Here is a 114,938-nt window from a genome sequence, read left to right on the forward strand (position 1 = left end):
GATTCGTGGTTTGTACACACGAACTGGATCTTCCCAGCGGTTCGTCTTCGGCAACGTTGGTCCTTGTGCGAGGTAGTACCTGGCAAGGGGACGCTATTGCAACGTGGGAAATTGATGTTCTGGGCGATCCAGGCCAAATCCCTGAGTGGCTGCGAGTCGACTTGATCGGCTCGCGTCGAAAGATCCTGTTTATCGAAGGAACATCTACAAGCCTTGATCAACCTTTGTACGCTCTGTTGTTTCCGTCGGTCTCGGTGCGATCACGGGAAAGTTGCCGCGAGGTAATGCGCGCCGTGGAAGGGTTACGAGCAGCGGAGACATTCCATCGAGCGCAAGTATTTGGGCTAGTTGATCACGACGGCATGGGCGCGGAGAGGGTTGCAGAACTGGAAGCAAATGGCATTTTTCCGCTACCAATTTTCGCTGTTGAGAGTCTTTATTATTCTGCTGATGTTCTACGAGTGCTGGCCGACCGACAAGCGCAGACTTTGGGGTTGTCGGTGGACCAGATGATCAGAGAGGCCACTATGGCAGCTATAACTGCGCTCAAGTCGAGAGGAGTTGCCGAGCATCTTGCGAGCCGGATTGCAGAACGTCAAATGCGAGACCAATTGCTGCTTGCGATGCCTGAACGACAAGCGATGACGGAGGGCACACGTAGTGAAATCGAGATCACAATTGCGTCACCGTATCCAGCTGAATTGGATCGAATCAATCGTATGATCGACGTTGAAGACGTTGAGGCAGTTGTGTCCCGCTACCCTGTCAGGGAGTCGGGCGTGCTTAGTAGCTTGGCGCGAGCCTTGCACTTTAACGGGCGGTCAGATTACGAAAGAGCTGCTCTTACCATGATCGGTGCGGACGTGAATCTTCGGACAACGTTAAAGAATCGACTTGGAAATCTCACAGCACAGCTAGCATAGTGTTCGAAACCGGGCGGTCGGCAGGCGTGTGTTCGACATGTTCTTCGAATGGCTTTTATACGTTGCGGACTCAATCCGTCGAGTCAGGGCAGCCCAGTCGATTTCATAATGTCGGTACGGGGCTTCGGAGAACTGATTCGTGCGCTGGAGTGGTTATTCTGAGTGATTGATTTCAATCAGTTATTGATTTTATGTAGAATCGGACGGCCTGAAAGACCGTTTAAGTCGGTTCGGCTCCGGCTCGCGCCTCCAGCAAGAAAAGAAAAGCCCCGCTTCGGCGGGGCTTTTCTTTTTTCTTCGCTTCCACCCGCGCATCTATTCCTTCGGATACGGCAACGTCACCCGCTCGCGCGTCGATGTGCTATTGCCGTCGTCGTTGTAAATCACAAGTAGATGCTGACGCCCGACGGCGATGCAACAATGTGCTGCGATGGCTCGATTGATGGCACGTTGCCGCTGCCGGCGGGAGTGATGATAGCGGTGCGTGGCGGTCACACCGCCCGCGTCGTCGTGACCTTGCCGATCAACCATCCACCGGCTGCGCCGGCGTTTCGAGCCTGAGCTGATAGAACGCCGCGTCGAGCCAGCGGCCGAACTTGAATCCCGCTTCGGTGATCGTGCCCGAGTGCACGAAACCGAGTCGCGTATGCAGCGCGACGCTGCCGCCATTGGTCGCGTCGATGCAGCCGACCAGCACGTGCACGCCGGCTTCGCGCGCACGCCGGATCAACTCGCGCAGCAGAAACTCGCCGAGCCCGCGGCCGCGATGGTCGCGATGCACGTAGACGCTGTGTTCGACCGTGTACTTGAACGCGGGGAACGCACGGAACGTGCCCCAGCTCGCGAAGCCGACCAGCGTGCCTGCTTCGTCCACCGCGCCCACGACCGGAAAACCGCCCGCACGCTTCGTCGCGAACCACGTGACCATCGCTTCCGGCGGGCGCGGCCGGTAGTCGTACAGCGCGGTCGAGTTCACGATCGCCTCGTTGAGGATCTCGAGGATGGCGGCCGCATGCTCGGCTTCGCTGCAATCGATCAGGCGCACGTCGTCGCGCTGTTTCGGGGAATTCATACGGGCTCCTGCGCCTGTCGGCTTTGAACGAATGACGGATTACACATGCCGCGCGCCGGTGGCGGCGGATACATCGCAGATCGCAACGACATAACGTGCGGCCTGCGACGACGGGTTGCTGAAAATCAGCGGCTGATCGAGCCGCATGGCCAGACAGTCGCCTTCGTGAAGTTCGTGAAGCTGCTCGCCGAACGTGACGTCGACGCGCCCGTGGACGACCCATACCTGCTGATGCAGCGCGCTTTCGCGCCCGCCGCTGTCGTATGCGACGCGTGCGCCGGCCGGGAAGTCGACCTCGACGAGCTGAATCGGCGACGGCCAGCCGGGCGGCGACACATTGCGCCGCACATAACCGGACGCCGGATCGCGCCATTCGGCTTGCTGCGCGCGCCGTACCAGCGGTCGTGCGGGTGCGTCGTCGCGATCGCCGCCGAACAGTGCGGCCAATGACACGCCGAGGCCCGCCGCGAGCTTGTCGAGCACGACGGCCGTCGGGCTGGCCGACGCGCGCTCGATGAGCGAGATCATCGAACGACTGACGCCGGAGCGCGCGGCGAGCGCATCGAGCGTGTAGCCTCTCAGGGTGCGCAGGTCGCGCACGCGGCGGGCGATGCGTTCGTTGATGCCGGTATCGTCGGCAGTGGAGGTGGTCGTTTCCTGCATGATGGATTTATTTTCCAGCAAACTAGAATTCGCTGTCAACGGGATTCATCGTGGCTGGACGCTTGCCCGACGGCTATGTCGAGCGTAATATACGAAACGACTACATTTCGCTTAATTAGAGACATATGGGAATCATCAAGATATCCGAGCACATGCACGAACGGCTGCGCTCGACCAGCACGGCGTTGAGCCGCTCGATCAACGCGCAGGCGGAGCACTGGCTGCGGGTCGGGATGATGTCGGAACTCAATCCGTCGCTATCCTACGGCGACATCTGCCGGATGCTGATCGAGGCCGAAGCGCAGGGTGGCGATACCGGACCGACGGAGTCGGTGGCACACGGCATCGAGCAGGTGGCGTAATGGCGAAGCGCGAAATCCCGATCCGCGGCGCCGCAGAAATCGCCAAGTCGCGCGAGGCTGCAAAGCTCGCGTCCCAGGTGCTGACGATGATCACCGAGCACGTGAAGCCGGGCGTCACCACCGACGACCTGGACGTACTCTGCCGCGAATACATCATCGACGAGCTCGGTGCGATTCCCGCGAACATCGGCTACCACGGCTATCCGAAGACGCTTTGCACGTCGGTCAACCACGTGGTCTGCCACGGCATTCCGTCGTCGCGGCCGTTGCGCGACGGCGACATCGTGAACCTCGATATCGCGGTGATCAAGGACGGCTGGTTCGGCGACACGAGCCGCATGTACTTCGCCGGTGAGCCGGGCGAACTCGCGCGTCGCCTCGTCGCGGCGACCTATGAGGCGATGCATGCGGGTATCCGCGCGGTTCGTCCGGGCGCGACGCTCGGTGACGTCGGCTACGCGATCCAGCAGGTCGCGCATCGCGAAGGGTTCAGCGTGGTCCGCGAGTACTGTGGTCACGGGATCGGCGACGTGTACCACGACGAGCCGCAGGTGCTGCACTACGGCCGCCCGGGCACCGGCGTGCCGTTGCGGCCGGGGATGATCTTCACGATCGAGCCGATGCTGAATGCGGGCAAGCGCGATACGCGCGTGCTGGCCGACGGCTGGACGGTCGTCACGAAGGACCATTCGCTGTCCGCACAATGGGAGCACATGGTCGTGGTGACGGAGCAGGGCTTCGAGGTGTTGACGGACGACGTGACGCCGCAGGCGTCCGAGGCGCTGTCCGGTACGCACGCGGCCTGACACGCACGGCAGGCCGCACGCAGCAGCAGTGCAACGAAAAAGGGCCCCGAACAGGGCCCTTCTGCATGTGTGGTCGCGCGGCGCCTTCCGCGCGCACGACAGTCGCGACCGGCAGCGTAACGTTTATTGACCGCGTGCCTTGCCCCACGCGTGTTCGACGAACACGCGGCACAGCGCTTCCATCCCGTTGCGGTCCTCGTCGTCGAAACGCGCGGCGACGGGGCTGTCGACGTCCCACACGCCGATCAGCGTGCCGTCGGCCGCGACCAGCGGCACGACGATTTCCGATTCCGACGCGGCGTCGCATGCGATATGGCCCGGGAATTCGTGCACGTCGCGCACGACTTGCGTCTCGCGGGTCTGCGCGGCCGTGCCGCACACGCCTTTGCCGAGCGCGATCCGCACGCACGCGGGCTTGCCCTGGAACGGCCCGACCACGAGCTCCGTTCCGTCGAAGAAATAGAAACCGGCCCAGTTCAGGCGATCGAGCGAGTGATAGACGAGCGCGGAGAAGTTCGCGGCGTTTGCGGTCAGGTCGCGTTCCGATTCGACGAGCGCGCGTGCCTGCTCGACGAGCGTCGCATAGAGTTCGGCCTTGGAGGCGTGAGGGTCGTTGGACAGCGTGAACATGGCGGGAATGCAATAAGGGTTGTGAAAAGCGCGATGCGCGTCCCGCAGTCTACGGCACGCGCGGCCCGTCTGCAGCGTCTGGTTCGTCATCGCGCGGCAGAAACGGCGGCGCAGGCCGGCGCGAAGCCGGTCAATCGGGTTCGAGTTCGGCGAACCGCTCAGCCAGGAAATCGAGCAGCGCGCGCACCGCGGGCAGCAGTCCGCGCCGCGATGCGAACACCGCATGCACGATCTCGCGGCGCGGCGCCCAGTCTGGCAGCACGGTCGCGAGTTCGCCGCGTGCGACTTCGTCGCGCACCATCATGGTCGGCAACTGCACGATGCCTACGCCTGCAATGGCGGCCGCGCGCAGCGCGAGCATGCCGCCCGTCACGAGGCGCGGCTGGTGGTGGATTTCTGCCTGCGCGCCGTCGGGGCCGCGCAGCCGCCATACGTGCGAGGCTTGCGGCACGCCGTGATCGAGGCTCGGCAGGCGCGTGAGATCGGCAGGCACGGCGGGCACGCCGTGTTCGCGCAGCAACGCGGGGCTCGCGACGAGGCACTGGCCGCGCTCGGCCAGCACGCGCAGCGCGAGATCGCTGTCCTCCAGCGGCGGCGGGCGCACGCGGATCGCGACGTCGATCCCTTCGCCGACCACGTCGACGCGCCGGTTGGTCGCCTCCAGGTGAATCTCGATGCGCGGGCACGCGACCATGAACGCGGCGATCATCGTGCCGACCAGCGAGTCGAGCAGCACGACGGGGCAACTGACGCGCACGATGCCGCGCGGCTCCTCGTGCAGCAGCGCGATCGCTTCGTCGGCGGCATCCGCCTCGACGAGCATCGCGCGACAATGCGCGTAGTAGGTCTGGCCGACGTCGGTGACCGTGAAGCGGCGCGTCGAACGCTGGATCAGCCGCATCCCGAGCCGCGCCTCGAGCAGCGCGATACGGCGGCTCAGTTTCGATTTCGGCATGTTCAGCGCACGTCCGGCCGGCGCGAAGCCGCCGTGCTCGACGACTTGCACGAAGTAATAAAGATCGTTCAGATCCCGGTGGTTATCGTTCATGAAATAGAACGCTGAGTGCGATTTTGGCAGTCTACCGGATCGATCGTTCCGCCTCTATATTGCTACTCAGGATGCGAAACACGTGTTTCGCCGCAATTCGGAGAAGGCAAATGAAGAAGATCCAGGGTGTCTACAGTGCGCCGCGCGGCCATTGGGTCGGTGACGGTTTCCCGGTGCGTTCGATGTTCAGCTATCAGTCTCACGGTGCGCACCTGAGCCCGTTCCTGCTGCTCGACTACGCGGGTCCGGCGAACTTCGAGCCGGCTTCGGCACCGCGCGGGGTGGGCCAGCACCCGCACCGCGGCTTCGAAACGGTGACGATCGTCTATGACGGCGAAGTCGCACACCGCGACTCGACCGGCGCGGGCGGCACGATCGGCCCGGGCGACGTGCAGTGGATGACGGCCGGAAGCGGGATTCTGCACGAGGAATTCCACTCCGAAGCGTTCACGAAGCGGGGCGGTCCGCTCGAGATGGTGCAGTTGTGGGTGAACCTGCCTGCCGCCGACAAGATGAATGCGCCCGGCTATCAGACGATTCTGGACGCCGACATCCCGGTGGTCGAACTGCCGGACGGCGCGGGTCGCGCGCGGATCATCGCGGGCGAATTCGACGGGCGGCGCGGCCCGGCCCGCACGCATACGCCGATCGACGTGTGGGACGTGCGGCTTGCGGCAGGCGGTCGTGTGCGGTTCCCGATCGCTGAAGGGCGTACGCTCGCGGTGGTGGTGCTGAGCGGCACGTTGCTGGTGAACGGCGAGACGGTCGCCCGCGAAGCGCAGTTCGTGCAACTGGGCCGCGACGGCCGCGACGTCGAGCTCGAAGCGAACGGCGACGCCAAGCTGCTGATCCTGAGCGGCGAGCCGATCGATGAACCGGTCGTCGGTTACGGGCCGTTCGTGATGAACTCGCAAGAGGAAATCCGGACCGCGATCGACGATTTCAACAGCGGCCGCTTCGGCCAGATGCCGGCATGACGGACAGGCCCCGCGCAATGCGGGGCCTTTTCATGCATGACAGCGGTGGTCGTGTGCCGCGCGCGCTTCGAGGCATAATCGATGGCTGTTCGCGCGCCGGCCGGCGCGCCCGAATCCGGACCGACCATGAACGCTTCCGCACCTGCCGCATCCCCGCGCGCCGACGATCTCGACTGGCGCTGGAAATCCTTCGACGCGCTGACGGCGCGTGAAGTCTATTCGATCCTCGACGCACGCAGCGCCGTGTTCGTCGTCGAGCAGAACTGCGTGTATCGCGACATCGACGATGCGGACCAGGCTGCGTGGCACCTGGCTGCGTACGATGCGCAAGGGCGCGTTGCCGGCTACCTGCGCGTGCTGTTGCCGGATGCGCGGCACACCGACGTGCGTATCGGCCGCGTGCTGACGACCGCGCCGTTTCGCGGTGCGGGCCTCGGCAATGCGCTGTTGTCGCGCGCGCTCGAGCACATCCGGGCGCAATGGCCGGATACGCCGGTGAGCCTGCATGCGCAGGCCCACTTGCAGCGTTTCTACGGAGCATTCGGCTTTACGCCGAACTCGGACGTGCACGACGAGGACGGCATCCCGCACGTGTGGATGACCCGCGCGCGCGGCTGACGCGCCGCGCCGTCAGTGGGCGGTGCGTGTCATCGACGGGCGCTCGGCATGCCGGGCGGCAGCCCGCTCGTCGATCAAACGGCCGCGTGCCGACAGCCGCATCCAGTGCCGCAGCGCGATCAGCGCACCGATCACGCTCATCATCGAACCGGGAATCCATAGCAGCAGGCCGCCGATCTGCTGGTCGCGCAGCGGGCTCAACCACGTGAACGCGCGTCCGCAGATCGAGTAGATCGGATACAGCTCGTGCGGCGTGAAGAAGATCAGCGCGCCGAGCGCGATCTGCGGCGGGATGGCCGCGACGACGATCAGGATCCGGCGGCCCGGCGACAGCCGCGCGGGCGGGGCGGGGCGCGGATCCACGACGAGCCACCAGAACAGCAGCCCGTCGATCACCATGCTCCAGTTCATCACGCGATACAGACGCCAGTCGAGCATCGCGACGAAGTGGATCGGCGACAGCAGCCAGAAATAGATCAGCCCGACGAACAGCACGACCGCGACGACCGGATGGAACACCACGTCGAGCGTCGCGCGCACGGGCGCCCACGCGAGCGCGGGACGCACGAAGCGCTGTCGCCAGCGAAACGGGATGCCCGCGCGGATCGCCGCGCCCGGGTAAGAAAGCGCGATGAAGAACGGCCCCAGGTGGTGCAGCACGAGGTGCTGCGCGCGGTGCATGAAGAATTCGTGCTCGAAGAAATAGTCGAGCCGCGTATGCAGCGCGATGTAGAGCGCCGTCAGCCCGAACCAGAACGAGAATTGCCGCAGCGGCGTCACCTTCGCCTTCTTCACGCCGCGCGCGAACAGCACGGCGGCCGTCAGCACCGCGATGACCACGGTCGGCGACGGTTCCCACGGATCGAGCCAGTACAGGACGTTCATCGCGCGCGCATCACTTCGCCTGGGCCGGCGACTTCACGGCGAACGGCGTGTCGACGGTTTCGCCGTCGGAGAACTTCAGGCGCAGGTGCACGGTGTCGCCCGGCTTGATCGTGTGCTTCGGCTCCTCGAGCATGAAGTGATAGCCGCCCGGCGCGATGTCGACCTTGCCGCGGGCGGGGATCGTCAGCTTGTCGACCATTTCCATCTTCTGCGTCGAGCCGTTCGACACGGTCTGGTGCAGCATCGCCATCCCGTAGTCGGGGCTGTCGACATCGACGAGATCGACCGGTTTGTCGCTCGTGTTGACGAGCGTCACGTAGCCGCCCGCGGGCAACTGGTTCGGCAGCCAGCGCACCCACGCATTCTGCGCGGTGATCGCGCCGGCGGCATACGCGTGCGCGCCGGTACACAGTGCGGCGAGGAGGGCGAACGTCTTGAGGGTCGTCTTCATGTCGGAATTCAGGTGGTGGAGGCAGTGTCGATGATCCGGCGCACATCGGCGGCGATGGCGTCGGGCGAATCGCGGTCGGTCGCGAGCAGGCGCGCGCGGCCGTTTGCGTCGAAGATGTAGACGGCCGAGCTGTGCGTGACTTCGTAGCCGCCGGACGGATCGCGCTTTTCCATCTGGTACGCGACGCGATAGCGCTTCGCGAGCGATTCGATCTGGCCGTCGGTGCCGGTCAGCCCGCGTGCGTGCGCGGCGTCGAACGCGGCGACGTACGACTGCATCGCCTGCGGCGTGTCGCGCGCCGGATCGACCGAGACGAACAGGATGCGCACGTCGCTGGCCTGCGGGCCGAGCTTCGCGAGCACTTCCATCAGCCGCGCCATCGTTTCGGGGCAGACGTCCGGACAGTGCGTGTAGCCGAAGTACACGAGCGCGACGCGACCGCGAAATGCGTCGGCATGCACGGGGTGGCCGTCGCCGCCGGTCAGCGTGAACGACAGGTCGGGCAGGTGGCCGGTGACGTTGGTCAGGTGCCAGTTCGGCGCGTCGTGCGTGCAGGCGGCGAGCGCGACGGTGGCGGCCAGCGCCGCGACCGTGCGGATGAAGCGGTTGAGGCGCCGGGGCGGCGCGGAACGGGCAGACGACATCCTGGGGCTCGATCGGATGGAACGGTCGTCGGCCGGCGCGGCGCCATGCGTCGCGCGGCCGGCGGTTGCCGACTGTAGCGCACTTCCCGCGCCGGCGTCCTTTCGAAAACCGTACGGGCAGGCGAGCGGGGCAATATGTCGCAGTTGACGCGACGCGCGGCGCAAGGCCCGCAATCCGGCGGTTTCGCCCATCTCGGTACTCAGGCGCGGTAAGATGCGCACAATTCCATGCGCGCAGCGGCGGCCCGGCGTTTGCCGGTCGCCCCTCAGACTATCGAATCGATGCAATCCGTTCCGGCTTCCCTGTCCCTGACCGATACCGCGTTCTTCTTCGACTTCGACGGCACGCTCGTCGAGCTGGCACCGACGCCCGACAGCATCCATGTGCCGCCGTCGCTGCTGACGCAGCTCGATGAACTGCGGCGCCGCTCGCACGGCGCCGTCGCGATCGTGTCGGGTCGCGGTATCGACAACCTCGACACCTTCCTGAACATGCCCGGCCTGCCGATCGCCGGCCTGCATGGCGCCGAGCGGCGCGATGCGAACGGCGACACGCAGCGCATCGGCTTCAACGACGAACGGCTGCTGCGCATCGAGCGCGAGCTCGCGTCCGTCGTCGACCGTCATCCGGGCATGCTGCTCGAAATCAAGGGTGCGGCCGTCGCGCTGCACTACCGCAATGCGCCCGAGCGCGAGCCGGTCGCCCGCGAGGCGGCCGAGCGCCTGGTTGCCGAATATGCCGATGCGTACGTGCTGCAGCCCGGCAAGATGGTGTTCGAGATCAAGCCGAAGGGCGTCGACAAGGGCCGTGCGCTGGCCGCCTTTCTCGACGAGCCGCCGTTCGCGGGCCGCGTGGCGCTGTTCGCGGGCGACGACCTGACCGACGAGAAGGGTTTCGCGGTGGTCAACGCGCGCGGCGGCCTGTCGATCAAGATCGGCGCGGGCGAGACGTCGGCCCGGACGCGGCTCGATTCGGTCGACGCGCTGCACGCGCAGATCGCGCGCTGGCTCGACGCGGAGCAGCCGGGCGCATGAGCCGACTCATCATCGTTTCAAACCGCGTCGCCCCGATTTCGGAAGGCGAACCGGCGGCGGGCGGGCTCGCGATCGGTGTCTACGATGCGCTGAAGGAGACGGGCGGCATGTGGTTCGGCTGGAGCGGCGAGGTGGTCGCGTCCGGGGCGCCGCAGATCCGCATCGAGGAGCGCGGGCCCGTGACGTTCGCGACCGTCGGTCTGTCGCGCCGCGATTACGACCAGTATTACCGCGGCTTCTCGAACGCGACGCTGTGGCCGGCCTTCCACTATCGCGCGGATCTGATCCAGTACGATCGCCACGAATTCGACGGCTACAGCCGCGTGAACGTCTGGCTCGCGCAGCAGCTCGTGCCGCTGTTGCAGGACGACGACGTGATCTGGGTGCACGACTATCACCTGATCCCGTTCGCGCGTGCGCTGCGCGCCGCCGGCGTGAAGAATCGCATCGGCTTTTTCCTGCATATCCCGTTTCCGGCCGCGCAAGTGCTCGTCAACGTGCCGCCGCATCGCGAGCTCGTCGAATCGCTGTGCGCGTTCGACCTGCTCGGCTTTCAGACCGAGCCCGACCTGCGCGCATTCTGCGACTACATCGAGTTCGAGGCGGCCGGCGAAGTGGCGCGCGAAGGGCGCACGGTGCGCGTGAGCGCGTTCGGCAAGACGCTGCGGGCGGCCGCCTATCCGATCGGCGTGTATCCGGACGAGATCGCGTCGCTCGCGCAGGCGGGCGAGCATGGCAAGGCGGTGCGCACGCTGGCGACGTCGCTGCGCGGGCGCCAGTTGATCATGAGCGTCGACCGGCTCGACTATTCGAAGGGGCTCGTCGAGCGGTTCCGCGCGTTCGAAAAGTTGCTGGAACATCAGGCGTCGATTCGCAACCGCGTGTCGTTCCTGCAGATCGCGCCGTCGACGCGCGCCGACCTGCGCGCATACCAGGACATCCGCCTGCAGCTCGAAGCGGAGTCGGGCCGCATCAACGGCCGCTACGCGGAGCTCGACTGGGCGCCGATCCTCTACATTCATCGCCAGTACGACCGGCAGGTGCTCGCCGCGCTGTACCGGCTGGCGCGCGTGGGGTTCGTGACGCCGCTGCGCGACGGGATGAATCTCGTCGCGAAGGAGTACGTGTCCGCGCAGAATCCGGACGATCCGGGCGTGCTCGTGCTGTCGCGCTTCGCGGGTGCCGCGCGCGAGCTGACGGGCGCGCTGATCGTCAATCCGATCGATATCGACGGGATGGCCGATGCGCTGTCGCAGGCGCTGACGATGCCGCTCGTCGAACGGCGAGCGCGTTACGCGGACATGATCGCGCAGCTGCGCGAGAACAACGTGTCGGTGTGGCGCGACAACTTCCTGCGCGACCTGCAGCACGTGTAGCCGGCACGCTGCGTGACGAGATGAGGGATGAAAAAAGCCGCCGTGCGTCGAGCACGGCGGCTTTTTTATCGGGTGCGCGCCGCGGCGTCAGGCCGCGCGTTCGCCGGTCGGCGTGGTGCCGTCGGGGGCGTGATGACGACCGTGCTGCTTCGCGAGCAGGTCGCGGTACAGGCCCGGACGATTGCGCAGCACGTCGGGGTTGCCGTCGTCGATCACCTTGCCGTTGTTCATCACGATGATCCGGTCGAAGTTGCGCAGCGTGGACAGCCGGTGCGCGATCGCGATCACCGTGCGGCCGACCATCAGGCGGTCGAGCGCGGCCTGGATCGCTTCTTCCGACGCGCTGTCGAGCGCGGAGGTTGCTTCGTCGAGCAGCAGGATCGGTGCGTCTTTCAGGATCGCGCGCGCGATCGCGATGCGCTGGCGCTGGCCGCCTGACAGCTTCACGCCGCGATCGCCGACGATCGTGTCGTAGCCTTCCGGCATCGCCTCGATGAATTCCGAGCAGCGCGCGTCGCGCGCGGCGGCGAGCACTTCCTCGCGGGTCGCCTCGGGGCGGCCGTACGCGATGTTGTCGTAGATCGTCCGGTGCAGCAGCGAGATGTCCTGCGGCACGAGCGCGATCGCGTGGCGCAGGCTGTCCTGCGTGATGCCCTTCACGTCCTGGCCGTCGACCTTCACGGCGCCGTCCTGCGTGTCGTAGAAGCGTTGCAGCAGCGCGAGCACCGTCGACTTGCCGGCGCCCGACTTGCCGATCAGGCCGACGCGCTGGCCCGGTTCGATGTGCAGGTCGAAGTGATCGAGGATCGCGCGGCGATGCGGATATGCGAACGTCACGCGTTCGAAGTCGACGCGCCCGCCCTTGGCCGACAGCGGCTGCGCATCGGAGCGGTCCGGCATCCCGTGCGGCTCGAGCAGCGTCTTCACGGCTTCGGACAGGCGTGCCACGTGCTGCGTGACGTCGACCAGCGCGACCGCGAGATCGCGCGTGCCGTGCAGGATCGTGAAGCCGAGCGAGCTGACGAGCACGATGTCGCCGGAGGTCGCGCGGCCCTGGTCCCACAGCCACAGCGCCCAGCCGAGCAGGCCGGCCGACAGCATCGCGGTGATCACCGCGTGCAGCAGGCGCAGCTTCTCGAGATAGAGCAGGCTTTGCTGGCGCGCGTCCATCTCGGCCTTGACCGTCGCGCCGAAGCGCTTCTGTTCGCGCAGCGTCATCCCGAATGCGCGCACGAGGCCCATGTTGCCGATCACGTCGACGAGCTCGCCGTCGACCGCGGCCGCCTTCGACGCGAACGCGTGGTGGCGCGCGGAGCCGCGCCCGGCGAGCTTGAACAGCACGATGGCGAGCACGGCCGAGCAGCCGAGCAGGCCGGCGGCCATCAGCGGGTTCACGACGATGATCATCAGGATCGCGCCCATCACCGCGATGCACGGCGGCAGCACGTTCCACGCCATCGTGTTCTCGGACGTATAGACGGCGTTCGACGTGGCGGTGATGCGGCTCGCGAGCGTGCCGGGCTGCTTCTCCGAGTAGTACGTCGGCGAATGGCCGCTCAGATACTGGAACAGGTCGCGCCGCAGGTCGCCGGTAACCGCGACGAAGGTGTGCGCGGCGACCCAGCCGCCGACGCGCCACAACAGGTTGTCGGCCGCGATCAGCCCGACGAGCAGCGCGAAGGCGCTCCACAGCGGGCCCGGATGATGGCGCCCGGCCGCGAGCACGTCGATCAGGTGCTTGATCGCGTATTGCGAGCCGAGCGCGCAGCCGACGGCGGCCAGCACGCTGCAGAGCACGATGAGGTGCGCGACGGGATGCAGGCGGATGTAGCGGAACAGGAACGCGATCGGCCGATGCGCGTAGCTCGACAGCTTCGCGTTATGGGCGTTGCGCTGGGCAGGGGTGAGAGATTCCAAAATATGCGTGCGGTGATTCGGTGATTGAGCGTGGCGGCTGGATCGCAGCCGGCGATCGCCCGGACTGAATAATCCGGCATTGTAAACAAGGCCGTGCATTGCGCATGCGCGAATCTTGCCTTGGTCAGGGGCGTGCGATCAATTTTGAGATAAAATCCGGCATCCGTCCTGCCGCATATGCCGGAATCGCATGCCGACAGCGACGAGATGACTCGGAGCGCCAAAAGGGCCTTCCACTCTAGAACGGACACCCAAGTCCGCGGGTTGCAAAGTGTTGCGTCTTTGTAACAAAGTAAAGTGTTTGAAATGTTGTGCGCCGTATCGGGATTAACCCTAGATAATCGGCTCCGGGTTCGATTCCAGGTTTTTTACGAACCCCTGTCAACGGGTCTTCGTTTCAAACGTTCTATGCCTGTCGCGTCGCCGACGCTCCTTGAGCAGCGCGGGTTTCGACGCTCCCGGCAGGCTGATTCGTCCGATGGTCGGACGAAATGCATCCAGCCCGGACTGCCGGCAGGTTGCCGACCCATACCTGGTTTTTTGCCGATTTTTTAGGAGTTACGCATGCGAATCGCCCAAATCGCTCCGTTGCACGAAGCGGTTCCCCCGAAGCTGTACGGTGGTACCGAGCGAGTGGTGTCTTATCTGACCGAAGCACTTGTCGAGATGGGGCATGACGTCACGCTCTTCGCGAGCGGCGATTCGCAAACTTCCGCGAAGCTCGAAGCGTGCTGGCCGCAGGCGCTGCGCCTCGACCCGACGATCCGCGACGTGATGGCGCCGCACATGCTGCTCCTCGAGCAGGTGCGCCGCCGCGCGGAAGAGTTCGACGTCCTGCACTGCCACATCGACTACTACCCGTTCTCGCTGTTCTCGCGCCAGCCGGTTCCGCATCTGACGACGATGCACGGCCGTCTCGACCTGCCGGAACTGCAGCCGATCTTCAACGCATTCAGCGACGTGCCGGTCGTGTCGATCTCCGACAACCAGCGCATCCCGCTGCCGCAGGCGAACTGGCTGTCGACCGTCTATCACGGCCTGCCGGAAAACCTGCTGACGCCGATCCCGAACGTGAAGCCGAGCTACCTCGCGTTCCTCGGCCGCATCTCGCCGGAAAAGCGCGTCGATACGGCCATCCGCATCGCCGAGCAGGCCGGCCTGCCGATCAAGATCGCCGCGAAGCTCGACAAGGCTGACCGCGCGTACTACGAAGAGAAGATCAAGCCGCTGTTCGCGCTGCCGCACGTCGAGTACATCGGCGAAATCAGCGAGTCGGAAAAGACCGAATTCCTGGGCAATGCGCATGCGCTGCTGTTCCCGATCGACTGGCCGGAGCCTTTCGGTCTGGTGATGATCGAAGCGATGGCATGCGGCACGCCGGTGATCGCGTTCAAGCGCGGCTCGGTGCCGGAAGTGATCGACAACGGCGTGTCGGGCTTCGTCGTCGAAGACGAACTGTCGGCCGTCGCGGCGCTCAAGCGCCTCGATACGCTGCCGCGCGAGAAGGTTCGCGCTGCGTTCGAAGCACGTTTCTCGTCGAAGGTGATGGCGCAGAACTACGTGAAGGGCTACGAAGAACTGCTGCGCCAAAAGCACCGCACGGTGCTGCGCGAAGTCAACGCAAGCTGATGCCGGGCTGCCGGCCGCGCAGGTGCGCGGCCGTCACCGACGCCCCGTCCGGGTTTCCGGCGGGGCGTTGTCACATCTGCGGCGCGGATCTGTTGTATTCTCGCCGCGCCCGGCGCCGCGAACGGCCCCGGAAGCGGTCCAGCGCGCCATCCCGCCGTCTGTCCAGACGGTAATGTCCCTATAATGGCCGTGCCGTGAAATCCGGCCCCCCGCACGAACATCGAGAGGAGAGCAGTCTTGGCGAGAACGAAAACCACGCGCGCAGCGCCGGCCCCCGGCGCCGGCGTGATCTTCGCGTTGCGCGCGATCGGTCTCGTGCTGTTCGCGCGCTGGCTGTTCTCGATGTCCCAGATGGGCTATCGCGCGTCGCTGTCGGCGATGGTGTCGTCGCCCTGGGCGTTCGTCTACCTCGTGCTGATCTTCCTGCTGCTGGCGCTGCCGGGCGCCGCCGCGCGCGCCGAGCGGCCGTTCCATCCGCTGCCGCAGTGGCTGCGCCAGGCGTTGCGCGTCTTCGCGCTGATCGGTTTCCTGTTTGCCGTGTGGTCGATCGGCGCGTTCGCGTGGACGGCCGGCTGGCGGCGCGCACTGCACGCGGTGACGGCGACCAACGGCTGGCTCGTCGCCGCGCCGGCGCTCTATGCGGCGATCGTGTGGATGTGCCGCCCGCGGCCGCTGTGGCGCACCAACGTGGCTGCCCGCCGCTTCGCGGTCGGCCGCTATGCGATTTCGCTCGACACCCTCACGCGTACCGCGATCGTCTGGATGGAAAGCCGCAAGGTCGGCCAATACGACGCGCGCGAGCTGTCGGTGCGCTGGCCCGGCCGGGCCGCGCCCGCCGCCGGCGAGCAGGGTGCGCAGCCGGCGGCGGTGCCGCCGCGTCGCGGCAGCCCGTTCCGGCGGCCGAAGGTCGAGTTGCTGTGGGATTCGCCGGCGGCCGTCGGCCATAACCGGCAGATCGTGATGCGCACGCCGCTCGCGACCGAGGGCGACCGCGTCGCCGTGCTCGCGCTCGACGCGGCGCTCAAGCAGATCGTCTGACACGGCCTGCGCGGCGCGCAGGCGACAAGGAGGCGCAATGATCGTCCGTTGGTTGCTGGCAGCCGTTCATCTGATGGCGTTCGGCGTCGCGTTCGCCGCGATCGCAGCGCGCAACCGTGCGCTGCGCCGGGTCATCGCGTCGGTGCAGGCGGCCGACCTGCCGGGCGTATTCAAGGCCGATGCCGTGTGGGGATTGTCCGCGCTGGTGTTGATCGCGACGGGGCTCGCGCGCGCGTTCGGCGGCTTCGAGAAAGGCGCCGCGTACTATCTTCACGAGCCGCTTTTCCATATCAAGATGACCGCGCTCGTGCTGATCCTGCTGCTCGAGATCGTGCCGATGCTCGGGCTGATCCGTTGGCGCGTCGCCGCGCGGCGACAGCAGATGCCCGATCTCGGCCGTGCGCCGACCTATGTGCGCATCGGCCATTGGCAGGCCGTGCTGATCATGGTCATCGTGTTCGCCGCATCGGGAATGGCGCGGGGGATCGGAGCAGGCGGGTAGGACCGAGCGGATAGACGTTGCCGGCCGGATCCGAAGCCGGCCGGCCCCCGGTTTTTCTCCGGGCATTTCCACCCGATGCCCGTCGACATGCGCGGGCATCCGCGCATAGCTGCGTGGCCGGGCGGATCCGCCGCCCGGCTCGTCCGGCGCTCAGCGTACGAGGCAGGGGCGCTTGTTGTTGAACGTCCACCCCGGAATCAGATACTGCATCGCCGCCGCGTCGTCGCGGGCGCCGAGCCCGTGCTGCTTGTACAGTTCGTGCGCGCGCGCGACCGCCTCCATGTCGAGGTCGACGCCGAGGCCCGGCCGCTTCGGCACTTCCACCAGCCCGTTCTCGATCTTCAGCGGCTCGCGCGTGAGCCCTTCGCCGTCCTGCCAGATCCAGTGCGTATCGATCGCGGTGACCTGACCGGGCGCCGCGGCGGCGACGTGCGTGAACATCGCGAGCGACACGTCGAAGTGATTGTTCGAGTGCGAGCCCCACGTGAGACCCCAGTCGCGGCACATCTGCGCGACGCGCACCGAGCCCTGCATCGTCCAGAAGTGCGGATCGGCGAGCGGGATGTCGACGGCCTGCAGCTGCACGGCGTGGCCCATCTGCCGCCAGTCGGTCGCGATCATGTTGGTGGCCGTCGGCAGCCCGGTCGCACGGCGGAATTCGGCCATCACTTCGCGGCCGGAGTAGCCGTTTTCCGCGCCGCATGGATCTTCCGCGTACGCGAGCACGTGGTGCAGGTCGCGGCACAGCCGAACGGCTTCGTCGAGCGACCATGCGCCGTTCGGATCGAGCGTCACGCGGGCTTCCGGGAAGCGCTCCGCCAGTGCCGTCACGGCCTCGACCTCGCGAGCGCCCTCGAACACGCCGCCCTTCAGCTTGAAGTCGTTGAACCCGTAGCGCGCATGCGCGGCTTCGGCGAGACGCACGACTTCCTCGGGCGTGAGCGCGGCTTCGTCGCGCACGCGCGTCCAGTCGTCGGTCGCACCGCGGCCGTCGCGATAGGGCAGCGCAGTCTTGGTGCGATCGCCGACGTAGAACAGGTAGCCGAGCATTTCGACGTGCTCGCGCTGCTGCCCCTCGCCGAGCAGCGCGGCGACGGGCACGCCGAGGTGCTGGCCGAGCAGGTCGAGCAGCGCGGCCTCGAGCGCGGTGACCGCGTGGATCGTGGTGCGCAGGTCGAAGGTCTGCAGGCCGCGGCCGCTCGCGTCGCGGTCGGCAAAGGTGCGCCGTACCTCGTTGAGCACCGCATGGTAGTTGCCGACCGGCTGGCCGACCACGAGCGCGCGCGCATCGTCGAGCGTGCGGCGGATGCTTTCGCCGCCCGGCACCTCGCCGACGCCGGTCCGGCCCGCACTGTCCGTCAGGATCACGAGGTTGCGGGTGAAGAACGGGCCGTGCGCGCCGCTCAGGTTGAGCAGCATGCTGTCGTGACCGGCGACGGGGATGGCTTGCAGGTCGACGATGCGCGGCGTGTCGTGGGAAGTCGAGGCGTTGACGGCGTTCATGGCGGCGATGGCGAAAGAGTGGGCGATGCCGTGCGGCAAAATCTTTGCCGCGCGCGGCGGGAGGTGCGATCATTCGACAACCGACATGCGCGGCGCGCAAGCCCCGCATGTCGACGGCAACCCGAAAGGGGGAGGGCGACCCGCTCGATGCCGGCGGCGCGGCCGATCGGAGCCAGGCGCGAATGCGCGCTTCGATCGACCGCGATACCGGGAGCCGGCAGACGCGCACGGGCGCGAATGCTGGCCGATCGTGAACACGGGATCCGGCTGGCGCTTGCGCCGGCCTGGGTCACAGGAGATCCGTGTCGCGATCATCAGTCGTCGGATGACTTGTGACGCAGTATAATGAATCATCGGCGTTCGCTCAAACCCCGCGTAAACCCTCGGCTCACATTACTACGATATTCAAAGGAACCGGCCTCATGTCCGTGCCCACGCTTCCCGCAGCGCCGCGCCGTCGCGCACGCAGCCTCGCACAAGATGTCGTCGATGCGCTGACCGCGCAGATCGAAAACGGCACGCTGCGCCCCGGCGACAAGCTGCCGACCGAGACCGAAGTCATGGCCGCGCAGGGCGTCAGCCGCACGGTCGTGCGCGAAGCCATCTCGCGGATGCAGGCGAGCTGCCTCATCGAGACGCGCCACGGCATCGGCAGCTTCGTGCTCGAGCCGTCGCGCCGCCAGACGCTCGGCATCGATCCCGCGACCATCACGACGTTGCGCGACGTGCTCGCGGTGCTGGAGCTGCGCATCAGCCTCGAAAGCGAATGCGCGAGCCTCGCCGCGCAGCGCGCGAACGACACCGACCTCGCCGCATTGCGGCGCGCGCTCGACGCGATCGCGTCGGGGGCGGGCGGCGGCCGCGACACGGCTCAGCTCGACTTCCAGTTCCATCTGCAGATCGCGCAGTCCACCGGCAACCGCTATTTCGTCGACATCATGACGCAGCTCGGCGCGTCGATCATTCCGCGCACGCGCGTGAATTCGGCGCGCTTCGCCGGCGACGATCTCGAGCGTTATGTCGGCCGGCTCAATCACGAGCACGAGGACATCTACGAGGCGATCGCGCGTCACGACCCGGAAGCCGCGCGTGCCGCGATGCGCACGCACCTGACCAACAGCCGCGAGCGGCTGCGCCGCGCGCATGAAGCGGCCGAGGTGGAGCGCGACACGCAGGCCGGCTGACCCGCGGCCGGCAATGGCGACACGGCCTGCGGCGACGCTCGTGCGGCCGCGGCCGGCCGGCTGCGGCTGAGCATCTTCAACATCAGTTGTCATACAAGGTCGGTGCCACGTGCGCCGATCTTTCCGCATGCGTGTCGTGTCGCGCGTTCACGGCCCGCGTGCGCAGAGGGCCGGACGGCGTTCGCCGCCGCCGGCCCCGGTCGCCCGGCGCGCCGGGTAGGCCCGATCAGCCCCCCTTCGTCACGATGGTCTTCCACGCACCGTTCTTCACCTGATACAGCGTCGACATCCCGCTCTTCAGCGAGCCGTCGTTCGCGAACGAGATGCGGCCGGTGATGCCCTCGAAGTCGATCTTCTTCAGCGCCGGGCGGTAGACCTTCGGATCGGTCGAGTTGGCGGCCTGCATCGCCTTGATCGCGGCCCAGGTCGCGTCATAGCCGAACTGCGCGTACGACAGCACGTCGACGCCGAAGCGCTTCTTGAAACGCTGCTCGAAATCCTTGCCCTGCGGCAGTTCGTCGAGCGGACGCCCGTATTCCCACGCCATCGCGCCTTCGGCCGCCGGTCCGGCGATCTTGATGAACTCGTTGTCCTTCACGCCGCCGCCGCCGACGAATTGCGCGTTCAGCCCGAGCTGGCGCATCTGCTTGATGAAGTTCGCGGCGAGCGAATCGAGGCCGCCGAAGAAGATCAGGTCCGGACTCTTCCCCTTCAGGTTCGTGATCTGCGCGCGGAAGTCCACCGCCTGGTTGCTGGTGAACTCGCGGTCGATGATGTTGCCGCCCGCCGCCTTCACGGCCTTCTCGAACTCGTCGGCCTCGCCCTGGCCGAACGCGGTGCGGTCGTCGATGATCGCGATGCGTTTCGCCTTCGTCACGTCGACCGCGTATTTGCCCGCGTTGCCCGCGTTCTGCCCGTCGGTCGCGATCACCATGAACATGTTCGCGAGCCCGCGCGACGTGAGCGTCGGGTTGGTCGCGGCCGGGTCGATCACGGGGACGCCGGCCTTGTCGTAGACCACCGACGCCGGAATCGTCGTGCCTGAATTGAAGTGGCCGATCACCACCGACACGTTCTGGTCGACGAGCGCCTGCGCGGCCTGCACGCCGATGCGCGGATCGGCCTGGTCGTCCTGCACGACGAGGTTGAATTTCGCGGGCTTGCCGGCGATCGCCACCTTCTGCGCGACGGCGTCGTCGAGCGCGAGCTGCACGCCGTTCTGGAGATCCTTGCCGTAGCCGGCGTTCACGCCGGTGAGCGGCGCGGCGAAACCGACCTTCACGTCGGTCGTGTCGGCGGCCTGGGCGACTTGCTGCGAGAGGAGGGTAAGCGCGGATACGACCGACACCGACAGCAGGGAATGACGGAATTTCATGTTCTTTCCTATTGTTCGACACCAGCGGGTGGGTACCGCACACATCCGGCAGGCCGGGCGCGTGCGACGGGCGGGCGGTTCGACCGCTTCTCTGAATCGGGCGGGGAGGTCGGCATGATGGATTCCCGGAAGAATCTCCCGTCAGGCTCCGTGAGGAACCCCGATCGCCTCGATATATAGGTCGCCGATATGCACGGGTCTTGGCAATTTACCGCGCATTCGCTGCGGATTTGCGCATAGCTTCCGCGCGTGCGCGGGCGGCCGGTATCGGGAGTTTCCCGTCACGAACGGACGGGAGGGGGCGTGCGGGCGGCGCGGCCACCCGGGGCCGCGCCGCATCCGCGCCGTCGTCAGTCGGACAGGGCGTCCGACGCTGCTTCGATGTCGTCGTGCGACGCGTTCGTGCGGATCAGCGGGTCGCTCGTGCTCGGGCGGCCGGTCTCGACGTGGCCCGCGAAGCGGCGCACGAAGCCGAGCAGCCGGCCGTCGCTGACCGTCAGGTCGTACCAGCCGTGGCTGCCGCGCAGATCCCAGTAGTCGTCGATCTGTGCGCCCGGCGCGAGGTTGAAGGTGCGCGCGCCGCCGTGACCGTACGCGTTCGTCACCTTGAGCCGGACGGCCTTGTGGCCGCGATTCATCAGGCGCAGCGTGACGTTGCCGTTCGCGACGTCGTAGCCGTAGATCACCTCCGGGTTCACGTTCGCGCTGCCGACGCCGGTCGCGAACGGGCCGCGGAAATGGCAGTAGAAGCCGTTCGGGCCGTACACGTCGAGGTCATACAGGCCGAGCGACGCCGCGGCGCTCCACGTGTCGTCGATCCGCTTGCCGGCTTCGACCGTGTACGTCCACGGGCCGTCGAGGCGGTTGCGCGACTGCACCTGGAACGACGCGCCCGCGCGGCCCGTGTTCGCGAAGGTCAGCCGGAACTGGCCGTTCGCGGCTTCGACGCGACCGTGCACGAACAGCTCGTACGGCAGCGCGCGCGCCGGCCGCAGCCCGGCCTCCTGTTTCGGCAGCTTCTGCAGCACCGGCGGCACCGGGATGTAGTCGGGGTGGCGTGCGCGGTCGGGCGGCGCGTAGCCGGTCGTGTCGGGCAGCGTCGGCCATGCGGCGTCGGACGTCGCGAAGTCGAATGCGGCCGTCAGGTCGCCGCACACCGCGCGGCGCCACGGCGACACGTTCGCGGCCGTGACCGGATACTGCGCGCCGAACCGTGCCTCGATGAATTGCAGCAGCGACGTGTGATCGAACGTCTGCGAGCAGACCCAGCCGCCCTTGGTCCACGGCGACACGACGAGCATCGGTACGCGCGGCCCGAGCCCGTACGGGCCGGCCATGTGCGTTGCGTCGCCGGCGAACACCTCGTTGGTGGTCGCGACCGTCGACAGCCCGTTGTCGCGCGATTGCGGCGCGAACGGCGGCGGCACGTGGTCGAAGAAACCGTCGTTCTCGTCGTAGGTGATGAAGAGCGCGGTCTTGCTCCACACGTCCGGGTTCGACACGAGCACCTGCAGCACCTGCTCGATGTACCACGCGCCGTAGTTCGCCGGCCAGTTCGGGTGCTCCGAGTACGCTTCCGGCGCGCAGATCCACGATACCTGCGGCAGCGTGCCGTTCTTCACGTCCTGCTGCAGCACGTCGAACAGCGTGCCGCCGGCGCTGATGTTGGTGCCGGTGCGCGCCTTGTCGTACAGCGGTGTGCCGGGCAGCGCATTGCGGTACTGGTTGAAGTACAGCAGCGAGTTGTCGCCGTAGTTGCCGATGTACGGATTCTGCGTCCAGCCCCACGAGCCGTTCGCGTCGAGCCCGGTGCCGACGTCCTGGTAGATCTTCCACGACACGCCGGCCTGTTCGAGCACTTCCGGATAGGTCGTCCAGCCATAGCCCTTTTCCTCGTTGCCGAGCACCGGGCCGCCGCCCGTGCCGTCGTTGCCGACGTAGCCGGTCCACATGTAGTAGCGGTTCGGGTCGGTCGAGCTCGGGATCGCGCAGTGGTACGCGTCGCAGATCGTGAACGCGTCGGCGAGCTGGTAGTGGAACGGGATGTCGTCGCGCTTCAGGTACGCCATCGTCGTGGTGCCCTTGTTCGGCACCCACTGGTCGTAGCGGCCCTTGTTCCAGGCGGCGTGCATGTCCTGCCAGCCGTGCGGCAGATCCTGCAGGAACTGCAGCCCGAGCTTGTCCGCGCCCGGATGGAACGGCAGGAGTTCGGCCGGGCCGACCGGCTGATGGAACACCGGCTTGCCGGTCGCGAGACGCAGCGGGCGCGGGTCGCCGAAGCCGCGGACACCGCGCATCGTGCCGAAGTAATGGTCGAACGAGCGATTCTCCTGCATCAGGATCACGATGTGTTCGATGTCGCGGATCGTGCCGGTACGGCGGTTCGCGGGAATGGCGAGCGCATCGCGGATCACGGGCGGGAACAGGTTCAGCGCGGCAGCGCCGGCAGTGCCGGCGGCGACGCGCAGGAAGTCACGACGGTTCGATCGGGTCATGGTCGTTATCGTGCGGTAAAGGAGGGAGCCGATTGGCGGAACATGCGAAGAATGTGAGCGCGTCCGGGGCGCAGGATGCGGCTGCGCTGGTCGTGCCGCCGCGAGCATAGCGAGGATTCGGTGTCATTCATGTGAAGTCCGGAAACGTTTGCATGCGCGGTCCGGGCGAGCCTCGGCCGGCGTTGCGCCGACGAGCGTGCGTGAGAAGGGGCGGTGGTGGAGCGGCGGGGCGGCGCGCATCGCACGCCGGTGAAACGAGTGAAACGGACGCGTCAGGCGTCGGTCACCCACGCGCCGAACCATTCGCTCGGGCGCGCGATTTCATCCTGCGCGGCGACGAGTTCGAGCTCGTAGCGGCGCGCGTCGTAGGTCGCCTTCACGACCGCATGCACGGCTGCCAGCGTGTGCTCGAATGCGGCGCGCACCGAGTCGCCGCGCAGCCGGCGCGCGACGAAGATCGCACTGGTGAGGTCGCCGACGCCGACCGGATGCCGCGGAAACGCATACAGCGGACGCTGGCCGATCCACGCTTCGGTTTCGGTGACGGCGAGCATGTTGAAGCGGTCGGCCGGGCTGTTGCGGTCGTGCAGGTGCTTGACGAGGATGATCTTCGGGCCGCGGCGGATCAGCGCGCGGCACGCGTCGACGGCTTCCGCGACGGTCTCGATGCGCCGCCCGGCGAGCTTCTGCAGTTCGGTGTGGTTCGGCGACATGCCGTCGGCGAGCGCCGGCATTTCCTGGACGATGAACTCCTCGACGCCGGGCTCGGGCCGGATGCCGCCCGTCTGGCCCATCGCCGGATCGCAGAAGTACCACGCATTCGGGTTCATCGTCTTCACGGTGCGCACGATCTCGACCGTTGCGCGCGCCTGCGCCGGCGAGCCGACGAAGCCGGACAGCACCGCGTCGCAGCGCTTGAGCGCGCCGATCGCGGCGACGCCGTCGACGAGCTGTTCCATCTTCGCGGCGTCGATCGCGCTGCCGGCCCAGTGGCCGTACTGCATGTGGTTCGACAGCTGGACGGTGTTGAGCGGCCAGACGTTGACGCCGAGGCGCTGCATCGGGAACACGGCCGCGCTGTTGCCGGCGTGTCCGTAGATGACGTGCGACTGAATGCTGAGGACGTTTTTCATGGGTATTCGCCTGCACGCGTTTCAGGGGTCACGTCACACGATACCCGAGTTCATCGCGCGCGCGGAAGTCGCGCGGCCATCGAGTGTTGCGCGCCGTCGTCAACCGACCGCGTAGAATCGCGGGGCGGCGGAGCCGTCCGGCTGCCCGCGTGCATTTCCCCTTACCGTGATCGCCATGCTTTCGATTTGCAAGATGTTGTCCCTTGTCCGCGCGGCCGTGCTCGGCGCGGGTGTCGCCGCCGCGTGCGCGCCGGCCTTCGCGGCCACTGTCCCGGCGAGCGCCGGCAACGACGGGCCCGTATACGGCCCGCGCCTGGAAGGCTTCGCGTATCCGGAGCCGGTGCACCGCTACGCGTTCGTGTCGCAGCGCGAAACCCTCGAGATGATGTACATGGACGTGCAGCCGGCCCATCCGAACGGCCGCACCGTCGTGTTGCTGCACGGGAAGAACTTCTGCGCGGGGACCTGGGAAGACACGATCGGCGTGTTGAGCCGCGCCGGCTATCGCGTGGTCGCGCCGGACCAGATCGGCTTCTGCAAGTCGTCGAAGCCCGATCGCTACCAGTACAGCTTCCAGCAGCTCGCGCACAACACGCATGCGCTGCTCGAGTCGATCGGCGTGAAATCGGCGACGATCGTCGGCCATTCGACGGGCGGGATGCTCGCGATGCGCTATGCGCTGATGTATCCGAAGGCGACCGACCAGCTCGTGCTGGTGAACCCGATCGGCCTGGAGGACTGGAAGGCGCTCGGCGTGCCGCCGTTGTCGGTCGACTACTGGTATGCGCGCGAACTGAAGACGACGGCGGACGGCATCCGCCGCTACGAGCAGTCGACCTATTACGCGGGCAAGTGGTCGCCGTCGTACGAGCGCTGGGTGCAGATGCTCGCCGGCATGTATCGCGGCCCGGGCCGCGACGCGGTCGCGTGGAATTCCGCGCTGATCTACGACATGATCCTCACGCAGCCGGTGGTCTACGAACTCGGCGCGATTCGCGTGCCGACACTGCTGCTGATCGGCGACAAGGACACGACCGCGATCGGCAAGGACGTCGCGCCGCCCGACGTGCACGCGAAGCTCGGCCATTACCCGGAACTCGCGAAGCGCACGCAGGCGGCGATCCCCGGCGCGCAGCTCGTCGAATTCCCGGCGCTCGGGCACGCGCCGCAGATCCAGGATCCGGACGCGTTCCACAAGGCGCTGCTCGACGGGCTGGAGGCGGTGCGCCCGCAGTGACGCGACGGCGCGCGCGCCGGCCGGTCAGCGGGCTTCGCTCGCGAGTTCGTCGCGGATCTGCGCGGCCAGCTCGAACGAGCGCACGCGCGCCGCGTGATCGAAGATCTGCGCGGTGATGATCAACTCGTCCGCGCCCGTCTGCGCGATCCGGTCGCGCAGCTTGTCGCGCACCGTGTCGCGCGAGCCGACGGCCGCGAACGACAGCGCATGCGCGACGTTCGCGAGTTCGAACTCGCTCGCCTCGAGCACGTCGACGGGCGGCGGCAGCTTGCCGGGCGTGCCGCGGCGCAGGTTGATGAACTGCTGCTGCAGCGACGTGAACAGGCGCCGCGCCTCGTCGTCGGTGTCGGCCGCGAACACGTTGACCCCGACCATCGCATGCGGCTTCGGCCACGCGGCCGACGGCCGGTATTGCGCGCGATAGAGTTCGAGCGCGCGCATCAGGTAGTCGGGCGCGAAGTGCGACGCGAACGCGAACGGCAGCCCCAGCATCGCGGCAAGCTGCGCGCTGAAGAGGCTCGAGCCCAGCAGCCACACGGGCACCTCGAGCCCCGCGCCGGGCACCGCGCGCACGCGCTGGCCGGACACCGGCTCGGCAAAGTAGCGCTGCAGCTCGGTGACGTCGTCCGGAAACGAGTCGGCGCTGCCGATCAGGTCGCGGCGCAGCGCGCGCGACGTCGTCTGGTCGGTGCCGGGCGCGCGGCCGAGGCCGAGGTCGATGCGTCCCGGATACAGCGACGCGAGCGTCCCGAACTGCTCGGCGATCACGAGCGGCGCGTGGTTCGGCAGCATGATCCCGCCCGAGCCGACACGGATCGTCTTCGTGGCGCCGGCGACGTGGCCGATCACGACCGCGGTCGCCGCGCTGGCGATGCCGGGCATGTTGTGATGCTCGGCCAGCCAGTAGCGCTGATAGCCGAGGCGCTCCGCGTGCTGCGCGAGATCGACGGTGTTGCGGAAAGCCTGTGCGGCATCGGCGCCGTCGGGAATGGGGGCAAGATCGAGTACGGAAAACGGAGTCATCGGGTGGCCTTCGAAAGGGAGGGGCGCAGTGATGCGCGTGCGCAACAGATGTCGACGATTTTGCCAAAGGGTTCCGGAACGCGCTGGCGCCGCGCGGATACCCATGCGCCTTTCAGGGGCGCAAGGCGGATTGATATGATCGTTGCAAAAATCGACCTAATCTCCAAATAATTACCAATCTTTACGGCGATTGGACATGTCTTCGCATCGACGTACAAATTTGCACGAATCGTTTGATTTCAAAGGCTGCAATACGCCTGCAAAGCGCTTACGCTAATGTGAGTGTGGCGGTGCCGAAGGGTTCGATCGGCAGCGCAGCTTTGCGGGAATCGCACCAGTCCGTTTCGCGCGGTGCCCAAGCGCGGGGGGGCGCGGGCTGCTAAAATCCGCCGCCTGTCCATGTTGTGCCGACGCTGCCATTCGAGTCTTCCCGTATCCCGTCCGCGCTTGGCGCGTCGATGCGCCACGTGAAACCGGGCATGGCCGCGTTCGGGGAATGGGTGTGCCACCCCAATACATTGACGCTGCCGGAACAAGGAGTCGGGTCGTGCCCGCGTTCGTTGCTGTCGGAATACACAATCACGTTCAATCAGGTTCGATCGACTGCCATGGCGCCCGGGTCGGCGGGAGGCGTCGCGCATGACGCCGACCGTCACACTGCTCGACTGGCTCCTCGTCGTGTCTGTGCTGGCCGCGGCCGGCTACGCGCTCCTCGCGGCGTTCGCGCCGGGGCCGCGCACGCCGCGCACCGCCGCGCGCGACGGTTTCGAGCCCGTCAGCGTGCTCAAGCCGCTGTGCGGCGCGGAGCCGCACCTGTACGAGAACCTCGCGACGTTCTGCGAACAGCGCCATCCGCGTCATGAAGTGCTGTTCGGCGTCGCGTCGGCAGCCGATCCGGCCATCGCGGTCGTCGAGCGGCTGCGGGCGGACTATCCGGAATGCGACATCACGCTCGTGATCGACGCGCGCGTGCACGGCAAGAACCTGAAGGTCAGCAACCTGATCAATCTCGCCGAGCGCGCGAAGTACGACCGCATCGTGATCGCGGACAGCGACATCGCGGTGAAGCCGGACTACCTCGAACGCGTGACGGCGCCGCTCGCCGATGCGTCCGTCGGCGTCGTCACGTGCCTGTATCATGCGCGCAGCGTCGGCGGGTTCTGGACGCGCATCGGCGCGCAGTTCGTCGACGCGTGGTTCGCGCCGTCGGTGCGGATTACGTACCTCGGCCGCTCCAGCCGCTTCGGTTTCGGCGCGACGCTCGCGCTCACGCGCGACACGCTCGAGCGGATCGGCGGTTTTCTCGCGCTGAAGGACGAGCTGGCCGACGATTTCTGGCTCGCCGAGCTGCCGCGCCGCCTCGGGCGGCGCACCGTGCTGTCGGAGGTCGATGTCGCGACCGACGTGATCGAGCCGTCGTTCGGGCCGCTCTGGCACCGCGAGACGCGCTGGCTGCGCACGATCCGTTCGCTGAACCCGGGCGGCTTCGCGTTCCTGTTCATCACGTTTACCGCGCCGTGGCTCGCGATCGGCGCGGCGCTCGCGCTGCGGCTCGACGGCACCTTCGCCGGCACGCTGGCCGGCGGGGCGGCTGTCGTGGGCGCGTTCGGGCGGCTCGTGCTGCACGCGCGCGGCGAGGATGGCTGGCGCGCGTTCTGGCGCGACCTGCCGCTCGTTGCGGTGCGCGACACGCTGCTCGCGCTCGAATGGCTCGCGGCCGTGTTCGGCACGCACGTCGTGTGGCGCGGCGCGAGGATGACGGTCGTCGGCGGCGAGCGCGCGACGGCAGCGGTGGAAGGCGGCGACGGCCGCTGACGCATGTCGGCGGCGCAAGACATCCGGGAGCAGCGGCGAACCCGCTGCCGACCGAATCCGGCCCGAGGGCCGAGACGCGCCGCGCGGCCACGCCGCGCGACGCGACATGACAGGGCAGCGGGCGCCGGCAGGGCGGCCCGCGGGTGATTGACTGAATCGTTGAAACGAATCGAACTATGCAGGCTACCGGAGCATTCATGAAAACGCTGTTCTTGCAGGCCCCTTCTTATGATGGCTTTGACGGCGGAGCCGGTTCGCGCTACCAGGCGAAGCGCGAAATCCGTTCCTTCTGGTATCCGACGTGGCTTGCGCAGCCGGCCGCGCTCGTGCCGGGCAGCCGCGTCGTCGACGCGCCGGCCGACGGCCTGTCGGTCGAAGAGACGCTGAAGATCGCGAACGACTACGACCTCGTGATCATCCACACGAGCACGCCGTCGTTTCCGACCGATGCGATGTTCGCGCAGGATCTCAAGAAGATGAAGCCGTCGCTGCTGGTCGGCATGGTGGGCGCGAAGGTGATGGTCGATCCGCACAATTCGCTCACGGCGAGCGAGGCAATCGACTTCGTGTGCCGCGAGGAATTCGACTTCACGTGCAAGGAAATCGCCGAAGGCATGCCGTTCCCGCAGATCAAGGGCTTGAGCTGGCGCGCGAAGGACGGCTCGATCGAGCACAACGAAGCGCGGCCGATCCTCGAGAACATGGACGAACTGCCGTTCGTCGCGCCCGTCTACAAGCGCGACCTGAAGATCGACAACTACTTCATCGGCTACCTGAACTATCCGTACGTATCGATCTACACGGGCCGCGGCTGCAAGTCGCGCTGCACCTTCTGCCTGTGGCCGCAGACGGTCAGCGGCCATCGCTACCGCACGCGCTCGGTCGAGAACGTGCTCGCGGAAGCGAAGTGGATCCGCGACAACATGCCGGAAGTGAAGGAACTGATGTTCGACGACGACACCTTCACCGACGACCTGCCGCGCGCCGAAGCCATCGCCGTCGGCCTGGGCAAGCTCGGCATGACGTGGTCGTGCAACGCGAAGGCGAACGTGCCGTACAAGACGCTGAAGGTCATGAAGGAAAACGGCCTGCGCCTGCTGCTGGTCGGCTTCGAATCCGGCGACGACCAGATCCTCGTGAACATCAAGAAGGGCGTGCGCACCGATTTCGCGCGCCGCTTCAGCGCGGACTGCAAGAAGCTCGGCATCAAGATCCACGGCACCTTCATCCTCGGCCTGCCGGGCGAGACGCAGGAAACCATCAAGAAGACGATCGAGTACGCGAAGGAAATCAATCCGCACACGATCCAGGTGTCGCTCGCCGCGCCGTATCCGGGCACGACGCTGTACAAGCAGGCCGTCGAGAACGGCTGGATGGAAGAGAACAAGACCATCAACCTGGTGAGCAAGGAAGGCGTGCAGCTCGCGGCGATCGGCTATGCGCACCTGTCGCGCGACGAGATTTATCACCACCTCGAGCAGTTCTATCGCCAGTTCTACTTCCGTCCGTCGAAGATCTGGGAAATCGTTCGCGAGATGCTGACGAGCTGGGACATGATGAAGCGCCGTCTGCGCGAAGGTGTCGAGTTCTTCCGCTTCCTGCGCGCGCACGAGGCCTGATTCGTGACGACGCAGCGGGCAGCGCGGGCGCTGATCTTCACCGCGGACGATTTCGGGCTGCACCCGCGCGTGAACGCGGCGGTCGAGCGCGCGCATCGCGACGGCGTGCTGAACGCCGCGAGCCTGATGGTCGGCGCGCCGGCCGCGCAGGATGCGATCGACCGCGCGCGGCGGCTGCCGTCGCTCGCGGTCGGCCTGCATCTGGTGCTCGCGGACGGCCCGGCCACGCTGCCCGCGCATGAAATACCCGCGCTCGTCGGCCCCGACGGGCGGTTCGGCGATGCGATGGCGAAGGACGGCTGTCGCTTCTTCTTCCTGCCGCACGTGCGTGCGCAGCTGCGCCGCGAAATCCGCGCGCAGTTCGACGCGTTCGCGGCGAGCGGCCTGCCGCTCGACCACGTGAACGCGCACAAGCATTTCCACCTGCATCCGACCGTGCTGTCGATGATCATCGAGATCGGCCGCGACTACGGGCTGCGCGCGGTGCGCTTGCCGTACGAAACGAGCGCGCCCGCGCTGCTCAAGCCGTGGATCGCGCTCGTGCGCGCGCGGCTCGAGCGCGCCGGGCTCGCGCACAACGACTACGTGGTCGGGATCGAACATACGGGCGCGATGGACGAAGCCGTGCTGCTCGACGCGCTCGCATCGCTGCCGCCGGGTGTCGGCGAGATCTACTGCCATCCGGCCGAGGCCGGCGATGGCCCGATCACGCCGACGATGGCCGCTTACCGTCCGCTCGACGAGCTGGACGCTCTGCTGTCGCCGCGCGTCGCGGCCGCGCTGAAGGCGGCCGGCGTCGCGACCGGCGGGTTTGCGGACGTGTTCGGCCAGGCAGCCGCGCACCGCGGCGCGCGGACGTCGCGCGAACCGGGGGCACAGCCGTCATGACCAAGTGGATCAAATGGCTCGGCTGGCCGATCGGCGTCGGGATCCTGCTCGCGCTGGGGCTGCACGAGGGCATCGGCGACGTGTCGCGGATGCTCGGGCACGCGGGTTACGCGCTGCTGTGGCTCGTGCCGTTTCACGCGCTGCCGCTGCTGCTCGACGCGTACGCGTGGCATCAGCTGCTCGATCGTCGCGCGTCGCTGTCGTTCCTGTGGTGGATCGCGACCGTGCGCGAGGCCGTGAACCGGCTGCTGCCCGTGGTCGGGATCGGCGGCGAGCTGGTCGGGATCCGGATGGCGCGCTGGCAGGTGCCCGACGCGAGCCGCGTGACCGCGTCGGTGATCGTCGAGGTGCTGGTGACGATCGTCGTCCAGTATGCGTTCGCCGCGCTCGGCCTCGTGCTGCTGCTGGCGACCACGCACGACATGGGCGGCGGCACGATCGGCCTCGCGCTGCTGCTCACGTTGCCGCTGCCGGTGCTCGGCGTCGTGCTGATGCGTCGCGGCGGCGTGTTCCATGCGATCGAGCGGTTCGCGGGGCGTCTGCTCGGCGATTCGCACCGGTTGCTGCAGGGCGTCGACGGCCGGCGGCTCGATGGCGACATCGACGCGCTGATGTCGCGCACGGGCCTGCTGTTCAGCGCATTCTTCTGGCAGCTGGCCGGCTACGTGCTCGGCTCGCTCGAAATCTACTGGGCGCTCGCGCTGCTCGGTCATCCGGTGTCGATCGGCGGCGCCATCGCGATCGAGGCGATGACGCAGGCCGTGCGGCATGCGGCGTTCATGGTGCCGGGCGGCCTCGGCGTGCAGGAGGCGACCGTCGTGCTGCTCGCGCAGATGTTCGGCGTCGACCGCGAAGCGGCGCTGTCGCTCGCGCTGGTCAAGCGCGGCCGCGAGGTGCTGTTCGGCTGCCTCGCGCTCGGTTCGTGGCAGCTTGCCGAACTCGTGCGTACGCGCCGCAGCATCGGGGCGCTGGCGGCGTCGCCGCGCACCCCGCCGCCGGCGTCCCGCGAGGCCGAGGTCCGGACCGAAACGACGCATTGAACGCGAGACGAGCCGCGCGGTCCGTCTCGCACTTTTGGCGTGGCGCGGGTATCCTTGCCGCGTGTTTTCTCGACGCGCATTTCTTCCGATGATTTTCCGTTTCCGGCTGCTTCCCGTGACGATGCTGGCCGCCGCGCTGGCGCTGACCGGTTGCGACGACAAGCAAGGCAATCTCGACGTGCAACGCATCAGGGATTTTTTCAACGCGATCAAGCCGGCGCCGCTGCTGCTGAAGGGGCTGAAGGCCGGCGTATCGACCGAAGAGGACGTGCGCGGCACGATGGGCAAGCCCGAGACCGAGCGTGTATTCACGGACGGCTCGAAGCGCCTCGAATATCCGCGCGGCCCGATGGGCAACCAGACCTGGTTCGTCGACCTCGACGCGAGCGGGCACTACTTGGGCGCGACGCAGGTGCTGACCGCCGAGAACTTCGCGAAGGTGCGCCCCGGGATGAACGAGGACGAGGTGCGGCGCCTGCTCGGCAAGCCGGGCGACATCGCGCAGTATCCGCTGAAGCCCGAGACGGTGTGGAGCTGGCGCTGGCTCGAGGACGGCGTCAACACCGATGCATTCTTCAACGTCCATTTCGGCCCGGACGGACTTGTCTATACGACTTCGCGCTCCGACATCCTGAAGGGGCGGTGAGCCCGCCTGCGGCGCTATATCGAAAAAGCGACCGGAAAATTGCAAAAAACCCGCTTCCCTGCGTGTCATCCGACTGTCAGGAAGCGGGTTTTTTCCTTTTGAAACAGCGGCATAGCCCGCGCTTGCAAATGACGGGATGAATTGCTGCGACGCAGCAATCGCGCGTACGGTGATTTGAGGCAATCAATTTCGCTTGCGACTATCCGCGTCAGCCCGGCGCAGGAGAGGTATGCGTGCCGGTGTCCATATCAACACTGGAGACGCGCGTGTTCCTTTACGGCTTTGGTCCCGTCCTATGGGCCGGCACCGTGCAGACCATCGAGCTGTCGGTGCTGTCGCTCGCCGCTGCGGTGGCGCTGGGGCTGATCGGCGCGGTGGCGAAGCTGTCGCATAACCGGGTGGTGCGAGCGATCGCGACCGGTTATACGACGCTGATCCGCTCGGTACCCGACCTCGTCCTGATGCTGCTGTTGTTCTACAGCATTCAGATCTGGCTGAACCAGTTCACCGACCTCGTCGGCTGGGACCAGATCGACATCGATCCGTTCGTCGCCGGCGTGCTGACGCTTGGCTTCATCTACGGCGCGTACTTCACCGAGACGTTCCGCGGTGCGTTTCTGTCCGTGCCGCGCGGCCAGCTCGAGGCGGGCGCGGCTTACGGGATGAGCGGGATGCGCGTGTTCGTGCGGATCATGTTTCCGCAGATGATGCGCTTCGCGCTGCCGGGCATCGGCAACAACTGGCAGGTGCTCGTGAAGGCGACCGCGCTGGTGTCGATCATCGGCCTCGCGGACGTCGTGAAGGCTGCGCAGGACGCCGGCAAGAGCACGTTCAACATGTTCTTCTTCATCCTCATCGCGGCGCTGATCTACCTCGCGATCACCACCGTTTCCAACCTCGTGCTGATCCAGCTCGAGAAGCGTTACTCCATGGGCGTGCGGCACGCAGAACTATGATCGAGATCCTCCAGGAATTCGGCCAGGCGTTCCTTTACTGGGACGGTCAGCGCCTCTCCGGCCTTGCGGTGACGCTGTGGCTGCTCGTCGCGTCGATTTCGCTCGGCTTCGTGTGTGCGGTGCCGCTCGCGGTCGCGCGCGTCTCGAAGAAGAAGTGGGTGTCGATGCCGGTGCGCTTCTACACGTACGTGTTCCGCGGCACGCCGCTCTACGTGCAGCTGCTGCTGATGTACACCGGCATGTACAGCCTCGAGTTCGTGCGCTCGCACTCGCTGCTCGACGCGTTCTTCCGCAGCGGTTTCAACTGCGCGATTCTCGCGTTCGCGCTGAACACCTGTGCGTACACGACCGAGATCTTCGCCGGCGCGATTCGTGCGATTCCGCACGGAGAGGTCGAGGCGGCGCGTGCCTACGGGATGTCGCCGTTCACGATGTATCGCCGCGTGATCCTGCCGTCGGCGCTGCGCCGTGCGCTGCCGCTGTACAGCAACGAGGTGATCCTGATGCTGCACGCGACCACCGTCGCGTTCACGGCGACCGTGCCCGACATTCTGAAGGTCGCGCGCGACGCCAATTCCGCGACCTATATGGCGTTCCAGTCGTTCGGGATCGCCGCGCTGATCTATCTTGCGGTATCGTTCGCACTCGTCGCGGCATTTCGCCGGGCGGAGCGCCACTGGCTCGCGTATCTCGCGGCCGGCCGTCATTGATTTCACTTCGAGGAGAGCCAGTTGGCCGAGATCACTCAAACGAGCGCGTCCGCTTCCACCAAGCTTGCCGCGGTCGACATCCACAAGCGCTATGGCGATAACGAAGTGCTCAAGGGCGTGTCGCTGAATGCGAAGGCCGGCGACGTCATCAGCATCATCGGCGCGAGCGGGTCGGGCAAGAGCACGTTCCTGCGCTGCATCAATTTTCTCGAACGGCCGAATGCGGGGCAGATCGTCGTGGACGGCGAGACCGTGCGCACGAAAGCCGACCGTGCCGGTGCGCTGGAGGTTGCCGATCACAAGCAGTTGCAGCGCATCCGCACGAAGCTTGCGATGGTGTTCCAGCACTTCAACTTGTGGGCGCACATGAACGTGCTCGAGAACGTGATGGAAGCGCCGGTGCACGTGCTTGGCATTGCGAAGAAGGAAGCCGAGGAGCGTGCGCGCGAGTACCTGGAGAAGGTCGGTTTGCCGCCGCGCGTCGAGAAGCAGTATCCGTCGCATCTGTCGGGCGGTCAGCAGCAGCGTGTCGCGATTGCGCGTGCGCTGGCGATGCATCCCGACGTGATGCTGTTCGACGAGCCGACGTCGGCGCTCGATCCCGAACTGGTCGGCGAAGTGCTGAAGGTGATGCAGAAGCTCGCCGAGGAAGGCCGCACGATGATCGTCGTCACGCACGAGATGGGCTTCGCGCGCAACGTGTCGAACCACGTGATGTTCCTGCATCAGGGGCGGACCGAGGAAGAGGGCGATCCGAAGGAGGTGCTGGTGCGTCCGCAGAGCGAGCGTCTGAAGCAGTTCCTGTCGGGTAGTCTCAAGTAACGCGAAGGGCGGGTGTCATACGTGGTACCGGTGTCTCGTCCCGCAGGCGCCACCCGCACGACGCAGGTGGCGATCGTTGCATTGCCGCCCGTGTCGATGTCGGGTGTGGGTCCGATCGTCGATGCGTTGAATCTCGCGAACGAGATCGACGGGCGCTTGCTGTATCGCTGGCAGGTGTGTTCGTGGGACGGGCGGCCGGTGCCGCTCGCCGGCGGTGCGCAGTGGCATGCCGATGCGGCGTTCAACGATGCGATCGCGTGCGACTGGCTGATCGTCGTGTCGGAGCGGTTTCAGCAGTTTGCCGATTACCGGTTGTTTCTCGCGAGTCTCGCGCGGGTCGGGCAGCGCACGCCCGTCGTGACCGGGATTCACCACGGCGTGTGGTGGCTCGCGATGGCCGGGCAGCTTTCCGGGTATCGCGTGAGCGTGAACTGGGAGACGTATCAGCAGTTCGCCGAGCAGTTCGAACGCTCGATCGTCACGCAGCAGATCTTCGAGATCGATCGCGATCGGGCGACCTGTGCCGGTGGGCAAGCCACCGTGGACTTCATGCTGGCCATGATCGGCCGGGAACATGGCGTTGATCTCGCGGAGCGGATTGCCGATGCGCTTGGCGCCGGCACGCTGCGCAGTGGCGAGGAGCGGCAGCGGATTCCTTTTGTCACCGCGCCCGGTGAGCGGCATCCTCGCTTGAATGACGCTTTGCTTTTGATGGAAGCCAATATCGAGGATCCCTTGACGACCGATGAGATCGCCGGGCTCGTTGGCGTTTCACGCCGGCAACTGGAGCGGCTCTTTCGGCAGTATCTCGGGGCGATGCCCTCCAAGTATTACCTCAATCTCCGATTGCTCAAGGCGCGGACTCAACTGCAGCGAACCAGCAAGTCAGTGGTTCAGGTGAGTCTTGCTTGCGGGTTTTCTTCTGCTGCGCATTTTTCTAATGCTTACCGCGAGCGGTTTGGCGTCACGCCTCGGGAGGATCGGCGAGCGTGGCTCGAGAAGCAGACGGGCGGCGGGGGGGAGCCTCGGGGTGGGGCGCTCGTCGAGCGCGGTGCGAAGGATTGATTTTTTGGCGGTGCGCTTGGGTTTTTCGTGAAGCACCTGTGATGGTGTCGGTCTATTAGCGTCGCCCCTGCGCGGGGCGGCGGTTACTTTTCTTTGTCTTGCCAAAGAAAAGTAACCAAAAGAAAGGCGCTGTGAGAACGCATGACTTCCCGGTGCCGTAGCCACCGGAGTGGCCCTCGCCTAAGTGTCCGCGCCAGTCAGGAACCCGGAGTGGTTCGAACAATGGTTCTGACACCTCTCACCACCCCACGGAGCGGTATACCGCCCGCCAGCTCCGTCCTCGCTTCGCTCGGCCGACAGGTTCACCCGTCCGCGCCCCTCTTGACGCGATCGCTATCGGTCGATTGTTTTACGCAATCGTAATTGACCACGCATGCATCCAATAAATGGATCGGTATCCTCTGCGATCATGGGCATAGGGCAATGGTGCGTGGGCGCATGAATTGCGACGGAAGTACCTTGCGGCCGAGCGTAGCGAGGACGGAGCTGGCGGGCGGTATACCGCTCCGTTGGGTAGGGGAAGGTGTCAGAACTATTGCTCGAACCACTCCGGGTTCCTGACTGGCGCGGACACTTAGGCGAGGGCCACTCCGGTGGCTATGGCACCGGGAAGTCTTGTGTTATCCGAGCGCCTTTCTTTTGGTTACTTTTCTTTGGCAAGACAAAGAAAAGTAACCGCCGCCCCGCGCAGGGGCGACGCTAATAGACCGACACGATCACAGGTGCTTCACGAAAAACCCAAGCGCACCACCAAACCAACCGCACCGCAAAAAACCCGCCTGGAAGGCAAAATAAAAGCGCACTATCCGCTTCCGATAGAACCCGTCGCAATTCCGCAAGACGCTTGCGTCACCCTTACCTAAACTTGATCCTGTTGAACCCTCTTACGAAACCGAAAGGAACGACCATGACGACCTCGACCGTGACCCGCCAGACATTCGACGAAGTGATGGTGCCGGTATTCTCACCCGCGCCGTTCGTGCCGGACCGTGCAGAGGGCTCCCGCGTGTGGGACACCGCCGGCCGCGAATACGTGGATTTCGCCTGCGGTATCGCAGTGACGTCGCTGGGCCACGGCCACCCGGAACTGCTGAAGGTCCTGGACGAACAAGGCCGCAAGCTCTGGCACATCGGCAACGGCTACACGAACGAGCCGGTGCTGCGCCTCGCCAAGCGCCTCGAATCGCTGACCTTCGCCGACCGCGCATTCTTCGCGAACTCGGGCGCGGAAGCGAACGAAGCCGCGCTGAAGCTGGCCCGCCGTGTCGCATTCGATCGCCACGGCGCCGACAAGGTCGAAATCGTGTCGTTCGTGCAGTCGTTCCACGGCCGCACGTTCTTCACGGTCAGCGTCGGCGGCCAGCCGAAGTACTCGGAAGGCTTCGGTCCGGTGCCGGCCGGCATCAAGCACCTGCCGTTCAACGACATCGAAGCCGCGAAGGCCGCAATCGGCCCGCAAACCTGCGCGGTGATCGTCGAGCCGGTGCAGGGCGAAGGCGGCGTGATCCCGGCCGATCCGGCGTTCCTGAAGGCGCTGCGCGAAGCATGCGACGCCAACGGCGCACTGCTGATTTTCGACGAAGTGCAAACGGGCGTCGGCCGCACGGGCCAGTTCTACGCATACATGGACACGGGCGTCACGCCGGACATCCTGACGACCGCGAAGGCACTCGGCAACGGCTTCCCGATCGGCGCGATGCTGACGACGAACGAACTGGCCGCCCACTTCAAGGTCGGCGTGCACGGCACGACGTACGGCGGCAACCCGCTCGCATCGGCCATCGCCGACAAGGTCGTCGAACTGATCGGCGACCCGGTACTGCTCGAAGGCGTGCGCGAACGCAGCGTGCGGCTGAAAGGCGCGCTCGAACGCATCAACGCACGCTTCGGCATCTTCAAGGACATCCGCGGCAAGGGCCTGCTGGTCGGCGCGGAACTCACCGCCGCCTTCGACGGCCGCGCGAAGGACTTCGTCACCGCAGCGGCAGAGAATGGCCTGATCATGCTGATCGCCGGCCCGAACGTGCTGCGCTTCGTCCCGTCGCTCGTGATTCCGCTCGACCTGCTCGACGAAGGCATGAAGCGCTTCGAGAAGGCGGTCGAACAGGTGCTCGCAGCCCAGGAAGCCACCGCGCGCTGATCGCGCACCCACCGCAGAACAGGAACGACGATGCTATTTGTTCGCCCCGGCAAACTCACGGATCTCGATGCGCTCGCGCACATGGCGCGCACCGCGCAGCCGGTCCTGCACTCGCTGCCGCACGACCGCGCGGCGCTCGAAGCGCGTGTGGCGCTCTCCGAGGATTCGTTTCGCGCGGACGTCGACTTCGCCGGCGAAGAGTTCTATCTCTTCGTGCTCGAGGATTCGTCGACGGGCAAGCTGCTCGGCACGGCGAGCATCGTGGCCGCGGCCGGCTACTCGGAACCGTTCTACGCGTTCCGCAACGACGCACTGATCCACGCGTCGCGCGAGCTGCACGTGAACCGCAAGATCCACGCGCTCACGATGTCGCACGAGCTGACCGGCAAGAGCCGGCTGGCGGGCTTCTACGTCGATCCGTCGCTGCGCGGCGACGCGGCCGCGCACCTGATCTCGCGTGCGCGGATGATGTATATCGCCGCGAACCGCCGCCGCTTCACGCCGGAAGTGTTCACGCTGCTGCTCGGCGTGAGCGACAACACGGGCGCATCGCCGTTCTGGGAAGCGGTGGGCCGCAAGTTCTTCGGCCGCGACTTCACCGATGTCGACATCGCATCGGGCGGCCGCAGCCGCACGTTCATCGCGGAAGTGATGCCCGCGTATCCGCTCTACGTGCCGCTGTTGCCGGAAGCCGCGCAGCGCGTGCTCGGCGAGCCGAACGAAACGGCGCTGCTCGCGTACGACATCCACCTCGAGGAAGGCTTCGAGCCGGACCGCTTCGTCGACATCTTCGACGCGGGCCCGGTGCTGACCGCACAGGTCGACCGCACGTCGTGCGTGAAGCACGGCGCGGAGCGCACGGTGCGCGAAGCCGCGCATCAGCAGGGCGACGTGGCGTACCTGGTGTCGACCGGCAGCGGCGAATCGTTCCGCTGCGTGCTGGCCGACCTGCCGGGCGACACGGCTGACGCGCGGGGCGCCCATGCGCCGCTGGCCGGCGACGTGCGCGCGGCACTCGATGTCAAGGATGGCGATGTCGTGCGCTGCGTGCCGCTGCACCGCCGCGACGATGAAGATTTGAAGGGAGACGCAGCATGATCGTCGTTCGGGTCGTACAAACGGGCGACGTCGACGCGCTCGTGTCGCTCGCGAAGGAAACCGGGCCGGGCCTGACCACGTTCAAGCCCGACCGCGACGCGCTCGCCGCGCGCATCGAACGCTCGCGGCGCACGCTCGACGGCAAGGCCGCGCCGGGCGAAGCCGGCTACTTCTTCGTGATGGAAGAGTCGACGACGGGCGACATCGCGGGCGTGTGCGGGATCGAGACGCAGGTCGGCCTCGAACAGCCGTTCTACAACTATCGCGTGAGCACGGTCGTGCACGCGAGCCAGGAGCTCGGCGTGTGGACGCGGATGTCCGCGCTGAACATCTCGCACGACCTGACGGGCTACGCGGAAGTGTGCTCGCTGTTCCTGAGCCCGCGCTATCGCACGGGCGGCGTCGGCGGCCTGCTGTCGCGCTCGCGCTTCATGTTCATCGCGCAGTTCCGCGACCGCTTCCCGGAACGCATCTGCGCGGAACTGCGCGGCCACTTCGACGAAGACGGCACGTCGCCGTTCTGGCGCGCGGTCGGTTCGCACTTCTACCAGATCGATTTCAATGCAGCGGACTACCTGAGCTCGCACGGCCGCAAGTCGTTCCTCGCGGAACTGATGCCGCGCTATCCGGTGTACGTGGACCTGCTGCCGCGGGACGCGCAGGACGCGGTCGGCCTCACGCACCGCGACACGCTGCCGGCACGCAAGATGCTCGAAGCGGAAGGGCTGCGCTACCAGAACCACGTCGACATCTTCGACGCGGGCCCGGTGCTCGAATGCCACGTCAACGACCTGCGCACGGTGCGCGAGAGCGTCGTCGTGCCGGTCGCGATCGGCGTGCCGGACGCAGGCGAGGGCACACAGGGCGGCCATCCGCCGAAGTCGCTCGTGTCGAACACGTCGCTGGACGATTTCCGCGTCGGCGTCGCGCCGGGCGTGGTCGCGAACGGTTCGTTCGTGCTGTCGGCCGACGATGCCGTCGCGCTCGACGTGAAGGCCGGCGATCCGGTCCGCGTGCTGCCGCTCAAAGTCAAACAGGGATAAACGAATCATGACGGAACTCTTCATCGACGGCGCCTGGGTCGCAGGCTCGGGCCCCGCGTTCGCTTCGCGCAACCCCGGCACTGACGACATCGCGTGGCAGGGCGGCAGCGCATCGGCTGCCGACGTCGACCGCGCGGTCGCGAGCGCGCGCCGCGCCTTCGCCGGCTGGTCGGCACTCGACTTCGAAGCCCGCTGCGAGATCGTCAAGCGCTTCGCGGCGTTGCTCACGGAGCGCAAGGAAGCGATCGCCGCCGCGATCGGCCGCGAGACGGGCAAGCCGCTGTGGGAAGCGCGCACCGAAGTCGCCGCGATGGCCGCGAAGGTCGGCATCTCGATCCAGGCCTATCGGGAACGCACCGGCGAGAAGCGCCAGGACATGGCCGACGGCGTCGCGGTGCTGCGCCATCGCCCGCACGGCGTCGTGGCGGTGTTCGGTCCGTACAACTTCCCCGGCCACTTGCCGAACGGCCATATCGTGCCGGCGCTGATCGCGGGCAACACGGTCGTGTTCAAGCCGTCGGAACTCGCACCGGGCGTCGCGCGCGCGACGGTCGAGGTGTGGCACGAAGCCGGGCTGCCGGCCGGCGTGCTGAACCTCGTGCAGGGCGAGAAGGACACGGGCATCGCGCTCGCAAACCATCGGCAGATCGACGGGCTGTTCTTCACGGGCAGCTCGGACACCGGCACGCTGCTGCACAAGCAGTTCGGCGGCCGTCCGGAGATCGTGCTCGCACTCGAGATGGGCGGCAACAACCCGCTCGTGATCGGCGAAGTCGAGGACATCGACGCGGCCGTGCATCACACGATCCAGTCGGCCTTCCTGTCGGCCGGCCAGCGCTGCACGTGCGCACGCCGCATCTTCGTGCCGCAGGGCGCGTTCGGCGACCGCTTCCTCGCACGCTTCGCCGACGTCACGTCGAAGATCACCGCCGACGTGTTCGATGCCGATCCGCAGCCGTTCATGGGCGCGGTGATCTCGGCACGCGCGGCCGCGAAGCTCGTCGACGCGCAGTCGCGCCTGATCGAGCAGGGCGCGAAGCCGATCATCGCGATGACGCAGCGCGACCCGCGCCTCGGTTTCGTGAACGCATCGATCGTCGACGTGACCGGCGTGGCGAACCTGCCCGACGAAGAGCACTTCGGCCCGCTCGCGCAGATCGTCCGCTACGCGACGTTCGACGAAGCGATCGAGCGCGCGAACGACACGGCGTTCGGCCTGTCCGCCGGTCTGCTCGCCGACGACGAGCACGCGTGGACACACTTCCGCCGCACGATCCGCGCGGGGATCGTCAACTGGAACCGTCCGACCAACGGCGCATCGTCCGCCGCGCCGTTCGGCGGTTCGGGCCGCTCGGGCAACCATCGGCCGAGCGCGTACTACGCGGCCGACTATTGCGCGTATCCGATGGCGTCGGTGGAAAGCACCCAACTGACCTTGCCCGCGAGCCTGTCGCCGGGCCTGCATTTCTGATCGAGGGAACGACGATGAACGCACAAGAAGCCAATTTCGACGGACTCGTCGGCCCGACCCACAACTACGCCGGGCTGTCGTTCGGCAACGTGGCGTCGCTCAACAACGAGAAGTCGGCCGCGAACCCGAAGGCCGCGGCGAAGCAGGGGCTGCGCAAGATGAAGCAGCTCGCGGATCTCGGTTTCGCGCAAGGCGTGCTGCCGCCGCAGGAACGGCCGTCGCTGCGCCTGCTGCGCGAACTCGGCTTCTCCGGCAAGGATGCGGACGTGATCGCGAAGGCCGCGAAGCAGGCGCCCGAGCTGCTCGCCGCGGCGAGTTCGGCGTCGGCGATGTGGACCGCGAACGCGGCCACCGTCAGCCCGTCGGCCGACACGAGCGACGGCCGCGTGCACTTCACGCCGGCCAACCTGTGCAGCAAGCTGCATCGTGCGATCGAGCACGAAGCGACGCGCCGCACGCTGTCGACGCTGTTCGCCGATCCCGCGCACTTCGCGGTGCACGAGGCGCTGACGGGCACGCCGGCGCTCGGCGACGAAGGTGCGGCGAACCATACGCGCTTTTGTGCCGAGTACGGCAAGCCGGGCGTCGAGTTCTTCGTGTACGGCCGCTCGGAATACCGCCGCGGCCCGGAGCCGAAGCGCTTCCCGGCGCGCCAGACCTTCGAGGCGAGCCGCGCGATCGCGCAGCGCCACGGGTTGGCCGAAACGGCCACGGTCTACGCGCAGCAGGATCCGGACGTGATCGACGCGGGCGTGTTCCACAACGACGTGATTTCCGTCGGCAACCGCGACACGCTGTTCACGCACGAGCGCGCGTTCGTCAACAAGCAGGCGATCTATGACACGCTGACGGCGACGCTCGACGCACGCGGCGCGCGGCTGAACGTGATCGAGGTGCCCGATGCGGCCGTGAGCGTGAACGATGCGGTCACGTCGTATCTGTTCAACAGCCAGCTGCTGTCGCGCGCCGACGGTTCGCAGGTGCTCGTCGTGCCGCAGGAATGCCGCGAGAACGCGAACGTCGCCGCTTATCTCGACCACCTCGCGAGCGGCAACGGCCCGGTCCGCGACGTGCTCGTGTTCGACCTGCGCGAAAGCATGAAGAACGGCGGCGGCCCCGCCTGCCTGCGCCTGCGTGTCGTGCTGAACGACGCGGAGCGCGCGGCCGTCACGTCGAACGTGTGGATGAATGACACGCTGTTCGCGTCGCTCGACGCGTGGATCGAAAAGCACTACCGCGATCGCCTCGCACCGGACGATCTCGCCGATCCGACGCTGCTCGACGAATCGCGCACGGCGCTCGACGAACTCACGCAGATCCTGCGCGTCGGGTCGCTGTATGACTTCCAGCGCTGAGCACGGCATGTCGGCGACCGCGCTGCTCGACGACTTTCTCGCGTTCACGCTCGCGGGCGACACGCCGGACGTAAAGGAAGGCACGTGCGCGGGCGGCGCGATGCGCTGGCAATGGCTCGGCGACGGATTGGTCGCGCTGGAGCCGGCGGCGCGCGACACTGCGGGCGATACGGCGCGTGCGAACGTGCTCGTCTCCGCCGGCGTGCATGGCGACGAGACCGCGCCGATCGAACTGTTGTCGATGCTGGTTCGCGATCTTGCCGCCGGCGCGCTGCCGCTCGCGTGCCGGCTGCTCGTCGTGCTCGGCAACGTGCCGGCGATGCGGGCGGGCGAGCGCTATCTCGACGACGATCTGAACCGCCTGTTCGGCGGCCGTCACGCGCAGGTGCCCGCGAGCCGCGAAGCGCCGCGCGCGGTGCGGCTCGAAACGGCGGCTGCCGAATTCTTCGCGGCCGCGCCGGCGGGCAGTGCGCGCTGGCACATCGACATGCACACGGCGATCCGCGCATCGGTGTTCGAGCAGTTCGCGCTGTTGCCGCATACGGGCACGCCGCCGACGCGCGCGATGATCGAATGGCTCGGCGACGCGCGCATCGCGGCCGTGCTGCTGCACACCGCGAAGGGCAACACGTATTCGCATTTCACGGCCGAGCATTGCGGCGCGCTCGCGTGCACGCTCGAGCTCGGCAAGGTGCGGCCGTTCGGCCAGAACGACCTGTCGCGCTTTGCGCCGGCCGACCGGGCGGTGCGCAAGCTGGTCTCGGGCGCGCCCGGTGACGTCGATGTGCGGGGCGGCCATCCGCGGGGCGGCCATCCGTGGGGCGGCCGTCCGTCGTTGCCGCGCGTGTTCACCGTGATCGACCAGATCACGAAGCAGAGCGACGCGCTCGAGCTGTTCGTCGCGGCCGACGTCGCGAACTTCACCGCGTTCGCGCGCGGCACCGTGCTCGCGCAGGACGGCGACTACCGCTACACGGTGCAGCACGACGAGGAGCGCATCGTGTTCCCGAATCCGACCGTGAAGCCGGGTCTGCGCGCGGGCCTGCTCGTCGTCGATACGACGCGCGACACGCTGGCCTCACTCGTCTGATCGATGCGCAAGCGGGCGGCTCGCCGCCCGCGCATCGCCTTTCGTCCATTCATTTTTGCGATGACGTCTGCACGCCGCGCAGACGGCCCGCGCGTCGCGCTTGCGTATTTGCGACACCGTCTTGCGAGTTCGACGGGTCGCGTGGCGGCCGCCGCGCACGCAGCGCAGCATCGTGCATCGGCGGCCGCTTTGCCGTATCGGGCCGCGCGGATTGGTACAATCGCGGCCTTGCGGCTGTTGCGCCGCATCAAGGCGCGGCGTCGGCATTGTCGTTGTCATCCGACCCTGCAATGATGCATGCGCCCGTAGTTCCGGAACATTCGAGTATCGAGGAGAACACCTGATGAAGTTGGATTGGCGTAAAGTGGCCGCGCACGCGGTAGTGGCGGCATCGGCCGTGGCGGCAGGCAGCGCGATGGCCGCGGATCTGAAGGAGATCCGGTTCGGCGTCGAGGCCTCGTACGCGCCGTTCGAATACAAGACGCCCGACGGCAAGCTGACCGGCTTCGACATCGACATCGGCAACGCGGTGTGCGCGAAGCTGAAGACGAAGTGCGTGTGGGTCGAGAACGACTTCGACGGCCTGATTCCCGCGCTGCAGGCACGCAAGTTCGATGCGATCAACTCGGACATGACGATCACCGACCAGCGCAAGCACGCGATCGCGTTCACCGATCCGATCTACACGATCCCGAACCAGCTGATCGCGAAGCAGGGCGGCGGCCTGCAGCCGACGCCGCAGTCGCTGAAGGGCAAGCGCATCGGCGTGCTGCAGGGCACGATCCAGGAAGCGTACGCGAAGAAGAAGTGGGCGCCGGCAGGCGTCGAAGTCGTGCCGTACCAGACGCAGGACCTGGCGTACGCCGACCTGAAGTCGGGCCGCCTCGACGCGACGTTCCAGGATTCGGAAGCCGGCTCGAAGGGCTTCCTGTCGAAGCCGCAAGGCCAGGGTTTCGCGTTCGCCGGCGGCACGGTCAGCGATGCGGAGATTCTCGGCTCGGGCGTCGGCTTCGGTCTGCGCAAGAACGACGCGGCGCTGAAGACCGCGCTCGATCAGGCGCTGAAGGAACTGAAGGCCGACGGCACGATCGACAACCTCGCGAAGAAGTACTTCAGCGTGCCCGTGACGCTCAAGTAAGCGTTTCGATTCGTCGCACGATGCAGCCGGCCGCTTTTGCGGCCGGTTTGCTTTTGCGGCCCGGCTATTCGAAGTGGCCGGTGCCGGCGGTTGCCGGCGTTACGACGGGAAGAAGCGGGCCAGTTCCCGCGCGAGCTCGTTGAGCACGCCCATTTCCTGCTGCGTGATCTTGCGCGCGGGTTGCGCGCCGGCCCAGTCGCCGTACAGCAGCCCGACGGTCGTCGTGCCCACGCGCACCGGCAGCAGCACGAACGCGCGCGTATCGGGCAGCGCATCGAGGTACCACGCGGGCAGGCGCTTCACCATCTTCGGTTCCTGCGCCTGTTCGATGAAGATGCCGACCGAGTTCGTGATCGCGAGATGGAAGACGTCCGGCTCGAAGCGCTCGTCGAAGCGCAGCCGCTCGAGCGCCGCGTCGACGCCGGGGCCGAAGCCGAGGCGCGCGGCGAACGTGCCGTCGTCGCGGCGGACGAACATCACGGTGCGCGTGAACGCGAGGCCCGCGAGCAGGCTTTCCGACGCGAGCGCGAGCACCGGCGTCAGCACGTGTTCGGACGGCAGCGCGCGCAGATCCGCGAGGCCCGCTTCCAGGCACGCCTTCGGTTCGGCCTGCGCCCGCGCGATCGCATCGGCGTTCGCGCGCAACTCGACGATCTCGCGCATCACGGTGTCGCTGGCTTCCTCGCGCGCGAGCCGGTCGGCGATCCCGACGAGCGCGCCGGATTCGATTTGCAGTTCCGTGCCGTAGTGCTGCGCGAGCACCGCGATGCGGGCGTCGCGCTGCGGACTCGCGGGCATCGCGAGCGCACTGGCGACGTCGGTCGAGCAGCGGCTCACCGCGCGCAGCCAGCGTACGTGCTCGGGGCTGTCGTGGTCCGACGCGTCCGCGGTGCGTCGGCGGTCGGCACGGGCGTCGCTCTCGTCGTCCTCGCCGAGCAGCTCGGCGTGCGCCGCGTGAGCGTCGCCGTCGGCCATCCCGGCGCGGATCACGGCGGGCAGCCGCCAGCTCGCGGCGGCCTCGAGGCCGATCGTTTCGAAACCGACGCCCAGCACGTCGACGCATGCGGCCGCTTCGTCGCCGTTCAGCTCGGCGGCGCGACGGCGGATGCGATCCCATTCGCTGTCGAGATAGCAGACCACGAGCAGCTTGCCGACCTGGCGCATCAGCGTGCAGACGACGGCTTCCTCGCCGCCGCGCAACTGCGCATGCTCGGTCAGCTTGCGCGCGACGCAGCCGGACAGCAGCGCGCGGTTCAGCTCGAGCTTCGCGTCGATGCGGCGTAGCGTGCTGTGGTGGAAATGGTCGACGAGCTTCAGCCCGACGACGAGATGGCCGACCGTGTCCATGCCGAGCACCATCAGCGCTCGCGTGACGGTCGTGATGTTGCCGCCGAACGCCATGTACATCGCGGAATTCGCGAGTCGCAGTACCTTGTGCGTGAGGGCGAAGTCCGACAGCACGACGCGCACGAGCGCGGTGAAGTCGAGGTCGTCGTTCTTCATCGCGGCCATCGTCGCGCGCAGCGATTCCGACAGCAGCGGGAAGTCGCCCCGTTCGTTCATCCGGGCCCACAGCTTGTCGAGCAGCGCCGTGCGGGGCAGGTGTTCGGTGATTGACATACGGATCTGTTCGGTTCGCCGGGTATCAGGCAGCGTGCAGGCGCAGTTGTTGCGCCTCGAAGCGCCGCGCGAGTTCCTCGGACGGCAGGGCCTGGCAGACGAGCCAGCCCTGGATGTGGTTGCAGCCCATCTCGGTCAGCAGCGCGCGCTGCGCTTCCGTCTCGACGCCTTCCGCGACGAGCTCGAGGTCGAGCGTCTGCGCGAGGCCGACCACCGCCGACACGATCGCGCGATCGTTGCGCGAGGTCAGCAGGTTCTCGACGAAGCTGCGGTCGATCTTCAGCTTCGCGAGCGGGAAGCGCTGCAGGTAGGCGAGGCTCGAATAGCCGGTGCCGAAATCGTCGATCGCGAAGCGGATGCCCATCTCGGTCAACTCTTCGAGCAGCCCTTTCGCCTTCGCGGGATCGTGCATCAGCAGGCTTTCGGTGATTTCCAGCACGATGCGGTGCGGATCGATGCCCGTCAGCGTCATCGCCTCGCGCACGCTCTGCGCGAAACGCGGGTCGCGGAACTGCTGCGGCGACACGTTGACCGCCACGTACTGCAGCGCGAGCCCCTGGCGATCCCATGCGACGAGCTGCATGCACGCAGCCTTGAGCACCCAGTTGCCGAGATAGTTGATCAGGCCGATCGATTCGGCGAGCGGAATGAACGTCGCCGGCGGCACGAGCCCGTGCACCGGATGGCGCCAGCGGATCAGCGCCTCGACGCCGACCACCGCGCCCGACTGGCTGAGCGTGATCGGCTGGAAATGGAGCGAGAACTCGCCGTTGCGCACGCCGTCGTACAGGTCGGCTTCGAGCTTGAGCCGCTCGGCGTCGGCCGGATCGTCGACGGGGGCATGAAACGCGAGCGCATTGCCGCCCGACGCCTTCGCCTGCGTGAGCGCGTGGTCGGCGCGGCGCAGCAGCGGGCTGTGGTGCTGCGCGCGGTGCGGCGCGGCGCGCTCGTCGGGGTAGAGCGCGATGCCGATGCTCGCCGACAGGTGCACGGTCTGCCCCTGGTACACGTAAGGTTCGCGCACCGCGGCCTGCAGCCGGCGCGCGAGCGCGTCCGCCGCGTCGCTGCAGCGAGCGCGGTCCGATGCGGTGAACACGACCGCGAACTTGTCGCTCGCGACGCGCGCGAGCTGTTCGCCGGGCGTGACGAGCGCCTGCAGCCGCCGCGCGGTTTCGCGCAGCAGCGCGTCGCCGGCGTCGTAGCCGAGCGCGCGGTTGATGCGTTGATAGTCGTCGAGATCGAGCAGGAGCAGCGCCGCGCAGGTGCCGGCCTCGTCGGCGGCCTGCTGCGCGCGCATCAGCGCGGGCACGAGCGCGGACAGATTGTCGAGCCCCGTCATCGAGTCGTGATGCATTTCATACGTCAGGCGCGCCTCGAGCGCGCGCCATGCCGACACGTCGAATGCCGCGATCGCGAAGCCGTCGACGCCGTGGTGGCGACTCTTGAACGCGCGGACTTCGACGTCGAGCGGGTAGGTGAGCGACTTCACGATGCACATCGTCGCCTTCTCGACCTGGCCGGAACGCGCGGCGCGCGCGAGCAGGCCTTCGAGCGTCGCGGTATCCTGTTCCGCGATCAGGTCGCGCAGCGTCAGCGTATGCAGGTAGTCGCGGTGATAACCGATGAAGCGCAGGCTCGCGTCGGACACGTACAGGAAGCGCAGCTCGCGGTCGACATGGGCGAGGAAGTCCACCGTGCCGACCGTCTGTTCCAGCCAGTCGCGCACGGTGTCGTCGCGGCGCGGCGTGCCGGCGCGCGCAGGCATCAGCGCGCCGCCCGACCACGCGAAGCGGCGCAGCGTATGCAAGGCGCTGCGCCAGGTGCCCTTGCGTGGCGTCTGTTTCCTGTTGGCTTCCATGTGTCTCGCTGACGTGAAGGGCTGGAACCGGTTGTCCGGAAGGAATAACGGCAGACTGCGCGGAATCTTTAACCGCCCGGGCGCGGCTGGCGCTGCCGGTGGGTCGGATTATGCAGGGTGACGTTCGGCAGGCGAACGGCGGTATAGCCTATATCGAGGCTGACTTTATAAGAAATGAGGACGCAGATGAAGCGAAAACTGTTGGTGGGCGCCGCGGCGGCGCTGCTGGTGGCCGGTCATGCGCTGGTCGCGCAGGCGCAACTGAAACCGGGCGACACCGCGCCCGACTTTACGACGCAGGCGTCGCTGGGCGGCAAGACTTACACGTACTCGCTCGCCGATGCGCTGAAGCACGGGCCGGTCGTGTTGTATTTCTACCCGGCTGCCTTCACGAAGGGCTGCACGATCGAGGCGCATGCGTTCGCCGATGCGGTCGATCGTTACAAGGCTTACGGTGCGACGGTGATCGGCGTATCCGCGGACAACATCGACACGCTGACCAAGTTCTCGGTGAGCGAGTGCCGCAGCAAGTTCCCGGTCGCGGCCGACCCGGACGCGAAGATCATCCGCGAATACGACGCGAAGCTGCCCGCGCTCGATCGTGCGAACCGCGTGTCCTACGTGATTTCGCCGGAAGGGAAGGTGATCTACGAATACACGAGCCTGTCGCCGGACAAGCACGTCGAGAACACGCTCGGCGCGGTGAAGGCGTGGGTCGACGCGCATCCGAAGCAGTAAGCGCCTCGCAGCGGGCGCCAAGCCAAGCGGCCCGCATCGCGGGCCGCCTGGCAGCAACCGCAACGCGCCGCCGCGCGGCGGGGCGTTACGCGCGCAACGCCTGCTCGATCGGCACGCCGCCGCCGACGAAGCCGATGACCTTGCGCGAGATGCCAAGCTTGATCGCTTCGATCGCGGCCCATGCGACATCCTGGCGCGAGACGGGCGGCGCCGCGTCGAGCGGCTCCTCGGTCAGCGCGATCTTGCCGACGCCCGGGCCGTCCGCGAGCGGGCCGGGGCGCAGGATCACGTAGTCGATGTCCGACGCGATCACGCGCTCGTCGCCTTCGCGCTTCATCTGCGAGTAATGGCGCAGCGCGTCGCCGCTGCGCTCCGGCCAGTACGCGCTCAGCGAACTGATCACGACCAGCTTCTGCACGTTGTAGGCGAGCGCATAGTCGGCCGCGCGCGCGACTGCGTCGCGGTCGATCCGCTCCTCTTCGGCGGCGCCTTCCGACTCGGCCGAGCCGGCCGCGTAGATCACGTGCGTGATGCCCTGGAACGCGTGCGAGAAATCGCCCGTCAGATCAGCCTCGACGACCTTCGCGCCCGGCAGCGCATAGCCGTGCCGGCGCACCAGCGCAGTCACCTCGAATTCCGGCTGCTTGAGCAGCAGATCCGCGCAGGCCAGGCCGGTGCGGCCCGTTGCGCCAATCAGCAGTACCTTCGTCGTCATGAAAGCGCTCCTTGCTCGATGCGTCATCCTTCCAGATAGGGACGGACGACCGATACTCAAGTGTATGTCGATTTGGGCCGGCGGCGCTCAGGTAATGAGGGCCGCACCGCATGCGGCCGGCGGGCATGGCCCGGCGGCGCCCGTCAGGGCACCGTCGCTGCGCACGGATTGCAGGATCGACCCGCCGACCGGCTATCATGTGCGCGATGCATTTTCCGCCGCTAGTGAATACAACGCGGCGACCAACCGGTTGGAGTACACATGGCATTACCCCTGGACAACATCAGCATGGCCGTGTTCTGCGACTTCGAGAACGTCGCGCTCGGCGTGCGCGACGCGAAGTACGAGAAATTCGACATCAAGCCCGTGCTGGAGCGCCTGCTGTTGAAGGGCAGCATCGTCGTGAAGAAGGCCTATTGCGACTGGGAGCGCTACAAGGGCTTCAAGGCGTCGATGCACGAGGCGAGCTTCGAGCTGATCGAGATCCCGCACGTGCGCCAGTCGGGCAAGAACTCGGCCGACATCCGGCTCGTGGTCGACGCGCTCGATCTCTGCTACACGAAGTCGCACGTCGATACGTTCGTGATCATCAGCGGCGACTCGGATTTTTCGCCGCTCGTGTCGAAGCTGCGCGAGAACGCGAAGAAGGTGATCGGGGTCGGCGTGAAGAAGTCGACGTCGGACCTGCTGGTCGCGAACTGCGACGAATTCATTTTCTACGACGATCTGGTGCGCGAGCAGCAGCGCGCGCTGGCGAAGCGCGAACAGCAGCGCACCGGCAACGGCGGCGCGAAGCGGCCCGACGAACCGTCGCGCAAGCCCGAGATGGAAGTGCGCCGGACCGAGGCGATCGCGCTGGCGGTCGAGACGTTCGATGCGCTCGCGTCGGAGCGCGACGACGTCGGCAAGATCTGGGCGTCGGTGCTCAAGAGCGCGATCAAGCGCCGCAAGCCGGACTTCAACGAGTCGTATTACGGTTTCCGCGCGTTCGGCAACCTGCTCGACGAAGCGCAGGCACGCGGCCTGCTCGAAGTCGGGCGCGACGACAAGTCGGGTGCGTTCGTGTCGCGGCCGCGCCAGTCGGCGGCGGCCGAGCAGGCGCCGGGCGCGCGCGACACGGGTGCCGGCCATCACGGTCATGGCGCGCGTCATGCGGAGCCGGCGTCGGCCGCGCGCGAGCCGCGGCGTCGCGGCCAGCGGGGCCAGGCGGCCGCTGCCGTGCAGGACAGCATGCAGGTCGATGCGCAGGAGGCGGTCGTGGTCGACGTGACGACCGAAGCGGCGAACGTGCGTGCGGAAACGGCCGAATCGGCTGGCGCGATCGAAGTGCCTGATGCGCCCGATGCGGTCGATGCGGTCGAGGCGACGGACACCCACGGCGATGCGAAGGACGGCCGCAAGCGCACGCGCAAGAGCGCGGCGAAGAAGGCCGGCGCGAAGAAGGGCGGCGACGCGAAGGGTGCCGGCCGTCATGCGGCGGCGAAGCCGGACGATGCGGTGCACGGCGGCGCGAAGCACGGTAGCGACAAGCACGCGGACGGCAAGCAGGCCGAAGCGGCGTATCGCGACGCCGGGTACGGCGACGATCGCCACACCGCGGCGAAGCACGTGGCGCCGTCGGCCGGCGAGTTCGCTGGGTCGGGCGCAGCCGCGCAGCCGTCGCATGACGCTGCGCCGGTCGAATCGGCCGCTGAACCGGCCCGTGCATCGGGCGGCGACGCGGCCCAGGAATCGACCGGTGAAGCACCGGCTGATGCAAAGCCGAAGAAACCGGCCCGCAAGACGGCCGCGCGCGCGCGCCGTCCGCGCAAGACGACGGCGGCCGCCGAGTAACGGCGGTGGGCGGGGCGGTGCCCGACTCGGGGCGTCGCCCGCGCCAGGCGTCCCGGCCGGTGCAATCCCGGTCGAGGCGCCGTTATCCGTTCAGCACGTACGGGCGCGTCATGACCTCGAGGAAGTGACCGTCCGGATCGTCGAAATACACGCCGCGACCGCCGTTATGGCGGTAGATGTCATCGGGCTGCCGCTTCGCCGGATCGGCCCAGTGCGGCAGCCCCTGTTCGCGAATGCGTGCGTACACGCGATCGAAGCCGGCTTCGTCGGTCAGGAACGCGTAGTGCTGCGCCGCGATCTCCCCGTCCTGTTCGTAGAAGTCGAGCGACACGCCGTTGTCGAGCTGGACGACCAGCATCGCGCCGAACGGCGTCGGTGCCGGCAGTTCCAGCAGCCCGGTGAGAAAGCGGCTCGACGCGTGCTTGTCGCGGCACCAGACGATCGTATGGTTCAGCTGGACATTCATGGTGTGTCCCCGGGAACGGGCGCGAGGGTGCGCATGGACACACGATAGCCGATCGCCGCCGGGGTTCAAGCATGCAAGCGGCCGCCCGGGGGCGGCCGCTCGTGCACGACTCGTGGATTACTCGCCGGCCACCGCCGGGCCGCCCGAATTGCCGCGGCGGTTGCGGCGCTCCTCGCCCCAGACGCGCAGGCGGTCCATGTACAGATACACGACCGGCGTCGTATAGAGCGTCAGCACCTGCGACATGACCAGGCCGCCGGCGATGGCGATCCCGAGCGGCGCGCGCAGCTCGGCGCCGTCGCCGTGACCGAACGCGAGCGGCAGCGCGCCGAGGAGCGCCGCCATCGTCGTCATCATGATCGGCCGGAAGCGCAACAGGCACGCCTCGTGGATCGCATCGAACGACGACTTGTTGGCGTTGCGCGTCTGGTCGATCGCGAAGTCGACCATCATGATCGCGTTCTTCTTCACGATGCCGATCAGCAGGATCACGCCGATCAGCGCGATGATGCTGAACTCGGTCTTGAACAGCAGCAGCGCGAGCAGCGCGCCGACGCCGGCCGACGGCAGCGTCGACAGGATCGTGATCGGGTGGATGTAGCTCTCGTACAGGATCCCGAGCACGATGTAGACGGCCAGCAGCGCCGCGAGGATCAGGATCGGCTGGTCGTTCATCGATTGCTGGAACGCCTGCGCGGTGCCCTGGAAGCTGCCGACGATCGTCGGCGGCACGCCGATCTGCCCCATCGTCTGATAGATGATCTGGGTCGCCTGCGACAGCGACACGCCCGGCGGCAGGTTGAACGAGATGGTTGTCGCGACGAACAGCCCCTGGTGGTTGACCGACAGCGGCGTCGTGCTCGGGCCGAAGGACGCGATCGCCGACAGCGGGATCATCGTCGACTTCGACGTCGACACGGACGCGCCCGACGACGCGCTCGACTTGCCGCTCGACGCGATCGAGTTCAGCGCCTGGTTGCGCGCGGAATCGGAGGCGATCGCCGCGGCGCTGGTGGCGGCCGTGCCGGCGCTCGACGTGCCGGCCGACGTCGCGACGAAGGTGCCGGCGGCGGCGTTGGTGGTCTGCGAGCCGTTCGCGCTGCCGCCCGACGTGCTGATCCATACCTGGTTCAGCATCTCCGGGCTCTGCCAGTATTGCGGCGCGACTTCCATCACGACGTGGTACTGGTTCAGCGGGTTGTAGATCGTCGAGACCTGGCGCTGGCCGAACGCGTCGTACAGCGTGTTGTCGATCTGCGCGGGCTTGATGCCGAACCGCGCGGCGGTCGCGCGGTCGATCGTCACCATGGCCTCCATGCCGCCTTGCTGCTGGTCGGAGTTCACGTCGGTCAGCTCGGGGCGCTTTTGCAGCGCCTCGGTCAGCAGCGGCCCCCATTTGTACAGATCGGCGGTCGAATCGCCGAGCAGCGTGAACTGGTACTGCGCGTTGCTCTGCCGGCCGCCCACGCGAATGTCCTGCGCGGCCTGCAGGAACGTGCTCGCGCCCGCGACGTCCGACAGCGGCTTGCGCAACTGCTGGATCACCTGGTCGGCGGACAGCTTGCGCTGGGTGCGATCCTTCAGCATCACGAACATGAAGCCCGAGTTGGTCTGCGTGCCGCCGGTGAAGCCCGCCACGCTCGCCACGTTCGGGTTGGCCTGCACGATCCGCATCATCTCGGTGAACTTCAGCTTCATCGCCTGGAACGACGTGGACTGGTCGGCCCGAATGCCGCCGATCATCAGCCCGGTGTCCTGCTGCGGAAAGAAGCCCTTCGGCACGACGATATACAGGTAGACGTTGAGGCCGATCGTCGCGAACAGGATCAGCAGGATCAGCAGCGGGCGGCGCAGCGCCCACGACAGCGAGCGCTCGTAGCCGCGCTGCATCCGCGTGAAGAAGCGCTCGAGGAAACGGCCGAAGCGGCCTTCGTCCTCGACCTCGTGCGGCTCGCGCAGCAGGCGCGCGCACATCATCGGCGTGACCGTGAGCGAGACCGCGAGCGACACGGCGATCGCGAGCGACAGCGTCAGCGCGAACTCGCGGAACAGGCGCCCGACGATGCCGCCCATCAGCAGGATCGGCAGGAACACCGCGACGAGCGAAATGCTCATCGACAGCACCGTGAAGCCGACCTCGCGCGCGCCGTCGAACGCGGCCTGCAGCCGCGGCTTGCCGTTCTCGATGTGGCGGGTGATGTTTTCCAGCACGACGATCGCGTCGTCGACGACGAACCCGGTCGCGACGATCAGCGCCATCAGCGACAGGTTGTCGATCGAGAAGCCGAGCAGGTACATCGCGCCGAACGTGCCGATGATCGAGATCGGCACCGCGACGCTCGGGATCAGCGTCGCGCGCCAGTTGCGCAGGAACAGGAACACGACCATCACGACGAGGCTGACCGCGATCAGCAGCGTGTGTTCGGTGTCCTTCAGCGACGCGCGGATCGTGGTCGAGCGGTCGAGCACCGGCGTGACCGTGACGTCGGCCGGCAGCGACGCGGTGAGTTGCGGCAGCGCCGCGCGCACGCGGTCGATCGTGTCGATGATGTTCGCGCCGGGGGAGCGGTAGAGGATCACGAGCACCGCGCGCTTGCCGTTCGACAGGCCGAGGTTGCGCAGATCCTCGACCGAATCGACGACGTCGGACAGATCCGACAGGCGTACGGCCGCGCCGTTGCGGTACGCGACGACGAGATCGCTGTACTGCGATGCCTGCGACGCCTGGTCGTTCGTATAGAGCTGGTAGTGCTGCGGGCCGAATTCGATCGCGCCCTTCGGGCTGTTCGCGTTCGCGGATGCGAGCGCGGCCCGCACGTCTTCCAGGCCGATCCCGTAATGGAACAGCGCCTGCGGCTGGAGTTCGACGCGCACCGCCGGGTTCGCCGAGCCGCTCACCGTCACCTGGCCGATCCCGTCGATCTGCGACAGCGACTGCTGCAGCACGGTCGACGCGGCGTCGTACAGCTTCGCGGGCGACGACGTTTCCGACGTGAGCGACACGATCATGATCGGCGAATCGGCCGGGTTGACCTTGCGGTACGTCGGGTTGCTCTTCAGCGAGGCGGGCAGGTCGGCGCGCGCGGCGTTGATCGCGGCCTGCACGTCGCGCGCGGCGCCGTCGATGTCGCGGTTCAGCCCGAACTGCAGGATGATCCGCGCGTTGCCGACGGTGCTGGTCGACGTCATTTCGGTGACGTCGGCGATCGAGCCGAGGTGCCGCTCGAGCGGGCTCGTCACGCTGGTCGCGACCGTCTCCGGGCTCGCGCCGGGCAGCGACGCCTGCACCGAGATGGTCGGGAAGTCGACCTGCGGCAGCGGCGACACCGGCAGCTTGATGAACGCGAACAGGCCCGCGAGCGCGACGCCGAGCGCGAGCAGCGTCGTCGCGACAGGGCGGGTGATGAAGGGGCGCGACAGGTTCATGGCTTACGCATCCGTGTGCTTGCCTGCGGCCGGACCGTGTCGTTCGAACCAGCCGCGCACGCGGCGCGCGAGGCTGTCGAAGCCGAGGTAGATCACCGGCGTCGTGAACAGCGTCAGCACCTGCGACACGACCAGGCCGCCCGCGATTGCGATCCCGAGCGGCTGGCGCAGCTCGGAACCCGCGCCGGAGCCGACGATCAGCGGCACCGCGCCGAGCAGTGCGGCGAGCGTGGTCATCAGGATCGGCCGGAACCGCAGCAGGCACGCCTGGTAGATCGCCTCGCGCGGCGGCTTGCCTTCGACGCGTTCGGCCTCGAGCGCGAAGTCGATCATCATGATCGCGTTCTTCTTCACGATCCCGATCAGCAGCACGATCCCGATGATCCCGATGATGTCGAGGTCGTGCCCGGTGATCATCAGCGCGAGCAGCGCGCCGACGCCGGCCGACGGCAGCGTCGACAGGATCGTGATCGGGTGGATGTAGCTCTCGTACAGCACGCCGAGCACGATGTACATCGTGATGACGGCCGCGAGGATCAGGAACAGCTGGTTCGACAGCGACGCCTGGAACGCGAGCGCCGCACCCTGGAAGCGCGTCTGGAACGAGCCGGGCAGGCCGATGTCCTTCTCCGCGGCGTCGATCGCCTTCACCGCTTCGCCGAGCGAGGCGCCCGGCGCGAGGTTGAACGAGACGGTCGTCGACGGGAACTGCGACAGGTGCGAGACCAGCAGCGGCGACGGCCGTTCGTGGAACGACGCGATCGACGACAGCGGCACCTGGCCGCCGCCGGCGGACGGCAGGTAGATGTCGTTCAGCGATTCGGCGTAGTGCTGCTCCTTCGGCTCGGACTCGAGAATCACGCGGTACTGGTTCGACTGCGTGAAGATCGTCGACACGATGCGCTGGCCGAACGCGTCGTACAGCGCGTTGTCGACGGTCGCCGGCGTGATGCCGAAGCGCGCGGCGCTCGCGCGGTCGATCTCGATGTAGACGGACTGGCCGTTGCTCTGCAGGTCGGTCGCGACGTCGGCGAGCGACGGTTCCTGCTGCAGCCGCGCGACGAGCTTCGGCACCCAGGTCGCGAACTCGTCCTGGTTCGGGCTCGTCAGCATGAACTGGTACTGCGTCGGGCTCACGGTCGAGTCGATCGTCAGATCCTGCACCGCCTGCATGAACAGCGAGATGCCCGTCACGTTCGCGACGCGCCGCTGCAGGTCGCGGATGATCTGCGCGGCGGTTTCGGAGCGGTCGTCGCGCGCCTTCAGGTTGATCAGCATCCGGCCGCTGTTCAGCGTGATGTTGCTGCCGTCGACGCCGATGAACGACGTGAGGCTCTCGACGTTCGGATCCTTCAGGATCTCGGCCGCGAGCGCCTGCTGGCGTTCGGCCATCGCGCCGTACGAAATGGACTGCGGCGCTTGCGTGATCGCCTGGATCATGCCGGTATCCTGCGCGGGGAAGAATCCCTTCGGCACGTAGATGTAGAGCAGGGCGGTCAGCCCGAGCGTGAGCAGCGCGACGACGAGCGTCGAGCGCCGGCGGTTCAGCACCCATTCGAGCGCGACCGCGTAGCGCGCGATCACCCAGTCGATCCCGCGGTGCACGCGCGCCTCGAAGCGGTGGCTCTCGGGCGGCGGCGAATGGCGCAGCAGCTTCGCGCACATCATCGGCACGAGCGTGAGCGACACGATCGCCGAGATCACGATGGTCACCGCGAGCGTGATCGCGAACTCGTGGAACAGGCGGCCGACCACGTCGCCCATGAACAGCAGCGGGATCAGCACCGCGATCAGCGACACCGTCAGCGAGATGATCGTGAAGCCGATCTGCCGGGAGCCCTTCAGCGCGGCCTCGAGGCCCGTGTCGCCTTCCTCGACGTAGCGCGCGATGTTCTCGATCATCACGATCGCATCGTCGACGACGAAGCCGGTCGCGATGGTGAGCGCCATCAGCGACAGGTTGTTCAGCGAGAAGCCGGCCAGGTACATCACCGCCAGCGTGCCGATCAGCGACAGCGGCACCGACAGGCTCGGGATGATCGTCGCATAGACGTTCGCGAGGAACAGGTACATCACCAGCACCACCAGCGCGACCGACAGCAGCAGCTCGAACTGCACGTCGCGCACGGCCGCGCGGATCATCGTCGTACGGTCAGTGACGATCTGCACGTCGAGCGCCGCGGGCAGCGTTTCCTGCAGCTTCGGCAACTGCGCCTTGATCGCGTCGACGGTCGCGATCACGTTCGCGCCCGGCTGGCGCTGCACGTTCAGGATGATCGCGGGCTCCGAATCGACCCATGCGCCGAGCTTGGTGTTCTCCGAGCCGGCGACGACCTTTGCGACGTCGGTCAGCATCACCGGGCGGCCGCTCTTGTATGCGACCACGGCGTCGTTGTACTGGTCGGCGCTCGTCAGCTGGTCGTTCGCGTTGATCGTGTACGCGCGCGTCGGGCCGTCGAAGTTGCCCTTCGGCGTGTTCACGTTCAGGTTCGAGATCGTCGTGCGCAGATCGTCGAGGTTCATCCCGTATTGCGCGAGCGCGGTCGGGTTCGCCTGGATCCGCACGGCCGGCCGGTTGCCGCCCGACAGGCTCACGAGGCCGACGCCCGCGATCTGCGAGATCTTCATCGCGAGGCGCGTGTCGGTCAGATCCTGCACCTGCGTGAGCGGCAAGGTTTTCGACGTGATCGCAAGCGTGAGCACCGGCGCGTCGGCCGGGTTGACCTTCGCGTAGATCGGCGGGGCCGGGAGGTCGGACGGCAGCAGGTTGCCGGCCGCGTTGATCGCGGCCTGCACTTCCTGTTCGGCGATGTCGAGCGGCAGGTCGAGCGAGAACTGCAGCGTGATCACCGACGCGCCGGCCGAGCTTTGCGACGACATCTGGTTCAGCGACGGCATCTGGCCGAACTGGCGTTCGAGCGGCGCGGTGACCGACGACGTCATCACCTCCGGGCTCGCGCCCGGATAGAAGGTCTGGACCTGGATCGTCGGGTAGTCGACTTCGGGCAGCGCGGCGAGCGGCAGGAAGCGCAGCGCGACGAGACCGGCCAGCATGATCGCCGCCATCAGGAGGGCGGTGCCGACCGGCCGGAGAATGAAGAGGCGGGATGGATTCATCGAGCGGCCCGCGCGTTACTGGGCCGCGGGGGCCGCAGCCTGCGACGCGCCGTGCTTGTGTCCGCCGTGGTGGCCGGCCGTACCCGAGGCGCCCGACGCCGCCCCGGCGCCATGCGCGCCGGACGCGCCTTTCGGCTTGTCGGCCGGGATCGTGACCTTCGCGCCTTCGCGCAGCCGGTCGGACCCGTCGGTGACGACGCGCTCGCCGACCGCGACGCCGCTCGCGATGCTCGTGCGCTCGCCGTCGACCGGGCCGGCCGTGACCTTGCGCACCGTCACCGTGTTGTCGGGCTTCACGATGTAGACGAACTGGCCGATCGAGCCCGTCAGCACGGCGGACGTCGGCACGATCGTCGCATTGCGGAGCACGTCGACGAGCAGCCGCGTGTTGACGAACTGATTCGGGAACAGCAGCCCGCCCTTGTTATCGAACGTCGCGCGCAGCTTGACCGTGCCGGTGCTGGTGTCGATCTGGTTGTCGAGCGTCGAGAGCGAACCCGTCTCGAGCGGCACCGTGTTGTTGCGGTTGTACGCGGTGACCGACAGCTTCTGGCCCGCGTTCACCTGCTTGACGATCTGCGGCAGGTTGTCTTCCGACGTCGTGAAGATCACGCTCATCGGCTGCAATTGCGTGATCACGACGATCCCGTTCGTATCGCCCGGCGTCACGTAGTTGCCCGGGTCGACCTGGCGCAGGCCGACGCGGCCCGACACCGGCGCCGTGACGCGCGCGTACGTGAGGTTCAGCTTCGCGGAATCGATCGCCGCCTGGTCGGTCTTCACCGTCCCTTCGTATTGCTTGACGAGCGAGGCCTGCGTGTCGACCGTCTGCGACGCGATCGAGTCCTGCGACAGCAGCGTCTGGTAGCGCTTCAGGTCGATGCGGGCCGTCGCGAGCAGTGCCTGGTCGCGAGCGAGCGTGCCCTCGGCGTTTTCGAGCGACACCTGGTACGGGCGCGGGTCGATCTGCGCGAGCAGGTCGCCTTTCTTGACGATCTGGCCTTCCTGGAATGCCACCGACTGCAGGTAGCCCGACAGCTGCGTCTTGACCGTCACGTTCGCAAGCGGCGTCACGGTGCCGAGCGCGGACAGCACGATCGGCATTTCGCCTTGCGTCGCGGTCGCGACCGACACGGGTTGCGGCACGTTCGCCATCGCCGCGGGGCCGCCGCGGCCGCGATGGCCGCCACCGCCACCGCCCGCAGCGGCGCCGGACGCCGCGCTGCCCGCTGCCGGCGCGCCGGCCGGCGTACGGTTCCACGGATGCCACCACAGCAGGCCGCCGATGACGACGACCGCGAGCGTCCCGAGCGCCAGCGTGCGGCGCGGGCGGCGAGCGGCGGGGGAGGCAGGATCCTTCGAAGGGGGCGTGGGCTTTTGTTGGTTGTCCATCGTGTTTTGTCAGGAAGACGGCGCGGCGTGCCGGGGAAACGGGCGCGGAACTGCGCGTGGGCATGCGGTGCCGGGAGGGCTGGCTCGGTCCGAGCCCTTCTGATCCGCGCGAGAAAAGAGCGGTGCGCACCGCGAATGCGGCGCGACGATGGGCATGATCCTACGTCCCGTCCCCGTTAGAGTCCAGTGGTCTATCTTTCAACGGGTTACTGTCGTTACAGAACGCGACAGAACGATGACGAATCGATTACAAGCCGACCCGCCGGGCGGGCGCGCCGCCGATCTCGCGCGTGATTTTCGCGATACATTCCTGCAGTGCGGGCACCACGTGTTCCTGCAGCCATTCGGGCGAGCACTGGCTCGCCGCGCCGCCGCAATTCACCGAGTAGCGCTGGCCCGACGGGCCGACGAATCCGGCTGCGACCGCGTTCAGCCCTTCGCGCCATTCGCCGATCGCGATCGCGTGGCCTTCGCGCATCGCATCGTCGAGCGCGGGGGTCAGGCGAGCCGACACGTGCGGCCAGTCGTCCCCGGCCGTCGTGCGCAGCGCGTCGAGCAGCGCGCGACGCTCGTCGTCCTCCAGCGCCGCGAGATACGCGCGGCCGACGGCGGTGCGCGCGATGTCCATCCGCGAGCCGATCTCGAGGCGCGTGACGAGCACGGCCGAGCGCGGCCGGATCACGTCGATCGCGACCATGTCGAGCCGGTCGCGCACCGCGAGGTGCACCGACAGCGACGTGCGCTCGGCGAGCTCGATCATGAACGGCCGCGACCGCGCGCGGATGTCGAAGTTGCGCAGGAAACCGTGGCTCAGCTCGAGCACCGACGCGGTCAGCACGAAGCGTTCGCTGTCGGGCAACTGGAACAGGAAGCCGGCGCTGACGAGCGTCGCCGTGATGCGCGATACGGTCGGCTTCGGGATACCGGTCAGTTCGGTCAGCTCGCGGTTGCTGACCGGAGCGTCGGCGGCTGCGATGCGGCGCAGCACGGCGAGGCCGCGTGCGAGCGCGGTGATTTCGTCGGGCGACGATTCGCGTTCTCGGAGCGCGGGAGGCGTTACAGATGTCGACACGAGGGATTCTCTCTATTTCCGAAACTCGATTTCAATTTTGTTGGTATCGTACGATAATTGTCAAAAGATGCACGTTCCGCGGGTGAATCGTTCATCAGATGATATTTTACGGGTTCACCCTTGGTTTATTAGGAAAACGCTCAAGGCAGCGTTACCGGAAAGTGAAGAAACCGGTGCAAATACCGCTTGACTTGTCGGGCGGAAACGGAAAGAATGTCTCACGTTTTCGAAACATCGTTTCAGGAGTTTAACCGGCAACGGTGTTTCGCGCAGTCTCTCAGGTTCTAGCACGGCCCTCGGAATGGCTAGAACTTTTTTAGCGCCACGGTCTCCGTGGCGCTTTTTTTTGCCCGTCCGCCGGACGCGTCAGGCCCGTATTATCCCCGATCGTTTGAAAACGCCCGTTCGCGGGTTCGCGCGCGCATGCGTGCGTGCGGCGCGCGCAAAAAAAAAGCGCGACGCCCGGACGGGCATCGCGCATGAACCGGCGTGGAGCGCCGACGAATGAAACGTGATGAAGAAGCGGGGCGGCGTGCGGCCCCGCGCGCGGCGCTCAGGCCTTCGCGAGCTTGATGCTGGTCTGCTCGGCGGTCAGGTAGCCGACGCTGGCGCCGAACCGGTCCTTGAAGTTCGCGCGCACGAGCGGATCGAGCGTCGGCTTGACCTTGTCGTGCAGCGGCGATTCCCAGTCGCCCGCGTGCTGGAAGTTGCTCATGATGTACGTCCAGCCGTTGATCTCGTCGACCGCGTGCAGGCCCGTCGACTCGGCGCCGGCCGGACACGACAGCACGCGCGTGAGCGATTTCGTGTCGACGTTGTACGCCCACAGGAAGTTGTTCACGTGCATGCCCGAATCTTCGCCGATGAAGAGGGTGCGCAACTTTTCGGAGAACTTCACGTTGTCCGGGTTCGCGATCTTGTCCGGGTGCGCGAGGTTGCCCAGTGCGTCCGCCGTCGCGAGATCCTCGCCGACGAGCGCGGCCGGCGCGCCCATGTCGACCGGTACCCATTCGCTGTCGATCGCGGCGCCCGACGTGTCGCGCTGGCCGGCCTTCAGGTTCAGCGCGTAGACGGCGCCCGCGGCGATCTTCTTGTCGACCGCGACGTCGCGCGACACCGCATTGCCCTGGACCATCGACGTTTCGATCCGCGACATCGCCGTGTAGACGATCTTGTCCTTCACGTCGACCGTCGTGCCTTCGAGCTTCGTGAACGCCATGCTGCCGCCGATCAGCGCCGCGTAGCGGTGCGTCTCGAGGAACGCGGCCGCCTTTTCCATCCCGGGCTTGATGCGCATCCAGTTGAACTTGCCGCCGTAGTGAATCTTCGTGTAGCTCGCGTCGTTCGGGTCGGTCGTCGTCAGGTCCATGATGTCCGACGCCGTCAGCTTGTTCGCGAGCGCCTCGATCTCGCCGCTCGTCGCGTGGCCGATCTTGATCCACGTCAGCGTCGCGCTGCCGGCGCCGGCGGACGACGTCTGCGCCCACTTCGCGACGTACAGCGTGCCGGCCGACAGGTCGGCCGCCTTGTCGGCGACGAACATGAACAGGCCGCCGTTGGTTGCGTCGTCACCCATCATCACGGTGCGCTGGTCCGGCATCACCTGGATCAGCTCGTGCGAGATGCGGCCGAGGCAGTAGTGCTTCGTGACCGCGCCCGTGCCGTCCGGGTTCACCGTGATTTCGGGCAGGTGGCCGTAGTGATAGGGGTTCGCCTTCGTCTCGTCGCCGAACGTGTTCTTGCTGAATGCCTTGAACTGCGCGTCGGTCGCGGTCTTCGTCGCGTCCGGCTCGTACTCCTCGCTCGACAGGTGCGTGCCCCACGGCGACAGGCTCGCGCCGCAGGTGATCCACAGGCCGTGCGCCTTCGACGTGTCGACGTTGTGATACTTGACGACCTTCAGCGCGCCGTTCGCCGGATCCTGGTCGAGCGTGATCACCGCGATCGGCGACGGCAGCTGACCGTACTGCGATGCGCTTGCCTGGTCGCGCGTCGCGTATTCGAACTGCACGACCGCGAACACCGTGTTGCCTTTCACGCCGGCCACGTTCGCGTTCTTCACCGTCAGCAGCGAGCTGCCGTCCGGGCAGTCCGAATAGAACTGGCGCTCCTTGCCGGCGACCGAGCGATCGATGATCGGCTGGTTGTTGATGTCGTAGTAGCCGCCTGCGAGCGTCGTGCCGCCCTTGCCGTCCGGCACCATGTCGCCCGTCACGAAGAACGGCCGGTATGCGAGCTTGAAGTTGCGCGACGAGCCGTCGGAGAACGACACCGACAGCGTCGAGCCGACCGTCGTCGTGGCCATCGCGGCCGCGTTGTCGAGCGTCGGGGCGGCCATTGCCGAGAATGCCGCCGACGTGTAGGCGGCGGCAGCCGGCGTCGTGACGGAAGCGGGATCGTCGTCGCCGCCGCAGCCTGTCAGCAGAGCCGGCAGCGCAAGGCCGGAGAGAGGCAGCATGGGCGCGCCGGCGAGGATCTTCAGGGCCTGACGACGGGAAGCATTGGGCAACGCGGGCATGTGGAGTCCAGTTTCGGTTGTTGGAAGAGTCGTCTTCGCGAAGCAGGCAATTTGCAGGCTTTGCGAAGGCAAGTTGAAAACTGGACGGAAGTGTAGGGGTGCTGGATGAAAGTTTTTTGAATTGAAAACGTAATGTTGTGTCGGGCATCCGTCAGGCAGGCCGGCGGATGCCCGTCGCGGGCGTGCTCAGTCGCGCTCGGGCGTGGCCGAGATGCGGTGAATCGACAGGTCGGCGCCGTCGAATTCGGCCTCGCGATCCAGACGCAGGCCGACGGTCGCCTTCAGCGCGCCGTAGACGAGCGTGCCGCCCGCAGTCGCGATCGCAATGCCGCTGAGCGTGCCGATGAGCTGCGACACGAACGACACGCCGCCGAGGCCGCCCAGCGCGGGCTGCCCGAACACGCCGGCCGCGAGCCCGCCGAGCGCGCCGCACATGCCGTGCAGCGGCCACACGCCGAGCACGTCGTCGATGCGCCACTTGTTCTGCACGCACGTGAACATCGCGACGAACAGCGCGCCGGCCACGGCGCCCGTGACGAGCGCACCGATCGGGTGCATCACGTCGGAGCCCGCGCACACCGCGACGAGGCCCGCGAGCGGGCCGTTGTACGTGAAGCCCGGGTCGTTGCGGCCGGCCATCCACGCGGCGAGCGTGCCGCCGACCATCGCCATCAGCGAGTTCACGGCGACGAGGCCGCTGATCTTGTCGAGCGTCTGCGCGCTCATCACGTTGAAGCCGAACCAGCCCACCGCGAGCACCCACGCGCCGAGCGCGAGGAACGGGATGTTCGACGGCGGATGCGCGGCGATCCGGCCGTCCTTCGCATAGCGGCCGTGGCGCGCGCCGAGCAGCAGCACGGCCGGCAGCGCGACCCAGCCGCCGAACGCGTGCACGACGACCGAGCCGGCGAAATCGTGGAACGGCGCGCCGAACGCATGCGTGAGCCAGTCCTGCACGCCGAAGCGGCCGTTCCATGCGATCCCTTCGAAGAACGGATAGATGAAGCCGACGATGATCAACGTCGCGACGAGCTGCGGATTGAATTTGGCGCGCTCGGCGATGCCGCCGGACACGATCGCGGGGATGGCCGCCGCGAACGTCAGCAGGAAGAAGAAGCGCACGAGTGCGTAGCCGCTGTGCTGCGACAGCGTGCCGATGTCGTCATAGAACTCGACGCCGTACGCGATCGTATAGCCGATGAAGAAGTACGCGAGCGTCGACACCGAGAAGTCGACCAGGATCTTCACGAGCGCGTTGACCTGGTTCTTCTTGCGGACCGTGCCGAGCTCGAGAAATGCGAAGCCCGCGTGCATCGCGAGCACCATGACGGCGCCGATCAACAGGAACAGTGTGTCGACGCCGGATTTCAGACCATCCATGCCGTGGCTTCCTTGCGCAAAAAACGGGCAACGAATGCAAGTATCGAGCCAACTTGGTGAATGGCTGCGTGCAATTGGTGCGGAAGGCCGGGCGGTGCGGCATTCCGGTGACGCGTGCACGGTTGCGGGGCGGGCGGTGCGCGGTCAAGGGGCCGCATTGGGTGCACGTGCGTGGTGCGCGGCGGGCGGAACTGGTGCGTGCGATGTGCAGTGCGGTGCGCCGCGATGCACCGCGCTGGCGCGTCAGCGGCGCGCGAACAGCATGCGCGGGCGGCGCAGCCGCAGCGCGCACGCCGCCCAGTAGGTGGCCACGGCTGCCAGCCCGAGCGCGGCGAATGCGAGCGACGCGACGCCCGTGGCCGACTGGCCGTCGCCGTCGGGGCCGAGGATGCCTTGCGCGACGATCAGCGTGGCCGTCCAGAAGCCGATCACGGCCTGCGCGAGCAGACGCGCGGATGCGACGCGGCGCGCGTGCCCGGCGCCGCGCAGGCAGTGTGCGGACGGGGAACGCAGGCACAGGAACAGGGTAGTGGCGAGCACGGCGGCCAGCGCGATGAACCAGTCGATGAGGAAAGCCATGAGGAAGCGGGAGACGGACGAAGCGGATCGAAGCGTGTCCACTTTAGTGTCGTCGCGCCTGCGATTGAATCGGACGAATTCGAAATTGAAAGGCATTTTTAATCGTGAGTCGTCATTGGCCCCGTTCTGCAGGCGGTATCATCGACGTCGGTTCAACCATTCAGGCCGTGCGACACGCGGCCGGAGATTGCTGATGAAGATGAAGACTTGGCGGGCGCGTCGCGCGCCCGGCGCCGTACTGGCGGTCGCGGCCATCGGTGCCGTGTTGTTGCTCGCGGGCTGCGAGAAGTCCGGCACGCCGGCCGCGCAACCCGATACCGCCGCGAGCGCGGCCGCCGATGCCGCAAACAATGCGGCCAAGGCGCTCGACCAGGTGGCGAGCACCGTCAACCAGCAGATCGATGCCGCGAAGGCCGGTATTGCCTCGGCGGCGTCGGCCGTGCCGCCGCTGTCCGCGAGCGGTCTCGCGTCCGCCGCGCAGGCGCAGTTCGATGCGGCGGCTTCCGCGGTCGTCGCGCATGCGGCTTCCGAAGCGGGCGCGAAGATGGCAGAGGCCGGCAAGAAGCTCCAGCAATGGAGCCAGCAGAATGCGGCAGGCGCGAAGCCGGCCAGCAACTGACCGCGCGCTTGCACAATCCATCAAATGTAATTATAGTAGTTACACATTGACGCCGGCCGCTGTTCGGGCCGGCGTCAGCCGAGTGAGTGAGGAATGAATACCAGCAGCCGGTTCGCGTTTGCCGTTCACGTGCTTGCCTTGCTGTCGATGCAGGAAGGTGCGCCGCTGTCGTCCGACATCATCGCGGGCAGCGTGAACACGAATCCGGCGCTGATCCGCCGGCTGTTGTCGATGCTGGCGGCCGCGGGGCTCACCACGTCGCAGCTCGGCGCCGGAGGCGGTGCGCTGCTGGCGCGCGAGCCCGGCGACATCACGCTGCTCGACGTGTATCGCGCGGTCGACGATGCGCAGCTCTTTGCGCTGCACCGCGAGGCGCCGAATCCGGCGTGCCTCGTCGGACGGCACATCCAGGGCGTGCTGATCGACTATATCGGCGACGCGCAGCGCGCGATGGAGGCATCGCTCGCCACGCGCACGCTGGCCGACGTCACGGCAGACGTGCTCGAATCGGAGCAGCGCGGCCGGCCTGCCGGAAGCGCGAGCGGGTAGGCGCGGGCAACGGATGAGGCAGGGCAGGAAGCCGGGCGGCGCGCGTGCGCGGCGATCGGCGCGACGGGGCGTTTGCTCCGTTTTTTTCGGTCTTATATGTAATTACTTTAGTTACTTTTTATTTCTGGAGAATCGACATGACGCAACGTACCTTGAACATCGCGCTGTTCGGCGCCACCGGCATGATCGGCTCGCGCATCGCCGCGGAAGCCGCGCGTCGCGGCCATCGCGTGACCGCACTGTCGCGCCATCCGGGCCCGGCCGGCGACGGCATCACCGCGAAGGCGGCCGATCTGTTCGATGCGGCCAGCATTGCGGCCGCGCTGCCGGGGCACGATGTCGTCGCGAGCGCGTACGGTCCGAAACAGGACGATGCCGCGAAGGTCGTCACGGCCGCGAAGGCGCTGGTTGCCGGCACGCGCGAAGCGGGCCTGAAGCGGCTCGTGGTGGTGGGCGGCGCCGGTTCGCTCGAAGTGGCGCCCGGCAAGCAGCTCGTCGACACCGAAGGCTTCCCGGATGCATACAAGGCGGTCGCGCTCGCGCACCGCGATGCGCTCAACTACCTGGAGACGGTCAGCGATCTCGACTGGACGTTCTTCGCACCGGCCGCGCTGATCGCGCCGGGCGAGCGCACGGGCACGTTCCGTACCGGCGCCGGCAAGCTGATCGCGGACGCGCAGGGCAACAGCAAGATTTCGGCGGAAGACTATGCGGTCGCGTTCGTCGATGCGCTCGAGCAGGACAGCTTCGTACGCGAGATCGCAACGGTCGCGTATTGAGCGGCATCGCGGCGGGCGGCGCGTAAGCAGCGGCTATCGCACGCGGTGGCGCGTCGCAACGGGTCGTGATTTCAGGCGATTCCCCCTCGACGGGCGGAGTCGCCTGTTTCGTTTGGCGCGTCGATTCGACACGCGCCGGCGCGAGCGGAAGTGCGCACGGCACATCGTCTCGCGCTCGATTGGTATTTATCCCGGTCGACGCGGTGCAGCGGTTTCCATATTGTTCCCCGTCATGCTGAATGCATAGAAAAAATTTCTATCGAAAAGGGACCGGGTAAATGGATGCCATCGATCGCAAGCTGCTGGAGCTGTTGCAGGCAGATGCCACACTGCCGATCGCGGAGCTCGCGCAGCGGGTGAACCTGTCGCAGACGCCATGCTGGAAGCGCGTGCAGCGGCTCAAGGAAACCGGCGCGATCCGCGCGCAGGTCGCGCTGTGCGATCCGCGCAAGCTCGGCGTCGGCACGACCGTGTTCGTCGCGATCCGCACCAACCAGCACACCGAAGAGTGGGCGCAGCGCTTTACGCAGGCCGTGCGCGACATGCCGGAGGTCGTCGAGGTGTACCGGATGAGCGGCGAGACCGACTATTTGCTGCGCGTGGTGGTGGCCGGCATCGACGATTACGATCGCGTGTACAAGCAACTGATCCGGACGGTGCCGCTGTTCGACGTCAGCTCGTCGTTCGCGATGGAGCAGATCAAGTATTCGACCGCGCTGCCGGTGCGCGATCTTTCCGAGCCGGCGTAAGAGCGGCATCCGGCCCGCTTGCGCGACGAGGCGACAAGTTGCGGCTCGGCGTGCGGGTGTGTGCCCCCGGCGACGATGCGCACCGTGACCGCGCTCAGCGGCCCCGTGCCAATGCGCGCGCGCGTTCGTCCGCCAGCGCGTCGCGGCGCACGAACTCCGCGACGAACGGGCTGGCCGGATGGCGATGCAGCGCATACGGCGTGTCCCATTGCGCGAGCTGGCCATCCTTCATCACGCCGATCCGGTCGGCGATCGCAAATGCTTCCGCCTGGTTGTGCGTGACCAGGATCGCCGTGTGCCCGGTGCGCTTCAGGATCTCGCGCAGTTCGAACGCGAGCCGTTCGCGCGTATCGACGTCGAGATTGGAGAACGGTTCGTCGAGCAGCAGTAGTTCCGGCGACGGCGCGAGCGCGCGGGCGAGGGCGACGCGTTGCTGCTGGCCGCCCGACAGTTCGTGCGGATAGGCGTCGCCCGAATCGGCGAGACCGACGAGATCGAGCATGTCGGCGACCCGCACGCGCCGTTCGGCCTTCGGCAGCCGGCGCAGGCCGAACGCGACGTTCTCGGCCGCGCTCAGGTGGGGGAACAGCGCGTAGTCCTGGAACATCATCCCGATGCGCCGCCGCTCGGGCGGCACGTCGAGCGCCGGTGCCGCGACGGGCGTGCCGTCCAGCACGATGCGCCCCATGCGCACCGGCTCGAAGCCGGCGATCGCGCGCAGCACGGTGGTCTTTCCGCAACCCGACGCGCCGAGCAGGCAGCCGATGTCGCCGCGCGGCAGCGCGAGGCTCAGCCCGTCGACCACCGTGCGGCGGCCTTGCGGCGTGTCGTAGGCGACGCAGAGGTCGTCGAGTTCGAGCAGGTTCACGGTGTCAGGCTCCGATCTTGTGGCGGGTGCGCGCGAGCAGGATCACCGGCACGAGCCCGGCCAGCACGATCGCGAGCGCGGCGACCGCGCCTTCCTCATAGGTGCCGCGCGCGGCTTCCGCATACAGCCAGGTCGCGAGCGTGTCGAAATTCAGCGGGCGCAGCAGCAGCGTCGCCGGCAGCTCCTTCATCGCGTCGACGAAGACGAGCAGCGCGCTCGTCGTGAGCGCGGGCCGCAGCAGCGGCAGGTGCACGCGGCGCAGCGTGCCGCCGGCCGTCTCGCCGAGCGAGCGCGCGGCCTGTTCGAGCGACGGCGGAATCCGTGCGAGGCCGGCCTCGATGCTGCCGGTCGAGATCGCGAGAAAGCGCACCGCGTAGGCGATCACGAGCGCGGCTGCGGAGCCCATCAGCAGCAGCCCGTTGCGGCCGAGCGCCGCGCCGAGCAGCCGGTCGGCCGCCGCGAACGTGATCAGCAGGCCGATCGCGAGCACGGTGCCCGGCACCGCATAGCCGAGGCTCGCGATCCGCGCGCATGCGCGGGCCGGACCCGCACGCGCGCTGTCGCGCTGCGCGCGCGCCGCCCACGCGACGATGAGCCCGCACACGAGCGTCGCGACGGTCGCGGCGGCGGCGATCGTCAGCGTGTTCGCGAGCCCGGTCAGCAGTTGCGCGGAGACGCCGCCGACGAGATGCAGCCGCTTGCCGGTCTCGGCGGCGAGATACGCGGCCGGCGCGCCGAAGCCGAGCAGCACGGGCAGCCAGCAGAGCGCGGCGGCGCTCCATGCGGCCGCGCCCGTCAGCCGGCGCGGCGCGATCGGGCGCATGCGCCGGCCGTGCGCGTAGCGCTGGCGGCGGCGTCCGTAACGTTCGAGCGCGATCATGCCGACGACGATCGCCAGCATCGCGAGTGCGATCTGTGCGGCGCCGGCGAGGTCGGAGCGCGTGATCCACGTCGTGTAGACCGATACGGTCAGCGTCTGCACACCGAGGAATTCCGACGCGCCGATGTCGTTCAGCGTTTCGAGCAGCGCGAGACTCACGCCGACCGCGATCGCGGGGCGCGCGAGCGGCACGACGACGCGCCAGAACGTCGCGATGCGTCCCGCGCCGAGCGTGCGCGCCGCTTCGAGCAGGCTCGCGGACTGCGTGACGAACATCGCGCGCGTACTCAGGTACACATACGGATAGAGCACGAAACCGAGCACGAAGATCGCGCCGGGCAGCGAGCGCAGGTCGGGCAGGCGGAACTGGCGCGGGCTGTCGAAGCCGAGCAGCGCGCGCAGCGCGCTTTGCACGGGGCCGATCGGATGCAGCAGGTCGAGGTACGCGAACGCGACGATATAGGTGGGCACCGCGAGCGGCAGCAGTAGCGCCCACGTCAGCGTTCGGCGGCCGGGGAAGTCGTACGCGGTGACGAGCCACGCGCAGCCGGTGCCGATCACCGTGACGATCGCGCCGACGCCCGCGAGCAGCAGCAGCGTATTGGCGAGCGCCTGGGGCAGCACGAATTCGGCGAGATGCCGCCAGTGCGCGAGATCGGCGCCGAATGCGGCGGCGACCAGCACCGCGAGCGGCGCCGCGACCGCCGCGGCGATCGCGACGGCCGCGATCAGCGAAAGGCTGCCCGCGCGCGGGCGCAACGGCTGGCGGCGCGCACGGACGAACGACGCATCAGTTGTCAAAGCCGACCTTGTCGACGAGCTGGCTGGCCGCCTTGCGGTGTTTCGCGATCTCCGTCAGCGGCAACGGGTCGACCTTCAGCGTGCCGAAGCTCGCGATCACCGGATCGAGCTTCACGTTCGCGCGCACCGGGTATTCGTAGTTCGCCTGCGCATACAGCGCCTGCGCTTGCGGCGACACCAGATACTCGAGCAGCTTCACCGCGTTGGCCTTGTGCGGCGCGTGCTTCGCGACCGTTGCGCCGCTGACGTTCACGTGCGTGCCGCCGCTCTTCGCGTTTGCGAACGTCGGCCGCACGACCTTGATCGCGTCGCCCCACTTGCGTGCATCGGTGCCGGGCTCGGCATTCTTCATGTGGCCGACGTAGTAAGCATTCGCGAGACCGACGTCGCAGATGCCGCCGAGGATGTCGCGCGCGACGTCGCGGTCGCCGCCCGTCGCCTTGCGCGCGAGGTTCGCCTTCACGCCGCGCAGCCACTTTTCGGTCGCGGCTTCGCCGTCGTGCGCGATCATCGCGGCGACGAGCGCGGTGTTGTACGGATGCTGCCCCGAGCGAATGCAGACCTTGCCCTTCCATTTCGGATCGGCGAGATCCTCGTAGCGGAACGTGTCGACCTTCAGGTCCTTTTCCACATACAGCACGCGATCGCGCAGCGACAGCGCATACCAGTCGCCTTGCGCGCCGCGCAGGTTCGCCGGAATCGCGTCGTCGAGCACCTTCGAGCGCACCGGTTGCGCGAGCCCGCCGTCGACGAGATCGAGCAGGTTGCCGATGTCGACCGTCATCAGCACGTCGGCGGGCGACTGCGCGCCTTCGGCCTTCACCCGTTCGAGCAGGCCGTCCTTCACGAACACCGTATTGACCTTGACGCCGCTCTGCTGCGTGAACGCGTCGATCAGCGGCTGGATCAGCTTCGGTTCGCGCGTGGTGTACAGGCTGACTTCCTCGGCTGCCTGGGCCAGCGGCGCGAATGCGGCGGCGGCAAGGGCGAGGGCGCCGGCGAGCGGCAGCAGGCGGGTGCGCGGATTCGACATGGAGACTCCGGTGAGGCAGGCGGGCGAAGGAGCGTTCCGGGGTGTGCCTGCCATCCGGGCAACCCGAAACATTACAAAACGAAAGATTCGGGATTCTAGATCGGAATGGGAATGATTATCAAATGAAAGGTTTTGGCGGAGGCGGGGAACGGCGGGGGACGGAACGCAAACGGGGCGTCGCAGCACGTGCGCAAGCGCGTAGAATGCCCGCTTCGACAAAATTGACGGAGTCGCCCCGACCATGAACGATCAGCGCAAGAAGAATCCTGTCCGCAACGTGAGCATCCTGATCGTCGTGGCCGTGCTGCTCGTGATCGGGACGATCCTGTACAACGCGGTCTCGCAGAAGCGCGCATACGACGAGGCCCATCCGGCCGAGGCTGCGAGCGCGAGCGCCGCGTCGCACTGAACGAACGGGCGCTGCTCCGGACCCTGGCGGTCGGGCGCAGCGGCCGGGACAGCAACGGCGAGGAGCGGAACGGGCGGCTGACGACACACGCTGCGTCGCGCCGTGCCGAAAGAAAAACGGGCGCCGAAACCGGCGCCCGCGCGGGGGAGATCAGTCGTGCGTCAACGTGACGCAGCGGCAAACTTCGGGCGGATCCGTGCGTAGAACACGACCGCGAGCAGCGCGAGCCATGCCGCGCCGACGTAGAGTGCGACGCGCGTATCGTCGAACCAGCCGAGCATCACGATCACGAAACCCATGAACGCGATCGTCAGCGCCGGCGCGACCGGCCACAGCGGCACCTTGAACTTCAGCGCCGCGACTTCCGTGCTCGACAGGCGACGGCGCATCGCGACCTGCGACAGCAGGATCATCAGCCACACCCAAACGGTCGCGAACGTCGCGATCGCCGCGACCACCAGGAACACGTCCTTCGGCATCAGGTAGTTGAGCACCACGCCGACGAACAGCGCGCCCGCCATCACGAGCACCGTGACCCACGGCACGCCGTGTCGCGACGTCGTCATCAGCACGCGCGGCGCCTGGCCCTGCCGCGCCATCCCGAACATCATCCGGCCCGCGCCGAAGATGTCGCTGTTGATCGCCGAGATCGCCGCGCTGATCACCACGAGGTTGAGGATCGTCGCGGCCGACTTCACGCCGAGCGCCGAGAAGATCTGCACGAACGGGCTGCCGTCGTTGCCGACGCCCGTCCACGGGCTGATCGACATCAACACGACCATCGTCAGCACATAGAACAGCAGGATGCGCGCCGGCACCGCGTTGATCGCACGCGGAATCACGCGCTCCGGATCCTTCGCCTCGCCGGCGCTCATCCCGATCACCTCGATGCCGCCGTACGCGAAGATCACGACCGACAGCGACGCGATCAGGCCGCCGACGCCGTTCGGGAAGAAGCCGCCATGGTTCCACAGGTTCGCGAAGGTCGGCACGTCGGCCGAATGGCCGAAGTGCATGCCGGTCAGCAGGATCGCGACGCCGCCGCCGATCATCGCGACGATCGCGCCGACCTTGATGATCGACAGCCAGAATTCGAGCTCGCCGAACACCTTCACGTGGCACAGGTTCAGCCCGCAGATGACCGCGACGACGCCGAGCACCCAGATCCATTGCGGGACGTCCGGAAACCAGAAGCCCATGTAGATGCCGAACGCGGTGATGTCGGCGATCGCGACGATCACCATTTCGAGCGTGTAGGTCCAGCCGGTGACGAAACCGGCGAACGGGCCCAGGTTTTCGGTCGCGTAGTGGCCGAACGAGCCGGCGACGGGCTCGCGCACGGCCATCTCGCCGAGCGCGCGCATCACCATGTAGACGGCCGCGCCGCCCAGGATGTAGGCCAGGATCACCGCCGGGCCCGCGAGCTGGATCGCCGACGCCGAACCGTAGAACAAACCGGTGCCGATCGCCGAGCCCAGCGCGAGAAAGCGGATGTGCCGCGCGCTCAGGTGGCGCTGCAAGTTCTTCATCGAGTCTCCGATATCGTTGTGCTGCGGACCGGGCGAGCGGGCCGGTCCGGTTGGCTCAAGTTGTCTATACAACTTAAAATGTGAACGAATGATAACAAGCCGGGCAGATGGCCGGAATCGGGTATTCCCTGACTGGCGCAACCGCGGGAATCGAGGCTGACGCGAGCGCGCGGCCGGCGGGCCGCCGCGCGAGGCGGATGGGTCATGCGTGCGGGGAGGGCTGGAACGGGGCGCGCCGGCGGCCGCCCCGCCGCGCGCGAGGCGAGCACCGGCGGGACGACGTCATGCGGGCAGGCGGATGACGCTCGCGTCCTTGCGGATCAGTAGCGACGACGCAAGCATCTGCTTGCACTGGTGCGCGAGCACCTTGAGGTCGTGCGTGAGCTCGGCGCCGACCGCGTCGGATTTTTCCGCGGAGACGACCATCGCGTCGAGCTCGCGCGTGATCTGCTTCGTTGCGTCGAGCTGGTCGGCCGGCGGCGGCTCGCCGGCTTCCGCCTTTTCGAGATTGTCGAGCACGGCGGACAGGCCTCGGTGCAGCGCGTCGTCGTGGACGAAGCTGTCGTCGGCCGCGCACGCGCTGCGGATCAGCGGTGCCGCGGCCGTGATCTGTGCGCCGAGCACGTGCGTCTGCACGAGCAGGTCGTTCAACTCGGGCACGAAGCGCTGGTGCGCCTTCGGCTCGATCATCATTCGCTGGAACGCCTGGCCGAGGTTCGCGAACGCGATGTTCACGTCCTTGCGCGCGAGGCGGTACCGGTAGTCGGCGTCGAGGCTCGCGGCCGGCGTCTCGATCGCCGCGGCGACGCCCGGCACGACGGCCGCGCCGTCGGCGGCCGGCACGGGCGGCGGCGACGCGCCGCGCCCGGCGCGCCACACGGCCTCGAAATACTTGCGGGTCGACGTGAGCATGTCGGTGACGAGCTTGCCCATCAGCCGGTATTCCCAGTACGGGAACAGCCGGCTCGCGGCGATCGCGATCATGCAGCCGACCACGGTGTCGATCGCGCGCTCGCCGATGATCCGCATGCTGCCCGGCGCGAGCAGATGGAACATCAGCAGCACGTACGACGACGTGAACACGACGCTCGCCGTGTAGTTGAACAGCAGCAGGCTGTAGCTCATCACCATCGACCCGAACATGATCGCGATCAGCAGGTGCGGCTCCTTCACCGTGTAGATCAGCGCGATGCTCGCCGCGCAGCCGATCAGCGTGCCGATGATCCGCTGCGCGTTGCGCTGCTTGGTCAGCGAGTAGCCCGGCTTCAGGATGATGATGCTCGTCATCACGATCCAGTACGCGTTCGTGAGCGGCAACAGCCGGCCGAGCCAGAAGCCGACGGCCACCGCGATCGTCACGCGCAGCGCGTGGCGGAAGCTCGGCGAGCGCATGTTCAGGTTCGAGAAGATCAGCAGCGGCGACATCCGGCGACGCTGCAGGAAGCGCGTGAGCGCCTTGTCGATCTTCAGTTCGGTCTGCTGCGGGTCGGCGTGGCCGGACAGGTTGCGCCGCATCCGGTCGATCAGGCGCGTCGCGCTCCAGATGCGCCGGAACGTCGCGAGCACCGCCGCGTACGCCTCCGGATTGCTGGCCGCGAAGTTCTTCTTGCGCATCAGCTCGATCTCGTACTCGATCGCGCGCAGTTCGGCCTTCACGCTGATCCGCGAATGCGGCGCGCGGTTTTCGAGCACCGCGAGGCCGATCTCCTCGAGATCGGCGGCCGCCTTGCGGATCAGGTCGCGGTAGAAAATGATCAGGTCCGAGCCGCCGAACGTGTTGCGCACGAGCGGGTAGTCGGTGTGCGCGCCGACGAACAGCTCGTGCAGGTCGACGCTGTTGATGAACAGGTTGTACATCGTCGTGCGGCCGGGGTCGAGCTTGCCGCGGCGCAGTTTCGGCAGGTTGCGCAGCACGATGTCGCGCGCGGTTTCCTGCGTTTCGACCGCCGAGATCTGCTTGGCGACGAGATTGCGGTAGCACTCGTCGAGATCGGCCTCGAGATCGTAGAACTGCGCGCGCGCGAGCAGGTAGTCGGCGCACGCGAACAGGCTCTCGGCGAGCGCCTGCTGCTCGATCCGGCGCGCCTGCCATTGCGACACGAAGGTTGCCCAGTACGTGTACCAGAGGCCGCCCGCGAGGATCCAGCCGGCGTTGATGAACGCCTGCAGCGGCGTGAACTTCTCCTCGAGCGTCATCACCATCATGAACAGCGTCGCGAAGCTGATCTGCGGCCAGCGGTTGCCGTATACGACGATCAGCGACAGCACGAACGTGAGCGGCACGATCGTCAGCCACAGCGCGAAGATGTGCGGTGTCGCGAGGCCGGTCGCGAGCGCGGCCAGGAAGCCGATCACGCTGCACGCGAGCATTTCGTTGTGCTTGTACTTGAGCGGGCCGGGCATGTCGACGACGCACGCGCCGAGCGCGCCGGTCGAGATCGTGAAGCCGAGATCCCGGTTGTGAAACACGATCAGGCACAGTACCGCCGGCAGCGACACGCCGACCGCGATCCGCAGGCCGCCGAAAAAATACTGGCTGTAGAAAAACTTTCTGATTTCGACCGAATAGCGCATCGATGGGCTGAATGGCAGACGAAGACGCCCGGGGCGGCGTATTGACTGGCGACGAGTCTATCGTATTTCGCGGTCCGCAAAACCTGGCCGTTCGGACGAGGTTCGCCGCGACGGCCCTTTTGCTATCCTTGGTGCTCCTGTTCGCCCGGCCCGGCCGGCGCGACGCACCGACACCCGCTTCATGCTCCATCTCTTCTATTCGAACCGTCACGAAACGCTGGCCGACGCGCTGCTCGACGATCTGGCCGCGTTCCCGGCCCGCAACGGCCCGTGGGCGCCGCAGCAGGTCATCGTGCCGAGCGCGGCGCTGCGCCGCCGTCTCGAACTCGACATCGCCGCGCGCCACGGCGTGTGCGCGAACGTCGAGTTCACGTATCTCGCGCAATGGCTGTGGGCGCAGATCGGCCGCGTGCTGACGGTGCCCGCGCGCTCGCCGTTCGCGCCGGACCGCCTCGTGTGGCGCTGCTACCGGCTGTTCGCGCAGGCCGCGGGCGGCACGCCGTGGCTTGCGTCGCCGCGGCTGGCCGCGTATCTGTCGGCGTCCGACGATGCGATGCGCTACGAACTCGCGCATCGCGTCGCGGCCGTGCTCGATCATTACCTGACCTACCGGCCCGAATGGCTGGCCGCCTGGCAGGCCGGCGAGTCGGTGCTCGCGGGCGACGGCGCGCCGCGCGGCATCAGCGACGCCGCGCGCGACGACGAGCAGTGGCAGGCCGCGTTGTGGCGCGCGCTGCTCGCCGAGCTGAGCGACAGCGGCACGCCGCCCGCGCATCGCTTTCTCGTCGAGGCGCGCAACCTCGATCCCGAGACCGTCGCGCGCGCCGACTGGCCGGAGTCGGTCAGCGTGTTCGCACTGCCGACCATGCCGCCGCTGCACGTCGCGCTGCTGCGCGAGCTGTCGCGCTGGATCGACGTACGCGTCTATGCGCTCAACCCGTGCCGCGAATTCTGGTTCGACATCGTCACCGCCGCGCATGCCGAGGCGCTCGATGCGGCCGGGCGGCTCGACTATCAGGAAGTCGGCCACCCGCTGCTCGCGGAGTGGGGCCGGCAGACGCAGGCGCAGCTGCACATGCTGCACGAGCTGACCGAAAGCGCCGCGTCAGGCGACGCATCGCGTTTCGTCGGGAATCCCGCGCCGACCTGGCTCGCGCGCGTGCAGAACGCGATCCTCGATCTGCAGCCGGAGGACGAGCGCGGCGACGCGCCGGCCGAACGCGGCATCGAGGTGCACGTGTGCCACAGCCTCGCGCGCCAGCTCGAGGTGCTGCATGACCGGCTGCTCGCGTGGTTCGATGCCGACGCGACGCTGCAGCCGTCCGATGTGCTGGTGGCGGTCGCCGATCTCGCGGCGGCCGGGCCGCTGATCGATGCCGTGTTCGGCACGGCGGGCACCGGCGGCGCGCGCGTGCCTTACCGGATCACCGGCCTGCCGCCGTCGCAGGCGAACCCGGTCGCGCGCGTATTGCTCGAATGGCTCGTGCTGCCGGAGCGGCAGGTCGGTGCGCCGGAGCTGGTCGAATGGCTGCGCGTCGACGCGGTGGCGGCCCGCTACGGGATCGACGCGGCCGCGCTCGAAACGGTGCAGACCTGGCTTGCGGCCGCCGGCGCGCGGCGAGGGCTGTCGCCGACGACGAGCGACGACGCGGCGGTCCCCGCGCCGCGCCATACGTTCTCCGATGCGCTCGCGCGGCTCTTCCTCGGTTATGCGATGCCCGAAGGTGCGGCTCCGGTCGGCGCGTGGCTGCCGATCGAAGCGGCCACCGGCAGCGAGGCCGAACTGCTCGGCCGGCTCGCGCGTTTCACCGACGATCTCGACGGCTTCGCGCGGCGGCTCGCCGATGCGCACACGCCGCGCGCATGGAGCGAACTGTTCGCCGACACGCTCGCGCGCTTCTTCGACTCCGGCGCCGCGTATGCCGACGCGCTCGCGGGCGTGCGCGATGCGCTCGACGCGATGCTGGCGGCCATGACCGAAGGCGCGCCCGACGAGGCGTTGCCTGCGGCGGTGGTGCGCGCGGGGCTGGCTGCCGCGCTCGACGATCCGGCGCGCGGCGGGGTGCCGTGGGGCGGCGTCACGTTCTCGTCGCTGACGAGCCTGCGCGGGCTGCCGTATCGCGTCGTATGCCTGCTCGGGATGGACGACGGCGTGCTGCCGAGCCTCGCGCGCGCGGACGAATTCGACCTGATGGCCGTGCTGCCGAAGCTCGGCGACCGGCAGCGCCGCGACGACGAGCGCAACCTGTTCCTCGACCTGCTGCTCGCGGCGCGCGACCGGCTGCTGATCGCCTATACGGGGCGCAGCATCCGCGACAACGCGCCGTTACCGCCCGCGGCGCTCGTCGACGAACTGCTCGACCATCTCGCGCTCGTTACGGCCGGCCCCGACGCCGCACCGGACGCGGTCGATGCCGCGCGGCGCGCGTTCGTCGTCGAGCATCCGCTGCAACCGTTCGCGGCCGCGTATTTCCAGCCCGACAGCGAACTGGCTTCGTACGACGCCGAGCGCGCGACGCTTGCGGCGCTGCTGGCGGCCGAAGCGTCGCGCGATGCGACGCGCGGGCAGCCGTTCTTCGCGCAGCCGCTGCCGGCCGAGCCGGCCGAGCCTGTCGCGTTCAGCGAATTCGAGCGCTTCTGGCGGCATCCGGCGCGTGCGTTGCTGCGCGCGCGGCTCGGCATCCTGCTGTCCGACGCGCAGGCCGAACTGCTCGACACGGAGCCGTTCGCGCTCGACTTTGCCGGCAGCGACGCGCTCGCCGAGCGCGTGCTGCCGCTCCTGATCGAATCGGACGAAGGCGGCGTGCACGACCACGCGCTGCGTATCGCGGACGCCAGCCCGGAACTGCCGGGCGGCGCGACGGGCGCGGTCTGGCGCGACCAGGCGCTCGGCTCGATGACGCAGCTCGCGTCGAATGTGCGGCGCGCGCTCGTCGACGGGATGGAACGGCGGCCGTTCACGCTCGAGGTCGCGCCCGCATGGCCGGACACGGAGCAGGCGCTGTTCGGCGCCGACGATGCGATGCTGGCCGGCGACGCGGTGAGCGCGCCGCTCGAGTTGCACGGCACGCTGAACCGGCTGACGCCGGCAGGGCAGATCATCTATCGCTATGCCCGGCCGAGCGCGCGCGACTACCTGTCCGCGTGGCTTGCGCACCTCGTCTACTGCGCGGTGGTGCCCGATGGCCCGCGCCGCACGCTGTGGTTCGGCAGCGGCGGCGCATTCGAACTCACGCCGGTCGCGGCGCCGCTCGAACGGCTCGCGCCGCTTGCCGCGCTGTTTCGCGCGGGGCGGCGCATGCCGCTGCGGTTCTTTCCACGCAGCGCATGGGCACGGGTCTCCGACGGCGAGGCCAAGGCCGCGAGCGTGTGGATCAACGAGCGTGTGGCGAGCGAAGCCGATGACCCGGCCATCGCGATCGCGTGGCGTGGTGCGCATCCATCGCTCGACGAGCCGTTCGGCACGCTCGCGCGGCTCGTGTTCGAGCCGATGCTCGAACATCTGAAGGAGGTCGCATGAGCGCCGCATCCCAGCCGCAGGCGGCGCTCGAACTCGACGTGTTCGCGTGTCCGCTCGACGGCGTCAACCAGATCGAGGCGTCTGCCGGCACCGGCAAGACGTGGAACATCTGCGCGCTGTACGTGCGCCTGCTGCTCGAAAAGGATCTCGGCGCGGACCAGATCCTCGTCGTGACCTTCACGAAGGCGGCGACGGCCGAACTGCACGAGCGGATTCGCGGGCGGCTCGCGCAGCTCGCGCATGCGCTCGATACGGGCGACGACGGCGGCGATCCGTTCGTCGCGCGCCTGCTCGAGACGACGCTCGGCGCAGCCGGCGCGCTCGATCCCGAGACGGCCGCGAAGCGGATCCGGCGCGCGCTGCGCGCGTTCGACCAGGCGGCGATCCATACGATCCATGCGTTCTGCCAGCGTGCATTGCAGGAAGCGCCGTTCGCGGCCGCGATGCCGTTCGCGTTCGACATGCAGGCCGACGATGCGGCGCTGCGCTTCGAGCTCGCGGCGGACTTCTGGCGCACACGTGTCGAGCCGGCGGCCGCACGCTGGCCCGGTTTCGCGACGTGGCTCGTCGATTCGGGCGCAGGGCCGGCCGCGCTCGATGCGCAGCTCGCCCGCCGGCTGAAGAAGCCGCTCGCCGCGCTGCGCTGGGACGGCGTGGGCGAGCCGGACGAATCGGCGGAAGTCGCCGCCGCGGCGTGCTTCGAGGAAGCCGCGCGGATGTGGGCCGACGAGCGCGACGCGATCGACGCGTTGTTGCGCACCGCGCAGCCCGCGCTCAACCAGCGCTCGCACAAACCCGACGCGATCGTCGATGCGCTCGGCGCGTGGTCCGCGCATTTCGCGCAGGGCGATGCGACGGCCGCGTTGCCGAAGGCGGCGCTCAAGCTCACGCGCACCGCGCTCGTGAAAGCGACGAAAAAGGGCGGCGCGACACCGGAGCACCCGTTCTTCGACGTCGCCGACGCGCTCGACGCGGCGGTGGCCGCGGCCGAGGCCACGCAGCATGCGCGCTGGCTCGCGCTGATCGCCGACTGGCTCGACATGGCACCGGCCGAACTGGCCGAGCGCAAGCGTACGCGCCGCGTCGTGTCGTTCGACGACCTGCTCGCGAACCTGTATCACGCGCTGCATACGCATCCGTGGCTCGCCGAGACGCTGCGCGAACGCTATCCGGCCGCGCTGATCGACGAATTCCAGGATACCGACCCGCTGCAGTTCGCGATCTTCGACCGGATTTTCGCGCCGCGCGGGCCGCTCTTTCTCGTGGGCGATCCGAAGCAGGCGATCTACAGCTTCCGCGCGGCGGATCTGCATACCTATCTGGCCGCGCGCGCCAGTGCGAGCGCGTGCTATACGCTCGCGGTCAACCAGCGCTCGACGCCGGCGATCGTCGATGCGTGCAACCGCTTCTTCATGTCGAATCCGCGCGCGTTCGTGCTCGACGGGCTCGACTATTACGCGGTGCGGGCCGGCACGCGTGTGCGTGCGCCGTTCGTCGACGGCACCGACCCGGCCCCGGCCGGCGATTTCCGGATCTGGACGCTGCCGGGCGGTGACGCCACGCTGCTCAAGCGCGACGCGCAAGCGCAAGCTGCTCAGGCCTGTGCGGCCGAGATCGCGCGGCTGATGCGCGGCGCGCGCGAAGGGCACGCGCGGCTCGGCGATACGCCGCTGTCGCCGGGCGACATCGCGGTGCTCGTGCAGACGCACCGGCAGGGCAGTCTCGTGAAGCGCGTGCTTGCCACGTGGGGCATCGGCAGCGTCGAGCTCGCGCAGGCGTCGGTGTTTTCGACCGGCGACGCCGAGCAGCTCGAACGCGTGCTCGCGGCAATCGATGCGCCGGGCGATCTGCGGCGCTTGCGCGCGGCGCTCGCGGCCGACTGGTTCGGTCTCGATGCGGGCGCGCTGTGGCGCATGGAGCAGGGCGACGGCGAAGCGTCCGACAGCGCCGATGCGATGAGCTGGGTCGAGCGTTTTTCGCGCTATCGGCTGCTGTGGCGGGAACGCGGCTTCGCGGTGATGTGGCGCACGTTTACGCGCGAACTGCGCATCGCCGAGCGTCTGATGGCCGGTGCGGACGGCGAGCGCCGCGTGACCGACATCAATCACCTGGCCGAACTGACGCAGGCGCGCGCGTCCGCGCAGCCGGGCATCGCGCCGACGTTGCGCTGGCTTGCCGCGCAACGGCTCGACGGCGGCGGAGAGGAAGCGCAGTTGCGCCTCGAATCCGACCGCAACCTCGTGCAGATCGTGACCGTGCACAAGTCGAAGGGGCTCGAATACGCGGTCGTGTTCTGCCCGTTCCTGAACGATGGCGGCCTGCGCGAACCGCCTGCATCGGGGCTGCCCGATGCGCGCGAGTATCACGACGATGCGGGCGACGCGGTGCTGCATTACGGGTGCGACGACGAAGCCGCCGCGCACGCGGCGCGCCAGGCGTTGCGCGAGCAGGCGGCGGAACGCGCGCGGCTCGTCTACGTGGCGCTCACGCGCGCGGTCTATCGGTGCTATCTCGTCGCCGGGACGTATCTGTCGTCGCGATCGACCCGCGAGGCGCGGCGCAGCGTGCTCAACTGGCTCGTCGCGGGCGCCGGTCAGTCGTTCGACGCGTGGCTCGACGAGCCGCCCGACGAAGCGGCGCTCGACGCCGCATGGCAAGCCCTGGCGGGCGGCCCCGTGAGCGTCGCGCCGTTGCCGGTGCCCGTGCGTCGCGAGCGCCTCGCGGCCGGGCACGATGCGTCGCAGACGCTCGCGGCCCGTCACGCGACGCGCATGCTGCGCGATGCGTGGCGGATGGCGAGCTTCAGTTCGCTGACCGCGTCGATGGCGCGCGAGGAGGCAGGTGTCGCGATCGTGCCGGACGATGAATTGCGGCCCGATCACGATGCGCTTGCCGCGGTTGCACCGGACGGCGAATTCGCCGTGGCCGACACGGTCGCGGCCGAGCCGCCGGACGACGACATCCTGGTGTTTCCGCGCGGCGCGGCAGCCGGCGAGTGCCTGCATCGCTTGTTCGAACTGAGCCGCTTCACGGAGCCCGATTCGTGGCACCAGGCCGCGCTCGGCGCGTTGCACGACCGGCCGGTCGAGGCCGAACCCGAACTCGGGGTGCGGCTGCCGGCGATGATGGCGCGGCTCGTGGGCGACGTCGTCAGCACGGAGCTCGTGCCGGGCATGCGGCTTGCGGATCTCGATCCGGCGAAGCGGCTCGACGAAATGGGATTCCTGTTCCCGGCGCCGTCGCTCGAACTGGGCGCGCTGCGCCGGCTGCTGGTCGCGCACGGCTATCCGGACGTTGCGCTGGAGGCGGGCGTGCTCGCCGGTTTCATCAAGGGTTTCATCGACATGATCGTCGAACATGACGGCCGGTTCTGGATCGTCGACTGGAAGTCGAACCATCTCGGCAATACGCCCGATGCCTACGGCCCGCGCGCGCTCGACGTCGCGATGGCCGATCACGCGTATCACCTGCAGGCGCTGCTCTACACGGTCGCGCTGCATCGCTATCTGCGCGGGCGGCTGCCCGATTACGACTACGACACGCATATCGCGGGCTACCTGTACCTGTTCGTGCGCGGTGTGCGGCCCGGCTGGCGCAGCGGCGGCGAGCCGGCCGGCGTGCATGCGCGGCGGCCCGCGCGCGAACTCGTCGACGCGCTCGACCGGATGATGGAAGGGGGCCGCGCATGAACGTCTCCGACGATACGCTCGAATTCACCGGCGGCCTCGTGGCGCGGCTGCCCGAGCCGGCGGATTTCGGCATCGCGCTCGCGGAAGGATTCGCGCGCCGCATCGGCGATCTGTCGCGCCGCGCGGGCGCGCCGGCCGCGGCCGCGCGCTGGGCGGCGCGTGCCGCATTCGCGACGAGCCGCGCGACGGCGGGCGGCCACGTGTGCGTGTCGCTCGGCGCGCTCGCACAACGCTACGAGGCATCGCTCGACGACGTGCGCGCAGCGCTTGCCGCGAGCGGCGTGGTGGCATTCGGCACGCTTGCTCGCGGCGACGAGCGGCCGCTGATCGTCGACCGGCACGACCATCTGTATCTGTCGCGCTATTTCGACTACGAGCGGCGGCTCGCCGATGCGCTCGTCGCGCAGGCCGGCGAGGCCGCGCTCGACGACGCGTTGTCGCCCGAGCGGCTGCGCGACAGCCTCGCGCGCTACTTCGGGCCGGCGACGGGCGAAGTGGACTGGCAGCGCGTCGCGGCAATCGTCGCGCTGACGGGGCGCGTGACGATCGTCAGCGGCGGCCCCGGCACCGGCAAGACGACGACCGTCGTCGGCGTGCTGGCGTGCCTGCTCGACGCGCACCCGGGGTTGCGCATTGCGCTGGCTGCACCCACCGGCAAGGCCGCGCAGCGGATGCAGGAAGCGCTGCACGCGCGGGCAGGCGACCTGCCGCCGGAACTCGCCGCGCGCCTGCCCGACACGTCGTACACGCTGCATCGCCTGCTGGGCGGCGGCGGGGCAGCGGGCTTTCGCCATCATCGCGACAATCCGTTGCCGTACGACCTGATCGTAGTCGACGAGGCGTCGATGATCGACGTCGCGCTCGCCGCGCATCTGCTCGACGCGCTCGCGCCCGGCGCGCGGCTGGTGCTGCTCGGCGACAAGGACCAATTGGCCGCGGTCGAGGCCGGCGCGGTGTTCGCCGAACTGAGCGCGCGGCCGACATTTACCGCCGCGGCGCGCACGCGCATCGCGCAGGCGCTCGGCATCGACGAAGCCGCATTCGTCGCGGCGTTGCCGGTGCCGGACGACGGGCCTGCCGAAACGGGTGCGGCCGCGCGCACGGTTGCGGCTGCAGGCGCGGCGCCGGTCCAGGCGTCCGTACGGGCGTCGTTTACGGCCACGCGCAAGCCGGCGTCGCGGCCGAAACCGGATACGCGTCAGGCATCGCTCTTCGACGACGAACCGCAGGACGAGGTGGCGCCTCCGCCCGACACCGCACAACCGGCCGCTTCGCCGCAGCCTGCGGACGCCGCGTCGAGCGACACCCGCACCGCGACCGATGCCCGCGCGTCCGGAGCAGGCCCCGCATGGATCGAGGCCGACGAACTGGCATGGCTCGATGCGATCGAACTCGCGCCGTTCGATGCGAACGATGTCGCGGATGCAGCGTGGGGGGCGGCCGTCGCAGCGCGAGCCGATGAAACCGCGGCAGCGCATCCCGCGCCCGCGCCGCTCGCGGATTGCGTCGTATGGCTCGAACGCAATTACCGATTCGGTCTCGATTCGCCGATCGGCCGGCTGTCGCTGGCGATTCGCCGTGGCGACGTGCAGGCCGCGCTCGACGCGTTGCCGACGGACGATACGGCCGCCGCGTCGTTTCACGACGATGCGGGCGATACGCTGGCACCGTCGACGGTCGAACGGCTCGCGCGCCGGTTCGGCGCATACCTCGATGCGCTGCGCGTCGCGCTCGCGGCACCGGTGCCCGATCCGCTGCCGCTGTTCGATGCGCTCAACCGGTTCCGGATCCTGTGCGCGACGCGCACCGGTTCGCGCGGCGCCGAGCACGTCAATGCGCTCGTGGCCGCGCATGTGCGTCACGCGGCGCGCGTGCCGCTTGCGGTCGGTGCCCACTGGTTTACCGGGCGGCCGATCATGGTGACGCGCAACGACTATGCGCTCGGGTTGTTCAACGGCGACATCGGCATCGCGTTGCCGGACGCGCATGGCGTGTTGCGCGTGTGGTTCCGCCGCGCGGACGGCACCGCGCGCGCGGTGTCGCCCGCGGCGCTGCCGCCGCACGAAACGGCATTCGCGCTCACCGTCCACAAATCGCAGGGTTCGGAATTCGACGAGGCCGCGCTCGTGCTGCCGGCGTCGTTCGGCCGCGTGCTCACGCGCGAACTCGTCTATACGGCCGTCACGCGCGCCCGGGCGCGAGTGCAGGTGATCGGCCCGCGGCGCGTGCTGGCGCAGGCGGTCGCGACCCGCACGCAACGCGATTCGGGGCTCGCGGCGCGCGTCGACGAGGCGCTTGCGCGCCGCAGCAAGGAGACGCAGCGATGATGATCCGCTATACGCTCGATCCGGCCGAAGTCGAGTGGACGGCCGTGCGCGCGCAGGGGGCCGGCGGGCAGAACGTCAACAAGGTGTCGAGCGCGATTCACCTGCGGTTCGACATCCGCGCGTCGTCGCTGCCGCCCGTCATCAAGGAGCGGCTGCTCGCGCTGTCCGACCAGCGCATCACGCGCGACGGCATCGTCGTGATCAAGTCGCAGGAATACCGTACCCAGGAGAAAAACCGCGATGCGGCGCTCGCGCGGCTCGACGCGCTGATCGGCAGCGTCGCGTTCACGCCGCGCGCACGGGTCGCGACGCGGCCGACGCGTGCCTCGAAGGAGCGGCGGCTCGAACACAAGTCGCGCCGCAGCGCGGTGAAGTCGGGACGAGGAAAGATCGTCGACTGACGAAAGCGCGGTAGACGCGGCGCGCGGCAGAGAACTGCCGCGCGCCGTTACCGCATCACGGTTCCCGCGCTATCGAGCACGAAATCGACGCAGAACACGACGAGGCGGTTCTGCGCGCGAATCGCGACCGCCGCCGTGTAGCAGTCGCGGCCTTCCGTCAGCGAGAAGTGCGGGCCCATCAGCGCGACGCGCCCCGGCGCGGCGATCGCGCGCTGGAAGTAAGGCCGTCGCGACCAGTTGCTGTGGGTTTCCGGAAACAGCGGCGAAAGGCGGGTCGCGCTCGCGTGGCCGTCTTCCGGGCGCGCGCCGATCGACGGCAGGAACTGCTCGCCGATCTCGTCCGTGACGAACACGCGTCGCGCGGCCGGCACGGCAAACACGCGCTGCGCGGCATCGTTCAGGTTGCCGCTCGCCGAGAATGTGGCCGCCCCGGCAAGCACGAGCCGCTCGATGGCGTCGAAACCCGGTTGTTCGGCGACCACCGGCGTATGCCGGTGAGCGATGAAGCGTTGCCACGCGGCGTCGAGCATCGCGGGCGCCGCGGCGCTCGCGTGTGCGATCGACGCATCGGGCTGGCCGAACTGGAAGCCCTGGACGAAATCGATGTCGGCCTCCATCAGCGCCTGCAGCGCGTCGTCGCTTTCGACGCCCTCGGCGAGCACCATCGCGCCGGCCTGATGGAGCATCGACACGAGGTGATGCATGATGCGGCGATCGTCGGTCGACCACGTCGCGCGCTCGACGAGCGAACGGTCGAGCTTGACGATATCGGGTCGTGCGCGCCACACGCGGTCGAAATTCGAGAATCCGGTGCCGAAATCGTCGATCGCGATCAGGAAGTCGCGATGCTGGATCATGTCGATCGTGCGCGCGAGCGCGGCTTCGTCGCGTGCCGGCTGTTCGACGACTTCCAGCACGATGCGGTTCGGCGGCAGCGCGAAATGCCGGCACAGCGCCTCGACGAATTCGCGCTGCACGAGGCCCGAATCGAGCACGCGCGGCGTCACGTTCAGGAACAGCCAGCCGTCGCCGATGCCTTGCGAGACGAAATTGGCCGTATGCAGGCAGCGGGCGAGCCGGTCGAGCAGCAGCGCGTCGGCGTCGGCGCGTGTCCTGTCGAACAGCGCGATCGGCGAGAGCAGCGTGCCGTCCGTATCCACGACGCGCAGCAGCGCTTCGTAACCGACCACGCGCTTGTGCGTGATCGACAGCACCGGTTGGAACACGCTGCGCAGCGTCGTGTTGCGATAAGTAGCGAGCCAGCCGCTCGGGGTTGGCTTGAGGCGTTCGAGCAGGGAATTGAGCGAGAGGTCGCGAGGGGGCTTCATGTCAACGGTGCCCGGCGAACGGGGGGGCGGTATCGTGCCGCCACGTTGAAGCAGTCGCACGCGCAGGTGGACGCGAAAGAACGTGGTGCATCGTAACCGCCTTCTGCGGATGAGTATTCCGAGTGTAATGGGAACGGGGCGATTCGCGTATCAGGGTAACTCCAGACGCAAACGCTAAACAGGCGCCGTGCCGGTGCCATTGCGCGAGAACAACGAAGTCGAACGAAGATAGCGCCGGAACGCCGGATGGCCGCGCGACCGTGCGCGGCCGTCGATCGACAGCGCGGTCGCGGGGAATCTGGCGACCAGCGGCGGGGCCGCCGCTCGCGCGGCTCAGGCCGCTTTGCCGCCGCGCGTGCGCAGGCCGGGAATCCGCTTGATCGCGCCGGTCGCGAGCGCGGTGCCGACCAGCACGATCGCGCAGCCTTCGATCATCACGATCGACACGCGCTCGCCGAGGAACAGCGCGCCCCACAGCAGGCCGAACACGGGAATCACGAACGTGACGGTAATCGCGCGGGACGGCCCGATATGCGAGATCAGAAAGAAGTAGATGAAATACGCGATACCCGTACATGCGATGCCGAGCGCGAGCACGGCGCCCCATGCGTGCGCGCTGACCGTCGCGGCCGGCCAGGTCGCGATCGCGAACGGCAGCAGCAGCACGGTCGAGCCGATCATGCTGCCGGTCGCGTTGACGAGCGGGTCGACGCCGGTGAGCTTGCGCTTCGTGTAGTTGGCCGCGATCCCGTACAGCAGCGTCGCGCCCAGCGCGGCGGCGGCCGCAAGCGCGGTTGCGCTGGCGCCGGTGCTGCCGTGCGCGTTCGCGATCTGGTTCCACACGAGCGTGAGCACGCCGGCAAAGCCGATCACGAGGCCGAGCGTGCGCGGCAGCGACAGCGTGTCCTTCAGCCACACATAGGCGACGAGCGCGCCCCACAGCGGGGCTGTCGCGTTGATCACCGACGTCACGCCGGCCGACAGCGTCAGTTCGGCATAGGCGAACAGGCAGAACGGCGCACCCGAGTTCAGTACGCCGACGACGAACAATGGCACCGCGTGCTGGCGCAGCCGAGCGGCGAGTTCGGCCGGCTTGAAACGGGTCAGCGCGAGGCCGATCAGGAACAGCGCGCCGATGCCCACCCGCAGAGCCATCAACGGGGCGACGCCGAATTCAGCGACGCCGATCCGGATGAACAGGAACGACGCGCCCCACAGGGCGGCGAGAATGGCGAGCAGAAAGGCGTTCTTGGGAGACATCGGTCGTGAAGGGCGAGGGGACGGGATGCGATGAATCTTACACCGCGTTACCGCACCGTCGTTTCACGACCGGATGAAACGGCAAGAAACAGGAAATGCCCGCCGCGGGCCGCGCAGGCGAGCCGGACGCGCTCAGTGATGGTGCCAGCCGCCGTGTCCGCCGAAACCGAAGTTCAGCGACATCGCCGGGCCCCAATAGCCGCCCCATGCCGGCGCATAGGCCGGCGCCGGATAGTAGTACGCGGGGCCGGGGTCGACATACGCGGGCGCCGGCTGGGCGGGCGCCGCCGCGTAATAGCCGGGCGGATAGTAGCCATACGGGTAATAGCAGCCGGCGAGTGTCGCGCACGCGAGCGCCGCGGCGACGAAGGTCCTGGTCATGATCTCTCTCCGGCGGGGCCGGCAATCGGCAGATGCTTAAGCTTAGGCCGCGCGGCGATGACGCGGGGCGCAAAACGGTAACGGATCATTTCCGCACGCGCCGGCGCCGGCCGCGCGGCAATCCGGGCGCCACATGCAAAAACGGCGCTTCCGCACCGCGGAAACGCCGTCTGCCCGAGCCGCGCCGCGTGTCGCGCGGCGAGGGGCGGGATACCGGGGCAGTTACTTGCCGACCTGGTTACCGATGATGCCGCCGGCCGCCGCGCCGCCCAGCGTCGACAGCGCACTGCCGCCGATCGCCGCGCCGGCCACGCCGCCGACGCCCGCGCCGATGGCCGTATCGCGCTGACGTCGTGACATCGAATCGCAGGCCGACAGGCTGGCCACCGTCGCGACGAGCAGCGCGCATACCCCAAAACGCCGAATCGTATTCATGATCGTTGTCCTTGTGGTAGTGAACGGAGGGCGCACGACCGACTGGCGGCCGCGCATGCACCCAATCTACCCGCCGTCTCCCGACGGCGCTGTAAGGACTTGTTAAGGCTCCGGCGGTTTCGTAATCATTTGTTTCGTTTGGGTCGGCAGGCACGCGGCGTGCGCCGCCGGGACGCAAAAAAGCCCGCTCGAAAGCGGGCTTTGCGCGGTGCGATGCGGTCCGTACGGACCGCCGCGAACGCTTATTGACGGTGATAGATCTCGGAGCCGGTCTTCACGAACTCGACCGCCTTGACTTCCATCCCCTTCTTCAGTGCTTCGGTTTCCGACACGCCTTGCTGCGCCGCGAACTCACGCACGTCCTGCGTGATCTTCATCGAGCAGAAGTGCGGGCCGCACATCGAGCAGAAGTGGGCGACCTTCGCCGAATCCTTCGGCAGCGTCTCGTCGTGGAATTCGCGAGCCTTGTCCGGATCCAGGCCGATGTTGAACTGGTCTTCCCAGCGGAACTCGAAACGCGCCTTCGACAGCGCGTTGTCGCGTACCTGCGCGCCAGGGTGGCCCTTGGCGAGGTCGGCGGCGTGCGCGGCGAGCTTGTACGTGATGATCCCTTCCTTCACGTCGTCCTTGTTCGGCAGCCCGAGGTGCTCCTTCGGCGTCACGTAGCAGAGCATCGCGGTGCCGAACCAGCCGATCATCGCGGCGCCGATGCCCGACGTGATGTGGTCGTAGCCCGGTGCGATGTCGGTGGTCAGCGGCCCGAGCGTGTAGAACGGCGCTTCCTTGCACCAGTCGAGCTGGAGATCCATGTTCTCCTTGATCAGTTGCATCGGCACGTGGCCGGGGCCTTCGATCATCACCTGCACGTCGTGCTTCCACGCGATCTGCGTGAGTTCGCCGAGCGTCTTCAGCTCGCCGAGCTGCGCTTCGTCGTTCGCGTCGTAGATCGAGCCGGGGCGCAGGCCGTCGCCGAGCGAGAAGCTCACGTCGTACGCCTTCATGATCTCGCAGATCTCTTCGAAGTGTTCGTACAGGAAGCTTTCCTTGTGATGCGCGAGGCACCACTTCGCCATGATCGAGCCGCCGCGCGACACGATGCCCGTCATCCGGTTCGCGGTGAGCGGCACGTACTGCAGGCGCACGCCGGCGTGGATCGTGAAGTAGTCGACGCCTTGCTCGGCCTGCTCGATCAGCGTGTCGCGGAAGATTTCCCAGGTGAGATCCTCGGCCTTGCCGTTGACCTTTTCCAGCGCCTGGTAGATCGGCACCGTACCGATCGGCACCGGGCTGTTGCGGATGATCCACTCGCGCGTTTCATGGATGTGCTTGCCGGTCGACAGATCCATCACCGTGTCGCCGCCCCAGCGGATCGCCCACGTCATCTTGTCGACTTCCTCGCCGATCGACGACGTGACGGCCGAGTTGCCGATGTTCGCGTTGATCTTCACGAGGAAGTTGCGGCCGATGATCATCGGCTCGGATTCCGGGTGGTTGATGTTCGCGGGGATGATCGCGCGGCCGCGTGCGATTTCGTCGCGCACGAATTCCGGCGTGATCTCGGCCAGCGCGTTCGCCCCGAAGGCCGCGGCGCCGAACGCTTGGCCCGGATGCTGGCGACCCATCATCGCGGCGAGCTTCTCGCCGTTCGGGCCGCTCGACTTCAGGCTCTCGATGTACTCGGCGCGACGCTGGTTCTCGCGGATCGCGATGTATTCCATTTCCGGCGTGATGATGCCTTGGCGCGCGTAGTGCATCTGCGTGACGTTCTTGCCGGCCTGTGCGCGGCGCGGGTTGCGGTGCAGGCCCGGGAACCGCAGGTCGGCGGTGGCCGGGTCGGCCGCGCGCTCGAGGCCGTACTGGCTCGACAGGCCGGAGAGCACTTCGGTGTCGCCGCGCGCTTCGATCCAGTCCTGGCGCAGCGCGGGCAGACCCGCGCGGATGTCGATCTTCGCGTCCGGATCGGTGTAGGGGCCCGACGTGTCGTACACGTAGATCGGCGGATTCTTTTCGCCGCCGAAGCCGGTCGGTGTGTCGGCCTGCGTGATTTCGCGCATCGGCACGCGGATGTCGGGCTGCGAGCCGGTTACATAAACCTTGCGCGAGTTGGGCAGCGGCGCGACGGCAGCGGCGTCGACGTGGGCGTCGGCAGACAGAAACTTCGGATTGGCGTTCATGCAATCTCCTGTGTGAGCGCCGGACAGGCGCTTCGGCGCTTGCCCGGAGCCCTTGACGAATGTGGGGCTCGAGCTAAGCAGGAGACGAGGTTTGGTGAGGCGGCGGATTTCGTCAGAAGGATGGCGGCGAAATCCGTACGCTTCCCTGCGCTGGCATTATCCAGATCAGGTTCAAAGGGTATTTCTCACCCGCAATGCCGGTTGTTTGACCGAGCGCATTGCAGGACCCCCGCGTTAGCAAGGGCACACGATACACCGGCTTCGCGGCGGTTTCAACCGGGAGCGGATCGGCTGCCCCGTGCGGCCGCAGCATGGCGGGTGGTGCGACGGCCCGTCGAAGTGGCGGCGCGCGCCGCCGTCGCACGGCCCCCTGGCTCGGCCGGCAGCGGCGAAGCGGTGCAACATGGCGCGCCTTCGCGCGGCCTCGAAAAAATTTCGCAGCGGCTGTCATTTCCCGCGACGTCGTCCGTCTATTCGGCTCCTTAAACCCATGTTCTGGATAGATGTCATGAAAAAGGTACTGATCGCCGCCTGCGTCGCTGCTTTCGCCACGCTTGCAACGGGCGCGTATGCGCAGAACGACGCGATGTCGCAAAACGGTTCGTCGATGTCGAAGGACGCGATGGGCCACGACACGATGGCGAAGGATGCCATGGGCCACGATGCGATGAAGAAGCACGGCATGAAGAAGCACGACGCGATGAAGAAGGACGCGATGGGCAAGTCGTCGGGCGACAAGATGGCGCCGTCGAACTGACGAAACCGGGCAGCGGCGCGGCCGGCGCGTGTGCTGGACGACGGCCGCCCGCGTTTCGTTTTGTCTCGTCTCGTCGACGCGTTCCGGGAGTCCTCATCATGCAAACCGTTCCCGCCAACGGCCGCGCGGCCGCCGCGCCGCCCGTGCGTCCGATCCATCCGCCGTGGGTGCGCGCGAGCCACTGGCTCAACGCGCTCGCGGCCATCCTGATGGCGCTGTCCGGCTGGCGCATCTACGATGCGTCGCCGATCTATCCGCCGTTCGTGTTTCCGCACGGCATCACGCTCGGCGGCTGGCTCGGCGGCGCGCTGCAATGGCATTTCGCGGCGATGTGGCTGCTCGTCTTCAACGGGCTGTTCTACCTGACGATGTCGATCGCGACCGGACGCCTCGCGCGCAAGATGCTGCCCGTCACGCCGGCGTCGGTGTGGCGCGATGTGCGCGCCGCGTTGCGCGGCCGGCTCGCGCACGACGATTTGAGCGTCTACAACGCGGTGCAGCGTGCCGCGTACCTGGTCGCGATCGTCGATCTGATCGTGCTGGTGCTGTCCGGGCTGACGATCTGGAAGTCGGTGCAGTTTCCGCTGCTGCGCGAACTGTTCGGCGGTTACGACAACGCGCGCGTCGTGCATTTCTGGGCGATGTCGCTGCTCGTCGCGTTCGTCGTCGTGCACGTCGCGATGGCGCTGCTGGTGCCGCGCTCGCTGCTCGCGATGCTGCGCGGGCGCTGACCGGTCAACTCCGGGTGAAGGAAATCATCATGTCGGATTCCGAATACAGGCGCGACGGTTCGCGCTGGACGCTCGACCGCAAGTCGCTCGAACTCGACGTGCGCCGCGAGCTGGAGATGCCGTCGCGGCGGCTGTTCAATCGCCGCGTCCTGACGCTGGGCGGGCTGACGATGCTGACTGGCTGCACGCTGCAGGACGACGCGTCGGTCAACACGTTTCTCGAGCGGGTATCGCGGCTGAACGACCGCGTGCAGGCCTGGCTGTTCAGCGGCGACCGGCTCGCGCCGACCTACACCGAAGCCGACATCACGCGGCCGTTCCCGTTCAATGCGTATTACGGCATCGACGACGTGCCGTACGTCGACGCATCGACGTACCGGCTCGTGCTGTCGGGCCGCGTGACGGGCAAGCGCGTGTGGACGCTCGACGAGCTGTATGCGCTGCCGCACGCGGAGCAGATCACGCGGCACATCTGCGTGGAAGGGTGGAGCGCGATCGGCCGCTGGGGCGGCACGCCGTTCGGCGCGTTTCTGGCCCGCGCCGGCGCCGATACGCACGCGAAATACGTCGGCTTCAAATGCGCGGACGATTACTACGAAAGCATCGACATGCCGACCGCGCTGCATCCGCAGACGCTGCTCGCATTCGACTACGACGGCCATCGCCTGCCGCCCGAATTCGGCTTTCCGATGAAGCTGCGGATGCCGACCAAGCTCGGCTACAAGAATCCGAAGCACATCATGGAAATCTTCGTGACAGACACTTACCCGGGCGGCTACTGGGTCGATCAGGGGTACAACTGGTTCGGCGGATCGTGAGCGGCGGAGCGCGCCTGCATGTGCCCACCGTCGTGCTGCGCGGTGCGTTACGCGCTGTGTTACGCGGATTCACGCACCTGCAGATCGACGCGCAGGCCGACCGCCGCCGCCATGTTCACGAGCGCGTCGAGCCCGAACAGGTTGATCTTGCCGCGCAGCAGATCGGAGACGCGCGGCTGCGTGACGCCGAGTTGTTTCGCGGCCTGGGCCTGGCTGAGTTCGAGCTGCGCGATGCGCTGCTTGAGCGCGATCATCAGCTCGGAACGCAGCTTCATGTTATCGGCTTCGGCCGGCTGGCCCTCGATTGCATCCCAGACATTCGAATAGCGTTCGGTGCTCATCGTTTCCTCTCCATCGTCAGCGCGCGATAGCGCCGGGTGGCCAGTTCGATATCGGCCTTGCAGGTGCGTGCCGATTGTTTGCGAAAGCAGTGCAGTACGTAGATCGCGTCGGCGAAGGCCGCGACGTAGACGATCCGGAATGCGCCGCTCGCATCGCGCAACCGGATTTCCCGCACGCCGGGGCCGACGGTGCGCATCGGCTTCCAGTCGTCGGGCGCCAGGCCGCGCTGCACCTGGTCGATCTGATGGCCGGCCTCGCGGCGCGCCGGCAGCGGAAAGCCGCGCAGCGCGTCCAGCGCACTGCCGACGAAGACAACCGGCTTCGGCGGAAGAATGGTGGAATTATACAAAATTTTGTATGAGTGGTGTGCGTATCGGATGAACGGAATGTCGGTGCCGCGCGGGCATGCCGACCGTCACGATAAGCGCGCGGCGACCCCCGAAGCGCATGACTGGCCGTCAGGCCAGGGTATCGATCGCGAGGTGCGGGAAGGGGGCGCGCAGGGCGTGCGTCACGCCCGCGCGGCGCGCATCCGGCCCCGGATTCGGCATGTCCGGCGGCCCGAAAATGTCGCGCCGAAACATCAGTCGTTATCCTTTCAGACGGGTCCGACGATGCTTTCGAATCCTTGATGCCATAATGCCGAACGTGCGCAACCGAAGCGGTTTGCGCCGTTTTTTTGTCCCTCTGCCGCCGCTTGCCGGTTCTTATTCGTCGCCGTTCGCACTGCCATGTCGTTCCGCACGTTCGTCTCCGCCTTCCCGGTCCCGTCAGGGCCGTTTGCCGGCATCTCCGGCGTCTTTCAGCGGAGCACGCGACACGTCGTGCGGGCAGGCTGAACGATGACGCCGCTCGACCGCCTCCTCGATTTCCTCGCCCGCCTGCCGATCCGCATCCGCCTGCCGCAAAGCCGCGGCGGCCGCGTGGCGCTCGCGCTCGTATTCATCTATTTCGTCTGGGGTTCGACGTACAGCGGCCTGCATTTCGCACTGCAGTCGTTCCCGCCGCTGATGCTGTCCGGGCTGCGCAACCTGCTCGGCGGGATCGGCCTGTTCGTCTTCGCGCTGCGGCGCAAGCCCGAATGGCCGACGCTGCTGGAGATCCGCAACGCGGCGATCGTCGGCACGATGCTCGTCGCGCTGTCGTCCGGCACGATCGCGCTCGGCATGCGTACGGTCAGCAGCGGCTCGGCCGCGGTGATGGTCGCCACGGTGCCGCTGTTCGCGACCGTGATCGCGGCGGTCGCCGGGCGCCCTGTGACGAAGGGCGAATGGGCGGCCGTCGCGCTCGGGATGGTCGGCATCGTCGTGCTGAATTCGGGTGGCGCGGCCGCCGCGAATTCGGCGCTCGGCACGATCTGCGTGCTGGCCGGCGCGCTGTTCTGGGCGGGCGGCGCGCATCTGGCGACGCGGCTCAAGCTGCCGTCGGACCTGTTCCTGTCGACGTCGCTGCAGATCGGGCTGGGCGGGCTGATGTCGACGATCGCCGCATGGCTGGTCGGCGAGCGCATCGAGCAGGTCGCGGCGGTGCCCGTGTTCGCGTTTCTGTACCTGATGGTGTTCTGCACGATGGCGGCGTATGTCGCGTACGGCTACCTGATTCGCCATACGAGCCCGATTATCGCGAGCAGCTGCATGTACGTGAACCCGATCGTCGCGGTCGCGCTCGGCGCGTTGATGCTCGGCGAACCGGTGACGAAGGCGACCGTGATCGCGACGGTCGCGATTCTCGGCAGCGTCGGGTTGTCGTTCGTGTTCGATCCCGCGCGCCGGCCCGCCGCGCGCGCGGCCGCTGCCGCCGCCGCACCGACCGGGGCGCTCGCACCGGCCGCGCACACGCCGTCAGCTGCGTTCGCTGCCGAAACCGTACCCGATCAGGCCGCGGTGGCGGATGACGCGCCGATCCTGACGCCGTCGGCCGTGACGCTCGCCGTGCCGGCCCCGGCGGCGGTCGTGGATCCGGCTGTCGTCATGGATCCGGCGCAGGCGTTCACGCCGCCGCCCGCCGCCGCACCGGCCGAGTCGCGCACGAACGCGTGACGCCGGGCGGGCGGCTGCTCAGCCGCTCAGCCGCGGCGTGCGCCGCGATGGTGGAACCAGCCGGCGAGCGCGGTAAACAGCAGCCCGGCCGCGCACATGCCGGTCCAGCCGAACGCGTGCCATGCGGCCACGCCGGCCGACGAGCCGAGTGCGCCGCCGATGAAGTAGCACACCATGTAGACGGTGTTCACGCGGCTGCGCGCTTCGGGCTTCAGTGCGTAGATGCGCGACTGGTTCGAAATCTGCGCGGCCTGCACGCCGACGTCCAGCACGATCACGCCGATCACGAGCCCGACGAGGCTCGTGCCCGACAGCGCGAAGATCACGAACGATGCCGCCAGCAGCGCGATCGCGAGCGAGATGATCGTGCGCGGGCCGCGCTTGTCCGCGAAGCGGCCCGCGTACGGCGCGGCCAGCGCACCCGCCGCGCCGACGATCCCGAAGAGGCCTGCGGCCTGCGGGCCGAGATGGAACGGCGCGCCGGCGAGCAGCAGCGTCAGCACCGGCCAGAACGCGCTGAACGCGGCGAACAGCGCCGCGCCCGTCAGCGACGCCTCGCGCAGCCCGCGCAATTCGACCGCCAGATGCCACATCGAGCCGAGCAGCTTGCCGTACGGCAGCGTCGACGTCGGCGAGCTGCGCGGCAGCCGCAGCACGATCACCGCGGCCAGCGCGACGAGCGCCGCGACCGATGCGCCGAACACCGCCCGCCAGCCGAAATACTCGGCGACGAAGCCGGCCGCCGTGCGCGCGAGCAGGATGCCCAGCAGCAGGCCGCTCATCACGGTGCCGACCGCGTGCCCGCGCTCGGCAGGCGGCGCGATCTCGGCCGCGAACGGCACGGCCTGCTGCGCGATCGTCGCGAGCACGCCGATCGCGAGGCTGGCGGCGGCCAGTACCGCCAGCGACGGCGCGGTCGCGGCCACGATCAGCGCGATCGATAGCGCGGCAATCTGCATCAGGATCAGCCCGCGGCGGTCGAAACGGTCGCCGAGCGGCGCGAGCAGGAACATGCCGGCCGCATAGCCGAGCTGCGTGGCGGTCGGCACCGCGCCGATCCACGACGCGCCGTCCGGAAAGGCCGCGCGGAAGCTGTCGAGCAGCGGCTGGTTGTAGTAGATGTTCGCGACCGATACGCCCGCGATCGTCGCGAGCAGCAACAGCAGGCTGCGCGAATAGTGGGGCGAGGCGGCGTCGGTCGGACGGTCGGTGGAAGCGGAAGACATGATTGCAACGGAACGGAGTGAGGTGGCACGGCCGCGGCGCAGCGTCGGTTGCGCAGGCAGCCGGGTGCCGATCGAGGGTGCCGATCATACCGGAGCACCGTGAAATCTGCCGGACGGGCGCCGGGACGGTCCGGTTCCGGCCGTCCCGGCGCCGATGGGTGGTGATCGGCCGATGCGGGCCCTGATCGGCCGCGGCCGTCCGCTGTCGCGCGCGGTTCGCGCGCTCAGTCGACCAGTTCGCCGCTCGGTTCGTAGAACGGATAGGGGCCGTCGCCTTCGTCCACATACACGTGATGGGACGTCACCCCCGTTTCCGGCGTATGGCGGTGCACCGCGAACGCCGGCGGCTCGAGCCGGAACGCGGACGGCGCGTCCGCGCGCAGGTCGAACGCGACCTGATGCGCGGGCGCCGGCACGGCCGATGCGAGCGTGCCGCCGAAGCGCGTGAACATCGTCCGGTGCACGTGGCCGCACAGCACGCGCTCGACGTTCGGATGCGCGCGCAGCAGCGCATCGAGCTTCGCGGCGGCGGCGGGCGCGAGGCGCAGCGCATCCATGTGGCCGATCCCGGATGCAAACGGCGGGTGGTGCAGCGCGACGATCACCGGCTGCTCGCGCGCGGCATCGAGCTGCGCGGCGAGCCACGCGAGCCGCGCGTCGCACAGGTCGCCGCGGCTCGAGCCGGGCACCTGCGAGTCGAGCGCGAGCACGCGCACCGCGCCGATATCGAACGCGTACTGCACGAATTCGCCGTCCTGCAATTCGGGGCGATCGGCGAACGCGCGGCGCAGCTCCGCACGGTCGTCGTGATTGCCGATCATCAGGTAATACGGAATCTCGAGCGGCGCGAGCAACGCACGCAGGTGGCGGTATTCGTCGTCGTGGCCGAAGTCGGTCAGGTCGCCGGTGACGAGCACGGCGTCCGGGCGCGGCACGAGCGCGTTCAGCTTCGCGATGCAGCGCGCGAGCGCGGCCGCCGTGTCGACGCGCCGGTACGCGAGCTGCCCCGGGCGCTTGATGTGGAGATCGCTGATTTGGGCAAGCAGCATCGTCGTTCCTCGGAATAGGGGGTTATCGTGGGGCGGCATCACGCGGCGAGCGCGATCAGGCCTTCCGCCGCGATCGCGATGCCGACGGCCGTGCCGCGAGCCAGCTCGATGCGGCCCGGCACGTCGATCACGAGCGCGTCGGGTGCCGCGTGCTCGATCGTGAGCCGTGTGCGCTCGCCGAGGAACGCGCACGCGCCGATCGCGCCGCGCAGCGGCGCATGCGCGGGATCGGCGAGCTGCGCGTCCTCCGGCCGGAAGAACCATTCGTCGGCGGCGTGCGGCGTGACGATCGAACCGCCGGTCGTCACGAGCGCGCCGTTGCGCCATTGTCCTGCAAGCCGGTTCAGCGTGCCGATGAACTGCGCGACCGTGCGGTTCGCCGGCCGGTAGTAGATGTCGCGCGGCGTGCCGATCTGCTCGATGCGGCCGGCGCCCATCACGACGATCCGGTCGCCGAGCTCCATCGCTTCGGCCTGGTCGTGCGTCACGTACACGGTCGTCACGCCGAGCGCGCGCAGCAGCGCATTCATCTCGCGACGCAGCACGTCGCGCAGCTTCGCGTCGAGCGCGGTCAGCGGCTCGTCGAGCAGCAGCACGCGCGGGCGCACCGCAAGCGCACGCGCGAGCGCCACGCGCTGCCGCTGGCCGCCCGACAGTTGATCGACCGGTTTGTCCGCATGCGCGTCGAGCCGCATCATCGCGAGCAGTTCGTCGACGCGCTCGCGCAGCACGCGCGGCTCGGTCTTGCGAATCTTCAGTCCGTAGCCGACGTTGCCGCGCACCGTCAGGTTCGGGAACAGCGCGTAGTTCTGGAACACCATGCCGACCTGGCGGCGCTCGATCGGCAGCGCGGTCACGTCGTCGGCGCCGAATGCGATCGTGCCGCCGGCATCCGGCGTGTCGAGGCCCGCGATCAGCCGCAGCGTCGTCGTCTTGCCGCAGCCCGACGGGCCGAGCAGCACCAGCGTTTCGCCCGCGCCGATCGACAGGTCGAGCGGTTCGAGCACGCGCGTGCCGCGGAACGTCTTCGCGCAGCGGGTCAGGGTGATGGGAGTGGAATCGAGTTTCATGGGAACGGGAGAGTCAGCGCGGTTCAGCGCGGGCGGCGCTTCACGGCGCGCGTGCCGGACGGATCGACGCCGAGCCATTGCATCGCGACGAGCAGCGGCAGCGTCATCAGCAGGAACACGATCGTGTACGCGCTGCCGACTTCGAGACGCAGCGACGCATAGGTGTCGGCGAGTCCGACCGGCAGCGTTTTCGTGTCGGGCGTGTGCAGCATCCACGTGAGGTTGAATTCGCCGATCGACAGCGTGAGCACCGCGAGCGCACCCGTGACGATGCCGGGGCGCAGGTTCGGCAGCACGATCGTGACGAAGCGCGTGACGAACGACGCGCCGAGGCTCGCCGCGCCTTCCTCGAGCGTGCGCAGGTCGGCGCCCGCCGCGACGGCCGCCACCGCGCGCACCATGAACGGCAGCGTGAACACCACGTGGCCGACGACGATGAACCACAGGCTCATCCGGAACGCGGTGAACCCGCCGTACACGACCAGCAGCGCGAGCGCCGACGCGAGGCCCGGCAGCGCGACCGGCAGCACCAGCGCTTCCTCGATCACGCGGGCGACGCGGCTCTTGCTGCGCGCGAGCGCATAGCCGGCCGGCACGCCGACGACGAGCACGATCGCGAGCGTCGCGAACGCGACGCCGAGCGACAGCGCGACCGACCCTTGATACTGCTCCCACACCTGCGCGAGCCAGCGCAACGTGAGGCCGCTCGACAGTCCGCGGAAATAGTTGACGGTGAGGCCCGCGAGCACCGACATCACGACGGGCACGATCAGGAACGCGCACAGCAGCAGCGTGACGCCCCATTGCAGCGCGGCGATCGCGCGTGCGCCCGTGACGCGCGGCGCGCGTCGGGCGGCGCCGTTCGCGTGCGACGGAGCGGGCGCCGGCGACGGCGCGGAGGAACCGGAAAGCGATTGCATGGAGGAATCCTCAGGCCGCGGCGGCGGCGGTGTGGCCGGTGAACCGGCGCGCGAGCGCGAGCACGACCCACGTGACGACGCCGAGCACGATCGACAGGCCGGCCGCCGTCGCGATGTTCGCGTTCAGCGTGAACTCGGTGTAGATCGTCATCGGCAGCACGTTCAGGTCGGTGGCGAGCGTAAACGCGGTGCCGAACGCGCCCATCGCGGTCGCGAAGCAGATCGCGCCGGCCGCGACCAGGCCCGGCGCGAGGGCCGGCAGCACGATGTCGACGAAGATGCGCCACGGCGACGCGCCGAGCGAGCGCGCGGCTTCCTCGAGCGATGCGTCGAGTTTCGACGCGGCCGCGATCACGGTGACGATCACGCGCGGAATCGAGAAGTACAGGTAGCCGACGAACAGACCGGTCACCGAATACGCGAACACCCACTTGTCGCCGGTGAGCTTCGCGGACAGCATCCCGATCAACCCCTGCCGTCCGGCGAGCATGATCACCATGAAGCCGACCACGACGCCCGGGAACGCGAGCGGAAAGGTGAGCAGCGCGAGCAGCACGCGCTTGCCCGCGAACTCGCGGCGCGCGAGCAGCAGGCCGGAGATCGTCGAGAGCGCGAGCGTCGCGAGCGTGACGCCCGCGGACAACGCCACCGTCTCGGCGAGACTCTTCATGTAGCGCGCGTTGCCGAGCAGCGCCGCGTATTGCGTGAAGAACGCGCCGTCGGCCGAGACCTGCACGAGCGACACCATCGGCAGCAGCCAGAACGCGGCGAACACCGCGAGCGCCGGCGCGACGAGCGCGACACGCCAGCGCAGCGGGAAAGTCAGGTCGAGCATCGCGTGAATCCGGCCGCTTACTGCATCACCTGCAGGTACTGCAGGCCGAACGCCTGCTGGCCGGCTGCCATCTTGCCGAAGTCGACCGGCTTCGCCCGCGCGTAGTCGCTCGCCGGCAGGAACTTCGATGCGACGTCCGCGCCGAGCGTCTGCGCGCGCACCGGCCGCAGGTACGCATTCGCCCACAGCTTCTGGCCTTCGTCGGACAGCACGAAGTCGAGCACCTTCCTGCCGTTCGCATCGTGCGGCGCGCCCTTCACGAGGCTCATCACGTACGGCACCGCGATCGTGCCTTCCTTCGGAATCACGAATTCGACGTTGGCGTGATCCTTGTACTTCGCGCGATACGCATCGAAGTCGTAGTCGAGCAGGATCGGAATCTCGCCGGACAGCACGCGCGCGTACGCGGTCTGCTTCGGCACGATCGGCGCGTTCGCCTTCAGCTTGCGGAACCAGTCGAGTGCCGGCTTGAAGTTGTCGAGGCTGCCGCCGAGCGCCTGGTTCACGGCCACCGCGCCCGCATAGCCGACGAACGCGCTCGATGGGTCGAGGTAGCCGACCATGCCCTTGTACTCGGGCTTCAGCAGATCGGCCCACGAACGCGGCACCGGCTTGCCGTCGAGCGCGTCCTTGTTCACGAAGAAGCCGAGCGTGCCCGAATGGATCGCGAACCAGTAGCCTTGCGGGTCCTTCAGGTTCGCGGGGATGTCGTTCCAGTGCGCGGGCTTGTACGGCGCGATCACGCCCTTGTCCTTCGCCTGGAAGGCCGACGACACGCCCAGGTAGACGACGTCCGCGACCGGGCTCTTCTGCTCGGCGATCAGTTGCGCGATCGCCTGGCCGGAGTTCTTGTTGTCGAACGGCACGCGGATGCCGGTCTTCTGCTTGATCGCCGCGATTTGCGCGGCCCAGTCGGCCCATTCGGGCGGGCAGTTGTAGCAGATCGCGGTTTCGTCGGCGTGGGCGACGGGGGCGAGCGCGACGAGCGCGGCGCATGCGACGGGCGCTGCGAGCACGCGCAGCAACGAGGTCAGGCGAAAGGACACGGCGGGTCTCCGGGCAGGTGTGGGGGCTGGCCGCGCACGGGCGGCGCGGCTCGGGCGTTCAGGCGTGGCGCAACTGCAGGTCGGCGGCCGGCGGCGCGATCGTCGCGCCGTCGCGCACCGTGTGCGGCAGGATCAGCGATGCGCGCTCGATCGTCGCGCCGCCGATGCATTCGACGAGGCGCCGCCACGCATGGCGGCCGATGTCCTGGTTCGGCGTCGCGACGCTCGCCAGCGGCGGGGCGAGCAGCTCGCCGATCGCGATGCCGTCGAAGCCGAGCACCGACAGGTCGTCCGGGATCGAGAAGCCCGCGCGGCGCAGGCCGCGCATCACGACCATCGCGAGCAGGTCGTTGCTGCAGAAGAGGGCGGTCGGGCGCGTGGCTTGCGCGGTGAGATGCGCGAGCACCGCATCGGGCAGTTCGGGCGCGTTGAAGTCGACTTCGACGGGCGGCAGCGTCGCGACGCCGCTTTCCTCGAGCGCCTGCGCGTAGCCGAGGTGACGCTGGCGCGCGCGATCCGACGCGGCGAGCGAGCCGGCCAGCATCAGCACGCGGCGATGGCCGCGCGCGGTGAGCATCCGCACGCCGTCGTAGGCGGCGCGGCGGTTGTCGACCGACACCGACGGGCGGCGTTGCGTGTCGTTGTGCATCAGCACGTAATGCGGGCCGTCGCGGTCGAGCATGTCGAGCAGCGGGTGCGTATCGGCATCGGCGACGGTCAGGATCAGCCCTTCGACGCGCTGCTCGCGCAGCGTCTCGATCGCGTGGCGCTCGCGCGCCGCGTCGTATTCGGTCGTCATCAGGATCAGCTTGAAGCCGGCCGCGGTCGCGAGTTCGTCGATGCCTTGCAGGCAGTCGGCGAACACCGGGTTCGACAGCGTCGGCACGACGACGCCGACGAGCCGCGTGCGTTCGCCGCGCAACTGCCGGCCGAGCGGGCTCGGGCGGAACTGCAGCGCGTCGATCGCGGAGCGGATCGTCGCCAGCGTGGCGGGACTGACGGTATGCGGCGCGTTGATCGCGCGCGAGACGGTGGCGATCGAGAAGCCGGCGAGCGCGGCGACATCCTTGATGGTCGGGGTCATGAAGTTACGCGATGTAAACGTTTTCGGCCGGGAAATTATCGAAAACGTTTGTGACTTCGCGATGACGCGCATGACGTCCGTTTCGCAACGGGCACGACGCAAACATCAGACGGTTGGCCCCCGTCGGGCAGGAGGGGATTCGATTGTATCGACGGATGATGCGGTGCGGGAGGAAATCGGCGACGCGCACGCGAGCCGGTCGCCCGGCGCGCGGCGGCATGGGTTTCAGACGAGCCGGGGCAGCAGCGCGCGTACTTCGTCGAGCAGGCGGGCAATCGCGTCGGGGTGGTTCGACACGTGCAGCAGCAGATGCTTCTGGAACAGTCCGTCGAGCAACGCGTAGGCGGCGCCCGGCGTGATCGACGGCTGCCGGCCGCCCAGTTCCGCGTAACGGGTGACGACTCGCCAGACCATCTCCTCGAGGCTCTGGTCGATCTCGTTGACGACGTCGCGAAACGCGTCCTCGAACAGCGCCTGTGCGCGCAGGTCGTACCAGAGGCTATGCATTTGCGGCTCGTCGCGGATCGTTTCCGCGAGCTTGTCGAGGAAGCCGTTCGTCAGTTCGTCCTGCGATTGCGCGGCGGCGGTCACGACGTCGTAGCGCGTTGCGCACTGTGCCTTGAACTGCCGGATGCTGCAGCGGATCAGATCGAGCTTGTCCTCGAAGTAGTAGTGCAGCACCGCATGCGTGTACTCCGACTTCTGGGCGATTTCACGCAGGCTGGTTTTCGCGTAGCCGAGTTCCGCCAGCGTGTTCAATGCGGCTTCCGCGAGTTCGACGCGACGCGCTTCGTACTTGTCGACCGGATCGCGCCGTGCGCGCACGGGACGTTGCTTCGGTGCGGCGGGCGCGGTGTCGTGCTGCTTCGTCATCCTGCTTTCGTCTCCCTTCAGTGGTGTGCGCTGCACGGCCTCGCGCGGCATGTGCGGCGCCGATCGGCAGTCGTTCCATTGTGCGAAGCAGCGAAACGACTGTCAAGAAAAAACCTGACGACTGTAAAAATAAATCTTGACACGTGGAAAAATAAAACTAACCATTCGTAAAAAATTATCTTTCCAGTTGGTTAGATGTTGTCGGGTTCGACCGCCGTTCCGGCTGTCGCCCGGCGCAACGTTGAAGCGTGGAGGGAGACATGGAGCACGGCAGGCTCGCGGGACGCAAGGCACTGGTAACGGGCGGGGCGCGCGGGATCGGCGCGTCGGTGGCGCACGCACTCGCCCGGGCGGGCGCGGATGTGGTGATCGGCGACGTGCTCGTCGAGCTCGCCGCGCAAACCGCGCAGGAGATCGCGCGGACGGGGGGCCGCACCGGATCGGTGGCGCTCGACGTCAGCGACGACGCGCAATGGACGAGCGCCACCGAAGCGGTGGTGGCTCAGATGGGCGGCTTCGACATTCTGGTGAACAACGCCGGGATCGAAATCACGTCGCTCGTCGCGGACCTGCAGGCGGCCGATCTGCGCCGGATGTGCGACATCAACGTCGTCGGCGTGGGTCTCGGCCTCAAGCATGCGTTTCGCGCGATGCGCCCGGGCGGCGCGGCGGGGCGCGGCGGCGCCGTCGTCAACGTATCGTCGGTGGCCGCGACGATAGCCTTTCCCGCAATCGCCGGTTACTCGGCCACCAAGTCCGCGGTCGACCGCCTGACGCGCGTGGCCGCGATGGAGGCCGGCAAGCTCGGCTACGGCATCCGCGTCAACTGCGTCTATCCGGGCCTCACCCCCACCGAGATGGGGATGCGGCTCGCGACCGACATCGTCGCCAACGGGCTCGCCCCCGATGTCGACAGCGCGGTGTCGGCGGTCGTCGCGCAGACGCCGCTTGGCCGTCTCGCGACCGTCGACGAGATCGCTGACGCGATCGTCTTTCTCTGTTCCGACGATGCCCGTTTCATCACCGGCGCCGGCGTGCCGGTCGATGGCGGCATGGGCATGTAGCGCGGTGCGGGGCCGAATTTTTTTCTTGAGGAGGGAGGAGAGATGAGCGACAAGAAGCCAGTGGTCGTCTATGGCGTGTCGGGTTATACCGGCCGTCTGGTATGCGAATACCTGCGCGAGTACAACATTCCGTTCATCGCGGCGGGGCGCGACAGGAAGCGGATCGAAGCCGTCGTCGAGCGCATTCCGGGCATCGAGACCGCGGACTACGAGATCGTCGAGGTCGAGCATTCCGTCGCCGCGCTGACGGAGCTGTTCACGGGCGCGAGGTTCGTCAGCAACATGGTCGGACCGTTTATCAAGTACGGGCCGGAGGTCGTCGAGGCGTGTCTCGCAGCGGGTTGCCACTATTCGGACACGACGGGCGAACAGGACTGGCTGCTGCTCGCGAAGGAGCGCTGGGGCGACGCGTTCGCGAAGAAGGAGCTGCTGCTTGCGCCGAACCTCGCGCAGATGTACACGACCGGGGAGATCGCGGCGAATCTGTGTCTCGAGACGCCGGGGCTCGACACGCTCGACATCCTCGTGCTGTGGAAAGGCTTTCCGACCTATGCGTCGACGCAGACGATCTTCACGATCCTGAAGGCGACCTGGTACTACCTCGAACAGAACCGGTACGTCGCATGGGAGCCGACCGCGCACGCGGAAGTCATGGTGCCGGGGCGGCACGAAACGGCGATTGCGGTGCCGTGGGGCGGCACCGCCCATCCGGTGTGGTTCAAGGACGATCCGCGCGTGTCGAACTGTCGGGCGATCGGCGGCGTGATGGCGCGTGCGGTCATGGAGGGCGTGCGCAAGACCACGCAGATGTTCGACGAGCAGATTCGTCCGCTGCCGCCGGCCGAGCAGGAAGCCGCGCTTGCCGAGATCGCGAACGGCATGCAGGCGAGCATGCCGCCGCGCGAGAATCCGCGCCTGAATACGACGGTCGATTCGGTGCACGCATCCGGCCCGCTGGGGCGCGCGCACTGCGTGATCCACGGCGTATGCAACTACAAGCAGACCGGCCTGATGCAGGCATATGCGGCGTTTTCCTTGCTGCAGGCGCCGCCGCGGCGGGTCGGTTTCGCGTCCGGCTGTCAGGCGTTCGGCCATCACGCGCTGCTCGGGCAGTTGCGCAGCTTCGGCCTCGTGATGAAGCCGATGCTGACCGTGCAGGACTGATGCGATGTACTTCCCGGGAGAATCGTCATGCGTTTGACCCGTTATCTCGACAAGGGCGCATCGCTCGGCGCCGACCGGCCGTGCATCGTCGCCGACGGCGACACCCTGACCTACGTGCAGGTGCAGCGCCTCACCTACCGGTTCGCGCGCGCCCTTGCTCGCTCGGGTATCGCCGCCGGCGACAGCGTGGCGATTCTGTCGGGCAACGATCCGGTCGCGTTTGCGTGCGTGTTCGGCATCGCGCGAGCCGGCAATGTCTGGTGTCCGATCAATCCGCGCAATGAGGCGACCGAGAATCGCTTCGTGCTGGAGCACTTCGACTGCCGCATGCTGCTGTTTCACAGCGCGTATGCGGGCATGGTCGAAAAAATGCTGCCCGAGTTGCCCGCCCTGAGCGTGGCGGTGTGCCTCGATGCGGCGCTGCCGTTCGCGCAGCGCTTCGACGACTGGCTAGGCGATTTGCCGGACACCGCGTTCGAACGCGAGCCGGCGACCGACATCGCGATGCTGCCGGGCACGGGCGGTACGACCGGCGTGCCGAAGGGCGTGATGCTGTCGGAGCGGAACCTGGAGGCGATGACGGCACTCACGCTGATGAGCTATCCGTTCGACGGGCGGCCGGTCTATCTGGCGTTCGCGCCGCTGACGCATGCGGCCGGCGTGCTTTGTCTGCCCGTCTTGTCGCTGGGCGGGACGATCGTCGTGATGCGCGACGCCGACGTCGGCGCGTTTCTTGCGGCGATCGAGCGCGAACGCGTCACGCACACGTTTTTGCCGCCGACGGTGATCTACATGCTGCTCGATCATCCGGACCTGCCGGCCACCCGTCTCGATTCGCTGCAATGCTTCTGGTACGGCGCCGCGCCGATTTCGGCCGAGCGTCTCGCCGAAGCGCTCGAACGGATCGGCCCGATGGCACAGCTGTTCGGACAGACCGAGGCGCCGATGATGGTGTCGACGCTCGCGCCGGCCGATCACTATCGCGCGGACGGGACGATCGCGACCGAGCGGCTGTCGTCCGCCGGCCGGCCGACGCCGCTCGTCGAAGTCGGGATCATGGACCGGCACGGCCATCTGCTGCCGACTGGCGAGCGCGGCGAAATCGTCGTGCGCGGCTCGCTGGTCATGAAGGGCTACTACAAGAATCCCGATGCGACGGCCGAGGCCTCGGCGTTCGGCTGGCATCACACGGGCGACATCGGCTATCTCGACGCGGACAACTTCCTGTACATCGTCGATCGCGCCAAGGACATGATCATCACCGGCGGATTCAACGTCTATTCGATCGAGGTCGAACAGGCGCTGCTCGCGCATCCCGACGTGCGCGACTGCGCGGTGATCGGCCTGCCCGATGCCAAATGGGGCGAGCGCGTGGTGGCGGTCGTCCAGCCGCGCGACGGCAGGCGGATCGATGCGGCCGCGCTGGCCGCGTTCGTGAAGGCGCGCATCGGCAGCGTCAAGACCCCGAAGCAGATCGAGGTATGGAGCGACCTGCCGCGCTCCCGAGTCGGCAAGGTGTCGAAACCCGACGTGAAGGCGCGGTTGCGCGCCGGCTAGCGCGGCCGCATGCGGCAGTCGTTCGGAATCGGTCGTCATGCGCTTTAAAAATAGGTGTACTGATTAAAGGACGGAGACATGAAGGTGAAACTGACGCAGTCCGCCGTGACGGCGAGCGCGCTGCTGGCGATCTCGACTTCCGCGTCGGCGATCGACATCTATCCGGGCGACTACACGGTCCTGCCGCCGGGTACGACGCTCGCGCTCGGCTATCTCGGCTATACGCCGAGCAGCGACTTCCGGCTCGACGGCGTCGGCAGGGTGCCCGATTCGAGCCTCGATCAGACCGTCGGCATCGCACGGGTGCTGCACTACATGCGGATCGGCGGCGTGCCGGTGGCGTTCCAGGCATACCTGCCGTTCGCGAAGCTGACCGACGTCAGGGTCGGCGGCAGCCCGCAGCCGACCAACAACGGGCTCGGCGACCTCACGTTCGGCGCGACCGCGTTTCTCGTGAACCGCGTCGATCCGCAATACGGAACGACCGTCGGGTTGACGGCGTACTTCTCGGTGCCGACGGGCAAGTACGATTACGGACGAGTCGGCGCCGGTGCCGGGACCGTGGTGTTGACGCCGCAGCTCGGCGTGATCCAGGGGCTGGGCCGCAACCTGTTCCTCGATGCTGCGCTCGACGTTGCCGTGCAACCGGGGCACGACGATAGCGGCTATCGTATTTCGGTGCGACCGTCGATCCAGTTGCAGACGTATTTGCGCTATCAGTTCACGCCGGCGACGTCGGTTTCGTTCGGCTACGCCGGCACCTACGGCGGCAAGCAGTATGTGGATGATGCCTATACCGGCCAGAAGACGAGCACGAGCCAGTTGCGATTGTTCGCGAGTCACATGCTGACGCCGACCTGGCAGGTATCGGGAATGCTGGGCAAGGACCTCTCCGCCGAGGGCGGTTTCAAGAACAGCTATAGCGTCCAGTTGCGCGTGATGAAGATATTCTGAATCCATGAAGGAGTCCAGCATGAGTCGTCGAATCAATGTCGTCGGTGTCGGAATGATCCCGTTCACGAAACCAAGGGCGAGTCCGCAGTACTACGAGATGGCTGCCGAAGCCGCGCGGGCCGCGCTCGCCGACGCCGGCATTGCGTACGATGCGATCGAGCAGGTATACGCCGGCTATGTATACGGCGATTCGACCTGCGGGCAGCGCGCGATCTACGAGGTCGGCATGACAGGCGTGCCGGTCGTCAACGTCAACAACAACTGCTCGACGGGCTCGACCGCGCTGTGGCTGGCGCGCCAGGCGATCGAGAGCGGCGCGGCCGAATGCGTGCTCGCGCTCGGTTTCGAGCAGATGGCGAAGGGCGCGCTCACGACCTGGTTCAACGATCGCGCGTCGCCGCTCGAGCCGCATCTCGGTGTCGCCGACGCCGTGCAGGGCGACACGGCCGCGCCGCTCGCCGTACGGATGTTCGGCGGCGCGGGGCGCGAATACATCGAGCGCTACGGTGCCGCGCGCGATACGTTCGGAATGATCTCGGTCAAGGCCCGCGAGCATGCGGCGCGCAATCCGTATGCGCTGTTTCGCGAGCCGCTGGATCTTGCGCAGGTGATGAATTCGGACGCGGTGTTCGATCCGCTGACGCGGTTTCAGTGCTGTCCGCCGACTTGCGGCGCCGGCGGCGCGGTGCTGTGCTCCGACGCGTTCGCGAAGCGTCACGGCCTGGCCCGCACGGTTCATATCGCCGCGCAGGCGATGACCACCGACTACCCGGGCAGCTTCGCGCCGGCGTCGATGATCCGGATGGTCGGTTACGACATGACGGCGGCCGCCGCCCGGCAGGTGTACGAGCAGGCGGGCATCGGGCCGGAGGATCTCGACGTCGTCGAACTGCACGACTGCTTCACGAGCAATGAACTGATCAGTTACGAAGCGCTCGGGCTGTGCCCGGAGGGTGGGGCGGAGCGGTTCGTGCGCGATCGCGACAACACGTACGGCGGCAGGATCGTGACCAATCCGTCGGGCGGCCTGCTGTCGAAGGGCCATCCGCTCGGTGCGACCGGGCTCGCGCAATGTGCGGAATTGGTGTGGCAACTACGCGGCGACGCGGGGGCGAGGCAGGTCGACGGCGCGCGCATCGCGTTGCAGCACAACATCGGGCTCGGCGGCGCCTGTGTCGTGACGTTGTACCGTCGCAGCGACTGACTGCATCGCGCACGGCGACGACGGTTGCACCGCGCGTTCGCGCGTCGGCGCCGGTCCGCCCGGCGGCATGCCGGCTGTGTGCGGGGCCCGACCGATGGTAGAATGCGCTCCGCCCTGTTGCCGGGGTGATGAAATTGGTAAACATAGCGGACTTAAAAGATTGAGTGCCCGGTCGGAAACGGCCGGTGCAGAACCCTTCAAATTCGGTGAAACCCCTGATGCGCGCATCGAGGCAACGCCGAGCCAAGCCTCGCGGTGCAGCGCCCGCGGGGAAGGTGTAGAGACTAGACGGGGGGCGCCTAAGGCGCACGGGCGGCGATCACGCCCGCGCGCGACGGCGAAGGCATAGTCCAGCGCACGAACGGTGTCGTTTCGACGACGCCGGCTTCGAAAGAAGCAGTGTGACGAAAATCCGCCGCCTTGATTGGCTTGCCGGTTCAAGTCCGGTCCCCGGCACCACCGATCGCCCCGATGCGATTCGGCGAAGGTCGAAAAAACCCGCGAGAAACGAAGCGCTCGCGGGTTTTTTATTGGGCGAGCCGCATGCGTCGGCGCGGCGACGCTTCACTGCGACGAACGCGACGCCATGTGATACTGGCACGCATGTCGCACCGGATACCTGCGCCGCCATCGGCCCACGCGTTCCGTCGAGCGTCTTCAACGCAGTTTGCTTCCTGCAAAACCACCCGCCATGACCGACTCGAGCTACCACTATTACGAACCGTCGCAAGGCCACGGCCTGCCGCACGATCCTTTGAACTCGATCGTGGGCCCGCGTCCGATCGGCTGGATCTCGTCGCGCGGCAGCGACGGCACGCTGAACCTCGCGCCGTACAGTTTCTTCAACGCGTTCAACTATCGTCCGCCGATCATCGGCTTTTCGAGCACGGCGGCGAAGGACAGCCTGCGCAACGTGCAGGAGACCGGCGAATTCGTCTGGAACCTCGCGACGCGCGACCTCGCCGAAAAGATGAACCAGACCTGCGCGGCGGTGCCGTACGACGTGAACGAATTCGACCTCGGCGGCCTGACCGCGATGCCGTCGCGCCTGGTCGACGTGCCGCGCGTGGCGGAAAGCGGCGTCAACTTCGAATGCAAGGTGACCGAGGTGATCCGGCTGCGCGATCACCTCGGCGTCGACACGCCGGCCACGCTGGTGCTCGGCGAGGTCGTCGCCGTGCATATCCGCCAGGACCTGCTGAAGGACGGCATCTTCGATACGTTCGGCGCGGGCATCATTCTGCGCGCGGGCGGCCCGTCGGCCTATGTGCACGTGAAACCCGACAGCCGGTTCGACATCGCGCGCCCCGACGCGTGATGCGTCGCATGCCGCGCCGGCTCCGGTCCGCTTCGCCCATGAAATGACGGCGCGCGCCACTGGCGCGAGCAGGGCCGCGAGGGTTCGGACCCGCGAATCCGAGTCCTTGTGGCGCCGAATCCGGGCAGCCGGAGCGTCCACGCTGAGCGTCATCGGAGCCGAACAGCGTCTGACAGGAACCGCATCGCGATCGCCGCGCCCCCGGGCGGGGCGGTTCCGTGGGACCTCGCATATCCGTCGAGCCGCACGCGCGCGATGTCCTGACGGGCGCCCGTACCCGGTCGCGCGATCCGCAGGGCCGGACGGATCGCCGCGCCCGGAAAGCCTCCGCTTCGCGGCGCGTGCCGTCAACAGTCGCGGGCGCGCCCGCCGATCGTCGCGCAGAAGCTCGCGACGAAGGCGCCGACAAGCATCGACGCAAATGCCCAGAGCGAGAAGACCGCGACGGCCTTGCGGGCCGCATCGGCGGCTTCGCGCGCTTTCTGTTCGGTGTCGCGCGCGATCCGTGTGGCCTGCGCCTCCACCTCGCTCAACCGTCGTTGCGCCGCCGCTTCGTCGATTCCCGCCCGCTGGGCGATCAGTTTGACGAGGTAGGTCTGGTCGGCGTCGTCGAGCTTGCCGTTCGCGAGGCCGCGCGCGAGGCTGCGCGAAACTTCCTGACGCACGTCGGCCGGGCTGCCGACGGCGGCGGGGTCGTTCGGGCGCAGCAACGTATCGGTGAAATAGTCCAGCGAGCCGTGACCGGCGCCTGCCGGTGCGGTGTGCCCGACGACCCCGGCCGCGGCACCGGCGCCGGCGCCGGCCCCAACCAGCGTCGCCCCCGCTTTCGCCGTGCCCGATGCGACGGACGCGATCGTGGACCCCAGCAGCACTACGCCGACCAGCGCGCTCACGGCCCAGACGGCCAGCCCATGGGCGGTATCCCTGAAATGGATTTCGTCGCCGGCGGCGTCCGTCCATTTCGTGCGAAGCCGGCCGGCGACGTAGCCCGCGATCCCGTAGGCGATGATCTGGGTCACGAAAAGCCAGACGATCGATCCGGCCGCGAGCGCCGCGCCCGACGCGCCTTCATTGCGCCACGGAGAGACGGAAAGGAATCCGAGGCCGGTGCCGCCCGTCAGCAATGCGACGGATATTGCCACGGCGACGACGGCTCCGGCGAAGATGGCTCCCCACGATACGGCCGAAGCCGGCGATTCGGCGCCGGCGCTGTCGTAGGCGGGGGCGAAACCGGGTCGAGCATGCTGCATGTCATCTCCTGTTGTCCGGTCGAGACTGTCTGTATCGAAAATGTTCGTGGGTGGGCGCGTCAATGCCAGAACAGCGCGATCAGGATGATGATCGGAATCGGTACGCCCAGCATCCACAAAAGAATGGATCTCATGAAGCCTCCTTGTGCGAGGGTTATCGATGCCGTGTCGGCAATCGGGCGGTCAGTCCGATATCGATCGGCAATCCGCGCTGTTGCGATGGCGGCTTCGTTTCCGCGGAATGCGGACGGCATGCGCGTCGGCGCAAACGGAAACCGGCTGGATTCGAGCCGCGCGAAGCGTTTCGAAATCGTGCAGGAATCCGAAAAAATTGACGATCGATCCGGCGCTGCCAATATGAACCCGATCGCGAGACCGGCACAACGACGCAATTGCACTAGTTGCACCAGGGCATGGCCGCGCTGCGATGCCGGGAAGATCGACGCACCCCGCGGGGCCAAGGTGTCCTAGTGCATTTGCAACTGTCGCGCGACGCCGAGGTTTGTGACCATAGCGAAGCCGCGGCACGACGCGCTGGATGCCAATTACCCGGGAGCCTTTGAATGGCCGAAACGATCTTCGATGCATTGCGCGAAAGTCACGAGATTCAGCGTTCATTGATGCGCCGGCTGTTGCGCTCGAAACCCGGCCCGGATCGCGGCATGCTGTTCGAGCAGCTGCGTATCGAGCTCGGTGCGCACGAGGCGGCCGAGGAGCGCTTTCTCTATGTGCCGATCCTGATGGACGACCGCGGACTTCATCCGTCGCGCGATGCGCTGGCCGATCATCACAAGATGGACGAGATCGTCGACGACCTGCGCGGCCGCGAGCCGAACTCGCGCGGCTGGCTGGCGACGGTGCGCAAGCTCTCCGCGGAACTGCACGATCATCTGAAGGAGGAGGAGAAGATCTTCTTCCAGATCTCGGGCAAGATCCTGCGCGATTCGGACAAGTCGGCGCTCGCGAAGCGATACCGGAACGATTACCGGCGGATGCATGCGCGGCTCGCGGACGCATAGCGCCGGAGCCGAGCGACGACGGACAGCCATGAAGGGGGGCGGTACATCGTGAAAACCTTCCACTGCGGACAATGTTCGCAACTGGTGTTCTTCGAGAACGTGAGATGCGAGCGCTGCGACGCGCTGCTCGGCTATCTGCCGGACGTCGGCGAAGTCGGCGCGTTCGAGCCCGCGGGC

The 114,938-nt window shown here is 67.7% G+C and carries 98 protein-coding genes and 1 riboswitch (2 of these 99 only partly in view); of the genes, 51 read left to right on the top strand and 47 right to left on the bottom strand.

Features of this window, described 5'->3' with window-relative positions:
- Positions 1-923: the 3' portion of an AAA family ATPase gene (locus tag DCN14_RS20135; protein ID WP_143331711.1), read on the top strand. 712 nt of this gene lie to the left of the window's left edge; only the last 923 of its 1,635 coding nucleotides appear in the window; its start codon lies beyond the left edge, outside the window; the stop codon is at positions 921-923.
- A gap of 523 nt (positions 924-1,446) precedes the next feature.
- Here DCN14_RS20135 and DCN14_RS20140 read toward each other — a convergent pair.
- Together DCN14_RS20140 and DCN14_RS20145 are read right to left on the bottom strand one after the other, a co-directional pair.
- The gene (locus DCN14_RS20140; protein ID WP_096507511.1) at positions 1,447-1,995 is read right to left on the bottom strand and encodes a GNAT family N-acetyltransferase; all 549 of its coding nucleotides are present in this window, start codon (positions 1,993-1,995) and stop codon (positions 1,447-1,449) included.
- A 39-nt stretch (positions 1,996-2,034) separates the two neighbouring features.
- Complete coding sequence (locus DCN14_RS20145; protein WP_096507510.1) at positions 2,035-2,658, bottom strand: helix-turn-helix domain-containing protein; 624 nt, start codon at positions 2,656-2,658, stop codon at positions 2,035-2,037.
- Between the two features lie 125 nt (positions 2,659-2,783).
- Here DCN14_RS20145 and DCN14_RS20150 point away from each other — a divergent pair, with 125 nt between their 5' ends.
- Together DCN14_RS20150 and map are read left to right on the top strand one after the other, a co-directional pair.
- Positions 2,784-3,020, top strand: a complete 237-nt coding sequence (locus DCN14_RS20150; protein ID WP_096507509.1) for a ParD-like family protein — start codon at positions 2,784-2,786, stop codon at positions 3,018-3,020.
- Positions 3,020-3,826, top strand: coding sequence for a type I methionyl aminopeptidase (gene map, locus DCN14_RS20155; protein ID WP_096507508.1), 807 nt, complete (start codon positions 3,020-3,022; stop codon positions 3,824-3,826). Before DCN14_RS20150 ends, map begins: the two co-directional genes overlap by 1 nt.
- Positions 3,827-3,949: 123 nt before the next feature.
- Here map and DCN14_RS20160 read toward each other — a convergent pair whose 3' ends face one another.
- Positions 3,950-4,456 (bottom strand): GAF domain-containing protein, encoded by a 507-nt coding sequence (locus DCN14_RS20160; RefSeq protein WP_096507507.1) that lies wholly within the window; start codon positions 4,454-4,456, stop codon positions 3,950-3,952.
- A 130-nt stretch (positions 4,457-4,586) separates the two neighbouring features.
- On the bottom strand, positions 4,587-5,504 hold the full coding sequence (locus DCN14_RS20165; protein WP_096507506.1) for a LysR family transcriptional regulator: 918 nt from the start codon (positions 5,502-5,504) through the stop codon (positions 4,587-4,589).
- Between the two features lie 110 nt (positions 5,505-5,614).
- Between DCN14_RS20165 and DCN14_RS20170 the strand changes: the two genes are divergently transcribed.
- Together DCN14_RS20170 and DCN14_RS20175 are read left to right on the top strand one after the other, a co-directional pair.
- Positions 5,615-6,481, top strand: coding sequence for a pirin family protein (locus DCN14_RS20170; RefSeq protein WP_096507505.1), 867 nt, complete (start codon positions 5,615-5,617; stop codon positions 6,479-6,481).
- A 126-nt stretch (positions 6,482-6,607) separates the two neighbouring features.
- On the top strand, positions 6,608-7,099 hold the full coding sequence (locus tag DCN14_RS20175) for a GNAT family N-acetyltransferase (protein WP_096507586.1): 492 nt from the start codon (positions 6,608-6,610) through the stop codon (positions 7,097-7,099).
- A 12-nt stretch (positions 7,100-7,111) separates the two neighbouring features.
- Here the strand turns inward: DCN14_RS20175 and DCN14_RS20180 are convergent, their stop codons facing one another.
- The 3 genes from DCN14_RS20180 to DCN14_RS20190 are packed head-to-tail and all read right to left on the bottom strand — an operon-like array spanning position 7,112 to position 9,079.
- Positions 7,112-7,984 (bottom strand): cytochrome c oxidase assembly protein, encoded by an 873-nt coding sequence (locus DCN14_RS20180; protein ID WP_096507504.1) that lies wholly within the window; start codon positions 7,982-7,984, stop codon positions 7,112-7,114.
- 10 nt (positions 7,985-7,994) lie between these two features.
- On the bottom strand, positions 7,995-8,435 hold the full coding sequence (locus DCN14_RS20185) for a copper chaperone PCu(A)C (RefSeq protein WP_096507503.1): 441 nt from the start codon (positions 8,433-8,435) through the stop codon (positions 7,995-7,997).
- 8 nt (positions 8,436-8,443) lie between these two features.
- Positions 8,444-9,079 carry an SCO family protein gene (locus DCN14_RS20190; protein WP_096507502.1) on the bottom strand — a complete coding sequence of 212 codons (636 nt, stop codon included), beginning with the start codon at positions 9,077-9,079 and terminating at the stop codon, positions 8,444-8,446.
- 282 nt (positions 9,080-9,361) lie between these two features.
- On the opposite strand from DCN14_RS20190, the gene otsB reads away from it, so the two are divergent.
- Together otsB and otsA are read left to right on the top strand one after the other, a co-directional pair.
- Positions 9,362-10,114 (top strand): trehalose-phosphatase, encoded by a 753-nt coding sequence (otsB, locus tag DCN14_RS20195; protein ID WP_162826228.1) that lies wholly within the window; start codon positions 9,362-9,364, stop codon positions 10,112-10,114.
- Positions 10,111-11,490 carry an alpha,alpha-trehalose-phosphate synthase (UDP-forming) gene (otsA, locus tag DCN14_RS20200; protein ID WP_096507500.1) on the top strand — a complete coding sequence of 460 codons (1,380 nt, stop codon included), beginning with the start codon at positions 10,111-10,113 and terminating at the stop codon, positions 11,488-11,490. The genes otsB and otsA overlap by 4 nt, the downstream gene beginning before the upstream one ends.
- Before the next feature lie 87 nt (positions 11,491-11,577).
- Here the strand turns inward: otsA and DCN14_RS20205 are convergent, their stop codons facing one another.
- Entirely contained in the window at positions 11,578-13,407 is a 1,830-nt protein-coding gene (locus DCN14_RS20205) for an ABC transporter ATP-binding protein (protein ID WP_096507499.1), read from the bottom strand.
- Positions 13,408-13,971: 564 nt separating this feature from the next.
- Here DCN14_RS20205 and DCN14_RS20210 point away from each other — a divergent pair.
- The 3 genes from DCN14_RS20210 (at position 13,972) to DCN14_RS20220 (ending at position 16,576) form a co-directional block, all read left to right on the top strand.
- Positions 13,972-15,036, top strand: coding sequence for a glycosyltransferase family 4 protein (locus DCN14_RS20210; RefSeq protein ID WP_096507498.1), 1,065 nt, complete (start codon positions 13,972-13,974; stop codon positions 15,034-15,036).
- 237 nt (positions 15,037-15,273) lie between these two features.
- Positions 15,274-16,074: a hypothetical protein gene (locus DCN14_RS20215; RefSeq protein ID WP_096507497.1), complete on the top strand. Its 801-nt coding sequence runs from the start codon at positions 15,274-15,276 to the stop codon at positions 16,072-16,074.
- Between the two features lie 37 nt (positions 16,075-16,111).
- Positions 16,112-16,576: a DUF2214 family protein gene (locus tag DCN14_RS20220; protein ID WP_096507496.1), complete on the top strand. Its 465-nt coding sequence runs from the start codon at positions 16,112-16,114 to the stop codon at positions 16,574-16,576.
- A gap of 150 nt (positions 16,577-16,726) precedes the next feature.
- On the opposite strand, the gene gudD is transcribed toward DCN14_RS20220, so the two are convergent.
- Positions 16,727-18,079: a glucarate dehydratase gene (gene gudD / locus DCN14_RS20225; RefSeq protein WP_096507585.1), complete on the bottom strand. Its 1,353-nt coding sequence runs from the start codon at positions 18,077-18,079 to the stop codon at positions 16,727-16,729.
- Positions 18,080-18,501: 422 nt separating this feature from the next.
- On the opposite strand from gudD, the gene DCN14_RS20235 reads away from it, so the two are divergent.
- A complete protein-coding gene (locus DCN14_RS20235) occupies positions 18,502-19,263 on the top strand; it encodes a FadR/GntR family transcriptional regulator (RefSeq protein ID WP_096507495.1) in 762 nt (253 codons plus the stop codon).
- 226 nt (positions 19,264-19,489) lie between these two features.
- On the opposite strand, the gene DCN14_RS20240 is transcribed toward DCN14_RS20235, so the two are convergent.
- The 3 genes from DCN14_RS20240 to pdxY form a co-directional block, all read right to left on the bottom strand.
- Positions 19,490-20,638 carry a branched-chain amino acid ABC transporter substrate-binding protein gene (locus DCN14_RS20240; RefSeq protein WP_096507494.1) on the bottom strand — a complete coding sequence of 383 codons (1,149 nt, stop codon included), beginning with the start codon at positions 20,636-20,638 and terminating at the stop codon, positions 19,490-19,492.
- A 350-nt stretch (positions 20,639-20,988) separates the two neighbouring features.
- Entirely contained in the window at positions 20,989-23,133 is a 2,145-nt protein-coding gene (locus DCN14_RS20250) for a phospholipase C, phosphocholine-specific (RefSeq protein WP_096507493.1), read from the bottom strand.
- Positions 23,134-23,405: 272 nt separating this feature from the next.
- A complete protein-coding gene (gene pdxY, locus DCN14_RS20255) occupies positions 23,406-24,266 on the bottom strand; it encodes a pyridoxal kinase PdxY (protein ID WP_096507492.1) in 861 nt (286 codons plus the stop codon).
- A gap of 175 nt (positions 24,267-24,441) precedes the next feature.
- Here pdxY and DCN14_RS20260 point away from each other — a divergent pair, with 175 nt between their 5' ends.
- Positions 24,442-25,503 carry an alpha/beta hydrolase gene (locus DCN14_RS20260; protein ID WP_096507584.1) on the top strand — a complete coding sequence of 354 codons (1,062 nt, stop codon included), beginning with the start codon at positions 24,442-24,444 and terminating at the stop codon, positions 25,501-25,503.
- 24 nt (positions 25,504-25,527) lie between these two features.
- On the opposite strand, the gene DCN14_RS20265 is transcribed toward DCN14_RS20260, so the two are convergent.
- The gene (locus tag DCN14_RS20265) at positions 25,528-26,526 is read right to left on the bottom strand and encodes an LLM class flavin-dependent oxidoreductase (protein WP_096507491.1); all 999 of its coding nucleotides are present in this window, start codon (positions 26,524-26,526) and stop codon (positions 25,528-25,530) included.
- A 639-nt stretch (positions 26,527-27,165) separates the two neighbouring features.
- Here DCN14_RS20265 and hpnI point away from each other — a divergent pair.
- The 16 genes from hpnI to DCN14_RS20365 all read left to right on the top strand — a co-directional run bounded on the left by hpnI (position 27,166) and on the right by DCN14_RS20365 (position 45,422).
- Entirely contained in the window at positions 27,166-28,341 is a 1,176-nt protein-coding gene (hpnI, locus tag DCN14_RS20270) for a bacteriohopanetetrol glucosamine biosynthesis glycosyltransferase HpnI (RefSeq protein ID WP_096507490.1), read from the top strand.
- A gap of 176 nt (positions 28,342-28,517) precedes the next feature.
- Entirely contained in the window at positions 28,518-29,960 is a 1,443-nt protein-coding gene (gene hpnJ, locus DCN14_RS20275; protein ID WP_341772061.1) for a hopanoid biosynthesis associated radical SAM protein HpnJ, read from the top strand.
- A gap of 3 nt (positions 29,961-29,963) precedes the next feature.
- Positions 29,964-30,848, top strand: coding sequence for a hopanoid biosynthesis-associated protein HpnK (hpnK, locus tag DCN14_RS20280; protein WP_096507488.1), 885 nt, complete (start codon positions 29,964-29,966; stop codon positions 30,846-30,848).
- Entirely contained in the window at positions 30,845-31,888 is a 1,044-nt protein-coding gene (locus DCN14_RS20285; protein WP_096507487.1) for a lysylphosphatidylglycerol synthase domain-containing protein, read from the top strand. Before hpnK ends, DCN14_RS20285 begins: the two co-directional genes overlap by 4 nt.
- 88 nt (positions 31,889-31,976) lie before the next feature.
- Complete coding sequence (locus tag DCN14_RS20290; RefSeq protein ID WP_096507486.1) at positions 31,977-32,534, top strand: hypothetical protein; 558 nt, start codon at positions 31,977-31,979, stop codon at positions 32,532-32,534.
- A gap of 266 nt (positions 32,535-32,800) precedes the next feature.
- Positions 32,801-33,490 carry a histidine ABC transporter permease HisQ gene (hisQ, locus tag DCN14_RS20295; RefSeq protein WP_057927803.1) on the top strand — a complete coding sequence of 230 codons (690 nt, stop codon included), beginning with the start codon at positions 32,801-32,803 and terminating at the stop codon, positions 33,488-33,490.
- The gene (locus DCN14_RS20300) at positions 33,487-34,200 is read left to right on the top strand and encodes an ABC transporter permease (protein WP_014897604.1); all 714 of its coding nucleotides are present in this window, start codon (positions 33,487-33,489) and stop codon (positions 34,198-34,200) included. Before hisQ ends, DCN14_RS20300 begins: the two co-directional genes overlap by 4 nt.
- A gap of 21 nt (positions 34,201-34,221) precedes the next feature.
- Positions 34,222-35,022 (top strand): ATP-binding cassette domain-containing protein, encoded by an 801-nt coding sequence (locus DCN14_RS20305; RefSeq protein WP_096507485.1) that lies wholly within the window; start codon positions 34,222-34,224, stop codon positions 35,020-35,022.
- Positions 35,023-35,043: 21 nt separating this feature from the next.
- On the top strand, positions 35,044-36,087 hold the full coding sequence (locus DCN14_RS20310) for a GlxA family transcriptional regulator (protein WP_096507583.1): 1,044 nt from the start codon (positions 35,044-35,046) through the stop codon (positions 36,085-36,087).
- A 907-nt stretch (positions 36,088-36,994) separates the two neighbouring features.
- On the top strand, positions 36,995-38,227 hold the full coding sequence (locus tag DCN14_RS20330) for an aspartate aminotransferase family protein (protein WP_096507484.1): 1,233 nt from the start codon (positions 36,995-36,997) through the stop codon (positions 38,225-38,227).
- A gap of 30 nt (positions 38,228-38,257) precedes the next feature.
- The gene (aruF, locus tag DCN14_RS20335; RefSeq protein WP_096507483.1) at positions 38,258-39,325 is read left to right on the top strand and encodes an arginine/ornithine succinyltransferase subunit alpha; all 1,068 of its coding nucleotides are present in this window, start codon (positions 38,258-38,260) and stop codon (positions 39,323-39,325) included.
- Positions 39,322-40,368, top strand: coding sequence for an arginine N-succinyltransferase (astA, locus tag DCN14_RS20340; RefSeq protein ID WP_096507482.1), 1,047 nt, complete (start codon positions 39,322-39,324; stop codon positions 40,366-40,368). Before aruF ends, astA begins: the two co-directional genes overlap by 4 nt.
- A gap of 7 nt (positions 40,369-40,375) precedes the next feature.
- Entirely contained in the window at positions 40,376-41,839 is a 1,464-nt protein-coding gene (gene astD / locus DCN14_RS20345) for a succinylglutamate-semialdehyde dehydrogenase (protein WP_096507481.1), read from the top strand.
- A 14-nt stretch (positions 41,840-41,853) separates the two neighbouring features.
- Positions 41,854-43,194, top strand: a complete 1,341-nt coding sequence (gene astB / locus DCN14_RS20350) for an N-succinylarginine dihydrolase (protein ID WP_096507480.1) — start codon at positions 41,854-41,856, stop codon at positions 43,192-43,194.
- Between the two features lie 7 nt (positions 43,195-43,201).
- Positions 43,202-44,284, top strand: coding sequence for a succinylglutamate desuccinylase (gene astE, locus DCN14_RS20355; RefSeq protein ID WP_096507479.1), 1,083 nt, complete (start codon positions 43,202-43,204; stop codon positions 44,282-44,284).
- A 343-nt stretch (positions 44,285-44,627) separates the two neighbouring features.
- Positions 44,628-45,422 (top strand): ABC transporter substrate-binding protein, encoded by a 795-nt coding sequence (locus tag DCN14_RS20365; RefSeq protein WP_096507478.1) that lies wholly within the window; start codon positions 44,628-44,630, stop codon positions 45,420-45,422.
- Positions 45,423-45,521: 99 nt separating this feature from the next.
- On the opposite strand, the gene DCN14_RS20370 is transcribed toward DCN14_RS20365, so the two are convergent.
- Together DCN14_RS20370 and cdpA are read right to left on the bottom strand one after the other, a co-directional pair.
- Positions 45,522-47,042 (bottom strand): HDOD domain-containing protein, encoded by a 1,521-nt coding sequence (locus DCN14_RS20370; protein WP_096507477.1) that lies wholly within the window; start codon positions 47,040-47,042, stop codon positions 45,522-45,524.
- A gap of 25 nt (positions 47,043-47,067) precedes the next feature.
- Entirely contained in the window at positions 47,068-48,807 is a 1,740-nt protein-coding gene (gene cdpA, locus DCN14_RS20375) for a sensor domain-containing phosphodiesterase (RefSeq protein ID WP_205212615.1), read from the bottom strand.
- Positions 48,808-49,086: 279 nt separating this feature from the next.
- On the opposite strand from cdpA, the gene DCN14_RS20380 reads away from it, so the two are divergent.
- A complete protein-coding gene (locus tag DCN14_RS20380) occupies positions 49,087-49,638 on the top strand; it encodes a peroxiredoxin (protein ID WP_096507475.1) in 552 nt (183 codons plus the stop codon).
- Positions 49,639-49,723: 85 nt separating this feature from the next.
- On the opposite strand, the gene DCN14_RS20385 is transcribed toward DCN14_RS20380, so the two are convergent.
- Entirely contained in the window at positions 49,724-50,353 is a 630-nt protein-coding gene (locus tag DCN14_RS20385) for an NAD(P)H-binding protein (RefSeq protein WP_096507474.1), read from the bottom strand.
- A 261-nt stretch (positions 50,354-50,614) separates the two neighbouring features.
- Between DCN14_RS20385 and DCN14_RS20390 the strand changes: the two genes are divergently transcribed.
- Positions 50,615-52,186, top strand: a complete 1,572-nt coding sequence (locus DCN14_RS20390) for an NYN domain-containing protein (protein WP_096507473.1) — start codon at positions 50,615-50,617, stop codon at positions 52,184-52,186.
- Positions 52,187-52,268: 82 nt separating this feature from the next.
- On the opposite strand, the gene DCN14_RS20395 is transcribed toward DCN14_RS20390, so the two are convergent.
- The 8 genes from DCN14_RS20395 to DCN14_RS20430 all read right to left on the bottom strand — a co-directional run bounded on the left by DCN14_RS20395 (position 52,269) and on the right by DCN14_RS20430 (position 66,136).
- On the bottom strand, positions 52,269-52,652 hold the full coding sequence (locus DCN14_RS20395) for a VOC family protein (RefSeq protein ID WP_096507472.1): 384 nt from the start codon (positions 52,650-52,652) through the stop codon (positions 52,269-52,271).
- Between the two features lie 117 nt (positions 52,653-52,769).
- Positions 52,770-56,078 (bottom strand): efflux RND transporter permease subunit, encoded by a 3,309-nt coding sequence (locus DCN14_RS20400; RefSeq protein ID WP_096507471.1) that lies wholly within the window; start codon positions 56,076-56,078, stop codon positions 52,770-52,772.
- 3 nt (positions 56,079-56,081) lie between these two features.
- On the bottom strand, positions 56,082-59,195 hold the full coding sequence (locus DCN14_RS20405; RefSeq protein WP_096507470.1) for an MdtB/MuxB family multidrug efflux RND transporter permease subunit: 3,114 nt from the start codon (positions 59,193-59,195) through the stop codon (positions 56,082-56,084).
- A gap of 15 nt (positions 59,196-59,210) precedes the next feature.
- Entirely contained in the window at positions 59,211-60,587 is a 1,377-nt protein-coding gene (locus DCN14_RS20410; protein WP_115531429.1) for an MdtA/MuxA family multidrug efflux RND transporter periplasmic adaptor subunit, read from the bottom strand.
- 247 nt (positions 60,588-60,834) lie between these two features.
- A complete protein-coding gene (locus tag DCN14_RS20415; RefSeq protein WP_096509004.1) occupies positions 60,835-61,659 on the bottom strand; it encodes an IclR family transcriptional regulator in 825 nt (274 codons plus the stop codon).
- 553 nt (positions 61,660-62,212) lie between these two features.
- The gene (locus DCN14_RS20420) at positions 62,213-64,177 is read right to left on the bottom strand and encodes an alkaline phosphatase PhoX (protein WP_096509005.1); all 1,965 of its coding nucleotides are present in this window, start codon (positions 64,175-64,177) and stop codon (positions 62,213-62,215) included.
- Positions 64,178-64,363: 186 nt separating this feature from the next.
- A complete protein-coding gene (locus DCN14_RS20425; RefSeq protein ID WP_096509006.1) occupies positions 64,364-65,557 on the bottom strand; it encodes an ammonium transporter in 1,194 nt (397 codons plus the stop codon).
- A gap of 243 nt (positions 65,558-65,800) precedes the next feature.
- Positions 65,801-66,136: a hypothetical protein gene (locus DCN14_RS20430; protein ID WP_096509007.1), complete on the bottom strand. Its 336-nt coding sequence runs from the start codon at positions 66,134-66,136 to the stop codon at positions 65,801-65,803.
- Between the two features lie 193 nt (positions 66,137-66,329).
- On the opposite strand from DCN14_RS20430, the gene DCN14_RS20435 reads away from it, so the two are divergent.
- From DCN14_RS20435 to DCN14_RS20450, 4 genes are all read left to right on the top strand, one after another.
- Positions 66,330-66,755, top strand: coding sequence for a hypothetical protein (locus DCN14_RS20435; protein ID WP_096509008.1), 426 nt, complete (start codon positions 66,330-66,332; stop codon positions 66,753-66,755).
- A gap of 93 nt (positions 66,756-66,848) precedes the next feature.
- Positions 66,849-67,304, top strand: coding sequence for an Rrf2 family transcriptional regulator (locus DCN14_RS20440; protein WP_096509009.1), 456 nt, complete (start codon positions 66,849-66,851; stop codon positions 67,302-67,304).
- 137 nt (positions 67,305-67,441) lie between these two features.
- Complete coding sequence (locus tag DCN14_RS20445) at positions 67,442-68,083, top strand: NAD(P)H-binding protein (protein ID WP_096509010.1); 642 nt, start codon at positions 67,442-67,444, stop codon at positions 68,081-68,083.
- Between the two features lie 278 nt (positions 68,084-68,361).
- Positions 68,362-68,832, top strand: a complete 471-nt coding sequence (locus DCN14_RS20450) for an Lrp/AsnC family transcriptional regulator (RefSeq protein WP_096509011.1) — start codon at positions 68,362-68,364, stop codon at positions 68,830-68,832.
- Between the two features lie 94 nt (positions 68,833-68,926).
- Here the strand turns inward: DCN14_RS20450 and DCN14_RS20455 are convergent, their stop codons facing one another.
- Genes DCN14_RS20455 through DCN14_RS20465 form a run of 3 tightly spaced genes read right to left on the bottom strand, consistent with a single transcriptional unit; the run spans position 68,927 to position 72,414 of the window.
- Positions 68,927-69,700, bottom strand: a complete 774-nt coding sequence (locus tag DCN14_RS20455) for an ABC transporter ATP-binding protein (protein ID WP_096509012.1) — start codon at positions 69,698-69,700, stop codon at positions 68,927-68,929.
- 4 nt (positions 69,701-69,704) lie between these two features.
- On the bottom strand, positions 69,705-71,381 hold the full coding sequence (locus DCN14_RS20460) for an iron ABC transporter permease (RefSeq protein ID WP_096509013.1): 1,677 nt from the start codon (positions 71,379-71,381) through the stop codon (positions 69,705-69,707).
- Positions 71,371-72,414, bottom strand: a complete 1,044-nt coding sequence (locus tag DCN14_RS20465) for a Fe(3+) ABC transporter substrate-binding protein (RefSeq protein ID WP_096509014.1) — start codon at positions 72,412-72,414, stop codon at positions 71,371-71,373. Before DCN14_RS20465 ends, DCN14_RS20460 begins: the two co-directional genes overlap by 11 nt.
- A gap of 241 nt (positions 72,415-72,655) precedes the next feature.
- Between DCN14_RS20465 and DCN14_RS38450 the strand changes: the two genes are divergently transcribed.
- Positions 72,656-72,823, top strand: a complete 168-nt coding sequence (locus DCN14_RS38450; RefSeq protein WP_096509015.1) for a hypothetical protein — start codon at positions 72,656-72,658, stop codon at positions 72,821-72,823.
- 161 nt (positions 72,824-72,984) lie between these two features.
- Here DCN14_RS38450 and DCN14_RS20475 read toward each other — a convergent pair whose 3' ends face one another.
- Positions 72,985-74,352, bottom strand: a complete 1,368-nt coding sequence (locus tag DCN14_RS20475; protein WP_096509016.1) for an amino acid permease — start codon at positions 74,350-74,352, stop codon at positions 72,985-72,987.
- Positions 74,353-74,634: 282 nt separating this feature from the next.
- Positions 74,635-76,926, bottom strand: coding sequence for an FUSC family membrane protein (locus DCN14_RS20480; RefSeq protein WP_115531430.1), 2,292 nt, complete (start codon positions 76,924-76,926; stop codon positions 74,635-74,637).
- A 181-nt stretch (positions 76,927-77,107) separates the two neighbouring features.
- Between DCN14_RS20480 and recC the strand changes: the two genes are divergently transcribed.
- From recC to arfB, 4 genes are read left to right on the top strand one after another with little or no spacing between them, the layout of a single operon-like run.
- Entirely contained in the window at positions 77,108-80,446 is a 3,339-nt protein-coding gene (gene recC, locus DCN14_RS20485) for an exodeoxyribonuclease V subunit gamma (protein ID WP_096502936.1), read from the top strand.
- Positions 80,443-84,135, top strand: coding sequence for an exodeoxyribonuclease V subunit beta (gene recB, locus DCN14_RS20490; protein WP_096502934.1), 3,693 nt, complete (start codon positions 80,443-80,445; stop codon positions 84,133-84,135). Before recC ends, recB begins: the two co-directional genes overlap by 4 nt.
- Complete coding sequence (locus DCN14_RS20495; RefSeq protein WP_096502932.1) at positions 84,132-86,462, top strand: AAA family ATPase; 2,331 nt, start codon at positions 84,132-84,134, stop codon at positions 86,460-86,462. The genes recB and DCN14_RS20495 overlap by 4 nt, the downstream gene beginning before the upstream one ends.
- Positions 86,459-86,863, top strand: a complete 405-nt coding sequence (gene arfB, locus DCN14_RS20500) for an alternative ribosome rescue aminoacyl-tRNA hydrolase ArfB (protein WP_096502930.1) — start codon at positions 86,459-86,461, stop codon at positions 86,861-86,863. Before DCN14_RS20495 ends, arfB begins: the two co-directional genes overlap by 4 nt.
- Before the next feature lie 47 nt (positions 86,864-86,910).
- Here the strand turns inward: arfB and DCN14_RS20505 are convergent, their stop codons facing one another.
- From DCN14_RS20505 to thiC, 5 genes are all read right to left on the bottom strand, one after another.
- Complete coding sequence (locus DCN14_RS20505) at positions 86,911-88,191, bottom strand: EAL domain-containing protein (RefSeq protein ID WP_096502928.1); 1,281 nt, start codon at positions 88,189-88,191, stop codon at positions 86,911-86,913.
- Positions 88,192-88,524: 333 nt separating this feature from the next.
- On the bottom strand, positions 88,525-89,451 hold the full coding sequence (locus DCN14_RS20510) for a DMT family transporter (RefSeq protein WP_096502926.1): 927 nt from the start codon (positions 89,449-89,451) through the stop codon (positions 88,525-88,527).
- Positions 89,452-89,583: 132 nt separating this feature from the next.
- Positions 89,584-89,832, bottom strand: coding sequence for a hypothetical protein (locus DCN14_RS20515; protein ID WP_096502924.1), 249 nt, complete (start codon positions 89,830-89,832; stop codon positions 89,584-89,586).
- 222 nt (positions 89,833-90,054) lie between these two features.
- Positions 90,055-90,267 (bottom strand): glycine zipper 2TM domain-containing protein, encoded by a 213-nt coding sequence (locus DCN14_RS20520; protein WP_096502922.1) that lies wholly within the window; start codon positions 90,265-90,267, stop codon positions 90,055-90,057.
- A 242-nt stretch (positions 90,268-90,509) separates the two neighbouring features.
- The gene (gene thiC / locus DCN14_RS20525; protein ID WP_096502920.1) at positions 90,510-92,441 is read right to left on the bottom strand and encodes a phosphomethylpyrimidine synthase ThiC; all 1,932 of its coding nucleotides are present in this window, start codon (positions 92,439-92,441) and stop codon (positions 90,510-90,512) included.
- 124 nt (positions 92,442-92,565) lie between these two features.
- Positions 92,566-92,682, bottom strand: a riboswitch (TPP riboswitch).
- A gap of 267 nt (positions 92,683-92,949) precedes the next feature.
- Between thiC and DCN14_RS20530 the strand changes: the two genes are divergently transcribed.
- The 3 genes from DCN14_RS20530 to DCN14_RS20540 all read left to right on the top strand — a co-directional run bounded on the left by DCN14_RS20530 (position 92,950) and on the right by DCN14_RS20540 (position 94,747).
- Positions 92,950-93,198, top strand: a complete 249-nt coding sequence (locus tag DCN14_RS20530; RefSeq protein WP_096502918.1) for a pentapeptide MXKDX repeat protein — start codon at positions 92,950-92,952, stop codon at positions 93,196-93,198.
- A 98-nt stretch (positions 93,199-93,296) separates the two neighbouring features.
- The gene (locus DCN14_RS20535; protein ID WP_096502916.1) at positions 93,297-93,929 is read left to right on the top strand and encodes a cytochrome b/b6 domain-containing protein; all 633 of its coding nucleotides are present in this window, start codon (positions 93,297-93,299) and stop codon (positions 93,927-93,929) included.
- A gap of 29 nt (positions 93,930-93,958) precedes the next feature.
- On the top strand, positions 93,959-94,747 hold the full coding sequence (locus tag DCN14_RS20540; RefSeq protein ID WP_096502914.1) for a molybdopterin-dependent oxidoreductase: 789 nt from the start codon (positions 93,959-93,961) through the stop codon (positions 94,745-94,747).
- 59 nt (positions 94,748-94,806) lie between these two features.
- Here DCN14_RS20540 and DCN14_RS20545 read toward each other — a convergent pair whose 3' ends face one another.
- The 3 genes from DCN14_RS20545 to DCN14_RS39035 all read right to left on the bottom strand — a co-directional run bounded on the left by DCN14_RS20545 (position 94,807) and on the right by DCN14_RS39035 (position 95,673).
- Positions 94,807-95,088, bottom strand: coding sequence for an XRE family transcriptional regulator (locus tag DCN14_RS20545; RefSeq protein WP_096502912.1), 282 nt, complete (start codon positions 95,086-95,088; stop codon positions 94,807-94,809).
- The gene (locus DCN14_RS20550; RefSeq protein WP_096502910.1) at positions 95,085-95,438 is read right to left on the bottom strand and encodes a type II toxin-antitoxin system RelE/ParE family toxin; all 354 of its coding nucleotides are present in this window, start codon (positions 95,436-95,438) and stop codon (positions 95,085-95,087) included. The genes DCN14_RS20545 and DCN14_RS20550 overlap by 4 nt, the downstream gene beginning before the upstream one ends.
- 109 nt (positions 95,439-95,547) lie before the next feature.
- Complete coding sequence (locus DCN14_RS39035; protein WP_275404971.1) at positions 95,548-95,673, bottom strand: hypothetical protein; 126 nt, start codon at positions 95,671-95,673, stop codon at positions 95,548-95,550.
- Positions 95,674-95,931: 258 nt separating this feature from the next.
- Here DCN14_RS39035 and DCN14_RS20560 point away from each other — a divergent pair, with 258 nt between their 5' ends.
- Complete coding sequence (locus tag DCN14_RS20560) at positions 95,932-97,128, top strand: EamA family transporter (protein WP_096502908.1); 1,197 nt, start codon at positions 95,932-95,934, stop codon at positions 97,126-97,128.
- Between the two features lie 26 nt (positions 97,129-97,154).
- Here the strand turns inward: DCN14_RS20560 and DCN14_RS20565 are convergent, their stop codons facing one another.
- The 8 genes from DCN14_RS20565 to DCN14_RS20600 all read right to left on the bottom strand — a co-directional run bounded on the left by DCN14_RS20565 (position 97,155) and on the right by DCN14_RS20600 (position 105,231).
- Positions 97,155-98,354, bottom strand: coding sequence for an MFS transporter (locus DCN14_RS20565; protein WP_096502906.1), 1,200 nt, complete (start codon positions 98,352-98,354; stop codon positions 97,155-97,157).
- Between the two features lie 224 nt (positions 98,355-98,578).
- A complete protein-coding gene (locus tag DCN14_RS20570; protein WP_096502904.1) occupies positions 98,579-99,403 on the bottom strand; it encodes a phosphodiesterase in 825 nt (274 codons plus the stop codon).
- 38 nt (positions 99,404-99,441) lie between these two features.
- Complete coding sequence (locus DCN14_RS20575) at positions 99,442-100,473, bottom strand: ABC transporter ATP-binding protein (protein ID WP_096502902.1); 1,032 nt, start codon at positions 100,471-100,473, stop codon at positions 99,442-99,444.
- A gap of 23 nt (positions 100,474-100,496) precedes the next feature.
- Positions 100,497-101,393, bottom strand: coding sequence for an ABC transporter permease subunit (locus tag DCN14_RS20580; protein WP_096502900.1), 897 nt, complete (start codon positions 101,391-101,393; stop codon positions 100,497-100,499).
- A gap of 10 nt (positions 101,394-101,403) precedes the next feature.
- Entirely contained in the window at positions 101,404-102,228 is an 825-nt protein-coding gene (locus tag DCN14_RS20585; protein ID WP_096502898.1) for an ABC transporter permease, read from the bottom strand.
- Positions 102,229-102,245: 17 nt separating this feature from the next.
- Positions 102,246-103,274, bottom strand: a complete 1,029-nt coding sequence (locus tag DCN14_RS20590; RefSeq protein WP_096502896.1) for an ABC transporter substrate-binding protein — start codon at positions 103,272-103,274, stop codon at positions 102,246-102,248.
- A 58-nt stretch (positions 103,275-103,332) separates the two neighbouring features.
- On the bottom strand, positions 103,333-104,358 hold the full coding sequence (locus DCN14_RS20595) for a substrate-binding domain-containing protein (RefSeq protein ID WP_096502894.1): 1,026 nt from the start codon (positions 104,356-104,358) through the stop codon (positions 103,333-103,335).
- Positions 104,359-104,583: 225 nt separating this feature from the next.
- The gene (locus DCN14_RS20600) at positions 104,584-105,231 is read right to left on the bottom strand and encodes a TetR/AcrR family transcriptional regulator (RefSeq protein ID WP_096502980.1); all 648 of its coding nucleotides are present in this window, start codon (positions 105,229-105,231) and stop codon (positions 104,584-104,586) included.
- A 260-nt stretch (positions 105,232-105,491) separates the two neighbouring features.
- Between DCN14_RS20600 and DCN14_RS20605 the strand changes: the two genes are divergently transcribed.
- The 6 genes from DCN14_RS20605 (at position 105,492) to DCN14_RS20635 (ending at position 112,492) form a co-directional block, all read left to right on the top strand.
- A complete protein-coding gene (locus tag DCN14_RS20605; RefSeq protein ID WP_096502892.1) occupies positions 105,492-106,295 on the top strand; it encodes an SDR family NAD(P)-dependent oxidoreductase in 804 nt (267 codons plus the stop codon).
- Positions 106,296-106,337: 42 nt separating this feature from the next.
- Positions 106,338-107,459, top strand: a complete 1,122-nt coding sequence (locus tag DCN14_RS20610; protein WP_096502890.1) for a DUF5938 domain-containing protein — start codon at positions 106,338-106,340, stop codon at positions 107,457-107,459.
- A gap of 27 nt (positions 107,460-107,486) precedes the next feature.
- Positions 107,487-109,016, top strand: coding sequence for an AMP-binding protein (locus tag DCN14_RS20615; RefSeq protein WP_096502888.1), 1,530 nt, complete (start codon positions 107,487-107,489; stop codon positions 109,014-109,016).
- Between the two features lie 78 nt (positions 109,017-109,094).
- On the top strand, positions 109,095-109,970 hold the full coding sequence (locus DCN14_RS20620; RefSeq protein WP_096502886.1) for a transporter: 876 nt from the start codon (positions 109,095-109,097) through the stop codon (positions 109,968-109,970).
- A 19-nt stretch (positions 109,971-109,989) separates the two neighbouring features.
- On the top strand, positions 109,990-111,174 hold the full coding sequence (locus DCN14_RS20625) for a lipid-transfer protein (RefSeq protein ID WP_096502884.1): 1,185 nt from the start codon (positions 109,990-109,992) through the stop codon (positions 111,172-111,174).
- 691 nt (positions 111,175-111,865) lie between these two features.
- Entirely contained in the window at positions 111,866-112,492 is a 627-nt protein-coding gene (locus DCN14_RS20635; RefSeq protein WP_096502882.1) for a flavin reductase family protein, read from the top strand.
- A gap of 347 nt (positions 112,493-112,839) precedes the next feature.
- On the opposite strand, the gene DCN14_RS20640 is transcribed toward DCN14_RS20635, so the two are convergent.
- Together DCN14_RS20640 and DCN14_RS20645 are read right to left on the bottom strand one after the other, a co-directional pair.
- On the bottom strand, positions 112,840-113,742 hold the full coding sequence (locus DCN14_RS20640; protein ID WP_096502880.1) for a hypothetical protein: 903 nt from the start codon (positions 113,740-113,742) through the stop codon (positions 112,840-112,842).
- 59 nt (positions 113,743-113,801) lie between these two features.
- A complete protein-coding gene (locus tag DCN14_RS20645; RefSeq protein ID WP_143331658.1) occupies positions 113,802-114,149 on the bottom strand; it encodes a hypothetical protein in 348 nt (115 codons plus the stop codon).
- A 156-nt stretch (positions 114,150-114,305) separates the two neighbouring features.
- Between DCN14_RS20645 and DCN14_RS20650 the strand changes: the two genes are divergently transcribed.
- Both DCN14_RS20650 and DCN14_RS20655 read left to right on the top strand, forming a co-directional pair.
- On the top strand, positions 114,306-114,761 hold the full coding sequence (locus DCN14_RS20650) for a hemerythrin domain-containing protein (RefSeq protein ID WP_096502876.1): 456 nt from the start codon (positions 114,306-114,308) through the stop codon (positions 114,759-114,761).
- A 48-nt stretch (positions 114,762-114,809) separates the two neighbouring features.
- On the top strand, positions 114,810-114,938 hold the start of the coding sequence (locus tag DCN14_RS20655) for a putative zinc-binding metallopeptidase (protein ID WP_096502874.1). The gene runs 996 nt beyond the window's last position; the window shows 129 of its 1,125 coding nt (coding positions 1-129); its start codon is at positions 114,810-114,812; its stop codon lies beyond the right edge, outside the window.

Origin of the sequence: Burkholderia sp. IDO3 (genome assembly GCF_003366075.1) — a bacterium.
Taxonomy (GTDB): Bacteria; Pseudomonadota; Gammaproteobacteria; order Burkholderiales; family Burkholderiaceae; genus Burkholderia; species Burkholderia anthina.

Bases quoted from the DNA above. Each gene is read 5' to 3' on its own strand.
- DCN14_RS20395 (WP_096507472.1), bottom strand. From the start codon at position 52,652: ATGAATGTCCAGCTGAACCATACGATCGTCTGGTGCCGCGACAAGCAC.
- DCN14_RS20330 (WP_096507484.1), top strand. From the start codon at position 36,995: ATGACGACCTCGACCGTGACCCGCCAGACATTCGACGAAGTGATGGTG.
- DCN14_RS20170 (WP_096507505.1), top strand. From the start codon at position 5,615: ATGAAGAAGATCCAGGGTGTCTACAGTGCGCCGCGCGGCCATTGGGTC.
- DCN14_RS20140 (WP_096507511.1), bottom strand. From the start codon at position 1,995: ATGAATTCCCCGAAACAGCGCGACGACGTGCGCCTGATCGATTGCAGC.
- hpnJ (WP_341772061.1), top strand. From the start codon at position 28,518: ATGCAGGCTACCGGAGCATTCATGAAAACGCTGTTCTTGCAGGCCCCT.
- DCN14_RS20580 (WP_096502900.1), bottom strand. From the start codon at position 101,393: ATGCAATCGCTTTCCGGTTCCTCCGCGCCGTCGCCGGCGCCCGCTCCG.
- DCN14_RS20435 (WP_096509008.1), top strand. From the start codon at position 66,330: ATGAAGATGAAGACTTGGCGGGCGCGTCGCGCGCCCGGCGCCGTACTG.
- arfB (WP_096502930.1), top strand. From the start codon at position 86,459: ATGATGATCCGCTATACGCTCGATCCGGCCGAAGTCGAGTGGACGGCC.
- DCN14_RS20495 (WP_096502932.1), top strand. From the start codon at position 84,132: ATGAACGTCTCCGACGATACGCTCGAATTCACCGGCGGCCTCGTGGCG.
- DCN14_RS20505 (WP_096502928.1), bottom strand. From the start codon at position 88,191: ATGAAGCCCCCTCGCGACCTCTCGCTCAATTCCCTGCTCGAACGCCTC.
- DCN14_RS20250 (WP_096507493.1), bottom strand. From the start codon at position 23,133: ATGACCCGATCGAACCGTCGTGACTTCCTGCGCGTCGCCGCCGGCACT.
- DCN14_RS20420 (WP_096509005.1), bottom strand. From the start codon at position 64,177: ATGCCCGCGTTGCCCAATGCTTCCCGTCGTCAGGCCCTGAAGATCCTC.
- DCN14_RS20625 (WP_096502884.1), top strand. From the start codon at position 109,990: ATGAGTCGTCGAATCAATGTCGTCGGTGTCGGAATGATCCCGTTCACG.
- astA (WP_096507482.1), top strand. From the start codon at position 39,322: ATGATCGTCGTTCGGGTCGTACAAACGGGCGACGTCGACGCGCTCGTG.
- DCN14_RS20370 (WP_096507477.1), bottom strand. From the start codon at position 47,042: ATGTCAATCACCGAACACCTGCCCCGCACGGCGCTGCTCGACAAGCTG.
- DCN14_RS20600 (WP_096502980.1), bottom strand. From the start codon at position 105,231: ATGACGAAGCAGCACGACACCGCGCCCGCCGCACCGAAGCAACGTCCC.
- DCN14_RS20210 (WP_096507498.1), top strand. From the start codon at position 13,972: ATGCGAATCGCCCAAATCGCTCCGTTGCACGAAGCGGTTCCCCCGAAG.
- DCN14_RS20240 (WP_096507494.1), bottom strand. From the start codon at position 20,638: ATGAAATTCCGTCATTCCCTGCTGTCGGTGTCGGTCGTATCCGCGCTT.
- DCN14_RS20510 (WP_096502926.1), bottom strand. From the start codon at position 89,451: ATGTCTCCCAAGAACGCCTTTCTGCTCGCCATTCTCGCCGCCCTGTGG.
- DCN14_RS20430 (WP_096509007.1), bottom strand. From the start codon at position 66,136: ATGGCTTTCCTCATCGACTGGTTCATCGCGCTGGCCGCCGTGCTCGCC.
- astB (WP_096507480.1), top strand. From the start codon at position 41,854: ATGAACGCACAAGAAGCCAATTTCGACGGACTCGTCGGCCCGACCCAC.
- DCN14_RS20445 (WP_096509010.1), top strand. From the start codon at position 67,442: ATGACGCAACGTACCTTGAACATCGCGCTGTTCGGCGCCACCGGCATG.
- DCN14_RS20610 (WP_096502890.1), top strand. From the start codon at position 106,338: ATGAGCGACAAGAAGCCAGTGGTCGTCTATGGCGTGTCGGGTTATACC.
- DCN14_RS20450 (WP_096509011.1), top strand. From the start codon at position 68,362: ATGGATGCCATCGATCGCAAGCTGCTGGAGCTGTTGCAGGCAGATGCC.
- DCN14_RS20640 (WP_096502880.1), bottom strand. From the start codon at position 113,742: ATGCAGCATGCTCGACCCGGTTTCGCCCCCGCCTACGACAGCGCCGGC.
- DCN14_RS20480 (WP_115531430.1), bottom strand. From the start codon at position 76,926: ATGCGCTATTCGGTCGAAATCAGAAAGTTTTTCTACAGCCAGTATTTT.
- pdxY (WP_096507492.1), bottom strand. From the start codon at position 24,266: ATGAAAAACGTCCTCAGCATTCAGTCGCACGTCATCTACGGACACGCC.
- DCN14_RS20260 (WP_096507584.1), top strand. From the start codon at position 24,442: ATGCTTTCGATTTGCAAGATGTTGTCCCTTGTCCGCGCGGCCGTGCTC.
- DCN14_RS20440 (WP_096509009.1), top strand. From the start codon at position 66,849: ATGAATACCAGCAGCCGGTTCGCGTTTGCCGTTCACGTGCTTGCCTTG.
- DCN14_RS20145 (WP_096507510.1), bottom strand. From the start codon at position 2,658: ATGCAGGAAACGACCACCTCCACTGCCGACGATACCGGCATCAACGAA.
- DCN14_RS20475 (WP_096509016.1), bottom strand. From the start codon at position 74,352: ATGAAGAACTTGCAGCGCCACCTGAGCGCGCGGCACATCCGCTTTCTC.
- DCN14_RS20540 (WP_096502914.1), top strand. From the start codon at position 93,959: ATGTCGGATTCCGAATACAGGCGCGACGGTTCGCGCTGGACGCTCGAC.
- DCN14_RS20285 (WP_096507487.1), top strand. From the start codon at position 30,845: ATGACCAAGTGGATCAAATGGCTCGGCTGGCCGATCGGCGTCGGGATC.
- recB (WP_096502934.1), top strand. From the start codon at position 80,443: ATGAGCGCCGCATCCCAGCCGCAGGCGGCGCTCGAACTCGACGTGTTC.
- otsB (WP_162826228.1), top strand. From the start codon at position 9,362: ATGCAATCCGTTCCGGCTTCCCTGTCCCTGACCGATACCGCGTTCTTC.
- DCN14_RS20300 (WP_014897604.1), top strand. From the start codon at position 33,487: ATGATCGAGATCCTCCAGGAATTCGGCCAGGCGTTCCTTTACTGGGAC.
- DCN14_RS20545 (WP_096502912.1), bottom strand. From the start codon at position 95,088: ATGAGCACCGAACGCTATTCGAATGTCTGGGATGCAATCGAGGGCCAG.
- DCN14_RS20635 (WP_096502882.1), top strand. From the start codon at position 111,866: ATGACCGACTCGAGCTACCACTATTACGAACCGTCGCAAGGCCACGGC.
- thiC (WP_096502920.1), bottom strand. From the start codon at position 92,441: ATGAACGCCAATCCGAAGTTTCTGTCTGCCGACGCCCACGTCGACGCC.
- DCN14_RS20235 (WP_096507495.1), top strand. From the start codon at position 18,502: ATGTCCGTGCCCACGCTTCCCGCAGCGCCGCGCCGTCGCGCACGCAGC.
- DCN14_RS20185 (WP_096507503.1), bottom strand. From the start codon at position 8,435: ATGAAGACGACCCTCAAGACGTTCGCCCTCCTCGCCGCACTGTGTACC.
- recC (WP_096502936.1), top strand. From the start codon at position 77,108: ATGCTCCATCTCTTCTATTCGAACCGTCACGAAACGCTGGCCGACGCG.
- hpnI (WP_096507490.1), top strand. From the start codon at position 27,166: ATGACGCCGACCGTCACACTGCTCGACTGGCTCCTCGTCGTGTCTGTG.
- DCN14_RS20565 (WP_096502906.1), bottom strand. From the start codon at position 98,354: ATGTCTTCCGCTTCCACCGACCGTCCGACCGACGCCGCCTCGCCCCAC.
- DCN14_RS20520 (WP_096502922.1), bottom strand. From the start codon at position 90,267: ATGAATACGATTCGGCGTTTTGGGGTATGCGCGCTGCTCGTCGCGACG.
- DCN14_RS20290 (WP_096507486.1), top strand. From the start codon at position 31,977: ATGATTTTCCGTTTCCGGCTGCTTCCCGTGACGATGCTGGCCGCCGCG.
- DCN14_RS20385 (WP_096507474.1), bottom strand. From the start codon at position 50,353: ATGACGACGAAGGTACTGCTGATTGGCGCAACGGGCCGCACCGGCCTG.
- DCN14_RS20560 (WP_096502908.1), top strand. From the start codon at position 95,932: ATGACGCCGCTCGACCGCCTCCTCGATTTCCTCGCCCGCCTGCCGATC.
- DCN14_RS20575 (WP_096502902.1), bottom strand. From the start codon at position 100,473: ATGAAACTCGATTCCACTCCCATCACCCTGACCCGCTGCGCGAAGACG.
- DCN14_RS20535 (WP_096502916.1), top strand. From the start codon at position 93,297: ATGCAAACCGTTCCCGCCAACGGCCGCGCGGCCGCCGCGCCGCCCGTG.
- DCN14_RS20220 (WP_096507496.1), top strand. From the start codon at position 16,112: ATGATCGTCCGTTGGTTGCTGGCAGCCGTTCATCTGATGGCGTTCGGC.
- gudD (WP_096507585.1), bottom strand. From the start codon at position 18,079: ATGAACGCCGTCAACGCCTCGACTTCCCACGACACGCCGCGCATCGTC.
- DCN14_RS20265 (WP_096507491.1), bottom strand. From the start codon at position 26,526: ATGACTCCGTTTTCCGTACTCGATCTTGCCCCCATTCCCGACGGCGCC.
- DCN14_RS20390 (WP_096507473.1), top strand. From the start codon at position 50,615: ATGGCATTACCCCTGGACAACATCAGCATGGCCGTGTTCTGCGACTTC.
- DCN14_RS20160 (WP_096507507.1), bottom strand. From the start codon at position 4,456: ATGTTCACGCTGTCCAACGACCCTCACGCCTCCAAGGCCGAACTCTAT.
- astD (WP_096507481.1), top strand. From the start codon at position 40,376: ATGACGGAACTCTTCATCGACGGCGCCTGGGTCGCAGGCTCGGGCCCC.
- DCN14_RS20405 (WP_096507470.1), bottom strand. From the start codon at position 59,195: ATGAATCCATCCCGCCTCTTCATTCTCCGGCCGGTCGGCACCGCCCTC.
- DCN14_RS20605 (WP_096502892.1), top strand. From the start codon at position 105,492: ATGGAGCACGGCAGGCTCGCGGGACGCAAGGCACTGGTAACGGGCGGG.
- map (WP_096507508.1), top strand. From the start codon at position 3,020: ATGGCGAAGCGCGAAATCCCGATCCGCGGCGCCGCAGAAATCGCCAAG.
- DCN14_RS20175 (WP_096507586.1), top strand. From the start codon at position 6,608: ATGAACGCTTCCGCACCTGCCGCATCCCCGCGCGCCGACGATCTCGAC.
- DCN14_RS20650 (WP_096502876.1), top strand. From the start codon at position 114,306: ATGGCCGAAACGATCTTCGATGCATTGCGCGAAAGTCACGAGATTCAG.
- cdpA (WP_205212615.1), bottom strand. From the start codon at position 48,807: ATGCCTGCGCGCGCCGGCACGCCGCGCCGCGACGACACCGTGCGCGAC.
- DCN14_RS20365 (WP_096507478.1), top strand. From the start codon at position 44,628: ATGAAGTTGGATTGGCGTAAAGTGGCCGCGCACGCGGTAGTGGCGGCA.
- DCN14_RS20620 (WP_096502886.1), top strand. From the start codon at position 109,095: ATGAAGGTGAAACTGACGCAGTCCGCCGTGACGGCGAGCGCGCTGCTG.
- DCN14_RS20180 (WP_096507504.1), bottom strand. From the start codon at position 7,984: ATGAACGTCCTGTACTGGCTCGATCCGTGGGAACCGTCGCCGACCGTG.
- DCN14_RS20190 (WP_096507502.1), bottom strand. From the start codon at position 9,079: ATGTCGTCTGCCCGTTCCGCGCCGCCCCGGCGCCTCAACCGCTTCATC.
- DCN14_RS20165 (WP_096507506.1), bottom strand. From the start codon at position 5,504: ATGAACGATAACCACCGGGATCTGAACGATCTTTATTACTTCGTGCAA.
- DCN14_RS20380 (WP_096507475.1), top strand. From the start codon at position 49,087: ATGAAGCGAAAACTGTTGGTGGGCGCCGCGGCGGCGCTGCTGGTGGCC.
- DCN14_RS20585 (WP_096502898.1), bottom strand. From the start codon at position 102,228: ATGCTCGACCTGACTTTCCCGCTGCGCTGGCGTGTCGCGCTCGTCGCG.
- DCN14_RS20515 (WP_096502924.1), bottom strand. From the start codon at position 89,832: ATGACCAGGACCTTCGTCGCCGCGGCGCTCGCGTGCGCGACACTCGCC.
- DCN14_RS38450 (WP_096509015.1), top strand. From the start codon at position 72,656: ATGAACGATCAGCGCAAGAAGAATCCTGTCCGCAACGTGAGCATCCTG.
- aruF (WP_096507483.1), top strand. From the start codon at position 38,258: ATGCTATTTGTTCGCCCCGGCAAACTCACGGATCTCGATGCGCTCGCG.
- DCN14_RS20150 (WP_096507509.1), top strand. From the start codon at position 2,784: ATGGGAATCATCAAGATATCCGAGCACATGCACGAACGGCTGCGCTCG.
- DCN14_RS20425 (WP_096509006.1), bottom strand. From the start codon at position 65,557: ATGGATGGTCTGAAATCCGGCGTCGACACACTGTTCCTGTTGATCGGC.
- DCN14_RS20400 (WP_096507471.1), bottom strand. From the start codon at position 56,078: ATGAACCTGTCGCGCCCCTTCATCACCCGCCCTGTCGCGACGACGCTG.
- DCN14_RS20410 (WP_115531429.1), bottom strand. From the start codon at position 60,587: ATGGACAACCAACAAAAGCCCACGCCCCCTTCGAAGGATCCTGCCTCC.
- DCN14_RS20570 (WP_096502904.1), bottom strand. From the start codon at position 99,403: ATGCTGCTTGCCCAAATCAGCGATCTCCACATCAAGCGCCCGGGGCAG.
- DCN14_RS39035 (WP_275404971.1), bottom strand. From the start codon at position 95,673: ATGTTTCGGCGCGACATTTTCGGGCCGCCGGACATGCCGAATCCGGGG.
- otsA (WP_096507500.1), top strand. From the start codon at position 10,111: ATGAGCCGACTCATCATCGTTTCAAACCGCGTCGCCCCGATTTCGGAA.
- astE (WP_096507479.1), top strand. From the start codon at position 43,202: ATGTCGGCGACCGCGCTGCTCGACGACTTTCTCGCGTTCACGCTCGCG.
- DCN14_RS20595 (WP_096502894.1), bottom strand. From the start codon at position 104,358: ATGACCCCGACCATCAAGGATGTCGCCGCGCTCGCCGGCTTCTCGATC.
- DCN14_RS20615 (WP_096502888.1), top strand. From the start codon at position 107,487: ATGCGTTTGACCCGTTATCTCGACAAGGGCGCATCGCTCGGCGCCGAC.
- DCN14_RS20465 (WP_096509014.1), bottom strand. From the start codon at position 72,414: ATGTCGAATCCGCGCACCCGCCTGCTGCCGCTCGCCGGCGCCCTCGCC.
- DCN14_RS20530 (WP_096502918.1), top strand. From the start codon at position 92,950: ATGAAAAAGGTACTGATCGCCGCCTGCGTCGCTGCTTTCGCCACGCTT.